Consider the following 115,343-nt stretch of genomic DNA (forward strand, 5'->3'; position numbering starts at 1 on the left):
TGTTCTTGATATAGATGAGCCCGTCGAGAACCATCGGCCCGCAATCGTCCATGTCGACGAAATAGGTATCAACCCGCGGGTTGCGGCCATCATCCGGGTTCCAGCGGTAGATCCGGTATTCCCTGAGGTTGGTCGCGCCGGCAGGCTTTTCCCAAACCTTGCCTTCCGTCACCTGGGAGTTCCGGGGAAGCGTCAGCTGAACCATGTTTCTCGCTCCGCGTTGGGGCCCTTGTTTCGCGTCCGGGCCACATTCTTCCAGTGTTCAGGCAGCCAGCTCGAACACGGTGTTGTCTTCTGTTCCGCCGGCGGCGCGGTAACCGAGGTCTTCAAGCACCTTGGTGCAGTCCTCGGCCCAATGAGGCCGGCAATTTGTTTCAAGCATTACGACCCGGGGCCACATGTGCCTTTCCGCTGTGCGCAGAAACGGCAGAACCACGCGGTCCTCAAAGCCTTCAACGTCGACCTTCAGCACATCCACCCGGCTGAGGCCTGCCTCGCGCACCAGATCGGCGAGCGGACGGACAGGCACGTCCCTCGGGCTCCAGTTTCCGGCCCATTCTCCCGTGGTCAGTTCCGGCACCAGGGTGGCAAAGCCACAGTTGGATGGCTCGGACCAGAGTTGCAGCGAGCCTTCGGCATCTCCTACGGCCACCTCTGCCACCTGGATCTCGCTCTCCAGGCCATTGGCCCGAAGGTTGAACCCCAGCTTGGCTGCCGTGTCCGGATTGGCCTCGACAGCCAGAACGCACGCACCGCGGGAAGCAGCAAACAGGCTATAGCTGCCGATATTCGCGCCCACATCCAGAAAGACCGATCCGGCCTTCAGATAGGGGTGCAGCAGCTTGTGCTCGGCCCGTTCAGGCAGGCGGCCCTTGGCCAGGATCTTGCGGTCATCATAGTTCTGACCGGGATAGATCCGGAACTTCAGGCCGTCCGCTTCCGTGTCGTAGGGGCCGGAAAACGCCCAGGCGGCCAGAGACCTTATGCGCTTTCGCAGGGAGGCGGACAGATCGTGACGATCCGCCAGCTTCCACGCAGCGCGGACCAGTCCTTCGGCCTTGTAGGTACCGAAGGGACTGACCGTATCCGTCAGGGCCGCATGTGCGCTCACCAGCCTGCCGCTCCTTAGTAGACGCGCGCTTTCGGCGCGATCTTCTTCGGGTCGATGCCGCCGTCTTCGTGCTTGGTCAGCGGGTCAAGCACCACTGGACGGTAATCCAGCTTCACTTCGCCGCTTTCGCTCACCCAGGACAGGGTGTGCTTGCGCCATTCGTCGTCGTTACGGCCACCGAGCGGACCATCCTTGTAGTCCTCGCGGGCATGGGCGCCACGGCTTTCCTTGCGGGCTTCCGCGCCATAGACCGTGGTGATGGCGTTAGCCATCAGGTTTTCCAGCTCCAGCGTTTCCACCAGGTCGGAGTTCCAGATCATCGACCGGTCAGAGACCTTGAGATCCTTCAGCTCGCCCCAGATGGCGCTCATGCGCTTGCAGCCCTGCTCCAGGCTTTCCTGGGTGCGGAACACGGCAGCGTCTTCCTGCATGGTGCGCTGCATCTTGTCGCGCAGATCCGCGGTCGCGATCGAGCCGTTTGCATGACGCAGACGGTCGAAGCGGTCCATGATCTTTTCGCAGGAGGCTTCGTTCGGAGCCGGGACCGGCGTCTTGGGATCGACGACTTCCGCAGCGCGGATGGCAGCTGCGCGGCCGAAGACCACAAGGTCGATGAGCGAGTTGGAGCCAAGACGGTTTGCACCGTGAACGGACGCGCAGCCTGCCTCACCAACAGCCATGAGGCCCGGCTGGATGCGGTTCGGGTTTGCCCCGTCCGCGTTCAGCACTTCGCCCCAATAGTTGGTCGGAATGCCGCCCATGTTGTAATGCACGGTCGGAAGAACCGGGATCGGCTCCTTGGTCACGTCCACGCCCGCGAAGATCTTCGCGGATTCGGAAATGCCCGGGAGACGCTCTGCCAGCATGGCCGGATCCAGGTGATCCAGATGCAGGAAGATGTGGTCCTTGTTCTTGCCAACGCCGCGGCCTTCGCGGATTTCCATGGTCATGCAGCGGGACACGACGTCACGCGATGCCAGGTCCTTGGCGGAAGGCGCATAGCGCTCCATGAAGCGCTCGCCTTCGGAGTTGACGAGATAGCCGCCTTCCCCGCGTGCGCCTTCGGTGATCAGGCAGCCCGAGCCGTAGATGCCGGTCGGGTGGAACTGAACGAATTCCATGTCCTGCAGCGGCAGGCCCGCACGGGCCACCATGCCGCCGCCATCACCGGTACAGGTGTGGGCGGAGGTTGCCGAGAAATAGGCGCGGCCGTAACCGCCGGTGGCCAGAACGACCATCTTGGCGGTGAAACGGTGAATAGTGCCGTCGTCCAGGTTCCACGCGATCACGCCCTGGCAGACACCGTCTTCGGACATGATCAGGTCGAGCGCAAAGTACTCGATGTAAAACTCGGCGTTGTTGCGCAGGGACTGGCCATAAAGCGTGTGCAGGATGGCGTGGCCGGTGCGGTCAGCCGCGGCGCAGGTGCGCTGTACGGGGGGGCCATCACCGTAGTTCTGCATGTGGCCGCCGAACGGGCGCTGATAGATGCGGCCGTCTTCGGTCCGCGAGAACGGCACACCATAGTGTTCCAGCTCATACACGGCCTTCGGCGCTTCGCGGGCCAGATACTCCATGGCGTCGGTGTCGCCAAGCCAGTCGGAGCCCTTCACCGTGTCGTACATGTGCCATTCCCAGCAGTCCGGCGTCATGTTTTTCAGGGAGGCGGCAATACCGCCCTGAGCGGCCACCGTGTGCGAGCGGGTCGGGAAAACCTTGGTGATACAGGCCGTGCGCAGGCCCTGCTCGGCCATGCCGAGCGTGGCGCGCAAGCCGGCACCGCCAGCGCCGACCACCACCACATCATGGGTGTGTTCGACGAATTCATAGGTCTTGGCCATTTAAATCAGCCTCCAAAGCCGAGCTTGAGCACGGCGAAGGCCGAGCCGAAGCCCATCAGGGCACAGAAGAAGGTGTTGGCCATCAGGGCCAGAACCTTGGTGCCTTCGGAATGAACGTAATCCTCGATGATCACCTGCATGCCGAGCTTCATGTGATAGATGCCGGAGACGATCATCAGGAGCATCAAGGTCGCGATCAGCGGATTGCCAAGACAGGCCCGGACCTCTTCATAGGTCGAGCCCTGCAGCGAGATCACGAGAATGACGAAGAAGGAAATCAGGAACACGTTGGCGAAAGCGGTCACACGCTGGCGCCAGAAGTGATCTGTCCCTTCCTTGGCAGAGCCAAGGCCACGGACCTTGTTCAGAGGGGTGCGCATATCAGTCATGTCAGTCTCCCTCAGCGGACCGCGTAGCCGATGATCCAGAGGATCAGGGTCAGGCTGACGGAACCGATAATGGTCGCACGGGCCAGCCACTCACGGGCTTCGCGTCCAAAGCCGGCGCCCATGTCCCAGATGAAGTGGCGCAGACCGCCAATCATGTGGTGAACCAGCGCCCAAGTGTATCCGAACAGAACGAGACGGCCGATGATGGAGCCAAAAATCCCGTTCACGAAGTCGAAGTAGGACGGGCCAGCAGCCGCTGCGATAAGCCACCAGGCCAGCAGCACCGTCCCGAAATACAGTGCGCCGCCGGTGATACGGTGCACGATCGACATGACCATCGTCAGGATCGGCTTGTAGATCTGAAGATGGGGCGACAGCGGGCGGTTACCCCGCAGGTCGGCATTCGACATGGAATATCTCTCCCTACGACGCCAAGCTTACGTTTACGTAAGCGTAAGCAATTTCAAGGCGTTGTCTAGAAGCGTTCTAGCGCCAACGTCCACGTTCGTCAAAGCATCCTATGGAAGAATGTTAAATGACTTTCCCGGCAAATAGGCGAAAAAGTTCTCAACCAGCGCTTAATGACCTCTCATCCGCCTGCCATTTTGCTGATTTGCCAGCAAAAATAGGAATAAAAACGAGAACCTTCCGTATACGTCAAGGGTACAATCAAGCGCGTGCTAAATTCAGCCGAAGATCGACCATCCGGTTTCCCTGGCGAAGATCTCCATGGCTTCGGTTCCGAGTTTTGAGTTGCCATAGCTGTTGAGGCCCGGAGACCAAACGGCGACGGAGCCCCTTCCCGGCGCAATCACCAGAATGCCGCCGCCAACACCGCTCTTGCCCGGAAGGCCGACCCGGAAGGCAAAATCTCCGGATCCGTCGTAGTGGCCGCAGGTCATCATCAAGGCGTTGATGCGCCGCTTCCTCTCCCGCGATACCAGCGAGGGCGCGCCTGCCGTGTCCAGAAGAAACCTGCCCGCCAGCGCCAGCTGCTCGCAGGTCATCTCAATGGCGCATTGATGACAGTAAGTGCCAAGCACCAGATCAGGATTGTTCAGCAGATTGCCATGGGACCGCATGTAATGCGCAAGCGCGAAGTTCCTGTGCGCTGTCTCCAGTTCGGACTTCGCCACAGCTTCATTGATGTGGATGTCGTCCTGATCCGATGCCGCCCGCACAAATCGAATCAGCGCGCCCAGCGCCTCCCGGGGGCTGGCGGATCCCAGGAACGTGTCCGTGGTGACAAGAGCTCCCGCGTTGATGAAGGGATTGCGCGGAATGCCCTTCTCCCGCTCCAGGAGCAGGATGGAATCAAACGATTGCCCGGATGGCTCCCGGCCGACCCGGCGCCAAAGCGCTTCCCCAACCTGACCAAGCGCCAGAGCGAGAACGAAGACCTTGGAAATGGACTGAATGGAAAAGGGCGTCCGTGCATCACCCGCCGAAAAGAGCTGCCCGTCCGCCGTGGACACGCTGATGGCAAACTGATCCGGGTCGACCTTCGCCAGCTCAGGAATGTAGTCTGCCACCTTGCCTCGGTCTTCCGCGCCGAGAGCCCTTGCGGCAATGTCTTCCAGAAGGTCCTGCATAACCCCGTCTTCTCCATGTTCACGCAAGGTGAGCAGGCTCTATCAAGCCAGCGGGGACAGTGTCACGCCTTTTCCCGCATTCAGCTCAGACGTCGCGCCTGAATCCGCTTGAAGAGATGCATCATGAAGATGGTGGCGAAGATCGGCGTGATCAGATTGAGGATTGGCACAGCCAGCAGGGCAGCAATCACAAGACCACCCATGAACACGGTGGAGCCATGCGCCTTGCGCAGGCGCCGCGCCTCTTGCGGCGGCATGAAGCGGTTGGCCGCGAACTCGAAGAACTCCCGGCCAAGCAGATAGCCGTTCACCAGGAAAAACGCGACCAGGTTGATCCCCGGGATCAGCAGCAACAAGAGGGCGAAAAGGTTGCCGAGAATAACCACGCCCGTGAATTTCAGCGCCAGTATGATGGAGGGCAGAACAGGCATGGCCTTGCCCGGAAGATCCATCGGATAGTCGGTCCGCTCCACGATGTCGGCGATGTCGTCCTGAAACAGGCCCGCAAACAAAGCGGAAACCGGCGCGATGAGAAACCCGAGGCCAATAAAGGCCCCTATGCCGGTGAGGATGGACAGAACCGTGTTGAGCCAGGGGTAAGGCAGGTCCACGAATCCCGCCACCAATCCCTCAAGCAGGATCCAGATGACAAGCAGAACGGCCAGCGTGAATCCAAGCAGCTTCCAGAAAATAGCCCGGAATTGCGGTTCGAACACCTGGGACATGGCGCGGGAGGCGGCTTGGAACATCTGCAAAATCCGGAACAGTACAAAGGCTTGTGAGAGATAGGACCCAGGGGTGGGCTGCACAAGGGTTACCAGTCAACCAGGGTGGGAGCAGACCTCTTTCATCTTCTATTGGTTGCAGTTCCATCAAATGCTACTCTTGAGCAAAGCTCTGGGAGGAGACCGACATGGCGCAAGACAGCAATGCCGCGGATATTTTCCGCTTTGAATGGGGCATCTACCGCAAGATCACTGCCGCAGATCTGTTCCGTCACTCGGAGGTTTCCCGTTTGCTGGAGCGCGAGCTGACAAGGCGTTTTCCGCAGCCCATCCGGTTTTTGGAGCTCGCCTGCGGAGACGCGAGCCTTGCAAGCACCCTGCTCCGCCGGCGGCCGACCGAGTCCTATCGCGGCATCGACCTTTCCTCCCTGGCGCTGGATCTGGCGCGGGCCAACATGGCCAATACCGGGTTTGACGTATGCTTTGAGGAAACGGACATGCTGTCTGCCCTTGAAGGGCTGCGTGAGCCGGCCGATGTGATCTGGTGTGGTCTGTCGCTTCATCACCTGACGCTGGCCGGCAAACAAAGTCTGTTTTCCGCCGCGCGCAATGCTCTCAAGCCTGGCGGGATAATGGGGCTTTATGAACCCATTCTGCCCGACCAATCGGAACGCCTGAGCTTCATGGACAAGATTGCGGAGGATCTGCGCTCTGCCTGGGGCGTGCTGGCCCCAAGTGAGTTCGACCATATGTGGCGTCACATCCGCCAGTTCGACTTCCCGGAAACCCTGACCGGCTGGAAGAGCCTGGGTCTATCCGCCGGTTTTACGGATGTTCTAGATCTTTATCATCTGGCCAGTCCCATGCCCTGCGCCCTGCTGATCTATGAGACCCCTCAGCCAAGCTAAGCCGGAAGTTCTCCGCTGTTCAGTTTGGCAAGATTTTTACCCATCTTGGCAATCACGCCAATCACGCAACAGGCGGGCGGGCGGCTACATCTTCCGGGCAGGATCAAACAGGAGCCCGGAAAAATGTCTGCCGTCACCGAAATACCCGCAGCCCCCAGTGATATTGCCCGGGAGCATTTCTCAGCCGAATTCACCTTTGAAACCGATTGCTGGGATGTTCATGATGCGCTTGAGAAGGGCGCCGACTTCGTGCTGCTGGACGTGCGCAGCCCGGCCCTGTTCGCTAAGGGGCATGTGCCCGGCGCCATCAACCTGCCCCATGGCAAGCTCATCCGCTCCAAGCTGGCCGCATGGCCAGAAGATACTCTATTCGTGACCTATTGCGCCGGTTCCCATTGCAACGGCGCAGCCAGAGGCGCGCTGCGGCTGGCCGGACTGGGCCGCCCGGTCAAGATCATGGCAGGCGGCATCACCGGCTGGCTGGACGAAGGTTTCGAACTGGCAATCATCGAAGTATGAAAGGGGGGGCGTTTTCGTCCGTCTGCCAAAGGGATCAGAACCTAGTCCGGGCCCTCAGCGCCTGGGTCAGGGTGCCCTCATCGAGGTAATCGAGCTCGCCGCCGACCGGCACGCCATGAGCAAGGCGTGTGACGCTTACGTTCAGGCCCGCCAGCTGGTCCGTGATGTAATGGGCCGTGGTCTGGCCCTCGACCGTGGCATTGATCGCCAGGATCACTTCACTGATATCACCGCTCTGACAGCGCTCGATCAGGGAAGCAATGTTGAGATCTTCCGGCCCGACCCCATCCAGCGGCGACAGGTTGCCGCCGAGGACATGATATCGGGCGTTGATGGCGGCAGCCCGCTCCAGCGCCCAAAGGTCAGCGACATCTTCCACGACGACCAGAACGGTCTGATCCCGTTTCGGGTCCGAGCAGATCGCGCAAGGGTCGGAGGTGTCGACCGTGCCGCAGGTGGAGCAGACGCCGATCTTTTCGACAGCAACACCCATGGCCTCGGCCAGAGGAACCAGCAGCTGGTCTTTCTTCTTGATCAGATGCAGCGCGGCACGGCGCGCCGACCGGGGTCCGAGGCCCGGCAGCTTGCTCAGGAGCTGGATCAACCGCTCGATTTCAGGACCGGCAACCTTGTTCTGCGCCATCGGCTTACATCTTCACATTCGGGAACCCGCCCTCACCCGGGCCTGTTGGCCCGACCTCTCCCCCGCCGGGGAGAGGTTGATTGGCGCAAGCCTCGCGGCCTGTTTCTCTTCGCCCCTTCAAGGGGAGAAGGTGCCCCGGAGGGGCGGATGAGGGGTGTTGTTTAAAGGATCAGAACGGCAGCTTCATGCCCGAGGGCAGGCCCATGCCGCCCATGAGTTCCTGGGTTTTTTCCTGCATCAGGGTTTCGGCCTTGATCCGCGCTTCGTTGTGAGCTGCGATGATCAGGTCTTCCAGGATCTCCACGTCGTCTTCCTTGAACAGCGACGGGTCGATCTTCAGGCTGCGGATTTCGCCTTTGCCGGCAATGGTGATCTTGACCAGCCCGCCGCCAGACGTGCCTTCGGTCTCGATGTTGGCGAAAGCTTCCTGCAGGGAGCCCATCTTCTCCTGCATCTGCTTGGCCTGCTTCATCATCTTGAGGAAATCCATGATCTCCGCTCCTGTCAGTTCATGTGTTGAAGGATCCGCCCCGGGCTCCGCCTGCCTGATATAGGCGGCGGGTTGCCGTTTGCGAATCAGAATTCGTCCGGATCGTCCTCGCCCAGCGCTTCGCCCAGAAGCGGATCAGCCAGAACCGTTTCCTCCTCCTCGCTGACCTGAACGCGCACGTCCACGATCTTCGCGCCGGGGAACTGGCTGAGCAGTGCCGCGACCGTCGGATGCGAGCGGGCGTCGGACAGGAGCTGCTCCTGATTGGCCTCGCGCTCCTCGTGGATCGTCGGGCGGCCATGGGTGCGGCTGACGCTGACGATCCAGCGCATGCCCGTCCATTCGGTCAACTTGCGGCCAAAGTCGCCGGCCAGATCCGCTGGCGCATCCTCCGTCGGCTGGATCTCGATGCGGCCCGGCTCGAACTTGACGAGACGCATCTGCCGCTCGATCGATACCTTCATCGGGATATCGCGTTTTTCAGAGGCGAGTGCCGCACAGTCCTGCAAGTTTGCAAGGGCCACCGCTGGCCGGGCCTGTTGAGCCGGTTGCGGCGCGGGCCGGGAAACGGCCTGCGTCATCGCAGCTGCCCCGCCGCCGGAAATGGCCTGAAGCCGTGGGCGGCCATCCCCGGATGGCCCCATAGCGGAAGGCCCGCCGCCACCGGAGCCGCCCTGACCTGAAGGCGCACCACCGCCTGTAGGCACCAAGGTGCCATTGCGCAACATGGCCAGCGCTTCGCCCGGATCGGGCAGGTCAGCGGAATAGGCCAGCCGGACCAGAACCATATCGGCAGCGGCCAGCGGCTTCGGCGCAGCCTGGACTTCCTGGATGCCCTTCAGGAGAATCTGCCAGGCCCGGGAAAGAAGCCGCATGGACAGCTTTCCGGCGAATTCCGCGCCGCGCACCCGTTCCGTCTCCGTCACGGACACATCGTCGCCCGCCTTGGGCACGACCTTCATGCGGGTGACGAGATGGGTGAAATCGGCAAGGTCCGTCAGCACGACAGCCGGGTCTGCGCCAACGGCATATTGCTGCGCCAGCTCGTCCATGGCTTCGGCAATCCGCCCGGCCATGACGTGGCCGAAAAGATCGATCACCCGCGCCCGGTCCGCAAGGCCCAGCATCTGACGCACGTCCGCCGCCTCGATAGCGCCAGCGCCATGGGCCATGGCCTGATCCAGCAGGGACAGGGAATCACGGGCAGAGCCTTCGCCGGCCCGGGCAATCAGCGTCAGCGCCTCATCGGAAATGGTGATCTGCTCCGCATCGGAAATACGCCGCAGGAGGCCAATCAGCTTGGGCTGCTCGATCCGGCGCAGGTCGAACCGCTGACAGCGGGACAGGACCGTGACCGGAACCTTACGGATTTCCGTGGTCGCAAAAATGAACTTCACATGCTCCGGCGGCTCTTCCAGCGTCTTCAAGAGACCGTTGAAGGCGGCGTTCGAGAGCATGTGCACTTCGTCGATGATGTAGACCTTGTAGCGGGCCGTCGCCGGACGGTAGCGGGCCGCGTCCGTGATCTCGCGGATATCATTGATACCCGTGTGCGAAGCCGCATCCATCTCGATCACATCGACATGACGGCCTTCCATGATTGCCCGGCAATGGGTGCCTTCCTGGGTAAGACGCACCGTCGGCCTGTCCGCCTCGCCCGGAACCTCGTAATTGAGACCGCGCGCCAGAATGCGGGCGGTGGTGGTCTTGCCCACACCGCGCACCCCGGTCAGCATCCAGGCCTGAGCAATACGGCCCGTATCGAAAGCATTTTCCAGGGTTTGCACCATGGGTTCCTGCCCAACCAGATCCTCAAAGGTCTGGGGCCGGTACTTGCGGGCGAGAACCCGGTAGGCGCTGTTCTGCGGGGCGGCGGCAGGTGCCGCGTCTCCAGCAGGCGGAAAGGCGATATCATCCATGGCGCGCACCTTACCGTTTTTTGCAAAGCCCTGTCGCGGGGCTGGAGGATTTTTTTAGCCCCTGAGCAGCGGTTTATCCAAAGCGCAGCACGAGGCAAACGCCGGGCATGCGGACGCCCTGCTTAGGCAACGCTTCGTAATGTGAGGAAGAAGGTGGGAGGCTGGACGGTGACCCGCGCCAAAATCTCGTTAGGGCTGCTTCCTTCCGGACCTGACCCGGTTGGCGAGTGGTACGTCCACGCCAACCTCCCGAGCGCCTTATATCAGGATGAGCGGGGGTCTTGGCAAGAGGGATGGGCGTATTTCATGGTCGAAGGCGGGAAAAGGCCGGAATTCCGCCAAAATGGCAAGTTCACACGCTCCTGTTTTCCTCGCCGTCTCAGCTTTTTTCAGGGCTGGATCAAGCGGGAAAGTTGCAGCAGCGGAAATGCAATCCTGTCAGAAGTGATAAGTTGTCTCGCATTTCCGGCAATTCCTGTTGTACCTTCCTCTCGAAGTTTTTTACTGGCGGGTCCCCCCATGAAGGCATTCGATATCAATCCGCGGCTTGAAGGCGACAGCCTGTTTGTCGCCGACCTTCCCCTGTGCGCCGTGCGCCTGATGAAGGACGCGAACTATCCCTGGCTGATGCTCATCCCCCGCCGCGGCGACCTGATAGAGATCATCGATCTGTCCGACGACGACCAGTTACAGCTGATGCGGGAGGTAGCGCTCACAAGCAGGATCCTGAAAGCCGCGACCGATTGCGAGAAGATCAACGTGGGCGCCATTGGTAACATGGTCTCTCAGCTTCATGTGCATGTGGTCGCAAGGTTCCGCGACGATGCTGCCTGGCCCGCACCTGTCTGGGGCGCCGTGCCCTCCATCGCCTATGAAGGCGGCAAGGCCGAACGCCTGATCAGCACCCTGCAAGACGCCTTCAACGCCTGAGATTTCAAGCCAGATCCATTTCATTCAGGATATCCAGCCATGACCGCAGGACAGGACGGGCTGCACCGTTCGCCCCATATCATGAGTTTCATCGACAATACTCTGGACCGCCAGTCTGCTCTGCGCACGGATGCGGCCTGGTTGCGCGGCCGGTTCACCCGGCCCGACGCCGGTGTCGTTCTGCTGACACCAACACAGATTGTGCTGAACGCGGACGAGCCGCCCTCCATCCGTCATCGCCCGGAAAAGGCTCTGGTCCTGGGCGCAAAGCGGGAGGAAATGGTGTTTCTCGGCGAAGAGCCGGATGGCACACGCCCCTTATTTGCAGCCGCCCTGACCAAAAGCGAAGAGGACATTGAGGCCCTTCCAAATGTGACGGGCATCGATTTGCGCACTCTGGCGCTTCAAGGCCTGCTGCCGAGCGAGGATATCAGCGCGCTTGCCCAGGCCCGCGCTATGGTTCACTGGCATCAGTCACACAAGTTCTGCTCCCGCTGCGGTCATGCTTCCGTGATGGCGGAGGGCGGCTACCGGCGTGACTGCCCGTCCTGCGGCAGCCAGCACTTCCCGCGCACCGATCCCGTTGTGATCATGCTTGTCACCCATGGTGACAAGGCCCTGCTTGGCCGTCCGCCGCGCCTTGCCCCCGGCATTTTCACCACGCTGGCCGGTTTCATGGAGCCGGGCGAAACCATTGAGCAGGCCGTCCGCCGCGAAACCATGGAAGAGGCCGGCATCTCAGTTGGAGACGTCAAGCTCGTTGCCAACCAGCCATGGCCCTTCCCGGCCAATCTCATGCTCGGCTGTACCGGCGAAGCGACTTCCACGGAAATCAACATGGACGATGACGAGCTGGAGGCCTGCCGCTGGTGCCCGCGCGAGGAAGTCCAGCAGATGATTGATGGCACGCATCCCGCAGGGGACCGGGTGCCACCTCCCATCTCCATTGCCTATCAGCTGATTTCCGGCTGGATCAACGGACACTATTGACCCGCAGAGATAGCCCCTTGCAGCACCGGAGCGCTTCATGAGCCTATGTGTCTATCTCACCCACCCGCAGGTGATGATTGATCCGGAGATTCCGGTGCCGGACTGGGGTCTTTCGGAGCTGGGCCGCAAGCGCGCGGCCCTGGCTCTGCTCCAGCCTTGGGCAGATGCGATCCATCTCGTGATCTCCAGCGAGGAGCGGAAGGCCATCGAGACGGCAGAGATCTTCGCAAGCGGGCACAACCTGGCCGTCACCATCGAAGAAGGTCTGCACGAGAACGACCGCTCCGCGACCGGGTTCCTGCCACCAGAGGAATTCGAGCAGGTGGCCGATCAGTTTTTTGCCAATCCGACTGAAAGTATTCGCGGCTGGGAGACGGCAGAAGATGCGCAGACCCGCATTGTCTCGCGGGTGATCGAATGCCTGAAAGGTATTCCGCGCGAATTGCCGGTCCTGTTCACCGGACATGGCGGCGTCGGCACCTTGCTGAAATGCCATCTGATGAACACGCCGATTTCCCGCAGACATGATCAGCTTGGCGGCGGCGGATGCTGGTATTCCTTCTCCCGCGATGCCTTGTGGCAGCGCAATGCGGGACCGCTCGACTGGACAGCGCTTTAGGAGCTCCCCGGGGAGACCACGCGGCGTCTCAAGGCCGTGTGTGATAGGCTGCAACGGAATCAGTTCACCGGAGCCCCGTATGCCGAGACGCCTTGCCGCCCTGTTCCTTGCCCTGACCGCTGTCCTTTTTTCCGGCTTTGCCCAGGCAGGTCCGCATGACGCAGCTTTCAAGAGCTTTCTGGAAAACACGGTCGTTCCGGCAGCACGGAAGGCAGGCGTTTCCAGCACGACGTTGCAGCGGGAGCTGAAGGGACTGTCGCCGGACACTAGCCTGCCCGGCCTCGTCGGCCCCGGCGGCAAGGGCGCCCCACCCAAGATCAACTTCCAGGCTGAGTTCCGCGCACCGGCCAATTATTTCAAGGAAAGTGCCTTCAACGCGCTGGCGAACTCCGGCCGGCGGCTGATCCAGAAGCACAGCCGCACGCTGGCCGCATTGGAAAAGCAATATGGCGTTCCGGGCCGCATCGTGGTGGCGGTCTGGGCGCGGGAATCGGGTTATGGAGGTGCAAAGATCCCCTATGATGCGATCCGCGTTCTGGCGACCCGCGCCTTCATGGGTGAGCGCCCGGATTATTTCCTAGGCGAACTGGTGGCGGCTCTTCAAATCCTGGAGCGGGGCGACATCAGCCGTTCGGGCATGAAAAGCTCTTGGGGCGGCGCCATGGGCCAGCCCCAGTTCATGCCCTCCAGCTTTCTGAAGTATGCCGTCGATTTCGACGGTGACGGCCACCGCAACATCTGGGGCTCCGAAGCAGATACGCTCGCCTCGATCGCGCATTACCTATCAGCACACGGCTGGGTGCGCGGCCGGGACTGGGGTTACGAGGCAGTCATTCCGGACAGCGTTTCCTGCACCCGCGAAGGGCCGGATATGCGCCAGCCAGTTTCCAACTGGGTCGCGGAAGGGGTGACCCGCGCCAATGGCAAGCCGTTTCCGGATTTCGAGCTCTCGCGCCCCGGCAACATCCTGATGCCGGCAGGCCGCTATGGCCCGGCCTTCATTGCGACGGAAAATTTCTACGTCATCAAGGAATACAACGAGAGCGACGTCTATGCGCTCTTCATCGGCCACCTGGCTGACCGCTATGGCTCGAATGCCGGGTTCATCACGCCCTGGAAACCGACCCGCGAGACCACCCGTGGTGCCGTCCGGACCTTGCAGCAGGCACTGGAGGCCAAGGGCTATGACGTGGGCGGGACCGATGGCCTGATCGGTTACAAGACGCGCCGCTCCATCGGCAAGGACCAGGAAGCGGGAGGCTATTTCGCCACCTGCTGGGTGGGGTGAGGCTCAGACCCGAGACTTGTCCTCCGGTCCACAGCCGTCAGCTCATCAGATGCAGCACGCCGTTTTCGTCAAAGGCATAGTCGAAGGTGAACCACTTCTTCACCTCGCTGCCGCTTTCGATCCGGAAGGCGGCAATCAGCCGGTCACCATCCGTCTTGACGTAGATCGACCCGTAGACGCTGACGTTGCTGCGCCCCAGAACCCAGATATCGTCAATGATCTTGTTGCGCAGCTTCTCCGTGGGAGACTCGGCAAGCTTGAGCACCTTGTCGGTCAAGCCACGGACGAGCTTCTCGTCCTCGGCCTCCCGGGTCGATCTTTGCAGCTCTGTCGACAAGATCACAGGCCGCTTTCCGCGGCCAGTGCGCCCGAGACGCCCCAGCAGATCCGGGCGCGGGTGGACATGACCTTCCTCGTCCCCTGACGAAATGACAAACGCTCCCGGGTTAACGGCCTGCAGGAAGGCATCCGTGACCTTTTCCGACCCGTGGTGGCAGACCTTCATCAAATCCGCCGAAAACCAGTTCCGCGCTTCCATGATCATCTCGTCATAGATTCCGCTGTCCTCAGGCGGAAACCGGCTTCGGCCCGTGTACCGGGTCAGAAGAAATTTCTCCGCCTTTTCGTTCAGGTCACCGCCGAACAGGACCTTGAATTTCTTGTAGTGCAGCCGCAACAGGACCGAATGGCCGTTCTTGGTTTCACCGTAGCTGCCCAGTTTCCGGAGCCTGGGCTTCCCCGCCGCATCCGGCTCCGCAACCGGTCCGAGGACTTCGATCTGATACAGGCGCCCATCGGAAGGCGCGAAACCGGGCAGCCATGTCCGGCCGTCTTCCTTCTGCCCATGCTCCGTAGACAACATTGAAAAATTGCCGACATTCGGATTTTCCAATGCAGCGCGCATGACCTTCGGGAAAAGAAACCTGCCAGGATCCGCGCCGCCGCCGAAATGCTGCTCAATCTCCTGGCGGCCAAGAGCCAGGTCTTCAGCATATTTGATTCCCGTCTGGGGATCCGCCTTCAGACCACCGATCTTGTCGAACGTGCCTTTGACCGGCCGCTCAACAAGACCGTTGTGATAGACGTGCTTGAAACCAAAGCCCTTGTTTCCGAAGATCTGCTCAAAACCGCCGTAGTGATCCTCATCAGGATGAGTCAGGACCGCCGCGTGAAAGCGGAAGGCATCGTCCTTGTAGCTCTTGAACCGGCCCTTGAGGAACATGGACATATGTTCCGAGATACCGGCATCTATGACGATCACGGCCTCCCCCTCGCCCCGCTCGGGCGTGATCAGCACACAGCCGTCCCCTTGCCCCACATCCAGGAAGACAACCTCTAGGGGCCTGGTTCCGGACGTATGGGCCTTGGGGATGTAAAGCGTCTGCCGCTTGGCGGCATTCTTCGGTGCCCAGATGACCCGCAGCCAGCCATCGGCCTCCTCACCGTCCACATTCAGCCAATCTCCCCAGAGCACCTGAAGGGCCTTGGTCTTGCGGTTTTCCCGGTAGAGATAGGTCTTGACGCTGTTTCCGGTCTTGTCCTGCGGCAGTCCGACAAAACAATGCTGCATCGCCTTTCCCCTTTGAAACGCCTGGCTACATGCAGTGGGCACAAGCTGGCAGAATTAACCTTGCGTTAGCTATCGCCAAGGTGGCATCATCAGAAAACTAACGCAAGAGTGGGCGTCTCAGGCCGCAGGGGAGATCAGCTGATGGCGATCCGGATAGATGGCGAGGAGCGGCGGATTGGACTTGCCTTGTCAGGCGGCGGGTTCCGGGCAGCCGCGTTTCATCTGGGCACCTTCCGCAAGTTGAAGGAACTGGGCCTGCTGGACCGTATCGACCTTTTTTCCTGCGTCAGCGGAGGAAGCATAGCAGGTGCGTTTCTCTGCACCCATTGGGGGCAGCCGGATGTGCTGGACCGTCTTGAGACGTATCTGCGCACCAAGTCGATCGCCATCTCCTCTGTACTCGGCGGCTTTATCAGCCCGTTTTCCACCCGTCTGGAGAAGCTTGCTGACACTTATGAACGCGATCTTTTTGGCACCGCCACTCTTGCCAGCCTTCAGGATGGCCCCCGTATCTATCTCAACGCAACCAACCTGGCCTCTGGCAATATGTTCTTCTTTGTGGCGGGGGGAGGCGCAAATGAAGACATCATGCTGGGAGAACATGAACTCGGACAGGTTCCCGCAAAGACCTACCCAATCTCCAGGGCAGTGGCCGCCTCCTCCGCCTTCCCGCCCGTGTTCCCGCCGCTAACGCTCGACCAGACGATCTTTCCCAACAGCTTGACCGACTACGTCAGCCTGACCGACGGCGGGGTCTATGACAATCTCGGGGTCAATCCCCTGCTGCGCATGGAGCGCAATCACTTGAGCTACGCCATCGTCAGCGACGGCGGAAAGCCCTTCTCGATTGACCCCGATCCGACAGAATCCGGCACAATCGTCCTCAAAGAAGCAATCAACATCCTGATGGAGCAGGTTCGAGGTCTGCAGTTCCAGCGCTTGGAACTGGCCCATGCCGCCGGACGAGGACCGAAGCCTATGTGGTTCTCCATCGACGCGGATGAAAAGGGCAAACTTGCTCAGGATGCCGCCTTCGCATCCTCGATCTCAACCAACCTTAAGGCTCTGACGGAGACCGAGCTAGCCGTACTGACCCGGCACGCCGGAGCACTATGCGAGGCCCGCATCCGAAAATATGCGCCAGAGCTTCTGGGCTAAGGTAGAACAGGTAAAACGTATCAGACGCTCACCACGCCTTCCTTGTCCACGGCCTCCAGCCGGAAGGCAGCCGCCATCAGGGCCTTGGTGTAGTCGGTCTTCGGGTTCCCGAAGATCTCCTCAGATCGGCCTGCTTCCACCACTTTGCCATTCCGCATGACAACCACATCGTTCGCCAGCGCCCGCACGACCTTGAGATCGTGGGAGATGAACAGATAAGCAAGCCCGTGCTTCTGCTGGAGATCCCGCAAAAGATCCACCACCTGGGCCTGAACGCTCATGTCGAGCGCCGAGGTCGGCTCATCGAGCATGACGAATTTCGGCTCCAGCACCATGGCGCGGGCAATGGAAATGCGCTGGCGCTGACCGCCTGAGAACTCATGCGGATAGCGGAAGCGGGTCGAGGAATCGAGCCCGACTTCCTCCAAGGCTTTTGCCACCTTGGCATCACGCTCTTCGGCGCTCAGGCGCGGAAAATGAACCTGAAGTCCTTCGCCGACAATATCGGCGACCGACATGCGCGGGCTCAGTGCCCCAAAGGGATCCTGGAAGACGATCTGCATGTCCCGGCGCAGCGGACGCATATCCTTCCAGCTGCGGGACTGAATCTCATCCCCCCGGAAGGCGATCCGGCCAGTGGAGGAAATCATGCGCAGGATCGCCAGCCCGAGTGTGGTCTTGCCCGATCCGCTTTCCCCGACGATACCGAGTGTCTGCCCTTCCCGGACCTTGATGCCGATGCCGTCGACGGCCTTGACGTGATCCACGGTCTTGCGGAGGAAGCCCCGTTTGATCGGGAACCAGACTTTCAGATCGTCCGCCTGAACCACGACAGGCTTGCTGTCGTCGTGGGCCGGCGGGTTTCCCTTGGGTTCCGCGGCCAGAAGATGGCGCGTGTAGGGATGCTGAGGATTTTCGAAAATATCGGCAACCGGCCCGTGCTCCACGATCTTGCCGCCGGTCATGACACAGACCCTGTCCGCAAATCTCCGGACAATCCCGAGATCATGGGTGATGAAAAGCATGGCGAGGCCCTTGGCCTCCTTCAGATCCTTCAGCAGCTTCAGGATCTGGGCCTGCACTGTGACATCGAGCGCAGTCGTCGGTTCGTCGGCGATCAGCATGTCCGGCTCGTTGGCCAGCGCCATGGCGATCATCACTCGCTGGCGCTGTCCGCCGGAGAGCTGATGCGGATAGGAAGAAAGCCGTGTTTCAGGGTCCCGGATACCGACCTGGGTGAGCAGTTCCAGGACCCGGTTCCGCGCCTGGGTATCGCCCATGCCCCGGTGCACCTTCAACACCTCGGCAATCTGCCGCTCGACAGTGTGGAGCGGGTTCAGCGAGGTCATCGGCTCCTGAAAGATCATCGAGATCTCGTTGCCGCGCACCTTCCTGAGAGCAGGTTCGGATGCCGAAAGCAGGTCCTCCCCCTTGAACAGGATCCGGCCTGAAGGGTGAGACGCCGCCGGGTACGGCAGCAGCTTCAGCACCGACAGGGCCGACACGGACTTGCCCGATCCGCTCTCGCCGACAAGCGCAACGGTCTCGCCCTTATTGATCGTGAAGGAAATGCCATCGACCGCAAGGCTCGTCCGCTCACCCTGGGAAAAGGCGACGGAAAGGTTCTGAACATTAAGGAGCGGGGTGTCGTTCATTTGGGGTATTGCTCCTATGAAAGGCCGAAAGGGGGCGTTCCTATCAGCCCGAGCTTTTTAAGCGGTGCGGGCACCTCAATCCGGCGGTCGTCCGAAACGAAGTGGTCTGCCTTGACGCGAATGGCTGTTGCTAGATGCAGACGATCCGGTAGCCGGACTTTCGCAGACTGAATCTCGGCCAGATCGGCGGCGGTATACATATCTTCCCGCAGAAGCGGCGTCAGTTCGACGAGTTTTCTAAACACCATCAGCTCCAGATACTGCCGTTTCAAGGCAGGTTCCTGTTGACGACGATCTCCCTTGGGCGTCAACACCTCGGCAAGAGCCAGTTCACTTGTCACAGCGCGAAGACTGCCATCTTCGATCCCATAGAACAGACGCCGGGCGTTTTCTGCGCGCTCATCTCCAACCTCGCCTTGCAGCGCCAAGATAAAAACATTCGTGTCCAGATAGAGGAGTGTCATGAGCTAGTTCGAAGACCAAGAATCGCGCTGCATTCGGCTTTCCCGCTCAATATCTTCGGCGGACTTGCGCAAATCATTCGGAACCGAAGCGAAAAGTTCCCTAAGACCGCCTTGTTGAGCGTCGCGATCCGCGTCGGCCGTCTCCAGTGTCACCTTGACCATCGTGCCGTCAGGAATACCCGCGCGCAAGTCTGCGGGCAGCTTCTCTGCCGGATACTGCCGGATAACGACCTTGTTCATCAGAAGCTCCTTCAGCTCACGGCCACATTCTATCACGAATAGCTCTTGCGCGGATCGAAGGCGTCGCGGACGGCTTCGCCGATGAAGATGAGCAGGCTCAACATCAAGGAAATGACTATGAAGCCGGTGATCCCCAGCCAGGGGGCTTGAAGGTTGTTCTTGCCCTGCGCCAGAAGCTCACCCAGCGAGGGCGAGCCCGGGGGCAGGCCAAAGCCCAGAAAGTCGAGCGCGGTCAGTGTGGACAGGGAGCCGTTCAGGATGAAGGGCATGAAGGTCAGCGTCGCCACCATGGCGTTGGGCAGCAGGTGCCGCCACATGATCACCCTGTTGGAAACACCAAGCGCCTTGGCCGCCGCGATATATTCGAAGTTACGGCCACGCAGGAACTCCGCCCGCACGACCCCGACAAGCGCCACCCATGAGAAGGCCAAGAGAATGCTGAACAGCACCCAGAATCCGGGCGTCAGCACAGAGGAGACAATCAGGATCAGGTAAAGCGTCGGCATGGCGGTCCAGATCTCGATGAACCGCTGGAACAGAAGGTCCGCCCAGCCGCCGTAATAGCCCTGCACAGCACCTGCCGCGATGCCGATAACTGATGAAGCGATCGTCATGGCCAGACCGAAGAGCACGGAGAGGCGGAAGCCATAGACAAGACGTGCCACAACGTCCCGGCCCTGGTCATCAGTGCCGAGCCAGTTCCAGTTGCCGACAACGCAATTCGGATCGTTGACCCCTTCTGGATACCGGGAGCACCGCTGCTCCTTGTCCATCATCCACGATGGCGGCGCGGGGGCTGGAACCGGGATCTCGTTGTTCACGGTGCGGTAGGAGTAGCGGATCAGCGGCCAGATCATCCAGCCATTGGCGTTGATCTCTTCCTGGATGAACGGATCACGATAGTCCGTCACGGCGAGAAAACCGCCGAACTTCTCCTCCGGATAATCCACCAGTACCGGTGTCAGCAGTTCCCCCTTGTAGGAAACCAGCAGAGGCTTGTCGTTGGTAAAAAGCTCAGCAAAGAGCGTAAGCAGGAACAGAACCAGGAAGATCCAGAAAGACCAGTAGCCGCGCCTGTTGGCCTTGAAATTGGCAAGGCGGCGCTGATTGATCGGAGAAAGGCGGCGCTTGGCGGGCACAGCTGTTCCCGAGCCCATGGATGTGGTGCTGTCCATGATCAGACCTCCCGGCTTTCAAAGTCGATCCGTGGATCGATCCAGGTGTAGGTCAGGTCCGAAAGAAGGTTCACCAGCAGGCCCATGAGCGAGAAGATGTAGAGGGTTGCAAACACGACCGCATAGTCACGGTTGATGACGGACTCAAAGCCAAGAAGCCCGAGACCATCCAGAGAGAAGATCGTCTCGATCAAGAGCGATCCGGCAAAGAAGGACGAGATGAAGGCTCCGGGAAAACCCGCGACGACGATCAGCATCGCGTTACGGAAGACGTGGCCGTAGAGCACCTTGCGCTCGCTCAAGCCCTTGGCCCGGGCCGTCACCACATATTGCTTCCGGATTTCGTCCAGAAACGAGTTCTTGGTCAGCAGCGTGGTGGTGGCGAAGGCCGACAGCACCATGGCGGTCAACGGCAGGGTCAGGTGCCAGAAATAGTCCAGGATCCGGGCAGGCCAGGACAGAGACTCCCAGTTTTCCGAGGTCAGTCCACGCAGCGGGAACCAGTCCCAGAACGAGCCACCCGCAAACAGAACGATCAGGAGAATGGCAAACAGAAAGCTCGGGATCGCATAGGCGACGATGATGACACCCGAACTCCAGATGTCGAATCTCGATCCGTCCGATACGGCCTTGCGGATGCCGAGCGGGATAGAGATCAAATAGGAAATCAGCGTCATCCAGAGACCCAGCGAAATGGACACCGGCATTTTTTCGCCAATCAGATCAATGATGCTGACATCCCGGAAGTAGCTGTTGCCAAAATCGAACCGCGCATAGTTCCACAGCATCGACAGGAAACGCTCCACTGGAGGCTTGTCGAAGCCGAACTGCTTCTCAAGCTGGTGGATGAATTCGGGATCAAGCCCCTGGGCGCCCCGGTACTTGCTGGTGATACTGTCGGAACCGGTTCCCAGCCCCTGCGTTTCAGCACCGCTGCCGCCACCGCCGAAATCGCCACCGCCGCCGCTGATGCGGGCCGTCGCGGAGACGTCATTGCCCGACAGCTGGGCGATCACCCGCTCGACCGGTCCGCCGGGCGCGAACTGGATGACGAAGAAATTGATCGCCATGATCCCGACCAGCGTGGGGATCATCAGGAGCAGACGGCGGAGAATATAGGCGCCCATTGTACTGTTCTATTGCCTTTCTATCGCCCCGTATCAGATCAACCGGCCTTGCCGATCTTTTCCGCTTTGGCCTGATCGAACCACCAGGTGGACTCGACCGGGAAATCATAATGTGGCGGCTTATCCGGATAGCCGAACATGTCCCAGATGGCGACCGTATGAACCGGCTTATACCACTGCGGAATCCAGTAGTGCCCGGATCTCAGAACCCGGTCGAGGGCATGGGCTGCGGTGTTCATCTCCTCGCGGCTCTTCGCGGAGACGGCCTTGTCCACTAGTTCATCGACGACGGGATCGGAAATTCCGGCGAGATTCAGGCTGCCCTTCCTGTTCGCCGCGCTCGAGACCCACAGTTCCCGGCTGGCGTCGTCCAAAGTAGCCGTCAATGAAAAGCGCCGCCCGGTGATATCGAAATCGAAGTCGTTCAGCCTCGACTGGAACTGAGCCGGATCCACGACCCTGAAGGCCGCCTCGATACCGAGAAGCTTCAGATTGTTGATGAAGGGAAGAACGATCCGCTCGAAGGAAGGGGCATCGCTTAGGATCTCCATCGTAAATGGCTTGCCGTCAGGGTCCAGAAGTCCCGAACCTTGCCTTTTGCAGCCTGCCTCCTGAAGCAGTTGCGAGGCCTGGCGCAAGAGTTTCCGGTCTGAGCCGCTGCCATCGGAGACAGGTTGCAGGATTGCCTCACCAAAGACCTCGTCCGGCACCTTGCCGCGGAAAGGTTCCAGCAGCGCCAGCTCCTCAGGACCGGGCAGACCAGCCGCCATCATTTCAGAATTCTGGAAATAGGACTGGGTTCGTGTGTAGAGCCCGTAGAACAAGGAGCGGTTGGACCATTCGAAGTCCAGCGCCAAACCGATTGCCTTGCGGATGCGCGGATCGGAGAACCGCGCCCGCCGGGTGTTGAAGAACCATCCCTGGGCACCGGACGGGCGGTTGTCGGGGAATTCCTTCCGCACGACACGTCCGTCCTCGACAGCCGGGAAGTTATACTCGGTCGCCCAGATCTTGGAGCTGAACTCTTCCTGGAAGGTGATGTTGCCTTTCTTGAAGGCTTCAAACGCCACCTGGTGATCGCGGAAAAACTCGATGCGGATCACATCAAAGTTGTTGTGACCGCGCACCGTGGGCAAATCATTGGCCCAATAGTCCTTCACCCGCTCATATTCGACGAAACGGCCTACCTCATGCTTGCCCACCTTATAAGGGCCAGAGGACAAAGGCGGCGTCAGCGTCGATTGCTTGAAGTCATAGGCGGTGTAATAGCGCTTGGACAGAACCGGCAGGCTGGATGCGATAAACATCGGCAGCTGCTTGCTGTGTTTGCCGCTCAGATAGATGGCAACCTGCGTCTCGCTCACAGCCTCTGCGGACTTGAACTGGGTGATGGCTTGGGTGATCTGCGGGTGCCCGTCCGCCTTCAGGGTGTTGAAGCTGAAGGCCACGTCTTCCGCCGTCAGCTTGGACCCGTCGTGAAAACGGGCTTCTGGACGCAAGTTGAAGATATAGGTGTTGCCGCCATCCGCGATCTCGATGCTCTCGGCAACCAGCCCATAGATCGCATCCGGTTCGTCCAGAGCCCGCACCATGAGCGTGTCAAAGCACATCTCCATTCGTGGTGGCGCATCGCCCTTCAACACGAAGGTGTTGAAGGTGTTGAAGGTCTGCGGGTTTTGATTAAAGCCCCAGGATGGGGGCCGGAAGGTCAACTTTCCGCCCTTCGGGGCCGCCGGATTGACATAGTCGAAATGCTGGAATGCTGCGGGATACTTCAGTTCCCCGAAAACCGACAGACCATGAAGAGGCCCGGCGGCAAACAGCTGGCGCGGCAAGGCAACCGAGGCAAGCGCCGCGGCAGAACCGAGAAGAACCTGACGGCGGCTGGCGCGGAAAGATCCTATCATTTCGCAACTCCCGTCTTCGCAGCCTTGTCCTTGTCGTACCACCAGATGGTCGGAAAGCCGTGCGTGTACTCAGGGATGTCGTCCGGATGACCGAACCGGTCCCAGCGGGCCGTGCGGTCGACGTCCAGGTACCACTGCGGAATGACGAAGTTATGAGCCAAGAGAACCCGGTCAAGTGCATGGGTCGCCGCCACGAGCGTTTCACGGTCCTTGGCGTAGACCACCTTGTCGATCAGGGCATCGACGCCCGGATCCTTGATACCGGCATAGTTCTGCGATTGCTCCTGATCAGCGGAGACCGATCCCCAGTAGCTGCGTTGCTCATTACCCGGCGACAGAGACTCCGGCCATCCGATGGTGATCATGTCATAGTCGCGGGAGCGGACCCGGTTGATATATTGCGGTGTGTCCAGAACCCGGTAGGTCAGGTCAATACCGATCAGCTTCAGATTGTTCGCGAAGGGCAGAACATAGCGCTCTGAATTCGGATCCGCCGCGATATATTCGATCTGGAAAGGCTCACCGGTCTTCTCGTTCACCAGCTTGCCATTCTTCAGCTCGTAGCCAGCCGCGGTCAGCAGCTTTAGCGCTTCCCGCAAGTTGGAGCGCTGTTTTTGCGGATCTCCGCCCACCGGGTTGGTATATTCCGTGGTGAAGACCTCCGGCGGCACCAAGTCGCGCACGCTTTCCAGAATTTCCAGTTCCTGGCCCTTCGGCAAACCAGAGGAGGCAAGCTCGGTTCCAGCGAAGTAGGAGTTGATCCGCTTGTACTGACCGAAGAAAATCGTCCGGTTAGCGCTTTCGAAGTCGAAGGCATAGTTCAACGCCCGACGGACACGCGGATCCTTGAATTTCTCCCGGCGCTGGTTCGGCACGAACGCCTGCATGATCCCGGAACCATGATCGGGGAATTCCTCCAGGATCACGCGCCCTTCCTTGACAGCTGGCGTATCGTAGCCGGTCGCCCAGTTCTTGGCGGAGTTCTCGGCCCGGAAATCATACTGATCGCCCTTGAAAGCTTCGAGAAGCACCGTGCTGTCACGGAAGGCGTCGTAGCGGATCTCATCGAAGTTGTTTGTACCAACACGGATCGGAAGGTCTGCCCCCCAATAGTCCTTCACCCGCTCATACGTGACGCGCCGGTTCGGTTCAAAGCTCTTGATCTTGTAAGGGCCTGACCCGAGCGGCGGCTCCAGGGTGGACTGTCCTATATCCCGCTTCTTGCCGTTTGCATCCGTGCCTTCCCACCAGTGTTTTGGCAGAACCAGCACCTGGCTCATGATGTGGGGCAGCTCCCGGTTGCCCGGAGCGTCAAACTCGAAATGCACCACGCCATCCGGCAGCGCCTTCGCGGACGTCACGTTGTGATAGTAAAACTTATACTGGGGGCTGAGCTCGACAGCCTTCTCGAATGACCACACCACATCATCAGCCGTCACGGGTTGTCCGTCGTGCCATTTGGCCTTCGGGTTCAAACGGTATTCGACCCAGGAGAAGTCGTCCGGATAGCGCATCGCCTCCGCAAGCGCACCGTAGCTGGCGCTGATGTCATACTGATCCAGAGCCGTTTCCATCAGAGTTTCGTAGATCAGCCCCACACCCGGGGCAACGTCGCCTTTGGGCAGAATGGGATTGAACGTATCAAACCCGCCCATCGTTGAAAGGCGGACCAGACCTCCCTTGGGCGCATCCGGGTTCACGTAGTCGAAGTGGGTAACCTCGGGACCGTAGCGGGGTTCCCCTGTCAACGCGGTCGCATGGCGCCATTGCGGCTCTTCCGCCAGAGTGGCAGCGCTGTGACCACAGACCCCAAATCCAACGAGCAATCCGAGAAACAGGGTCGCTGCGATCGGTTTCCGCGTCCAGCCAAAAGCCATAGTCACCTCCACGTCAGGTCAGGGCCCTGAACCGGGACTTTCCACACCGGTCCAAATCAATTGCAGAATAGTATGGGACACAGAGGTCCCCCGTCACCTGCTCAAAGCTCAGATGACAGAAATTTAACCGTTCACCCAACGGTTTGCCTTCTCTGAACACGCAAAGACGTCAAAGGAAGGGTGAAACATCGGCATTTTTCAGCACATCGCATTTGCCCAAAAGAAAAAGGGCCGCGCCCGAAGGCACGGCCCTTTGCTTTTTCTTGTTCCCAGCCGGCCGATCAGTTGGCCGAAGGTGCCGGGGTGGCCTCGGCAGGCGCTGCCTCAGCCGGCGCCGCTTCTGCCGGCGCATCAGCAGCCGGAAGCGGAACCGGATTGTCGGACAGGGTGCGCAAGTAAGCGATGATGTCAGCACGCTCAGCCGGCTTGCGCAGGCCTGCAAAGCCCATGGTCGTGCCCTTCACATACTCCTTCGGGGAGGTCAGGAAGTGATCCAGCTCGTCGTAGGTCCATTCCGCATTGTCAGCGCCGAATTCGGTCATAGCGGACGAATAGGCAAAGCCCTCATGCGAACCCGGCTTGCGGCCAACAACGCCCCAGAGACCAGGACCGGCGCTGTTTGCGCCGTCGTTAGAGAATTTGTGGCAAGTGGCACACTTCTTGGCGACCTTTTCACCGGCGGCAGCGTCGGCAGATGCCAGACGGACTGCAATCGGCTCAACAGTGGCTTCAGCAGGGGCCTCTCCTGCCCCGCCCTCGCCACCAGCGTCTGCGACTACGATTTCATAGCCAGGCTGACCGGGAGGGTTCGTATCGAAAATAATGTCCGAAACAATGCCCACCCCCATCGTCAGGAGGAGAACCATCAGGATCGCGCCTGCGATCTTGTTCAGCGTGAAGGAATCCATTCTCTCCGGCTCCAAGCTAATACGCGTCCGGGTCCGCAACGCGTGCCACGGACCCATTAAGCTTCCAGATTTTGGCCGGAACCTACAAATTTTTTGACGCCGCTGTCCATAGGTATAAAAGAGCTGCGGCTAAGACATTTGGACACAGAGGTGAAAAACCTGTGTTTTAGCCATCCTGAGGTACCGGAGAATTTCCTTGCAGAACGCTCTCGTCGTCATTCCAGCCCGGCTCGAAGCATCCCGCCTTCCTGGCAAGCCGCTCGCGGATATTGGCGGAAAACCAATGATTGTCCGTGTGTTAGAGCAGGCACAGAACGCCAGACTCGGCCGGGTGGTGGTAGCTTGTGACCACAAGGACATTGCCCGCGCAGTTGAAAATCACGGCGGCGAAGCCGTTTTGACAAGAACCGACCATCAATCGGGTTCGGACCGCATTCACGAAGCCACGAATCTGGTGGATCCCAATGGAAACCATCAAATCGTGCTCAATCTTCAGGGCGACGTGCCGTTGATCGCACCGGAAGCGATTCGCGCGGCCTTTACACCCTTGGCCGATCCTGCTGTCGATATTGGCACCATTATGACCGAGATCCGGGACCCGCGTTTCCGGGACGACCCCAGCTTTGTGAAGGCGGTCGCAACACCCAACGGCAATGGCGCGTTCCGCGCGCTCTACTTTACCAGGGCGACGGCCCCCACCGGGGACGGACCGCTTTACCAGCACATCGGCGTCTATGCTTACCGCCGCCATGCCCTGGACCGGTTTGTATCCCTTAAGCCGTCGCCGCTTGAGATCCGCGAAAAGCTGGAGCAGCTGCGTGCGCTCGAAGCCGGCATGCGGATCGATATCAGTGCCATCGACAGCGCACCGATGGACGTCAACACTCCGGAAGATCTGGAGCGCGCACGCGCTGCCATCGCCGGACAGTCCTAATTTCAGCAGGCCGCAAGCACGCCTGCCAGATCCGAGTTCGATATGACCGACGTTAAGAAAATCGTATTCCAGGGTGAGACCGGGGCCAATTCCCATATGGCCTGCCGCAATGTCTATCCCGACTATCAGGCCATTCCCTGCCCAACCTTTGAGGATTGCTTCCAAGCGATGGAATCCGGCGAGGTCGATCTGGGCATGATCCCTGTCGAGAACTCTGTCGCGGGCCGCGTGGCCGATATCCACCACTTGCTGCCGAAGTCCAGCCTCCACATCATCGGCGAATATTTCCTGCCGATCCGCTTTCAGCTGATGGCCCCCAAGGGCGCAACGCTTGAAGGCCTCAAGAGCGTTCAGAGCCATATCATGGCCCTTGGCCAGTGCCGGAAGATCATCCGCGAATTGGGGCTGACGCCCCTCGTGGGAGCCGACACGGCGGGTTCTGCCCGCCAGATTGCGGAGAAAGGCGACCTGAGCGCTGCTGCGCTCGCACCAGAGATGGCCGCCGACATCTATGGCCTCGACATCCTGCGCCGGGACGTGGAGGATGCCGCCCATAATACCACCCGCTTCCTGATCCTGTCCCGTGACGATCTCCCGGCGGCCAACACTGGCCAGCCGATCATCTCGACCTTTGTCTTCCGCGTCCGCAACGTTCCGGCGGCGCTGTACAAGGCTCTTGGCGGTTTCGCCACCAACGGGGTGAACATGACCAAGCTGGAATCCTACCAGCTGGAAGGCCAGTTTTTCGCGTCCATGTTCTATGCGGACATCGAAGGCCACCCGGAGGACAAAGGCGTTGCCCTGGCGCTGGAAGAGCTGAAATTCTACTGTGCCGAGTTCAAGATGCTCGGCGTCTATTGCGCCAGCCCTTTCCGGGAGAAGATCCGGGAACCGGAGGCCAATCGCGCCCTCCGTCCGACCCCGGGCCTTTGACCGCCTGACTTTATGCATAACGCAGCCAAGAGAGACATATGACCGACATCCGCTTCGACGCCCTTTGCATCGGCAACGCCATTTGTGACGTGTTTGCCCATGTGGAAGAGGACTTCCTCGCCCGGGAAAATCTGGTGAAGGGCTCCATGCGCCTGATCGACACGGAGGAAGCCATCCGGCTTTACGACCGGATGGGACAGACGGTACGCATCTCTGGCGGCAGCGCAGGCAATACGGCTGCGGGCATCGCCTCTCTTGGCGGTGCCCCGGCCTATTTCGGCAAGGTGGCCGTCGATGAACTGGGTGACAGCTTCGCCCACGACATGCGCAAGACCGGTGTTCACTTCGAAACCTCCCGCCTGATCGAAAAGGATCCGACCGCCCGCTCGATGATCCTGATCACTCCGGACGGCGAGCGCACCATGAACACCTATCTTGGCGCCTGTGTGCATCTGGGGCCAGCCGACGTGGATGCGGACGTCGTGAAGGCCTCTGCCGTGACCTACATGGAAGGCTATCTCTGGGACCCTGAAGAAGCCAAGAAGGCGTTTCTGGAAGCTGCGTCGATCGCCCACGCAGCAGACCGCAAGGTCGCGATCTCCCTGTCGGATTCCTTCTGCGTGGACCGCTACCGCAGTGAATTCCTTAACCTCATCTCCGATGGTGTCGTCGACATCGTCTTTGCCAACGAGCACGAGCTGAAGGCGCTTTACCAGACGGCTGACATCGACACCGCGATTGCGGCTGCCCAGCAGAATGGTGCCCTGACTGCACTGACCCTTGGCGAAAAAGGCGCTATCGCCATCACTGCAGACAGCATCTTCACGGCTGATGCACAGAAAGTGGATACGGTCGTCGACCTCACCGGTGCTGGCGATCTCTTCGCCTCAGGCTTCCTGTTCGGCTTTGCCCGTGACTATGATCTGAAGACCGCTCTCGAGCTCGGATGCCTGTGCGCCAGCAACGTCATCGGTCATGTGGGCGCCCGTCCCGAAAAGCCGCTGAAGCATCTGGCAGGCCAGAACGGCTTCGAGATCTGATCTGCCTCTAATAGAGCGATCAAAACAAGCCGCGCCGGGTTTCAGGCGCGGCTTTTTCTTTTTTAGAGTCCAAGCCCCACCGGAAAACCCTGAAACGGCTTCAGCTCTTTCAGCACGAAGGTCGTCTGCATTTCCTTGATCCCCGGCAGGCGGCGGATCACCGACATGGCGAAGTCCGAATAGCTGTCCAGATCCTTCGCCACCACTTGAACCAGAAAGTCCGCGTCGCCCGCGATGCTGTAGCAGGCAACCACTTCATCAAGCTCCAGAATCCGCCGGGAGAATTCCTCGGCCTCACTTTCGCTGTGGCTGTCGATCTTCACCCGGATAAAGGCAAGAACACCGAGGCCTATCTGCCGCCGGTCCAGCGTAGCCCGGTAGTTCTGAATGACGCCAGCCTCCTCAAGCTGCCGGACGCGGCGCCAGCAAGGCGACGTGGAGAGACCAACCTTTTCTGAAAGGGCCTGATTGGTAAGGCGGCCATCTTCCTGCAGGGAATCGAGAATCCGGATATCCGCGTCATCAAGGTCCATATCGGTACATCCTACCAATTTTCTAAATTTCAAAGGCAGAATCTACCTATAGAAACCCTCAGATGAGGTAAATAGGTATGAATGACCAGAGCAGCGCGAATATCTTGCCGGAGACGCTACTCATCTCCCTGAGGATCTCCCATGACCCCTGATCTGCGGATCGCCATCATCGTCAATCCGGAGCTGGCCCTTGGCGCACTGGCCAACACGGCCTCGGCCATCTCCGTCGGCATTGGCGCGAAAATGCCCGAGTTCGGCAACCGGCAGCTTTCGGACACCAAAGGCCGAGCCATCGACATCTCGTCAAATCATCCCGTGCCGATGCTTCAGGCAGACGAAGCCAAATTGACGGAGTTGCTGCTGAAGGCCACGGCCAATGCTGAGGGTGCAGTCGTTCCCTTCCCGCGTTTTGCCCGCTCGCTCCACGCTTATCGCGACTATGAGGCCCGGTTCCCGGAGAAGGATCTTTCAGTGGAGCCCCTGGACGGTCTGGGGCTTGCGGGTCCCGCCAAATGGGTCCGCTCTCTGACAGGCAGCCTCAAGCTTCTTCGCTAGAAACGCAAAAAGGCGCCCCGAGTGAGCGCCTTTTCTCATTCCAGGACGCGAAGCCTATCAGTCCGCCAGATCCTGCACGCTGATCACGCTGCCGTCTTCGGCCAGGCGGTAGACAACCGGTGCGCCGGTGCCAAGTTCGCGCTTGAGGATCTGTTCCGGAGTAAGGTTCTCCAGTTCCATGATCAGGGCGCGCAGGGAGTTGCCGTGGGCCGCCACGATGATGCTCTTGCCGCTGAGAACCTGCGGCAGGATTTCCTTGTGGTAGTAAGGCAGAACGCGCTCGGCGGTCATCTTGAGGCTTTCGCCGCCCGGGGGCGGCACGTCGAAGGAGCGGCGCCAGATGTGAACCTGTTCCTCGCCGAACTTCTCGCGGGCCTCGTCCTTGTTCATGCCGGTGATGTCGCCATAGTCGCGCTCGTTCAGCGCCTGGTCCTTGACGGTCTCCAGACCTTCCTGGCCGATCTCCGAAAGGATCAGCTCAAGCGTCTTCTGCGCGCGTGTCAGATCGGATGTGAAGGCCAGATCGAACTTCAGCTTCAGGTCGCGCAGCTGCTCGCCGGCCTTCTTGGCTTCGGCGATACCCTGCTCAGTCAGGTTCGGGTTCTTCCAGCCCGTGAACAGGTTCTTCAAGTTCCATTCACTCTGACCGTGGCGGACCAGCACCAAAATACGTTCCATGGCCATTCTCCTTGACGATGGCAAATCAATCACTGAGGCCGAGGACATCGGCCATCGAATAAAAACCGGGCTTCTTCTCGAAGGCCCAAAGCGCCGCCTTGACCGCGCCCTTTGCAAAAAGCTGGCGGTCTTCAGCATGGTGGGAAAGCGTCAGGCGTTCGCTGTCGCTTGCGAAGATCACGGAATGCTCACCGATCACAGAACCGCCACGCAAGGTGGCAAAGCCGATATCCCCGGTGTTGCGGGCTCCGGTGATGCCATCACGGGAGCGCACGGCATGGTCCTCAAGGGAAATGCCACGCCCCTTGGCAGCAGCCTCCCCGAGCATCAGCGCGGTGCCGGACGGCGCGTCGACCTTATGCTTGTGATGCATTTCCAGAACTTCGATATCGAAATCCGAATCCAGCGCCTTGGCCGCCTTCTTGACGAGGGCCGCCAGAAGATTGACGCCCAGACTCATGTTGCCGGACTTGACGATACGGGCATGACGGGCGGCGGCCTGAAGCGGCTCATCCTCGCCCTGCGCCCAGCCGGTCGTACCGATGACATGAACGATGCGGGCCTGTGCGGCCAGTTCCGCGAACCAGAGGCTTGCCTTGGGCGCGGTGAAATCGAGAACACCGTCAGCCGCGGCAAAGGCCGTCAAGGCATCGGAAGTGACCGGAACGCCAAGCTCTCCGCATCCAGCCAGCTCACCGGCATCTTTACCCAGGAACTCGGAGCCCTCGCGTTCGATTGCTGCACTCAAGCGGGCGCCAGAGGCTTCGGTCACGGCCCGGACAAGTGCCCGGCCCATCCGGCCCGCTGCTCCCACAACGACAAGGCGCATTTCGCTCATCGGTATTCCTCGTTCCTGTCTGCATCCGGGGTATAGCAGCTTCGCTTGCCTTGGCAAATGAACCAATTCTCGCGGGGGCCGCAACCAACATAAAAACGGGGCGGCTCGTCAAACGAACCGCCCCGTTTCTATTCAATCATCCGGTCAGGACAGAAGATCTCAGTCTTCTTCCTTTTCCTTCTCGATTTCCTTGCCGGTCTCCTGGTCGACGACCTTCATGGACAGGCGGACCTTGCCGCGCTCGTCGAAGCCCATGAGCTTGACCCAGACCTTGTCGCCTTCCTTGATGACGTCCGTCACCTTGGCAACCTTCTTGGGAGCGAGCTGGGAGATGTGGACCAGGCCGTCCTTGGCACCGAAGAAGTTCACGAAGGCGCCGAAATCAACGCACTTCACGACCGTACCTTCGTAGATCATGCCAACTTCCGGCTCGGCTGCGATGGAGTTGATCCAGTTCACAGCGGCCTTGATGGCCTTGCCATCGGAAGACGCGATCTTGACGGTGCCATCGTCCTCGATGTTCACCTTGGCGCCGGTCTTTTCCACGATCTCGCGGATGACCTTGCCGCCGGAACCGATGACTTCACGGATCTTGTCGACCGGGATCTTCATCACTTCAATGCGCGGAGCGTGCTCACCAAGCTCGGAACGGGCCGTGGTGATCGCCTTGGCCATTTCGCCGAGGATGTGGATACGGCCGTCCTTGGCCTGACCCAGAGCGACCTTCATGATCTCTTCGGTGATACCGTCGATCTTGATGTCCATCTGCAAGGCGGTGATGCCGTTTTCGGAACCAGCCACCTTGAAGTCCATGTCGCCGAGGTGATCTTCATCACCCAGGATGTCGGACAGGACCGCGAACTTGTCGCCTTCCTTGATCAGACCCATGGCGATACCGGCCACCGGAGCCTTCAACGGAACGCCTGCATCCATCAGGGACAGGGAGGTGCCGCAAACAGTCGCCATAGAGGACGAACCGTTGGATTCGGTGATTTCGGAGACAACGCGCAGGGTGTACGGGAAGTCATGCTTGGCCGGCAGCATCGGGTTGATGGCGCGCCATGCGAGCTTGCCGTGACCGATCTCGCGGCGCCCTGGGGAGCCCATGCGGCCTGTTTCACCGACCGAGTAGGGCGGGAAGTTGTAGTGCAGCATGAAATGGGACTTGTAGGTGCCTTCCAGCGCATCCACGAACTGCTCGTCTTCGCCGGTGCCGAGGGTGGCAACAACGAGGCCCTGGGTTTCACCACGGGTGAACAGGGAGGAGCCATGCGCGCGCGGCAGGATGCCGACTTCCGACACGATCGGGCGGACGGTGGACAGGTCACGGCCGTCGATACGGGTGCCGGTCTCGATGATGGCGCCGCGAACGATCTCGGCTTCGAGCTTCTTGAACAGCTCGCCAACAACGGTGCCTTCCGGAGCGTTTTCACCAGCGTTGGTGATCACAGCTTCGACAACCTTGGCCTTGGCCGCATCGACAGCGTTCTTGCGCTCGGTCTTGGCGGTGATCTTGTAGGCAGCCTTCAGGTCTTCTGCGGCAATGCCCTTGATCTGCTCGAACAGAGCCGAGTGATCCGGAACATTCAGCTCGCGCGGTTCCTTGGCTGCGGTCTCAGCCAGCTTGATGATCGCATCGATCACCGGCTGGAAACCACGGTGGCCGAACATCACGGCGCCGAGCATGGTGTCTTCGTCGAGTTCCTTTGCTTCGGACTCAACCATCAGAACCGCATCAGCCGTACCGGCGACAACCAGATCCAGAGAGGACTCTGCCATGTCGTCGACAAGCGGGTTCAGGACATATTCGCCGTTGATGAAACCAACGCGCGCACCGCCGATCGGGCCCATGAACGGAACGCCGGACAGGGTCAGGGCAGCCGAGGAGGCGACCATGGCGAGAATGTCCGGAGCGTTTTCCATGTCGTGGGACAGAACGGTGATCACCACCTGGGTGTCGTTCTTGTAGCCATCAGCGAACAGCGGGCGGATCGGACGGTCGATCAGACGCGAGGTCAGGGTTTCGTGCTCGCTCGGACGGCCTTCACGCTTGAAATAGCCACCCGGGATCTTGCCGGCTGCGAAAGCCTTTTCCTGGTAGTTCACGGTCAGCGGGAAAAAGTCCTGGCCCGGCTTCGGAGACTTGGCGGACACGACGGTCGCCAGAACCTTGGTTTCCCCGTAGGACGCCATCACGGCGCCATCAGCCTGACGGGCCACCTTGCCCGTTTCAAGCACGAGCGGGCGGCCGCCCCACTCGACTTCAACGCGATGAATATTAAACATCGTCATTCCTTACAGCTTCGTCCATTGGCACCAGAGACCATCCGGAAACGGCCTCAACCAGGCACCAGGACAATTATCGGTCGGCCCCGTATGGGCCGGTTACCGATATGACGAGCCACGGGCAAGACGGCGAGCGGCTCTCAAACGAAAGAGCGGCTGGCAATCCTGCCCCATGACTGTCACGAGACTTCCTATAAGCAAACGCGGCGGGCAAATCCACCCGCCGCGCTTGTTTGTTCTTGCCGTTAGCGGCGGATGCCGAGGCGCTGGATCAGAGACTGGTAGCGCTCTTCGTTCTTGCCCTTGACGTAGTCGAGCAGGGAACGGCGGGAGGCAACCATCTTCAGGAGGCCGCGGCGGGAGTGGTTGTCCTTGCCGTGGGACTTGAAGTGGCCAGTCAGGTTGTTGATCCGCTCGGTCAGGATCGCAACCTGGACTTCCGGAGAACCGGTGTCGCCTTCCTTGGTCGCGTATTCCTTGATGAGCTCAGCCTTACGTTCAGCAGTAATCGACATCGTGTGTCCTTTCAGAATGCGGGCTGCCGGAGCCGCCCAGGATTTTAAGTGCCGGAATACCCGGCAGGATCCCCGCCTTGGCCAGAGCCGAGATGTCGGTCAGCAAAGGATGACGGAGATCACTGGGGCCAACAGGTCCCAATGGCGGCGGAATATGACGGAGTTGCCTGCGGATTACCAGCAGAATCTGGCCAATGCATAGCTGCCCGGCCCAGCGCGGGAGGACGCCGGCCCCCTCAGGGAAGAGCCCGCCGCCCCTGAGGGGCGCAGATCGCAATTCAGATGGCTTCCTCGATCTTCCCGCAGATGGTCCGCAGCACCTTCAGGCGGGCGTGGCGTTTGTTCTCGGCCGAGACCAGCGTCCAGGGCGCGTAGTGGGTCGAGGTTCTGTCGATCATGTCACCGGCAGCAATGGCATAATCGTCCCACTTCAGGCGGTTGCGCCAGTCGTCGTCGGTGATCTTGTGCTGCTTGTAGACCGTCTCTTCACGTGCCTTGAACCGGCGCAGCTGTTCCTCTGCGCTGATCGCGAGCCAGAACTTGCAGACCACATAGCCGAACTTGGTCAGCTCGGCCTCGAAATCGTTGATCTCGTTATAGGCCCTTAGCCAGTCGTCATGGCTGGCATAGCCTTCCACCCGTTCCACCAGAACACGCTCGTACCAGGAGCGGTCGAAAATCGCGATGTTGCCGCGCCGCGGCACTCTGCGCCAGAACCGCCAGAGATAAGGCCTTGCCTTTTCTTCATCCGTGGGCGCGGAGATCGGATGCACCTGATAGATCCGCGGATCGAGCGGGCGGATCACCCGCCGGATCGCTCCGCCCTTGCCGGCAGCGTCATTGCCCTGGAACACAAGGATCATACCCCGCTTGGAAAAGTCCTTGGTGTCAGACAAATCGGACAAACGCTGCTGCAATTCGGCGCGCTCTGTCTCATAGTCGTCTTTCGACACTTTCTCCTTCAGATCAACGGCGTCCACCGCCGTGCGGTGCTGCAGGCCGCCAACCACAGGCGGCGCCGAAATGGCCTGATGCTTGCCATCCTCCAGCTTCAACCGGATGGCGTCCGCCAAGGTCTGGCCAATCGCGGCATCACGGTAATCGGAGTTCTGGGACGGAATGACAAACCAGGGGGCATGCCCTTTGCTGGTTTCCAGAATGATCTGCTCGCCAACGGCGCTGGCCTTGGCATGATTCTTCAAGGCGGCCCAATCCGCCAGAACATGGCGGGCGGCATTTTTCTTCTTGATCTGCTTCAGTCTCTGCTCCTGATCCTCCTTGGTCAGAAGGAACCAGAACTTCAGCAGCAAAACTCCCTCGTTCGCCAGCATTTCCTCGAACCGCCGGATGCGGGCCATTTCGTGGTTGAACTCATCGTCGTCGATCTTGTCGTAGATCCGGTCCCGAAGCGCTTGCTGATACCAGCTGCCGAAAACGATGGCGGTCTCCCCCTTGGCAGGCAAATCACGCCAGTAGCGCCAGAGCGGCGGGCGCATGCGGGCTTCATCCAGGGGATCGCCATAGGCGTTGCAGGTCAGGTGGCGGGCGTCCATCCAGTCATAAAGACGGGCCACCGCCTCGCCCTTGCCCGCACCATCCAGACCGTCCACCACGATGATGGTGGAAAACGTCTTCTTCTCAACGGCTTCCAGCTGTGCGGCCAGCAGTGCCTCGCGAAGGTGCGGCTCGAGATCGTGGAACGTCTTCTTGTCCATTTTTTGAGGCAGCTTCGCCGAATCAAACATTCACATCTCCCAACCATGAACCGGACCGGACAGGCGGCCATGCCGAGCCCCCTTTTTCAAACGAGGTCTCCGGTTCGCTCCATCGTGAAACGGCAGACGCGGCCACAGGTTCCGCTTTAGCGCACGCGTTGACCACTTTTGCCGCTCATATGACTTGTTGTGGCACCGGCCAGCTGCCTATATCACAAGCCAGAATAAGGCACTTGGGCATGCCGTCCAGTGTCCCTGCGAACAGCAATTAAATCGAGCGCCCGCCCATTGACCGCCCTGTTTGAATATCTTGTCAATTTCATCGGCGACAACCCGGCGCTTGCGGGGTTCATCTGTTTTGCTGCGGCCATGGGCGAAGCGCTCTTCATCATCGGTCTTGTGGTGCCCAGTACGGTTGTTCTGGTCGGCGCGGGAACCCTGATCGGGCTTGGCAAGCTGAATGGTGTCGAGATTTTCATCTGGACGACCCTTGGAGCTACCGCAGGCGATGCCGTCTCCTACTGGTTCGGCCATTTCTACAAGGACAAGGTCAGAAAGATCTGGCCGCTCTCCCGCTACACCCAGCTGGTCGACCGGGGCGAAGAGTTTTTCAAGATCCATGGCGGCAAAAGCGTCTTCATCGGGCGGTTTGTTCCGGGTGTGAAGTCCGTCGTCCCCGGCATTGCGGGCATGGTCGGCATGAACGCCACCCGCTTTACAGTGATCAACTTCACCTCCGCAATTGCCTGGACGGCAGCTCACCTCGGCCCTGGCATCATCGCCGGAACAGCGCTGTCCGCAATTGGAGAGGTCAGCGGCAGGCTTGCGGTCGTGCTCGGCGGACTGCTGGTCATTGCCTTCCTGATCGTGATGCTTGGCCGCTGGATGATCCTGATCATCATGCCGCTCTTCCCCAATGCGCATGCAGCCGTCGTCAACTGGTTCGGGCGGCGTCCTGACAGGGTGTCGCGCTGGATCGCCGAAACCTTCGACCCGCTGCATCCGCGCTCTACCGGCATGCTCGTATCGGCCCTGGTGCTGCTGATCACCATGCCGCTGTTCTTCTGGTTTATGGGCGAGATCGCGCCGGGCGAACCGATGGTCCGGGCAGACGTTGCCATCTTGAACATGTTCACGGATTTGCGGTCCCCCATTGGCGACACGCTGATGACGGTTATCACCATGCTGGGCGACGGTGTGGTCGTTACCGTTGTGACCTTGGCTGTCGCCGGTTATCTGTTCTTGCGCAAGGCGTGGCGCAGGGCCATCGGCTTCCTGATCGCCATTGGCGGAACGGCTCTGTTCGTGCCGCTGTTCAAGAGCCTGCTCGAGCGCTCGCGCCCGATGGATCTCTATTCCGGCGCTGATGCGTTCAGCTTTCCGAGCGGCCACGCAACCCTGAATACAGTCCTGTTTGGTATCTGCGCGGTTCTCATCGCCCATGACCGCAGCCGCTGGGCCAAGGCCTCGATCTTCACCATCACGGCCACTTACGTGATCGCGATTGGCTTCTCCCGCGTCTACCTCGGGGCGCACTGGATGTCCGACGTTCTCGCCGGCCTCCTGTTCGGCACCGGCATGGTCTCCGCCTTCGGCTTCGTTTTCGGGCCGATCCATAACGAGAAGGTCGGACGGCTCACCCTTGCGGCAATTGTGGTCCTCATTCTCGGAGGCTTTGGCAGCTGGCATGTGTCGCGCAACTTCGACATTGCGATGGAGGCGTATAAACCGCGCCATGACCGCCGTTTACTGACAGCCTCTGAATGGCAGTCCTTCGGCTGGGCCAGCCTTCCCGACCACCGGATTGAATTGAGTGGTGAAACCAAGGAACCTCTGGTGATCCAGTATGCAGGCAAACCGGACGGTCTGGCCAAAGCACTGGCGGGCGGCGGCTGGCAGCCAGCTCCCGAGTGGACGCTCTCCTCTGCCACGGGCTTCATCGTCGGGCAAACGCCTGCGGACAAGCTTCCTGCACTCCCCCGTACACAGAACGGCCGTCAGCCTGCGCTGATCCTGATCCGGTCCGACGATGACAAGACCACCGGCGGCAGCCGCTGGATTCTGCGTCTCTGGCCGGGCAGCACCGAAATCCTGCGAAATGGCGACGTGCTGCCACTCTATTCGGGCAGCATCCTGCACGAGGAAATCCTGCGGCCAATGGGCGAGTTCTCCGGCCCCAAGATCGACCGCCAGGCCCCCTCGCTGGAAGACAACCCGGTTCGTAACTTGCCCGGTGCGATCGTCCGCAAGCGGGATGACGGAACCGCCGTGGTTCTCGCCGTGGACCCGAATGCATCCGCCCACTTGTTCTCCAGCCCGGCTACGCCAGCACCTCAACACAGGAAATAGGCTTTCCTGACAGCACCCGCCCTGTGCCCGGAGCCAGATCTGAAACGGTCTGGAGCCTATGAGGCATGCAAATTTCTATATGTTTTTTGATCGACCTATTGAAGAGTCGGTCAGAGATCCATTATATTCAATTTATTGAAACTAAGGATCTCATCACTATGACTGAGTTCACGCCCCTGATGTCGCTGGCCGGCGGCGCGCTGATTGGCCTTGCTGCCGTAGTCCTGATGGGACTGCTGGGCAGGATTGCCGGTATCAATGGAATTCTCTCCGGTCTGGTTGCCCTGCCGAACACAAGCGACTGGGCTTGGCGCGCTGCCTTTGTCCTCGGTCTTCTGGGTTCTCCCCTGGCCGTCCTGATGCTGAATGGCTCCCTGCCGGAGCTGAGTGTCCCGGTTTCCCCGGTCATGGTCGGTGCAGGAGGCGTTCTGGTCGGTATCGGCACGTCGCTTGGCTCCGGCTGCACCAGCGGTCACGGTGTGTGCGGCATCGCCCGCCTGTCGAAGCGCTCCATCGCCGCGACCCTCACCTTCATGGCAACGGCCCTCATCACGGTCTTTGTCATCCGCCACGTCATCGGAGCCTGACCCATGCTCAAAACCGTTAGCGCATTTGCAGCTGGCCTGATCTTCGGAACCGGCATTCTGCTCTCCGGCATGGGAAACCCTGCCAAGGTGCTCAACTTCTTCGACTTTGCAGGCACCTGGGACCCCAGCCTGATGTTCGTCATGGGCGGCGCTCTGGCCGTAACCTTCATCGGCTACCGTCTGGTGTTCCGGATGAAGCAACCCGTTCTGGCGGCCAGCTTTTCTCTGCCAACCAAAAGTGACCTCGATACCAAACTAATCAGCGGCGCGGCCATCTTTGGCATTGGCTGGGGCATCGCCGGTTTTTGCCCGGGAGGGTTGCTGCCCGTCCTCGGATATGGCCAGACTGAGCCTTTCATTATGCTCGGAGGTATTCTCGCCGGCATGATGCTTGTGAAAGCTCTGACCGCCAGAGGCGGCGACGTTTCAAAGCTGGGCAAGGCCGCTCGCAGCTGATCCGGAACGGATTGCACCAACCAATTTTCCTTGAGAGGAAGACAAAGATGAGCACGACAGACTATCCCGTCGACATGTCGGTCCAGCCGGAGGTCACCGCCTTCTTCGATGCGGCGACCAACACCATCAGCTATGTGGTGAAGGATCCGGCCTCCAGCGCCTGCGCGGTTGTCGACAGTGTCATGGACATCGACTATGCCGCCGGACGCATCACCTATGACCACGCGGACCAGATCATCCGTTTCATTCAGAACAATGGCCTGACGCTGGAATGGCTGATCGAAACCCATGTCCATGCCGACCACCTGTCTGCCGCGCCCTATATCCAGAGCAAGCTCGGCGGCAAGCTGGGCATCGGCGACAAGATCACCGTCGTTCAGGACACCTTCGGCAAGATCTTCAACGAAGGCACCGAGTTCCAGCGCGACGGCAGCCAGTTCGACTGCCTCTTTGCAGATGGGGACACCTACACCATCGGCAGCATGACCGCCTTTGCGATGTACACCCCCGGCCACACGCCTGCATGCATGGTTCATGTGATCGGCAATGCCGCCTTTGTGGGCGACACCCTGTTCATGCCGGACGGCGGTTCCGCCCGTGCTGATTTTCCAGGTGGGGATGCGGGTGTGCTTTACGACTCGATCCAGAAGGTTCTCGCCCTTCCTGACGATATGCGCCTGTTCATGTGCCACGACTATGGCCCCGATGGCCGGGACATCCGCTGGGAAACAACAGTCGGCGAGGAAAAGGCGCACAACATCCACGTTGGCGGCGGCAAGACCAAGGAAGAGTTCGTCAAATTCCGCACCGAGCGCGATGCCCAGCTGGACATGCCCAAGCTGATCATTCCCTCGCTTCAGGTGAATATGCGGGCAGGTCAGCTTCCGCCTGCGGATGAAAGCGGAAAACGCTTCCTCAAAGTACCCCTGAACGGATTATGATGGCTGAAGCCTATTCGCTCTTGGAGAAATGATTATGGAAGTCAGACACCTCACCGGGGACATCGCCGTAAGCCCGCAGATTTCCGTCTCGGACATCGAAGCCATCGCGGCTCAGGGATTTCGCTCGGTGATCTGCAACCGCCCGGACGGCGAAAGCCTGGACCAGCCGGACTATGCGGAGATTGAAGCCGCCGCCCGCAAGGCTGGCCTGGAATTCCGCTACCAGCCGATCGTCGGTGGCCAACTCGGTATCGAGGATGCTGAAGAGTTCGGTAAATCCCTGGAAGAGCTGCCGCGCCCGATCTTCGCCTACTGCCGGTCTGGCACCCGCTGCGCAACCCTCTGGAGCCTGTCGCAGGCAGGCACCCTGCCCGCGGACGACATTCTCGAAAGCGCCCGGAACGCGGGCTATGACATGTCCGCCTTCGCGGATTATCTCCGGAGCCGCTGATCAGGTGTCCCGGCCGTAGGGTATCCCCCTCAACCGGCCGGGACCGCCCCGCCGCGGATCCGCCACCAGAAAGTTCTTATTTCAATGAAGTCTCTGCGGCGCTATCTGCCGATCCTTTCCTGGGCCCGGACCTATGACCGGGAAACGGCGACCAGCGACCTGGTTGCGGCGGTTATCGTCACGATCATGCTCATCCCCCAGTCTCTGGCCTATGCGCTGCTGGCCGGACTGCCGCCTGAAGTGGGTCTCTACGCATCCATCCTGCCGCTCGTTGCCTATGCGATTTTCGGAACGAGCCGGGCACTGGCTGTCGGACCGGTGGCGGTTGTTTCGCTGATGACGGCCTCCGCCGTTGGGGAACTGGCCGCGCAAGGCACAGCGGAATATCTCGGCGCCGCGATTACCCTCGCCTTTCTGTCCGGCCTGATGCTGATGGCCATGGGGGTCTTCCGGCTAGGTTTCCTGGCAAGTCTTCTAAGCCATCCGGTCATTTCCGGCTTCATCACAGCCTCCGGCCTCTTGATCGCGTCCAGCCAGCTCAAGCACATCTTCGGTATTCCGGCGGGCGGACACACGCTCTACGACATCCTGCTCGCCATCGCCTCCACCATTGGCAACACCAATCCGGTCACGCTCGTGATTGGCGTATCCGCCACGCTCTTCCTGTTCTGGGTGCGCAAGGGGCTTAAGCCGCTGCTGCTCAAGCTCGGAGTGAAGCCCTTTCTGGCAGATATCCTGACCAAGGCGGGCCCTGTTGCAGCCGTGGCCGTCACCACGGTGATTGCAGCAGGCTTTGATCTAGGCGCAAAGGGCGTGAAGCTCGTCGGCGACATTCCCTCCGGCTTGCCCATGCCCCATCTGCCGGCGCTCGACAGCGCCCTCTGGCTGGATCTCGCCCCCGCTGCCCTGCTGATTTCCGTCATCGGTTTCGTGGAATCAGTCTCCGTCGCCCAGACACTGGCCGCCAAGAGACGCCAGAGGATCGAGCCGGATCAGGAGCTGATCGGCCTTGGCGCCTCCAACATTGCCTCTGCCATCTCCGGCGGCTATCCGGTGACGGGCGGCTTTGCCCGTTCCGTGGTCAATTTCGATGCGGGCGCGGCAACCCCTGCGGCTGGCGCCTATACGGCGGTCGGCATCGCCGTCGCGACCCTGTTTCTGACGCCGCTTTTGACCAATCTGCCTCAGGCAACGCTGGCCGCGACCATCATTGTCGCCGTGCTGTCTCTGGTCGACTTCAAGGCCATCCAGCGCACCTATGCCTATTCGCGCAGCGACTTTGCCGCCATGGCCGCGACCATTGTCGTCACCCTCTTCTTCGGCGTCGAGCAAGGTGTGGTGACGGGCGTGATCCTATCCATCGCGCTTCATCTCTACCGTTCGTCCCGCCCGCACATGGCCGTGGTCGGCATCGTTCCGGGCAGCGAGCATTTCCGGAACGTCGACCGTCACACCGTCGTGACCGGGGATCGCGTCTTGAGCATCCGCGTCGATGAGAGCTTGTTCTTCGCCAACAGCCGCTATCTGGAAGACAAGATCTACGCCTTGATCGCGGAACGTCCTGCGATTGAGCATGTCGTCCTCATGTGCCCCGCCGTGAATGCCATCGACGCCAGTGCCCTTGAAAGTCTTGAGGAAATCAATCACCGCCTGCAGGACAGCGGCGTCTCCTTCAATCTCTCTGAGGTGAAGGGCCCAGTGATGGACAAGCTGAAGCGGACGGATTTTATCACGCATCTGACGGGCAAGGTCTTCCTCAGCCAGTATGACGCTCTTTGTGAGCTGGATCCCCTGACCGCGCACCGCTCTGAAGCCAGAACGCCCAAGCGGGTCGCCCAGTCCGGGCCCTGGACGGGGCCGGAGATCTGAGGACACGGTGTTGATCACGGCGAAGCTGGCTTGCAGGCCAGGGAATGTCCCGGCACTCTCCGCCCATGGATACGACACCTGACCGCAACGCCCAGCTTCTCTCCCGCTTTCAACCCGGCACCAGCGGTAGTCTGGCCGTTGTCTATTCCCAGGTGCGGGTTCCGGCGGGCAAGTTCGGTCTGGAGCGCCTCTTTGCCCGGACACGGCACAGCTGCCTATTCCTGAATGATACGGGCAGCTACTGGTATCTGGGTCAGGAACGGGCCATCGACAAAGCCATTGAGGCTGCCCTCTCGCAAGCGCAGCCTTCGCGGATCATCCATTACGGGTCTTCCATGGGCGGCTATGGCGCGCTGACCTCCGGCCTCCGCCGCAAGGATGGTACCATCCATGCCTTCGGAACCGAGCTTTGCCCGGGACGGCCAGGCTATCAAAGCACCTGCAATGGCGTGAAAGCGCACGATCCGCGTCTCTTTGACTTCGCAGGGCAAGAAACGCCCTTTCCGGTGCATCTTTATTTCGGCTGTCTGGATCCCGTGGACGCTGCCAATGCCGGCTTTGCGGCAGCGCTCCTGCCAGACGCAAACTTGCATCTTCTCGTCTCGTCCCATGCCAGCCACGACCACCTTTACAGCCTGAATCTTATCCGGCGGATCATCAACACGTTCGACCGGGCACCGGCAGCAGAGCTGGCCTCCAAGCACCTTCTCTCTTCAGACAGCATTGCGGAGCTCTCTGCATTCGGAGCGCTCGCAGAAGCCATAGCGGAGGGACGAGACGTCAAGCCTCACCGCATTCAAGAGCTTCCGGCACTTTCCCGCAATCCCGGCATGCTGCGGCTTCTGGCTGCAAGTCTGTGGCATCACCAAGAGCGGGATATCGCTCTTGAGACCCTGCGGCAGGCAGAACAGCTGATCGAAGCGGATGCTGTTTTGAAAACCCTGCCCAAACGGTGGCGCAAGGAACTGCCCTTGCAGCGGACCGCTTGGCTCATAGAACTTGGCAGGACGGAGGAAGCCAGGGCTCTCCTCAAACACTGTGCTGACAGCTTTCCGGTAGATGCGCACATGCTGCATCTTGCGGAGCAGCTGGGGCTGGAGCTGCCTGGCCGGGACGGTGATGATACCCAGTCCCGCTGATCTGTCCGGTTTCCGCTTGAAAATGTCGAACAAATGCGGAACAAATAGCTCATGACCTCGACCTTGAAACCTGGCGCGAACCGAATCTCCCTCAGCGATCCCCTCGTGGATGGCCGTCAGTCAGACAATGCCCTGAAGGTTTGGCGCGGAACCGCCCGGCTGCTCCGGTCCATGGATTTTGCCTGCCTGCCGGAAGTCACCCTTGCGTCCGGCCGGCGGGCTGATTTGCTTGGCCTTGGCCCCAAGCACGAGCTCTGGATCGTTGAGGTGAAGTCCTCGATCGCCGACTTCCGGGCCGACACCAAGTGGCCAGACTACCGGCAGCATTGCGACCGGCTTTATTTCGCCACCCACCCGGACGTGCCGCTCGAGATCTTCCCGGAGGAAGCAGGGCTTATTCTGTCCGACGGGTTTGGCGCGGAAATCTTCCGCGAGGCACCCGAGCACAAGCTGTCTGCTGCGACCCGCAAGGCGGTGACCCACCGGTTTGCCCGCCACGGCGCCCTGCGTCTTCATGACCTGACCGACCCGGATCTTCGCGGATCTTTTGCCGGCTATTGAGCGGGAAAGCTGATCCGGTTTGCCTGCGGCTTGAGTAGGCAGTGCGCTGGAATGAGGGCCGTGGCGATGAAGATGCGCAAGAAGAACGATCTGCCGCAGAAAGTCTGCAAGGCTTGCGGACGCCCCTTCACCTGGCGGCGCAAATGGGCGAAGGACTGGGATCAGGTTCTCTATTGTTCCGAGCGGTGCAGACGCAGCCCGAAAGCCGCCTGATCAGAGGTGGAAGACGCGGCTGGGCTGAAAACGGCCCTTTTCAATGGCTCCTAGCGCCACCGGAACGCCAGCATGGCTGGCATAGGCGGCGTCACAGGACAGCGGGGCGTCGCGGCCTCTTAGAAGCACTGGCATGCCCTGACGGATCTTTGCTGCATCCTCGATAGACACAGGCAATTCGACCAGCGCGTCGAGGGACTCCCGCACCGGCAGGATGAACTCGGCGACCAGATCCTCATAGGTGCCATCTTCACCAAGGTTTTCGACGGCTTCCACCAGCTCCTCGAGTGACACCATGTCCTCTTCCCCGAACGGCCCTACCAGCAGACGGCGCAGCACTGTCACATGGCCGCAAGTCCCCAGACGCCGGCCCAGATCGCGCGCAAGCGCGCGCACATAGGTTCCCTTGCCGCATTCGGCTTCGAAGACGGCCCGGTTCTCATCCGGCAGCTCGACAAGATCCAGCCGATGGACATCGATCGGACGCGCTTCCAGCTCAACCTCTTCGCCGCCGCGGGCAAGATCATAGGCCCGCTCACCATCCACCTTGATCGCGGAGAAGATCGGCGGAACCTGCATGATCGTGCCAATGAACTCAGGTAGAACTTCACGGATGGCGGCCTCTTCCGGCCGCACGTCCGACGTCGCAATCACTTCGCCTTCCGTGTCGTCCGTGTTGGTCTCCACGCCCCAGGTCACCTCGAACCGGTAGACCTTGCGTCCATCCATGACGAAGGGAACGGTCTTGGTTGCCTCGCCAAAGGCAATCGGCAGACAGCCGGAGGCACGCGGATCCAGTGTGCCTGCATGGCCGACCTTCTGGGGGTGCAGGATACGCTTCAGACGCGACAGGGCATCGTTGGAGGTCAACCCATAGGGCTTGTCCAGCACCAGCCAGCCGTTGATCGTGTTGCGTTGCCTGCGTACCTGTTGCCGCGCCATGAAATGTCCGCCATGAGAAAGGAAATGCGCTTCCTGCCGGCATCAGGATACCAGCAGGGATAGACCCGGAAACCTGGTCTTACTCTTCTTCGTCCCGGCCGCCGAGATCATCGCCATCGTCATCCCGGTCGAGATCGCGGGCGACCGTCGGTGAATGCAGCAGCGTGTCGATCCGCATGTCATCGTCGTAGCGGGTATCGAGCATGAAACGCAGGTCCGGCATGTATTTCATGGTCAGGCGGCGCGACACCAATCCGCGCAGATACTTGGCGCTGTGGTTGAGAGCCTTCTCGATCTTCTTCCCATCCCCACCGCCGAGCGGCATGATCAGGCAGGTCGCGAGGCGCAGATCCGGCGTCATGCGCACTTCCGGAATGGTGATGATGATCCCGGCAAGCTCCGGATCGGAGACTTCGCCGCGGGTAAGAATGTCGGACAGTTCCTTGCGGACGAGTTCGCCCACGCGAAGCTGGCGCTGAGAGGGGCCTTTGGCCGTGTGTCCCGTATGTCGTGCCATGGAGTGATATCCCGTTGCGGTCTTCCCGGCCCCCAAGGCTCTGGGAAAAGGCGCGGCCTTCAAGCCGCATAAAATGACAACGCCGGCGCAAACAATCTCTGCGCCGACGTTCAATATGGTTATGCGGCGCGGCTCAGAGCGTCCGGGCAATCTGCTCGACGCGGAAACACTCGATGATATCGCCCGGACGCATGTCCTGGTAATTCACGAAGTTCATGCCGCATTCCTGACCGGATTCCACCGTCTTGACTTCATCCTTAAAGCGCTTGAGCGTGCCAAGCTTGCCTTCGTGGATGACCACATCGTTGCGGATGAGGCGCACTTCTGCGCCGCGTTCCACGATGCCTTCGGTGACCAGACAGCCCGCGACCTTGCCGACCTTGGTGATGTTGAAGATCTCGCGGATCTCCGCATTGCCAAGGAAGGTCTCGCGGCGTTCCGGAGACAGCAGGCCGGACATGGCTGCTTTGATGTCATCCACCAGGTCGTAGATGATGTTGTAGTAGCGGATCTCGACGCCTTCGCGGGCCGCTGCTTCCCGGGCCTGCTTGTTGGCACGCACGTTGAAGCCGAAGATCGGCGCCTTGGAGGCCATCGCCAGAGTGATGTCGCTTTCCGTGATCCCGCCGACACCGGCCATGAGGATACGGGCTGCCACTTCATCCGTGCCCAGCTCGGCAAGAGCGTGGGAGATGGCTTCGACAGAACCCTGCACATCGCCCTTGAGGACCAGCGGGAATTCCTTCCGGCCGGTTTCCTGCAGACGGTTCATCATCTGCTCAAGCGAACCGCGGGCACCGCTTGCCACGACAGAGGCCTTCTCACGGATCTGGCGCTGACGATAGTCAACGATTTCACGCGCGCGGGCTTCGTTCTCGACAACGGCGACCATGTCACCAGCCGCTGGCGTTCCCTGGAAACCGAGAACCTCAACCGGCTTGGAGGGATCAGCCTCCTTCACCTGATTGCCGTCCTCATCCAGCATGGCACGTACACGGCCCCATTCGGAGCCCGCCACCAGGATGTCACCCGGACGCAGCGTGCCCTTCTGGACCAGAACCGTCGCAACCGGGCCGCGGCCACGGTCAAGCTGGGCTTCGATGACGATCCCCTCTGCCGTGCGGTTCGGGTTGGCCTTAAGCTCAAGAACTTCAGCCTGCAGCAGGATCATTTCCAGCAGCTTGTCGAGGTTGGTGCCCTGCTTGGCAGAGACTTCCACATCGATCACGTCACCACCCATGGCTTCCACCACGATGGAGTCGTTCAGCAGCTCGGTACGGACCCGGTTCGGATCGGCAGCAGGCTTGTCCATCTTGTTGATGGCCACGATGATCGGCACGTCGGCAGCCTTCGCATGGGCGATGGCTTCCTTGGTCTGCGGCTTCACACCATCGTCCGCGGCCACCACAAGGATGACGATATCGGTCGACTTCGCACCACGGGCACGCATCTGCGAGAACGCAGCGTGGCCCGGAGTATCGATGAAGGTGATCTTGTTGCCGTTCTGCTCAATCTGATAGGCGCCAATGTGCTGGGTGATGCCACCGGCTTCACCAGCAACCACCTTGGCATTCCTGATCGCATCCAGAAGCGAGGTCTTGCCGTGGTCGACGTGACCCATGATCGTCACAACCGGCGGACGCGGCTGCAGGTTTTCCGCAGCATCCGCTTCAGAGAACAGACCTTCTTCCACATCCGATTCGGACACGCGCTTTACGGTGTGGCCCATTTCGGACGCGATCAGTTCAGCCGTATCCGCGTCGATCACATCGTTGATCTTCATCATCTGTCCCTGCTTCATCAGCAGCTTGATGACGTCAACAGCGCGCTCGGCCATACGGTTGGCGAGTTCCTGAATGGTGATGGCTTCCGGCAGAATGACTTCACGCGAGATCTTCTCACGCACCGTCTGCTGCATGCCGCGCTTCGCCTTTTCCTGACGGCGGCGCATGGACGCCAGCGAACGCGAACGGCCCTCGTCACCACCGGTTGCGGCGGAGATGGTCAGCTTCGACCGGCGGCGGTCTTCATCAGCACCACGGGGACGAGCAGGCGTCGGAGCCGGCTTGGCCCGCTTGACTGCACGCACACCAGCCTTGTTGCGTTCATCGTCGCCTTCCGGCTCGGCAACAGGCTTCCGTGTGAGGACCGGCGGCTTGGCGCCTTCGGGACGCTGAGCGGCCGGACGGACAGCAGCAGGACGTGCCGGGGTTGCAGCGGCGCGCGGCGTTTCAACCGGCTCTTCCTGAGCAGCTTCGGCCGGAGCAGAGGCCGCACGTTCAGCAGCGAGACGGGCTTCTTCAGCCTCGCGCAGCTTGCGGGCTTCCTCTTCCGCCTTCAGGCGGATTTCTTCTTCAGCGCGGCGCTTGGCCTCTTCTTCGGCCCGGCGCTTGGCTTCGATCTCCGCGAGGCGCTTTTCCTCAACAGCGCGTTCCTGAGCCATCTTCAGGGCCGTTGCACGTGCAGCGGCCTCTTCCTTGGTCAAGGTGCGCAGAACCGCTCCGCCGCTACCCTTTTGCGGGCGCTGGCCTGGGCGCGGCATTTTCATTTCGGGAGCGGGCTTGCGCGGTGCTTCCTCAGGTGTCTCAAGCCGCTGGGTCTGAAGAGCTTGCGCCTCGGGCTTTGCCTCCTGTCCAGGAAGCACAACACGGCGCTTCTTCTTCTCCACGACGACGGCCTTTGACCGGCCATGCGAGAAGGACTGCCGAACCGTTCCCTGGTCGCCACCACCCCGCTTGAGGCCAAGCGTCTTGCGCTCGACGCTGATTGTCTTGTCGCCTGGATTTTTCGTATCGCTCATATTGCCTTCAGTCCTGCGCAACCGCACCGTCTGCGTTGCCTATGTCTTTTGCGGCGGAATTCGACCGGAAAGCCTCCAGTTCGCGCACTCGCGACAGGAAGTTTTCGCTCGCCCGGCCCGCAAGCAGTGCAGCATGTATCACATTTGACCGACCCAATGCCAAATCCAATTGAGTCGAATCGAACAAACGGACGATCTGAGGCCCGTTTGCAGTCTCGTTTCGGCCCGCAGCAACCGCTGCAAGCTTTCGAATGCCGTCGTCTGCGGCCTCCGAGGCATGGATGAGGCCAGAAACGGGATCCCGCTTCAAAGCAGCCTCAACCTTTGAAAAGCCGGTCACGAGTTCGCCAGCCTTGCGGGTCATGGACAACGCGGACAAAGCCGCTTTCTCCAGAAGGGCGTCGACACGCCCCGCAAGCCCGGCCTCGACCTGGGCTTCACATTTGAACCCCCGGCCGAAAACCCGCTTCTTCTGCTTTTCCGCTGCCTCGATCGTCTCCGCGGCAGCCGTCACCCAGACACCCCGTCCAGGCAACACCCGTTTAAGGTCCGGGACGACCTGCCCCTGCGGGTCCAGAACGAAGCGGATCAACTGATCCACCGGCAGAACCGCACGCGTCACGGCACATTGCCGTTCGGCCGGCTCGTTCTTTCTTGGCACCCGTTTCCTCCATTCATCCGCCCGAGAGCGGATGGATCAGCCGTTTAAGATGACGCCTTCGCTGGCCTCTTCACCGGCAGCTTCGTCGTCGTCACCGTCTTCATCCGCAGCCTCTTCGGAGGCGAGTTCTTCTTCGGTGATCCAGCCTGCAGCCAGACGGGCGGCCATGACCATGGCTTCTGCGTCTGCACGCGACAGGTCGCAACCCGACAGAGCACCTTCGTAGCGCTTCGTCTCGCCGTCCTTGCGTTCGCTCCAGCCGACGAGATCGTCAGCAGCGCAACCGGCAAGGTCTTCCACGGTCTTGATGTCTTCCTTGCCCAGAGCCACAAGCATGGCAGTGGTCAGGCCATCAATCGACCGCAGATCGTCGGAAACGCCAAGATCGCGGCGTTCCTGATCCAGCTTTGCTTCCAGCTCGTCAAGGTAATCGCGGGCACGTGCCTGGATTTCCTCAGCCGTGTCGTCATCGAAGCCTTCGATCATCGAAATTTCGTCGAGATCCACATAAGCGACTTCTTCAACAGAGGCAAAGCCTTCGGTCGCCAGAAGCTGACCGACCATCTCGTCGACATTCAGGGCTTCCATGAACAGCTGTGACCGCTCCTGGAATTCCTTCTGCCGGCGCTCGGATTCTTCCTGCTCGGTCATGATATCGATGGCCCAGCCGGTAAGCTGGCTTGCCAGACGGACGTTCTGACCGCGGCGGCCAATGGCCAGCGACAGCTGCTCGTCAGGGACCACGACCTCGATGCGCTCTGCATCTTCGTCCAGGACCACCTTGGCAACTTCAGCCGGCTGCAGCGCATTGACGATGAAGGTTGCCGGATCATCATTCCACGGAATGATGTCGATCTTTTCGCCCTGCAACTCGCCGACAACGGCCTGAACGCGGGAACCGCGCATACCAACACAGGCGCCGACCGGATCAATCGAGCTGTCCTTGGAGATCACGGCGATCTTCGCACGGGAACCCGGATCACGGGCAACAGCACGGATCTCGATAACGCCGTCGTAGATTTCCGGAACTTCCTGCGCGAAGAGCTTCGACATGAACTGCGGATGGGTGCGCGACAGGAAAATCTGCGGGCCGCGCTGCTCGCGGCGCACGTCATAGATATAGGCGCGGATACGGTCGCCGGTGCGGAACGCTTCACGCGGGATGAGCTCGTCGCGGCGGACGATGCCTTCGCCACGGCCAAGGTCCACGATCACATTGCCGTATTCAGCACGCTTGACCACGCCGTTGACGACTTCGCCGATACGGTCCTTGAACTCGTCATACTGGCGGTCACGCTCGGCTTCGCGCACTTTCTGCACGATCACCTGCTTCGCGGACTGAGCAGCAATACGGCCAAAATCCAGCGGCGGCAGCGGTTCGGCGATGTAGTCGCCCAAGGTCGCTTCCGGGTTACGGGCCTGGGCATCTTCAATTGAGATCTCGGTCGAGACATTCTCAACCGTCTCAACAACCTGAAGCAAACGCTGCAGCCGGATTTCACCGGTTTTCGAATTGATCTCGGCGCGGACTTCCGTCTCCGTGCCATAACGGGAGCGGGCAGCCTTCTGGATGGCATCTTCCATTGCCGTGATCACGATGCCCCGGTCGATCGACTTTTCACGGGCGACCGCGTCAGCGATTTGCAGCAGTTCAAGCCGGTTCGCGCTGATTGCCATTCAATCCACTCCTCTCGCGCAGCCTGTTGTCGTTTCCTGCGCGTTTATTGTTGCCCCGGTCTGTGCCGTTTCAGTTGGGCCGTTTATCCTCTGATGACACCTCTGCATCGCGGGCAGCCAAAGCCGCCTTCTCTGCCTGCAGAGCCGCCGTAATCAAGTCGTCGGTCAAAACCAGCCGGGCTTCCCCGATGTGATCCATCGGCAGAACAACGGTGTCCTCCTCGCCCTTCTTCACGTCGGACAGGCGGACAAGTGCGGCATCCGCCTTGGACCCCAGCAGAAGGCCACGGTAACGTTTGCGGCCGTCGATCATGGTGGACAGCTCCACCTTGACTTCATGACCCGCCCAGCGGTCAAAATCGGACACACGCACCAGAGGCCGGTCGATCCCGGGCGACGAAATCTCAAGGTGGTAGGCACGGTTGATCGGATCGTCGACATCCAGCGCCGGAGAAACACCCCGGCTGATGGTCTCGCAATCATCCACCGTCATGGTTCCATCCGGGCGCTCTGCCATGATCTGCAGCGTGCACCCATTGGCAGCGCTGATCTTGATGCGGACCAGACGGTAACCCAGATCCTCAATAACCGGCTCGACAATAGCCGATACACGGGCTTCCAGGCCATCTTCTGTAATGATGCGTGGTTCGACGTCGTTCACGCTCTACTCCTGTTCGGCCACCTCTCAGGGCGCCCTAAAATCCGGTCATCCTAACCGGAAAGCGTTGTGCCTAAACACTTTCGGAGCGGGTCCCTTCCGGGCCCCACCCTCATACCGCTAACCAGCCGTGTGAGATGAAACACGGACCATATACAGGCAAACACCCCACCAACGCAAGGACAAAGGACCCCTGGGCGGGAAACAGACCGGCAAATCCGTTGCGAGAGGCGGCAGGCCTCCCAAGTCAGACCCGCAGGAAAGTCAGATAGCGGGGCACCCGCTCCTCGCGGAATGCCTTTGCCTCATAGCGCGTTCCAGGCCAGTTGGCCCAGGGCTTGCGCCAGTCTTCCGGACCTTCGGCCATCCATTCAAAGGCGGAATGGTCCCGGCAGTGCTGCAGCGCCCAATCCACATAAGTGTCGATGTCGCTGGCAAACCGGAACTGGCAGCCGGGCTTGATCACCCGTGCGTAGCGGTCAAGATTCTGCGGATTGATGAAGCGCCGCTTCCAGTGACGCTTCTTCGGCCAGGGGTCAGGATAGAGCTGATAGGCCAGATCAATCGAGGCTTCCGGCAGCCAATCAAGCACATTGATGGCGTCATCGTCGTAAAGCCGGATGTTGCGCAGACCTTCCTCGTTCAGCGTATTGACCACCTTGGCCATGCTGCCAACAAAAGGTTCTACGCCGATCAGCCCGACATCCGGATTTTCACGCGCCCTGTGAAGCAGATGCTCACCACCGCCAAAGCCGACTTCCAGCCAGACTTCGCGGACAGGAACATCAAACAGATCAGCCAGGTTCTGAGGTGCAGGCTCACTGAGGTCCAGCGACAAGCGCGGCAGCTCCGTCTCCATGAGATGGGTGCGGCGCGGGCTGAGCGGTTTGCCTTTGCGGCGCCCGTAGAATGAACCTTCGTAACGTTCGGTCATTTTCTTCAAAGCAAACCGCCGGCCCATCTGAGCCGGCGGTCTGTTCCCGTGTTCGGTTGATGCGGCGGGCCTTATCCCGCAATCGTGCGGAGCGCGTCAACCAGATCCGTCTTTTCCCAGGTGAATCCGCCATCCGCATCAGGCTCACGGCCGAAATGGCCATAGGCAGCGGTGCGTTCGTAGATGGCGTTGTTCAGCTTGAGATGCTCACGAATGCCGCGCGGGCTCAGGCGCATGACATCGCGCAAGCCCTTTTCCAAAACAGCTTCGTCGCACTGGCCGGTGCCGTGAAGGTCGACATAGACCGACAGCGGCTCGGAAACGCCAATGGCGTAGGAGAGCTGAATGGTGCAGCGCTCAGCCAGTTCAGCCGCCACGACATTCTTCGCCAGATAGCGGGCCGCATAAGCTGCAGACCGGTCGACCTTGGTCGGATCCTTGCCGGAGAAGGCACCGCCGCCATGGGGAGCAGCACCGCCGTAGGTGTCGACGATGATCTTGCGGCCAGTCAGGCCGGCATCGCCATCAGGACCGCCAATCACGAAGGCGCCGGTCGGATTGACGTGCCAGACTGTTTCGCCGGAAATCCAGCCATCCGGCAGAGACTGACGGATGTAGGGCTCGACAATCGCCCGAACGTCATGGGACGTCAGCGATGCATCAAGATGCTGGGTGGACAGAACCAGAGAAGACACGCCAACCGGCTTGCCGCCAACATAGCGGATCGTGACCTGGCTCTTGGCGTCCGGCCCAAGCACCGGCTCGCGGCCGGACTTGCGGGCTTCCGCCAGGGTCTTGAGGATCTTGTGTGAATAGAGGATCGGGGCTGGCATCAGCTCCGGGGTCTCACGGCAGGCATAGCCGAACATGATCCCCTGGTCGCCAGCACCTTCATCCTTGTTGTCAGCGGCATCAACGCCCTGGGCGATATGCGCGGACTGGGCATGAAGGTGAACTGCAACCTCGCAGTTCTCCCAATGGAACCCATCCTGCTCATAGCCGATGTCCTTCACGGCCATGCGGGCGAGATGAGCAATATAATCCTTGGTCACTTCAGCGGGACCGCGCGTCTCCCCGGCAATGACGATCCGGTTGGTCGTCGCAAGAGTTTCGCAGGCCACACGGGCATCCGGCATCAGCTTGAGATAGGCATCAACAACCGCATCGGAAATGCGGTCGCACACCTTGTCCGGATGGCCTTCAGAGACCGATTCAGATGTGAAAAGGTAATCTTGACGTGCCATTGGCGAGCGTCCTTCTGGGAATGAATATGACAGGAGCGGTGACCTAGGCCACCGCTCCGGACACATCAATCTAAGAAGAACCCCGCCGCGTCAAGCGCAGAGGTGCGTGAAATCAGTCGTCACCGGCAAGGGAGCGGACCAGATCCACGATACGGCGGCGGACCTTCGGATCCTCGATGCGCACAAACGCCTTGTTCAGCGACAGGCCTTCAGAAGAAGACAGGAAGTCAACGACGTAGGACGTTGGCTGAGTTTCACCAAATCCCTCGGCTTCGTCCGGCGTACCTGGCGCATCTTCAAAGAAGAAGGCAACCGGAACCTTGAGGACGGTGGAAATGTGCTGAAGACGGCTCGCACCTATGCGGTTCGTGCCCTTTTCGTATTTCTGAATCTGCTGGAACGTGATTCCGAGGCTTTCACCAAGCTTCTCCTGACTCATGCCAAGCATCATTCTGCGCAAGCGCACACGGCTGCCGACATGGATATCAATTGGATTAGGAGCTTTCTTGCTGGGCATCTGTCTTTTTCTTTCTGCTACACGGCCCGAGGACCAGTGACCCTGTAGTGGCTGCACAGCCGCCACCATCAAAATGCCGCAGGACCCAAACCTGCCGGTTTGAACAGGTACCCCCTACCTGCAAACCCTGCGATTGCCCCACCAAATTTGAGGAGCTAGAAAGTTGTACCACACGAGTCATGCAAGGCCCAAGAAGATAAATCAATTTTAGCGCGAACTCGGGTTGCATTCCTAAACGGAAAACAAATTCCAAAACAGAAACACCCCCTCAATCGCACTCAAACTAGGCAAATTTAGCAATATTTGCACAATATATAGACACAACCTCTCCGCAACCGCCCTGATCTTCCAGCATTCAGTTCACAGCGGCAGGCACAAGCGCCTCGTCTACGGCAAGTTTAGGGCCACTTTCCTGCCATCTGGCAGGATAAAGCATAGAGGCATTTGCGAGGCGCCGCGAACGGTCTCATCCAATCCGCCAGAGGGAGGCTCCCTTCAAGTAGCCCGCAGCCTGCGGATCAGCACCCAGCTTCCCAAAAGCAGCAGGACAAGCAAAAGCGGAACATTGCCAGCGCGCGCATAGATCGTGACCTCACCAGCCGCGGGCAAAGGGGCATCCAGAACACCGGACATGCCAAGACCAAGCCGCTCCCGGATCCTGCCCTTGGCATCGATGACGGCTGATATGCCGGTGTTGGCGGCACGCACAAGTGGCAGGCCCTGCTCAATTGATCTCAGTCGTGCTTGAGCCAGATGCTGATAGGGACCAGGGGTCAGGCCAAACCAGGCGTCATTGGTCACATTCAGCAGGAAATCGGGACGGCCATTGCCCAGCCCGGAATAGCCGGGAAAGATCGCCTCGTAGCAGATCAAGGGCAGAAAGCTGGTGCCATCCGGCAAGGTCATGATCTTATGACGGAATCCAGGTTCGAAGCTGCCGGGAACATCGACCAGCTTTTCAAAGCCAACGGCACTCAGATAGGACCGGAGCGGCAAATATTCGCCGAAGGGCACCAGATGAACCTTGTCATAGGCGTCGAGAACCAGACCCTCCGGATCGAACAGATAGACGCTGTTGTAAAACACGGGCTTCGGCCCGGAGCGGTCCACCCGGATTGCACCGGTTACAAAATTCATCTTGCCATCGAGCGCCTGAGAGATCCGGTAGAGCGCATAGGGTGTCTCTGACAGAATGAACGGAACAGCAGATTCCGGCCAGACCAGAATCCTCTCATGCCCAACCCGACCGCTGCCGCTCAAGGGACGCTCACTCAGGTCGATATACTCTTGGAAGATCGCATCACGGTTTTCCGGCCGCCACTTTTCAGCCTGCGCGATCGCAGGCTGCACAATCCGGATGTCGGTGCCGCTGTCGGCCAGCGGAACCTGACCTTCCAAACGCCACAGACCGAAGCCCGCCATCGCACCAAGCAAAGCCAGCCCACAGACGACCGGTCTCACCCGCCGGCGTAGTGGCGCCTCATCGATCAGAACCGCAGGCGCCGCAAAGATGAGAACGGCGAGGAAGCCGAGCCCATACATGCCTGTAATGCTTGCCGTCTGCGCAAGGACCAGGTTCGACCCGATTGTCTGGCCCAGGCTATTCCAGGGAAATCCGGTGAGAACCGCCCCCCGGACCAGATCGGCTGCGGTCAGGACAACCGCAAGAGCAACGACCCGGTGCCCGCTCTCCGGCCACACCCTTGCTGCGATCGACAGCGCGAGCCCCGGAAACAGCGCCAAACCCGCAGGCATGGCCGCGACTGCCAGAGGCATCATCCAGGCAAATCTGTCACCATCGACCAGGAAAGCCGACCCGATCCACCAGAGGCCGGCAAGAAAGTACCCAAACCCGAACCACCAGCCGATGACAAAGCCGGAGCGGAAGCGTCCTCGTCCTGAAGCTTCGGCACCCACTGCCCCATCAAGAAGCCAGACAAGCGCCGGGAGGGTGACGAAGAGGACCGGGAACCAGCCGAGCGGCGGCAGGGCTGCTGCGGACAAAGCGCCCGCGGCACATGCACACAACCAGCGCCGCCATCCCCACGCCAGCAGACAGGCATTGGGAAGTGTCAGGGCCAAGGCCCGGAGGAATGGCATGGATGAAATCCCCTGAGGTGCGAATCGTTCAGAGAGTTGCGCCCCCGCCCCCTCAGGTCAAGCCTTCGCCGGTCAAAGCCATCAGGCTCCGCCAGTATCTTCCGGGGAATGACCTTGCTCACCACGCTTTGCCCGGCGGCGCAGTTCCGGAGACCGCGTCTCGGGACGCCTGCGCCGGATGCGCAACCGCTTGATCCGGCGGGGGTCGGCATCGAGGATTTCGAATTCGAAGCCCGGGATGTCCGGCACCTGAACCAGCTCGCCACGCACGGGCACACGGCCAACTGTCACATAGAGCAAGCCGCCAAGTGTATCGACGTCCTCGCCCGCTTCACTGTTGGCGATGGCGGCACCCAATTCGGACTCGAGATCTTCGAGCGGCATGCGCGGATCGGCAATCCAGATGCCGTCAGCCACCGCCTGCAGCATGGCCTCCTCGTCCTCGTCATGCTCGTCTTCAATGTCGCCAACGACTTCTTCGACGAGATCCTCCAGCGAAACGAGGCCATCGGTGCCGCCGTATTCATCTATCACAAGCGCCATCTGTATGCGGTCGGCCTGCATTTTGGCCATCAGATCCGTCGCGGGCATCGACGGCGGAACAAACAGCAGATTCCGGATAAGGCCGGTGGTCTTGAGAGACAGGGACAGGTCAATCTTGGAGAGATCCAGCTCGCGGGCATTGTGGCCAATGCTGGCGATCTCATCTTCAGAAGGGGTTTCGATCGGACCGCCGTTGGCTTTTTCTGCCATCCAGGCCATCAGGTCCTTCTGGTGCACCATGCCCCGAGGGTCGTCGAGGGTTTCCTCATAGACCGGCATGCGCGAGTGTCCGGATTCCTGGAAAAGCTCCATCAGGCGGCCGATGGTGGTGCTGGCTTCGACAGCCTCGATATCCGCGCGGGGGATCATCACGTCATCGACGCGCAATTCGCGCAGCCGGAGAATGTTCCCCAACAACATGCGCTCTTCGGGGGAAAAGGTCGCGTCACTCCCCGTTTCGCGGGCCAATTCATCCTGCAGATTTTCCCGCAGGCTCGAGCCATTTCTACGCCCGGAGAAAAATGTCCGCAAAGATTGCCAAACAGCCGCAGACCTCTGCGGCCTTGGCTGCTGAGGCTCTTCGTCGGTATGCGCCTGCGTTTCCGCCGGCGGCTTGGTTTCGCTACTTCGGGGTTCTGAACCTGTCATCATCATCAATCGCTAAACTGTCTTCAGCTCCAACAACCGCCAGCCCCGCAAACGGGCTGCTCAATCATCATCGGCGGTCAGCGGTTTCTCCGCATATGGATCGGCAATTCCGAGTTCCGCCAGAATAAGGCGTTCCAGAGACTCCATCAGTTCGGCCTCATCATCTTCCTGATGATCATAGTCGAACAAATGCAGCATTCCGTGAACGACCAGATGGGTAACATGGGCGGAGAATTCAATTCCCAGCTCGGCCGCTTCACGCTGAACAGTTTCGCATGCCAGCACAATATCGCCAAGCAACGGGCCATAGACCTCGTTGTCAGGGTCGCTCCCGGGGAAGGAAAGAACGTTTGTCGCCTTGTCCTTTTCGCGCCAGCGATGGTTCAGCTCGCGAATTGCCTCATCATTGGTGAAGACGAGGGACACTTCCGAGCCATCGACGGCTTCAAGGCCAGCAACAGTGAACGCTGTATCGAAAGCCCTGCTGCAGAGAGCGCGCAAATCCCGTTCTTCGGGCCAGCTTCCGGCCTGAATCGAAATATCGATCTGAAAATCTTCAGGCAGCCCTTGGGCTGCCTGGGTACTTTTGGTCATTCGACTTCTGCCCCGCCGGCATCCACCCGCTCTTCCTGGCGGGCCCGGCTGTAGCGGTCCATCATTTCGTGACGGCGCTCGCGCGCCTGCAGCTCTTCGCGGGACGCATTGTCATAGGCCGTCACAATCCGGGCGACCAGCTCATGACGGACGACGTCCGCTTCGGTGAACTGGACATGGGCAACGCCTTCGATGCCCTGCAGCAGTCCAAGCGCCTCGCGCAGACCCGACTTCTGCCCCATGGGCAAGTCGATCTGGCTGGGGTCACCGGTGACGATCATCTTCGAGCCCTCACCCAGACGGGTCAGGAACATCTTCATCTGCATCGTCGTCGTGTTCTGCGCTTCGTCGAGCAGCACCACAGCGTTGGACAGGGTACGGCCACGCATGAAGGCGAGTGGCGCGACTTCAATCATGCCGGAGGTCAAGCCCCGGTCCACCTTCTCAGGCGGCATCATTTCATAAAGCGCGTCATAGAGCGGGCGAAGATAGGGATCGACCTTGTCCTTCATGTCACCGGGCAGGAAGCCCAGCCGCTCGCCGGCTTCAACAGCCGGACGGGACAGGATCAGGCGTGCCGCGTCGCCGCGCTCCAGAAGGGCGGCCGCATAGGCCACAGCGAGGAAAGTCTTGCCGGTACCGGCCGGGCCGGTGCCGAAGATCAGATCCGCACGGTCCATGGAGCGGATATAGGCATCCTGAGTCGGCGTACGTGCCACGATGGTCTTGCGGCGGGTAGAAACCTGCGCAAAGGCAAGACGCGAGCGGGGCTCCAAAGTCGGCAGAGGGAGCTGGGCATCGGCGGCAGCCGCCATACGCAGCGCCCCGTCCACATCACCGGCATGGATCTCGTGCCCTTGCTGCAAACGCTGATAGAGCGCCTCGAGAGCGTTGCGGGCCTGAGTGCAAGCGCTGTGGCTGCCCTTGAGTGTTACCTGGTTGCCGCGAGCGATGGCATCGATCCCGAGCTTCTGCTCGATCAGGGCCAGGTTTTGATCGAACTGGCCAAAGAGATCGCCAATAAGCCGATTGTCTTCAAACGCAAGAACGATGTGTGTCAGATCGGAAGCCGGAGCTGCTCTGTGATCCGGAGTCCTGCGAGCCGAAGATTGGCTGTCTCGCGTCAAATGCCGCCTCCTTGGTGACCGTCGGCAGTAGAACCGATAAAGTCATGATGCCCCGCAATGAGCCGCCCGAATAGTGAATTGGCAGCGATCCGCGTGATTTCCACCGCTTGTATCGTTCCGATCAGGTCTTCTGGCCCATCGATGGCCACCGGCTGGAGCCAGGGGGACTTGCCAACGACCTGACCGGCATGACGGCCCTTGCGTTCGATCAGAACATTGCAGGTCATGCCCTGACGCGACGCATTGAAGGCAGTCTGCTGGCTGGCAATCAGCTCCTGAAGCTCCTGAAGCCTTGCGCTTTTCACATCCTCGGGTACCTGATCGCTCATAGTGGCGCCGGGCGTGCCGGGACGCTGGCTGTATTTGAAGGAGAAGGCGGAGCCGAATTCGACACGCCGGATCAAGTCCATCGTGTCCTGGAAGTCCTGATCCGTTTCTCCCGGAAAACCGACAATGAAATCGCAGGAGAGCGCAATGCCGGGTGCTGCCTCACGGATCTGGGCGACAAGACGGAAATAGTCGTCCCGCGTGTGCTTGCGGTTCATCGCCGCCAGAATGCGGTCGGAGCCGGACTGAACCGGCAGATGCAGATAGGGCATCAACTCCGCCAGATCCCGGTGCGCTTCGATCAGGTCATCTGCCATGTCACGCGGATGGCTGGTGGTATAGCGCAGGCGGTCCAGTCCATCGATTTCGGCCAGACGGCGCAGAAGACGGCCAAGACCCCAGGTCTCACCATTTGCGCCCTGGCCATGCCAGGCATTGACGTTCTGGCCAAGCAAGGTGATTTCGCGCACGCCCGAGGCCGCCATCTGTTCGGCTTCAGTGACGATCTGCTCGACAGAACGCGACACTTCCGCACCGCGGGTATAAGGCACCACACAGAAGGTGCAGAACTTGTCGCAGCCTTCCTGAACGGTGAGGAAAGCCGCAGGTGGACGCTTCAAAACTGGCCGGGCTGCCCGCTCGGACAGATGCTCGAACTTGGCGTCGATGTCGAATTCGGTCTCGACCACCTTGGTGCCGCCAGAGGCCTTGGCCAGCAGCTCCGGCAGGCGGTGATAGCTTTGCGGACCGAAGACCAGATCCACGATCGGCGCACGGCGGGAAATCTCATCCCCTTCGGCCTGGGCCACGCAGCCGGCGACCCCGACCATCATGTCCTTGCCGGCCAGCGCCCGCTCTTCCTTGATCTTCCGGATACGGCCAAGCTCAGAATAGACCTTTTCCGACGCTTTCTCGCGAATATGGCAGGTGTTGAGGATGACAAGATCCGCATCTTCCATGTTCTCGGTCGCGCTGAAGCCTTCCGTCCCGAGCACGTCATTCATGCGTTCGCTGTCATAGACATTCATCTGGCAGCCGTAGGTGCGCATGAACACTTTGCGCGCATTCGGGCGCGCATCAGCCTGGGCAGCCTGCTGCGCTGGCGTTGTCTGGTCTGCTGCTTCCTGGTGCTGACGATGCGTCATTCAGTCCTCATGGCCCGTTTCCGGGCGGAATGTATCTTCTGGTTATAAAGGGCCTTTACGGCAGAATTGCTGCCCGGGCTACTCCTGCTGCGCGGTCCTGATCAGAAAGACGCACAGATCCCGGAAAGCGGCCTTGGCCCTTTTCAGGTTTCCGGGCCAGCTTTAACGGGTTTTCTTCCGATTGAGAATAGGCAGGGTTCAAGCAGTTTCTGCTTGCGGCCTGGGCAGGGCCTCGGCCCGCAAAGCTGCCGCCGTCATGCCCCGGACCTGGGTTTCCAGATCCCGTGTCAGCACCTTGCGGTTCGTACCCGCAGTGACTCGCACCGGCTCACCCCAGGTAACGATCACATCCAGGTCGCCTTCCTTGAAGATCCCCCAAAGGTGACCAGCGAGCTCCATGTCGCCATACCAGGCCACATGCGGACGGAACTGACGCCCCATGGGCAGACCGCTCAAGGAGCGGTAGACCACCGACAGGGGTTGAACCCAGACCGTTTCCTCATCTCCCAATGAGCGGGTCGCCGCGCCCAGCAGCGCGGACTTGAATGGCAGAACGCAGTTGCCGTCGTTGGACGTGCCTTCAGCAAACAGAACCATCGCATCGCCCTGCGCCATGCGCTCGGCAATGGCATCGGCCACCTTGCCGGTTTCCGTGCGCCGGGTCCGGTTGACGAAGACCGTGCGCTGAAGCTTTGCAAACAGGCCGAAGACCGGCCAGCCGCTTACTTCCGACTTGGCGATGAAGGACAGGGGCATGAGAGAGCCGACCACGGTGATATCCACCCAGGACGCGTGGTTGGAGGTCACCAGCAGCGGACGGTCAACAGCCGGCTTTCCGACCTGATGAACCCGGATGCCAACCAGGCGTGTGGCAGCGAGATGCCAGATATGGGGCAAATGCCGCTGCAGCTTCCAGCCGCGCTTGACCGCCAGCCATTGCGGCGGGATCAGCACAAGCGACACAACTGTCAGAGCGCTGATCGCCCAGACGGCCTTAATCCTTGCCATCATCCCCGGACACCTCGGCTGCGGAAAGCGGAACGCCATAAAGCTCCAGACGGTGATCGACGAGCTTGTAGCCCAGCTTGCGGGCGATAAATTCCTGCAAGGCCTCGATATCCTCGTTCCGGAATTCGATCACCTGGCCTGAGCGCAGGTCGATCAGATGGTCATGATGCTCATCGGGCACAGGCTCATAGCGGGAACGTCCATCGCGGAAATCATGCCGCTCGATCATGCCGGCATCCTCGAACAGCTTCACCGTTCGATAGACCGTGGAAATCGAGATGCGCGGGTCGATTGCGACCGCCCGGCGGTAGAGTTCTTCCACATCCGGATGATCATTCGAGGCAGCCTCGATCACCGCGGCGATCACGCGGCGCTGCTCGGTCATGCGCATGCCCTTGGCAACGCATTGTTCCGCCAGCGTCGAGGTCCGCTCGTCTGTCATGAGTTCCGCCGCTCCGTCCGTTTCCGGCCTAAAATCTTCAACGCAAAGCGGCTTAAAGAAGATCTGCCCGCATGACAAGCGCCGTACCGTCTCCCTCGCCCGCCCGGTAATAGCCTCTGCGTTCGCCCACTTTGCGGAAACCGAGAGACTTGTAAAGGCGCAGCGCAGGTTCGTTGGCGGCGTCCACCTCAAGGAACAGGCACTCGCAGCGGTCACTGTAGAGCTTGAAGGTCGCGGCTTTCATCAAGCGTCCCGCAAGCCCCTTGCCCCGGTGGCGGGGATGCACCGCAATGGTCAGCACCTCGGCCTCGCCCGCGACAGAGCGGATCAGAACGAAGCCAAGAGGATGGCGGGAATTGTTCAGACCGGAGCGGCGGACCACCAGACAAAACACTCCAGTCTGCCCGAGGAGCCCCGCAATTTCCTCTTCGCTCCAGGCATGGGGAAAGCACAAGGCATGCAGATCGGCCAGATCGGCGAGGTCACCATCGTCCGCATCTTCGACGACCGGCTCGGAACTCCAGGGCCACCAAAGGCTCATTGCCGCACGATCCTTCCCTTCTTCTGCGGTGTCGCATCAGGCGGGCGCAGATAAAGCGGAACGGCGGCAGCCGTCTTCGGATCTGTAACAAGGCCCAGCCGGGCGACATCAGAAATATTCGGATAGGCCATTTCGGACAGGATGCCGTCTTCCGGCCGTCCTGCGGCCAGCGCAATGCGGCGGGCAGCCGAGCCGATAAGCCGAATGGACCGGTCAAGGTTCTCCGCCAGATCCTGGACCGTCCGCACACAAGGCTCTGACATGGGCTCAAGATCCGGACCGAACTCCTGACAGTAAACCTCATCGCCCTTGCCATCGAGCGCCACCAGAACCGGTGAGCCGTTCGCTTCAACAGGTACGGAGCGGGCAATAGCGGCCAGGGTCGTCACCCCCACCACCGGCTTGGACAGCACCAAACCAAACCCGCGCGCCACAGAAAGCCCGACGCGCATGCCTGTGAAGCTGCCCGGCCCCGTGGTGACGACGACCCGGTCCAGATCGGTGAAGGCGGTGGAGGACTCGGCCATCACATCGCCGATCATCACCATGAGCTGCTCCGCATGCCCGCGGCCGATCTCGGCGCTGACTTCGGCAAGGCACGGCGTATCGGCGCCATCGTCAAGGACGGCGGCTGCGCAATTGGCCAAGGCTGTGTCGATCGCAAGAACTCTCATGATCATTTCGGATTAGCGGCAGGTGGAGCCCATGTCGAGATGCGCTTTGGACTTACCCCAAAGGTTGGGCTTGAAAGATCCCAGTTCCTGGAGACCGCCCAAAAGAAAAAGCCCGGCACAAGACCGGGCTTTTGAAGAGCTGGAACGCGCCTCAGATCGGGCGCACTTCCTCCACTTCCGGGACGAAATGGCGCAGCAGATTCTGAATGCCATGCTGCAGGGTCGCCGTGGAAGACGGGCAGCCCGCACAGGCACCACGCATGGAGAGATAGACGATCCCGTCGCGGAAGCCCTTGAAGGTGATGTCGCCACCGTCCTGGGCCACTGCCGGACGCACGCGGGTTTCGAGGAGATCCTTGATCACCGTCACGGTTTCGGAATCATCGTCGTCGAAGAATTCGCCGTCTTCCGTGTCTTCACCGCCGCCACTTGCCATGACCGGCTGGCCGGACATGAACTGTTCCATGATGGCACCAAGGATGGCTGGCTTCATATGCTGCCAGTCGGTGTCGTTCTTGGTTACGGTGATAAAGTCATGACCGAAGAAGACCGCCTCAACGCCCGGAATCTGGAACAGCTTCCCGGCAAGGGGAGAAGCTCCCGCATCGGCGGAGGAACGGAAGTCGTAAGTTCCCTCGGGCAGAACAACGCGGCCCGGCAGGAATTTCAGGGTCGCCGGATTGGGCGTCGCCTCGGTCTGAATGAACATGATCTGATCCTACGATCGGCTATGCCGGACTGCAGCGCAACATATCGTCAGTTTACGATGAAAGGTTAGCGCAAACAGAGCCAGTTTGGAACTGTTAAAATCTAGATAAGGCCGGCTTGGCTTCAACTCAAGCGTCCTGATGGACACCCGATGGCTAATACGGCCTATATGCCGGGAGCCTTGTTAGCCGCAACTCCTCATGCGTCCAAGGATTTTCTCCCGTGTCCTCACGCGAGGGCCGCGATCGAATCATCGTCAAGATTGCCCGGAACGATCGTCACCGGAATCGGGAACCCGCCTGCGGATTTTCCGGCAATGGAGGAAACCAGCGGCCCCGGCCCCTCGCTGCTGGTACCGGCAGCCAGAACCAGAATGGCAATGTCCGCATCCGCTTCAATCAGCTCCAGAATCATCTCTGACTTGTTGCCTTCCCGGATCACGCATTCAGGTTCGGTACGGGCCACATTCCGCACCCGCTCCGAAGCCTTTGCCAGCGTTGTTTCCGCGACTTCCATGGCCTCGGCACGCATGATGTCTTCAACACCAAGCCAATGCTGAAAATCCGTCGGGGTCACGACAAAAAGGAGTGTGACAACCCCGCTTGTCCGCGCCGCGCGCTTCGCCGCATAGACGATGGCGCGGTCACACTCGGGGGTGTCATCGACCACGACCAGAAATTTCCGGCGGTGACCTTCTTCGTTGCTCTTTCTGATTGCTACCATGCGCGCATGCTGCCACTGGCGCAGCCGAACCGCAAGAGGCTAACCACCGCTGCCATTTGACCCATCATTACCCCGAAAGCCGGAGCCCAAGCCCCGGCGGAAAGGTTAGAGAATGAACTTCGACAGATCGACGTTCTTTGCCAATTCGCCGATATTCTCGCGGATATGCTGAGCATTGATCTCAATGGTTTCACCTCCCCGGTCAGGGGCTGTATAAGACACCTCATCAAGAACCCGCTCCATAACCGTCTGCAACCTGCGTGCGCCGATGTTTTCGACCGAGCCATTCAGGTCAACCGCCACGGAAGCGATCTCGTCAATCGCATCCTCGGTGAAGGACAGGGTGACATTTTCTGTCGCCAGAAGCGCGACGTACTGCTTGATCAGGCTCGCTTCAGGCTCTGTCAGAATGGCACGGAAGTCATCACGGGTCAGAGCCCTCAGCTCGACACGGATCGGCAAGCGCCCCTGCAGTTCGGGCAGAAGATCAGACGGCTTGGCCACATGGAAGGCGCCCGAGGCAATGAAGAGGATATGGTCCGTCTTCACCGGCCCGTGCTTGGTGGAAACCACCGTGCCTTCGATCAAGGGCAGAAGGTCACGCTGGACACCCTCACGCGAGACATCGGCACCGCCACGGCCTTCCCTGGCACAGATCTTGTCGATCTCGTCCAGGAACACGATGCCGGAGTTCTCCACCAGGGAGATCGCTTCCTGAACGATCTTGTCCTCATCAAGAAGCTTGTCGGACTCCTCGTTGATCAAGAGCTGATAGGAATCACGCACGGTGGTGCACTTGGTCTTGGTCTGGCCGCCAAACGCCTTTCCGAGCATGTCGGAGATGTTCATCACCCCGACGCTGGCACCGGGCATTCCGGGAACCTCGAAGCTCGGCATCTGAGGCTGAGCACGGACCTCGACCTCGATTTCCTTGTCATCCATTTCCCCGTCCCGCAACTTCTTGCGGAAGGAATCGCGGGTGGCCGGGCTGGCGGTCTTGCCAACCAGGGCATCAAGAACACGGTCCTCGGCCATGATATGGGCCTTGGCCTTGACCTCTTCCCGCTTGGCACTGCGCACCAGGCTGATGCCGGCCTCGACCAGATCGCGGACGATTTGCTCCACATCCCGGCCCACATAACCCACTTCAGTGAACTTGGTCGCCTCGACTTTTGTAAAAGGGGCGTTTGCAAGCTTCGCCAGACGGCGGGCAATCTCGGTCTTGCCCACACCGGTCGGCCCGATCATGAGAATGTTCTTCGGCAGAACCTCTTCGCGCATCTGCCCCTGCAGCTGCTGGCGGCGCCAACGGTTGCGCAGAGCGATGGCAACGGCGCGCTTGGCGTCTTTCTGACCGACGATATAGCGGTCCAGTTCGGAAACGATTTCACGAGGTGAAAAGTCGGTCATGTCGATACTTCCATCAGATGATCAGGAGGCCGCCGGAATGATGCGCATGACCGGCGAACCAGCCACAGGCGCCACCAGAATACGGCGGACAAAGCGCCAGGCAGAGCCCAGCAGAAGAATGAAACAGCCCAGAACCAAAAGCGTTCCGGCCACACCTGCTTCTCCCGCCAGGTCGGCCTCACTCATCAGCACACCAAGGGCAATGCCGAAATATCCGAGACCGGAAACCAGAAGAGCACGGCGGTCGACGAGAATGGCCACCAGCGACAGAAGCAGGAACATGGAGATGACGATCACCGCAGATCCCGTGTCACTGAAATAGTCACCTCCGGTCGCAAGGTTGAGAATGGAGTGCACAATCAGGGGAGCTGCCATCAGATGCAGCCAGAAGCCCTTGTCGCTGTTGACGGTGGACCGGGTCAGGTCCCGGCTGTCGAACACCATTCCGGCAAGAAAGCTCGCCAGACCAGCGGCAAAGGTGAACCAGGCAATGTTGTTCTGAACCAGGTGCGGAACAGCCGTCTCCACCAGCACAATGCCAAGGAACAGCAACCCGGCCATCACCACCGCAAAGCCCACCGGCACACGGAAGCGCCACAGATGCAAAGACGCGCCAAGCGTTGCGATCAGAGCCGGCGGGATCAGAACCTGTGCGTGGGCATTGTCGAAAGCAGCGCCCGCCGACCTTGCCGTACTGTCCTCGCCCACGAACAAGCCAAGACAGGTGAGAAAGAAGAACGGCGTGAACAGGATCGTCAGCAGAAACGACGGCAGCGCCAGCCGCATGCGGCGCGCGAAGATCTCAGAAAGAAGCCAGATCGCAGCAGCACCTGCGAACGCGACTGCCCCGGGGGGGACAGAGCCCTTAAGCGCGTAAACCAGTCCGGCAAGAAAGATCGAGATGCCGATTGCGATGAATATATCGTGGAACCCGCGCACGAAGCGAACCTCTTCCGCGTCAGCCCGGGAAACCGTTTTCTTTGATCCGGCGGCACGGTCCTGCTCCAGCCAGAAAGTCTTCAGACGGCCCGCCAATCCGGCATCGAGAATGCCTGCCGACACAGCGTCCTGAAGGCGGCGTTCGAGAACCTCAGTCATTGCGTTCTCCAGCGGCAAGTGAGAGCTGGCACACTCACTCCGTTTCCAGGCTTTCGAGCGTCAGATTGCCATTGGTGTAAACGCAGATGTCCGCGGCAATCGCCATCGCCTTGCGTGCAATCGCCTCTGCATCAAGGTCTGTATCCACCAGAGCACGGGCGGCGGCCAGCGCATAATTGCCACCGGAGCCGATACCGGCGATTCCGCCTTCCGGTTCCAGAACGTCACCGGTACCGGTCAGAACCAGCGCCACATTCTTGTCGGCAACGAGCATCATGGCTTCGAGACGGCGCAGATACCGGTCCGTCCGCCAGTCCTTTGCCAGTTCCACACAGGAACGCATCAGCTGACCGGGATATTGCTCAAGCTTGGTTTCCAGACGCTCGAACAGGGTGAAGGCATCGGCGGTCGCACCCGCAAACCCGGCGATCACTTCGCCTTTCGCCAAGGGGCGCACCTTGCGGGCCGTATTCTTGATAACAGTTTGACCGAGGGAGACCTGACCATCGCCAGCGATCACGACCTTGCCGCCCTTCCGGACGAGCAGAATGGTGGTGCCATGCCAGACGGCGGGTTCTCTTGCTTCGCTCATTGGGTCCTCTTGGCGTTGACGTCAAAGGCGGGGCCGGTCTTGAGACAGGTCCATCACCGCCTTTCCGGACCCTATGTAGGGGTACCAGGCAGCGTTGCCAAGCCATAGGCACCAGCGCGATGACCTCTAGTCGTCAGCTGAGTTGAAAACGGGTTTGCCGGATCAAGGCCTGAACCATGGCCTTCAAAAGAGAAGCCGCCCGCTCATCCGCCAGGTCGCCCTTGGCATCAAACGCGGATCCGGCACCGGAGACGATCACAGTCTGGGGAATGACCAGGGCGCCGAGCCCCATTTCCAGAATGGTGCGCATGGAGATCAGACCGCGCACGCCGCCCATGGCGCCCGGAGAGGCCGAACCGATGGCAAAGACGCGGTTCTGTTTGAAGGCCGCCGAAGCCGGCTCACCCGGATCGGAAATGCGGCTGACCCAGTCCAGAGCATTTTTGAGCAGCGGCGTTACCCCCGCATTGTACTCCGGACAGGCGATGAAGACCCCGTCATGAGACTGGATGATCCGCTTCAGCTTGTGTGCCGCCTCCGGCACGCCCTTGGTCTGCTCCAGATCGCCGTCATAGAGCGGCAGAGGAAAGTCCGAGAGAGAGATCCGGGTTGCCTCCGCATCGCCAAGTGCCAGTTCGCGCAGGACCGCCCCCGCGAGCTTGCCGTTGAAGGAGCCCGAACGTGTGGAGCCGGAGAAGACGAGAATTTTGACTGGCCGCATGACGAATGCCCTCAACTGCCGGAGAGGTTCCGGTTCAATGTCTGTTGATCCCGTCAGTGGACCTTGCGATAGACCCAGACCCTTGCTGGCGGCAGGTTCTTCCAGATCCAGTCAGACTTGGCCAGCGAGAAGCGGCCCGGCTGCGCCTTGACCGGCGGAACGAGCGCATAGGAAAACTGGATGAACGGCGCGCCCGGCTTCAAGAGCTCCAGCGCGTCCTCGATCAACCGCAGCCGCTCGTTTTCCGGCCTTGTGAACAGCGGCAGGCTGGAGACAATCCCGTCGAGCGGCTTGGCATCCTTGAACAGGTCCTTGATCGCGTAGGCATCGCCCTGAATGACCGACATGCCCGGGTAGCGGCCATGAAGCAATTCGCAGAATTCGTGGCTGTATTCAACGGCAACGAGGTTCTTGCGGGAAATGCCACGTTCTAAAATGGCGCGGGTAACGACACCGGTGCCAGGCCCGAGTTCAACCACGTGATCGCCGGGCGCGGCCTCCAGATAAGAGGCCATCTTGGCAGCAAGCAGGGGGCCAGAGGGACTGACTGCGCCCGTCTTGAGCGGATTTTCCACCCACGAACGGAAGAACCGGACTTCATCCAGGGCCTTCGCCTTTAACGCCTTGACCTGTTCGACCTTTTTGCGAACGGCCTGGGAATGCGGCCCCGTCCTATCCATCATCTGCTCCAATCCTCCCCCGCTTCCGAAAATGTAGGGCGTTCAGGAGCAGCATTTCAAGATGGCCAATCCGTGTCAGTTGCCAAGATTGTCGATGAAATCCTTCACCCTAGAGAAAAATCCGGAGGATTCCGGGTGATTTTCTCCTGAAGCACCCTGTTCGAATTCAGTGAGCAACTCTCTCTGGCGCTTCGTAAGGTTGGTCGGCGTCTCCACCGTGACCTGAATATACATGTCGCCATGCTGCACTGAGCGCATCACCGGCATGCCTTTGCCCTTAAGGCGGAACTGCTTTCCGGTCTGGGTGCCTTCCGGCACCTTCACACGGCTGGTGACACCTTCAAGCGTCGGGACATCGAACTGTCCGCCCAGCGCCGCCGTCGTCATAGAAATCGGAACACGGCAATAAAGATCAGCGCCTTCGCGCTGGAAGAACTCATGCGGCCGGATCGACAGGAAGATATAGAGATCGCCGGACGGACCGCCGCGCAGCCCGGCCTCACCTTCGCCGGCCAGACGGATCCGGGTGCCATCCTCAATGCCCGACGGAATGTTGACGGAGAGCGTGCGCTCCTGTGTGGTGCGGCCGACGCCGCCACAAACACTACAGGGATCCGCGATGACCTGCCCCTTGCCCTGACAGGTCGGGCAAGTGCGCTCCAGCGTGAAGAACCCCTGTGCTGCCCGGACACGGCCCGCACCGCCACAGGTGCGGCAGGTCGCAGGACTCGTACCCGGCTTTGCGCCCGATCCGGTGCAAGCCTCACAGGTGACGCTGGTCGGAACCTCAATCTCGACGGTCTTGCCTTCGAAGGCTTCCTCAAGGGTGATTTCGAGGTTGTAGCGAAGGTCCGCACCGCGTTCGCGGCCATTCGACCGGCGGCCACCGCCGCCCATGCCGAAGAACTCCTCGAAAATGTCCGACATGGTGGAGTGGAAGTCACCGTTGCGGGCACCGCCGCCGCCAAAGCCACCGTTCTCAAAGGCCGCATGGCCAAAACGGTCATAAGCTGCACGCTTCTGTGCGTCCTTCAGAGTGTCGTAGGCTTCGTTTACTTCCTTGAAGCTGGCTTCGGCTTCCGCATTCCCCGGATTGCGGTCCGGGTGATATTGCATCGCCATCTTGCGATAGGCGCTCTTTAGAGCCTTCTCATCGGCGTCCTTGGCAACGCCCAGCACTTCATAGAAATCACGTTTGGCCATGTCTGGTCACTCAATCCTGTCCGGCATGTCCGCACACGCATCCGCGCAGACGCTTTCGGAGGTCATTGGGCCGGCGCTTCCGGATGCAGTCAGCTTGCCTCCCTGACATGACAAGAGCCGGATTTCCATCCGGCACCCAGAAAATGTCGCGGGGAGCGCCAGTCCGCAGCGCCAATGCCACAGAAAGCCAACGGCCTGCAAGTTCACCTTGCAGGCCGCCGGTTGCTTTGGGTTAGGCCGACTTCTTGTCGTCGTCCTTGACTTCCTCGAAGTCTGCGTCGACCACGTCGTCATCAGCAGCAGAAGCTTCCGCACCGGCGCCGGCGCCTTCAGCTTCAGCCTGCGATGCCTTGTACATGGCTTCGCCCAGCTTCATGGACGCTTCGGCAAGAGCCTGGGTCTTGGCCTTGATGTCCTCCAGGTCGGTGCCTTCCAGAGCGGTCTTCAGGCTTTCAACAGCCGTTTCGATCGCACCCTTTTCGTCGGCACTGACCTTGTCACCGTAATCCTTGAGGGACTTTTCGGTGGAGTGCACCAAAGCTTCACCCTGGTTCTTGGCTTCGACCAGTTCCTTGCGCTTCTTGTCCTCATCGGCGTGGGATTCAGCGTCCTTGATCATCTGGTCGATGTCAGCGTCGCTGAGGCCGCCGGAGGCCTGAATACGGATCTGCTGTTCCTTGCCCGTGCCCTTGTCCTTGGCGGACACGTTCACGATGCCGTTGGCGTCGATGTCGAAAGCGACTTCGATCTGCGGCACGCCGCGCGGTGCGGGCGGCAGGCCAACCAGGTCGAACTGGCCGAGGATCTTGTTGTCCGCAGCCATTTCGCGCTCACCCTGGAACACGCGGATGGTCACAGCCGTCTGGTTGTCTTCGGCGGTCGAGAAGGTCTGGCTCTTCTTCGTCGGGATCGTCGTGTTACGGTCGATCAGACGGGTGAAGACACCACCCAGCGTTTCGATGCCGAGGGACAGCGGGGTCACGTCGAGCAGCAGAACGTCCTTGACGTCGCCCTGCAGAACGCCGGCCTGAATGGCAGCGCCCATAGCCACCACTTCGTCCGGGTTCACACCCTTGTGCGGCTCCTTGCCGAAGAAGTTCTTCACGGTTTCCTGGATCTTCGGCATACGGGTCATGCCGCCGACCAGAACCACTTCATCGATTTCGCCAGCAGAGATGCCGGCGTCCTTCAGAGCAGCCTTCATCGGCTCGATGGTCCGCTTGACCAGATCGTCCACGAGGGATTCGAACTTCGCGCGGGTCAGCTTGAGCGTCAGGTGCTTCGGACCGGAAGCATCCGCCGTGATGAACGGCAGGTTGATTTCGGTCTGGGACGAGGACGACAGTTCGATCTTCGCCTTTTCCGCAGCTTCCTTCAGACGCTGCAGGGCCAGCTTGTCGTTCTTGAGGTCGATGCCCTGGTCCTTCTTGAACTCGGAAGCCAGGTAGTCGACCAGAACCATGTCGAAGTCTTCACCGCCGAGGAACGTGTCCCCGTTCGTGGACTTCACTTCGAAGACGCCGTCACCGATTTCGAGCACGGACACGTCGAAGGTACCGCCGCCAAGGTCATAGACAGCGATGGTCTTGCCATCGTTCTTGTCCAGGCCATAGGCAAGGGCAGCCGCGGTCGGCTCGTTGATGATGCGCAGGACTTCGAGACCGGCGATCTTGCCGGCATCCTTGGTTGCCTGACGCTGAGCATCGTTGAAGTAAGCCGGAACGGTGATAACGGCCTGCGTGACCTTCTCACCGAGATAGCTTTCGGCAGTTTCCTTCATCTTCTGAAGGATGAAGGCGGAAACCTGCGACGGGGAGTATTTCTCGCCGTGGGCTTCGACCCAAGCATCGCCGTTGTCAGCCTTCACGATTTCGAACGGAACGAGCTTCTTGTCCTTGGCGACGGTCGGATCGTCGAACCGGCGGCCGATCAGGCGCTTTACCGCGAATAGGGTGTTGGTCGGGTTGGTAACAGCCTGACGCTTTGCAGGCTGACCGACGAGACGCTCACCGTCGTCGGAAAAGGCGACCATGGACGGGGTCGTCCGTGCACCTTCGGAGTTTTCAATAACCTTGGAATCTTTACCGTCCATGACGGCGACGCACGAGTTGGTCGTGCCGAGGTCGATACCAATGACCTTTGCCATATCTGCCTCTCTTTCTAGCAAACCGGAAAGACCCGTAACGGCATCAATCCGGCTCCTCAGTATGTCTCCGGGATAGCGCCCGGGTTGGCCACGTTTTCGTGGTGTCGAACGCTATATAGGTGGATGAATTCGGCCTCGCAAGGCACGAGATGCGCCGATTTGCGAGGCTTTCTGTATTCTCTATAAATCTTCCCAGTTGGTTACCAGCTGAAGCTGCCCAAAGCCGGCGAAGAAGACGAGGAAGGAATACAGTGACCAAAGCCGCCTCACAACCCGAAGGGTTCCGCCTGCTTCCGGGCTATTTCAGCCGCCCCGCCCAGGAAGAGCTGCTGGAAAACCTGCGCATGGTTCTTGTGGACGCACCGCTTTTCCGCCCGGTGATGCCGCGAACCGGCAAGCCTTTCTCGGTGCGCATGAGCAATTGCGGGCCACTTGGCTGGGTCTCGGACATCCACGGCTACCGCTATCAGCCGGCGCATCCCGCAACGGGCAACCCATGGCCCGCGATGCCAGACATGCTAGTCAAGCTCTGGCAAGATGTTGCGCCGGATGCGCCAGAGCCGGAAGCCTGCTTGATCAATTTTTATGAGACGTCCGCGAAAATGGGCCTGCATCAGGACCGGGACGAGGAAACCTTTGACACTCCGGTGGTCTCTGTTTCCCTGGGCGACACAGCCACATTCCGGATCGGTGGCACGAACCGCAAGGATCCGACAACCTCGCTACGCCTGAGTTCCGGAGATGTCGCCGTGCTCGGCGGCCCCTCCCGCCTCGCCTTCCACGGTATCGACCGCATCCTGCCCGGCACTTCAACTTTGCTGAAGAACGGCGGGCGTATCAATCTGACGCTGAGGCGGGTGACAAAGGCTTAGGTGATCAACCCTCACCCGGGCCTTAGGCCCGACCTCTCCCTGGCTTGGGAGAGGTAACTGGTGGGCCTGGTTGGCGTTTTGGCCAAATTATCCAGTTTGAAGCCATGGCCTAAATGCTCGAGCCACAGCTCTAGCCATGCGAGCGGCGCTTACCTCTCCCGAGACCGGGAGAGGTCGGACCGCAGGTCCGGGTGAGGGTTGAACCGTCAGAGGAACTGCTTTACCGCAATCGCCGCCAAAGACAGCGCAATGATCCAAAGCGCCACGCGGCCTGAACGGGTGTGGCGGGCTTCGGCCTTGCCGATGGCTTCAGCTGTCGCCCTGTCGAAACGCAAGCCGTTCTGGGTCATGCTTTCCAGCTCGTAGGACATGCGGCCGATGCGGTCTGCGAAGATCGGCAGGTCATTGGCGATGCGGAACATTGAGCCCACCAGGCTGCCCGCATCCTTGATCTTGCCGACGGGGCCGAGATTATCGCGGATCCAGGAACCAACCACCGGCTCCGCCGTCTTCCACATATCGAGATGCGGATTGAGGGTCCGGGCAACGCCTTCCACCACGACCATGGTCTTCTGCAGCATGATGAGCTGGGTCTGGGTGCTCATCTCGAAGAGTTCCGTCACCTCGAACAGCTGGGTCAGCAGCCGGGCCATGGAAATTTCGCTGGCGTCATGCCCGTGGATCGGCTCACCAATCGCACGGATCGCCTGGGCGAACATGTCCACATCTTGATCCGCTGGCACATAACCAGCCTCAAAATGCACCTCAGCCACCCGGCGGTAATTGCGCGTGATGAAGCCGAAGAGGATTTCAGCGAGGAACCGGCGCTCGCGCGGACTGAGGCGCCCGGTGATGCCGAAATCGACCGCCACCAGCGTTCCATCCGGCTCCACGAACAGGTTGCCCTGATGCATGTCCGCATGGAAGAAACCATCCCGCAGGGTATGGCGCAGGAAGCTCTGGATTACGTTGGCGCCGAGCGCCTCAAGGTCCATCCCGTCCGCTCTGAGCCCTTCAACGTCCGACATCTTGCGGCCGTCGATCCATTCCATGGTGAGAATGCCCTTGGACGTGCGCAGCCAGTCGACCTGCGGCACGCGGAAGCCCGGATCCTCTGCTGTGTTCTCGGCCATCTCCGAAAGGCCTGCCGCCTCCAGGCGGAAGTCCATTTCCATGGCGACGGACTTGGCGAGCGTATCGACCACAGCCACCGGACGCAGGCGGCGGGACGGTGGATGGAACCGCTCGGCAACCCGCGCCACCAGATAAAAACTCTCCAGATCGCGCTGGAAGCGGCGGGCAACCCCGGGGCGCAGCACCTTGACCGCGACCTTGCGCTCCGTTCCATCACGCGAACGGACGACCGCCGGATGAACCTGGGCAATAGACGCAGCTGCAACAGCTTCGCCGAACTCGACGAAGATCTCTTCCACTGGCTGCTGCAGCTGTTCGGCAACTGCCTTTCGGGCGGCTTCGTGCGAGAAGGGGGGCAGGCTGTCCTGCAGGGAGGACAGTTCGCGGGCCGCTTCCTTGCCGACCACATCTTCGCGGGTCGCCAGAAACTGTCCGAGCTTCACATAGGACGGACCGAGCTTGTTGAGCGCATCGGAAAGACGCGACTGGGCGCTTTTGTCCCGCACGGAGCGGCGTTCCAGCATCCGGGCACAGGCAATCGCGATCCGCGGCCCTGCCGGAAGATCAGGAAGCTGCGCCAGTCCGAACACGCCCTCGCGGGCCATGATGTAACCCGCCCGGGCAAGGCGGATCAGCGGCATCACGGCAAATCCCATGGATCAGAGCTTCCAGCCTGCGTGAAGGGCGGCAATGCCGCCGGAATAGTTGCGGTAGGTCACCCGTTCAAAACCGGCTTCGCGGATCATTTCCGCAAAGCGCTCCTGATGGGGGAACTTGCGGATGGATTCCACGAGATAGCGGTAAGGCTCGCCGTCTCCCGTCACCATCCGGCCAATGGGCGGAATGACGTTGAAGGAGAAGGCGTCATAGACCTTGTCGAGCAGCGGCACATCGACTTCGGAAAATTCCAGGCACAGGAACCGGCCACCGCGCTTGAGCACCCGGTGCGCCTCGCGCAGAGCCTTCGGAATATCCGGCACATTGCGGATGCCAAAGGCGATCGTATAGGCGTCGAAGCTCTTGTCCGGGAAAGGAAGCTCTTCGGCGTTGCCTTGCGAGAAGGTGATGAGGTCCGAGAGCCCTGCTTTTTCCGCCCGGTCCCGCCCGACGGCGAGCATGGATTCATTGATGTCGCAGACGACGGCCTTCACCGTTTCACCGGAGCGGCGCACGACGCGGGTGGAGATGTCACCGGTTCCACCAGCCACATCTAGAAGGGTCCAGGGACGGCCACCAGACTTTGGGGGGGCCAGAACGGACACCATCGCATCCTTCCACACCCGGTGCATGCCGGCGGACATGAGGTCGTTCATGACATCATAGCGCGCCGCAACCTTGTGGAAGACGTCATCGACCAGCGCCTGTTTCTGCCCTTCGCCGACAGTGGTAAAGCCGAAACTGGTCGGCATGTCCTCGGGGGCGCGGCCGGTGCTGCGCGGATTGAACGGTGTGTCCTGAGCCATGATGGTCACTCCTGGGCCGCCGCGGAAGCGGGCGCGCGGCCTGTGGTCTTTCGCACTGCTTTTTCCACGGGAACACAGGCAAGGCAATCCCGAGGTGGTCATTTTGCGGCGGACCATAGTACAAGGTTCGGCCTGACGCCATTCCCGGCGCAGGATCACGCCCATTTGCCGCATCATGAGGCCCGCCGGAAAAGCGAGGATCGAATGCCTGAGTTGCCCGAGGTTGAAACCGTCCGTCGTGGCCTGACCCCGGCCTTCGAAGGTTCCAGAATTGAACGGCTTGATCAGAACCGCCCTGACCTGCGGTTTCCCTTTCCCGAAAATTTCGCTGGCAAGCTGACTGGACGGACGGTTCAAGCCTTGTCCCGGCGCTCAAAATATCTGCTGGCAGATGTCGACACGGGCGACGTGCTGGTGATGCATCTCGGCATGTCCGGCTCCTTCCGGATTGAGGCGGAAGAAGGGGCGCTGGCACCGGGAGAATTCGTGCATGCCCGCTCCAAAGACAGCAAGCATGATCATGTGGTGTTCCATCTCCGCCGTCCGGACGGCGCCCGCGTGCGCGTTCTTTACAACGACCCGCGGCGCTTCGGCTTCATGACCCTCATTCCACGCGCAGAGCTTTCAGGCCATCCTCTCTTCAGCGCGATGGGAATAGAACCACTCGGCAACGAATTGGACGGCAGCCTCATCTCGCGTTTGTTCGAGAACAAGAAGGCACCGCTCAAGGCCGCACTTCTGGACCAGAAGATGATCGCGGGCCTCGGCAACATCTATGTGTGCGAGGCCCTCTGGCGCACTGGCCTCGATCCACGGCGCGCGGCGGGCAGCATCGCGGGCAAAGGCGGAAGGGCGACCGCCAAGACCACCGCCCTCGCCCATCACATCCGCGAAACCCTGCTGGAAGCCATTGAGGCTGGGGGCTCGAGCCTGCGCGATCACACCCAAGCAGACGGCACTCTCGGCTATTTCCAGCACCGCTTCGCGGTCTATGACCGGGAGGGAGAGCCCTGCCGCACGCCGGATTGCCAGGGCACCGTCGAGCGGATCGTTCAGTCCAACCGTTCAACCTTCTTCTGCCCGCGCTGCCAGCACTGAGCGCCGCAGGCATGACGCTACAGCATCATCAAGAAGGTCTGTTGCCAGAGCGGGGCGGGCCGGTTACGCGTAGTGCAGACGAAGCAACAATTCTGGATTGGGAGCGAACCAGATGGGTTACGAGAATATCCGCGTTGAAACACGGGGCCGCGTCGGCCTTGTCACGCTGAACAGGCCTTCCGCCCTGAATGCGCTGAATTCCGCGCTGATTGCCGAGCTGAACACGGCTCTTGGCGGATTTGAGGCAGATGAGAAGATAGGCTGCGTCGTGCTGACCGGGTCCGAGAAGGCCTTTGCCGCAGGTGCGGACATCAAGGAAATGGGCTCCCTGACCTATATGGAAGCCTATCTCAACGACTTCATCACCTCCTGGGACCAGGTCTCGCGCAGCCGCAAGCCGATTATTGCCGCGGTGGCCGGTTACGCCCTTGGCGGCGGCTGCGAGCTGGCCATGATGTGCGATTTCATCATCGCTGCAGATACGGCCAAGTTCGGCCAGCCGGAAATCACCCTCGGCGTCATGCCGGGAGCGGGCGGCACCCAGCGCCTCACCCGCTTTGTCGGCAAGTCCAAGGCCATGGACATGTGCCTGACCGGCCGCATGATGGATGCGGAAGAGGCAGAGCGTTCCGGGCTGGTCAGCCGCGTCGTTCCGGCCGACGAATTGCTTGAAGAGGCAATGAAGGCTGCCGAGAAAATCGCAGGCTTCTCCCTGCCCATCGCCATGATGACCAAGGAAAGCGTGAACCGCTCCTACGAGACCACCCTGGCCGAAGGCGTGCGCTTCGAGCGCCGGGTTTTCCATTCCATGTTCGCAACGGAAGACCAGAAGGAAGGCATGTCCGCTTTCGTGGACAAGCGCAAGCCGCAGTTCAATAACCGTTGACTGTCATTTGACTTCGGCCCCCGGCTATTCCGGGGGCCGCTTTAATACTTTCTATCTTCATTACAAAGATTTGAAATCTTTCAGTTAACCAATCGTTAACCATCACCAACCTTAGACCTGTGGGCAGTTTTCTCAGCTCCTCTTCTCTCAGCACCGGCGTGTTAATTTTCGAATCAACAAGTTGGCGCTGATTTGTGCTTCGTAGCAGCGCTAGAGAATTTCATATCTTTGATGAGAGGGCGGTCTGTTGCAGAACAGTCAACGACCTGCCGCAGGCAATATAGCTCTTTTGGCTTTGCCGGGCGGTGATCTGTTAGCCGGAGCGAGCCGTGCCCTTCTGGAGACGCTCGTCCAGCCGGCGGGACTGGCAAATACAGACGGCACCCTGTTTGCGGCCAATGCTCCGCTGATGCGGCAGCTCGGCCTCAAGACCAGCGACCTTCCTGTTGCCCTCCCCAGGGCGCTTTCTCCGGAAAGCTGGATCAAATGCAAGACGGCTTTTGTAACCGCCTCCAATGGCATGGCCTGTGAGGTGTTCGGGCTTCTTTACGGGTCAGGCGGACAGGCTCTGGGCCCCGGACTCGGCTTCTCCCTTTTGACTGGCCCCGCCGCCACGAACCAGATCCTGCTCATTCAGGCCCTGGATCTGCCGGAAGACACCATGTCCTCCGGCGCATATGCCGCTGCAAATCCCGGAATGTCGCTCGAGCACTTTCCGGAGGACTGGTTCCTGATCAATCCGGAAGACAGCATCGGCGTCATCAATGCCCGCATCACAGGTCTGACCGACTGCCTGGTTTCGCCTGTCCAGCTTGCCGAGTGCGTTCAGGAAGCGCGGAGCGGACGGGCCAGCAGCCTGCTGATCCCGATCCGGACCATTGGCGATGATGGATTGGCCGCCACCGGACAGCACGCCATCGAGGTCCGTTTCATGCCAGGCTCACGCGAACAGGATGCGGAAGGCGCCGTTCTGGCGGTTGCCCGCCATGGTGTCCCCTGCCCGCGCGGCAGTGCCAGGACCGGCAAGGAGGGTGACCTCGATCCGCTCACGGGTCTTCTCAACCGCCGCGCCTTCCTGGAGCAACTCGACGCGGGACTTCAGCAGTCCGGGAGTTCTGAGCTCAAGGATGTCGCTGTTTTCTATCTCGATATCGACGGGTTCAAGACTGTAAACGACCTTGGCGGCCGCACCTCCGGCGATGCCATGCTCAAGCTCGTGGCCGGCGTCATCAAGGATTGCACGCCAGAGAAGGGCGCTGCTGCCCGGATCAACGGCGATGAGTTTGCCCTGTTCGGCCCGATCGATGGCTATGTCGGGGCTCAGGCCATTGCCTTGTCCCTGAGAGATGGCCTCGCTGGACTGCACCTCGACCTTGAGGATCACGCCTTCACCGTTGCCGGCTCCATTGGCGTTTGCATCGTTCCGCCGAGCCAGGCACTGGAAGGCGCAGCGGCAGCCGATGTTCTGAACCATTCGGACCTCTCCTGCCTGCGCAGCAAGCGTGGCAATGTGGGTTCCGTGCAGGTCGAGATGTTCAATGCGTCGGCGGCCAACGGCCATTCAGCGCTCGGCCCCAAGCTGGCCTTCAGCGCCCGTCCTGTTCTGTCCGAGTTCAGGATGGAAGAGCTCGAACTGGCCTCCCAGCCCATCCTCCGTCTTGAGACCATGCGCCCCATCGGCCTGGATGTCGTCCTGAAGCCCCGCTCCGAAGAAGAGGGCCAGGACAACACGTCTCATCAGGAAGACCACCGTTCCAACCAGCAGGCTGTCGCTCTGCTCGACGCCTGGATCGTCGACCAGGCTTTGGATGCGGCAACTGTCGATGAGACCAAGGTCTTCCGCAGTCTGACCATTTCTCAGGCGGCCCTCGAAGACCGGCGGTTTTCAGATCTCCTGCGAAATCGTCTTGCAGGCAATCCGCTGCTTGCCGGCCGTCTCTGCCTGCAGGTGAGCGAGCGGACCTATCTTCGCGCGCCCGGCAGCTCCACGGCCTTCCTGCGCTTTGCGACAGAGCTGGGATGCCAGACCGCCATCGACGATTTCATGGGGCACTGGCCGGTCCTTTCCCGGCTAAGTTGTTTGCGGCTCGACTGGATCCGCCTGTCTTCAGACCTCACACGGACCATGGAAGAGAACTACGGCCAGAGGGTTCTGCTCAAGGGCGTTGTCGGATCCGCGCATGACATTGGCCTGCGCGTCATCGCCAAGGGTCCTGCGAGTGAAAGCCGGATTGCGCTCCTGAACGAACTGGCTGTCGACGCGCTGCAAGGCTGTACAAGACGCCCCGGCATCGCTCTGGAAATCTGACAAAGGCGGCGCCTGACGCCATAGCAAAAAGCCCTCCGGAACAGCGTTCCGGAGGGCTTTTGTCTTGAAGGATCTTGCCAGATCAAACGTCCAGATTGGCCACGCTCAGCGCATTGTCCTGAATGAACTCGCGGCGCGGTTCGACTTCATCACCCATAAGCTTGGTGAAGATGTCGTCGGCGTCGTCCGCCTCGCGGATCTTGACCTGCAGCAGAGAGCGGACATTCGGGTCCAGTGTGGTTTCCCAGAGCTGTTCCGGGTTCATCTCGCCAAGGCCTTTATAGCGCTGCAGCGAAATGCCCTTCTGGCCGAAGCTGAAGATCTGCTGCAGCAGAGCTCGCGGACCGCGGATTTCGCAGGGCACGTCCTTGCGGCGCAGAACCGCAGCCTTGCCGTAAATCTCTTGAAGATGACTGGAATGGGCGTCCAGACGGCGGGCGTCAGACGATCCGAGCAAGGCCATATCGATAACCGCAACTTCGTCCACGCCGCGAACGGTGCGGCGGAAGACGAGTGCACCGTCCTCGCGGACCTCACCGGTCCAGCCCCGTTCAAATTCATCGGCCAGGATATCGAGACGGCGGGCAATATAGGCAGCAGCTTCTGCAGCCTTTTCCGGATCCTGGATCTTCTCGATGTTCAGGGCGCCCGCAATGGCCGCCTGCTCGACAACATCGCGGTTATAGCGCGAATGAAGCCCGTCAAAGATCCCGGCGATCGTCCGTGCCTTTTCAACGACCTCGCGCAGATCCGCCGAGGCGCGCACTTCGCCGCTGGCGAGCGTCAGGGACGTATCTTCCAGACCGGTTGCGATGAGGTAGTTTTCAAGAGCCGCCTGATCCTTCAGATACTGCTCGGACTGACCGCGCTTGACCTTATAGAGCGGCGGCTGCGCGATGTAGATGTAGCCGTTCTCGATCAGCTCCGGCATCTGCCGGAAGAAGAAGGTCAAAAGCAGAGTACGGATGTGAGCGCCGTCGACGTCAGCATCCGTCATGATGATGATCTTGTGGTAGCGCAGCTTTTCGACGTTGAACTCTTCCTTGCCGATACCGGTGCCGAGCGCTGTGATCAGCGTGCCGATTTCGTTGGAAGACAGCATCTTGTCGAAACGGGCGCGCTCCACGTTCAGGATCTTGCCGCGCAGAGGCAGAACGGCCTGGTTCTCGCGATGGCGGCCCTGCTTTGCGGAGCCACCTGCCGAGTCACCCTCGACAAGGAACAGTTCGGCCTTGGAGGCATCCCGCTCCTGGCAATCGGCAAGCTTGCCCGGCAGAGAGGCGATATCCAGAGCGCCTTTGCGGCGGGTCAGTTCGCGTGCCTTGCGGGCAGCTTCACGGGCGGAAGCCGCTTCCACGACCTTGGACACGATCGCTTTCGCCTTGGCAGGGTTTTCTTCCAGCCAGTCGGCCAGTGCCTGGTTGATGGCATTTTCCACCACCGGACGCACTTCGGAAGAGACCAGCTTGTCCTTCGTCTGGGACGAGAACTTCGGATCCGGAACCTTGACAGAAAGAACGCAGGTCAGACCTTCACGGCAATCATCACCGGTCAGAGAGACCTTCTCCTTCTTCATCAGACCCGACGTGTCCGCATAACCGGTCAGCTGGCGGGTCAGAGCGCCGCGGAAACCGGCAAGGTGCGTACCACCGTCGCGCTGGGGAATGTTGTTGGTAAAGCACAGCACCTGCTCATGATAGCTGTCGTTCCACCACATGGAGGCTTCAACCGTGATCCCGTCGCGCTCGGCAACCAGAGTGATCGGCTCCTCCAGAAGCGGATGCTTGGCGCGGTCGAGATAGCGCACGAAAGCTTCGAGACCGCCTTCGTAGAACAGCTCGATCTCCTTCTCTTCCACGCCGCGCTTGTCGGTCAAGAGGATACGGACACCGGAGTTGAGGAACGCCAGCTCGCGGAGGCGATGCTCCAGGGTGGTCAGATCAAAATCGGTCTTGGTGAAGGTTTCCGTCGACGGCAGAAAGGTCACTTCCGTGCCCTTGCGCCCATTGGATGGGCCAACCACCTGCAGCGGTCCTTCGGCATCGCCGTGGCGGAAACGCATGAAATGCTCGTTGCCCGCACGCCAGATGCGCAGCTCAAGCCAGGAAGACAGAGCGTTCACCACCGAAACGCCCACGCCATGCAGGCCGCCGGAGACCTTGTAGGAATTCTGGTCGAATTTACCGCCCGCATGCAGCTGGGTCATGATCACTTCGGCGGCGGAAACGCCTTCTTCCGAGTGCACGTCTGTCGGAATGCCGCGGCCATTATCAGAGACGGTTACAGAGCCATCTGCATTCAGCGCGACCGTCACCCGGTCAGCATAGCCGGCAAGGGCTTCGTCGATAGCATTGTCGACGACCTCATACACCATATGGTGCAGGCCTGAACCATCGTCCGTGTCACCGATGTACATCCCCGGACGCTTGCGGACGGCGTCGAGACCCTTGAGGACCTTGATCGAGTCCGCGCCATATTCGGCCGGTTGATTATCCGTGTTCGATTGATCGGTCATGCGAATCAGATGCTCATTCTTTTAGAGTGTGTCAGTCCGTTATACGGGGTTCCGGGCAGCATTCAACTCAACAGGAGCACCGGGGGAAAACCTTGGAAAACTCTTGGCTTCCCGCGTGGTTGGCCGGGCTCTGCTCCCTCCTCCCGGAGAGGCTCTTTCAGCTCCATTGTTTCAAGAAAACAGAAGCATTAATCGCAAATTAACCACTCAAGCCTCTTCCTGACTTCCGGGGGCACTTTGAAGGACATTGATCATGAATGTCGGAAGTGTTGGAAGTGGGGCAACTGCTCAGCAAATCAGCCGGTTTTCTTCAAACGAAATGAAGGAGGGACCGGGTCCGGACAAGATCAACGACCATGATGCGGATGACCTGGGCGCAGCTTCGGCTCCAGCTCCCAAGGGCACCGGAACGCTCGTTGACATAACCGTCTAAGCCGCCTCACGAAATCTACTCGACCGGGTCGCGCACCGCTATTCCGCCCTGTGCGATCCGGAAGATTTCCCCCCGGTCTGGCAACCCCGCGAACAGGGCCTTGTCCGTTCCGGTCATGAACACCTGCCCGCCCAGCCCCTGCAGCTTGTCGAAAAGGGCCTTGCGCCGGCCCGGATCCAGGTGCGCCGCGACTTCATCCAGCAGCAGAACCGGTTTCATCCCGCTGACCTGCGCTGTCAGCTCCGCATGGGCGAGAACGAGACCGATCAGCAGCGCCTTCTGCTCACCAGTTGAAGATTGAGAAGCCGGCATATCCTTGGCCGCATGCCGGACCTGAAGATCAGACAGATGTGGTCCTGTCAGCGTCCGGCCAGCCGCCCGGTCCCGGCCCCGCCCCTCTTCAAGCCATTCGCGGTAAAGATCTTCCCGGTCGAGTGCGCTCAGACCAACGGTTCCCGTCTCGAAACTCCCCTCAAGGGCCAGTTTCGCTACGGGAAAGGGCAATCCGCTCTCCGCCTGAACCCGCACGGTCTCGCCAAGCAGGCTGACCGTCTCATTACGGGCGATGGACACAGCCGTCCCCAGTTCGGCAACCTGCGTTTCGATGGCAGAGAGATAGGCGGCACTCCCTCCCTGATCGAGCAGCCGGTTCCGCTGACGCAGAGCCTTCTCGAAATCTGCGACCCTGCGGCCGTGACCGGGATCGAGCGACAGGGTCAGGCGGTCCAGAAACCGCCGGCGGTCGCCTGCAGGGCCGGTGAACAGCCCATCCATGGCCGGCACCAGCCAGAGAACACGCATGAAGTCGAGCAAAGCTTCGGAACTGCGCGCATCTTCGCCATCGATACGCACGCGCCTTCCGGCTTCTCCCGGCGTCAGGCCCGTTCCAATCCTTGTGTCGAGATCATTGCGCAGCATGCAGGCCGAAACGCTCCAGCCGCCCGGCCCATCAATACGCGCAACATCCGAGATGACCGCACGGCGCAACCCGCGCCCTGCGGTCAAAAAAGAAATCGCTTCAAGGATATTTGTCTTGCCGATGCCGTTGTCGCCGACAAATGCAACCAGCTGTCCAGTGAAGGCCAGATCGAGGCGTGCGTAGTTCCGGAAGTCGGTCAATGTCAGGCGGGTCAACCCCGCCTGCGTCCAATCAGACATGATACCTCATCCAGAAACGTGCGCCGGTCCGCCTCAGACGCGCATCGGCATCAGGACAAAGATGCAATCATCGATCGTGTTGTCCTGGATCAGCGTCGGGGAACCGGAATCCGCAAGACGGAACAGGGCCGTATCACTGGTGAGCTGATTGGCGATATCCAGGAGGTAACGGGAGTTGAACCCGATCTCAAGCGGCGTGGACTCGTACTCGACGGCCAGTTCTTCCGTCGCACTGCCTGAATCCGGATTGTTGACCGCCAGAACCATCCGGCCCTCGGACAGCGACAGCTTCACCGCACGGCCACGTTCTGATGAAATGGTCGACACACGGTCCACCGCTTCCTTGAACTCATCGCGGTCAACCCGCATTTCCTTGTCATTGCCCTGCGGGATGACGCGGCCATAGTCCGGAAAAGTGCCGTCGATCAGCTTGGACGTCAGCACCACTGCGCCGGTGGTGATGCGGATTTTCGTTTCCGACAGCTCAATCTGCACATTCGCATCCGGCGTCTCCAACAGCTTCTGGATTTCGCCAACCGTCTTGCGCGGCACGATCACGCCCGGCATACCCATGGAACCTGAGGGTGCCGTCACTTCTGCCTGGGCCAGACGGTGGCCGTCGGTTGCAACCGCACGGAAGCGCGGCCCCTTGGCCCCGTCGACCGAATGCATATAGATGCCGTTGAGATAATAACGGGTCTCTTCCGTCGAGATTGCGAACTGTGTGGTATCGATCAGCTTGCGGAACTCGGCGGCCGTCAGCGAGAAGCCGTGGCTGAATTCGCCAGCGGTCAAATCCGGGAAATCGGTTTCCGGCAGCATCTGCAGCGAGAAACGGGACCGCCCTGCCCTGATTTCCAGCGTCGCATTGTCACTGGTGGTTTCCAGAACGACCTGCGAGCCATCCGGCAGCTTGCGCACGATGTCATAGATCATATGGGCCGGAACGGTGGTCGCACCGCCCATTTCCACCATAGCCGGCACGGTTTCCACGATTTCCAGATCAAGGTCCGTCGCCTTGAGCTGCAAAGCACCACCTTCGGCGCGCAGCAGGACGTTCGACAGGATCGGAATGGTGTTACGGCGCTCGACAACCCGGTGTACATGGGTCAGGGACTTGAGGAGGTCGGTCCGCTCGAGGGTCGCTTTCATACGCAATGTCCGTACTTGAGATGTCCGGGAAGACCTCCCGGCGCATGGAACTCTAGGCGCTTCCTCGAAGGGAAGCGGGGTTGAAGACACTGCCCGGAATGGGTTTGAAAAGCAAGAGGGGCGCCCCGAAAGACGCCCCTCTCAAACTGTTAAATTCCCGCAGTAAACCTTTGAAGGCTCACGCGTCGAGCATGCGCTTCAGCAGCTCCAGCTCCTGAGCCAGTGCGTTGTCGGCACGGGCCATTTCCTCGATCTTGCGCACGGCATGAAGCACCGTGGTGTGATCGCGGTTGCCAAAGCGGCGGCCTATTTCCGGCAGGGACCGCGGCGTCATGACCTTTGCCAAATACATGGCGATTTGACGCGGGCGCACGATGGTGCGGGTCCGGCGTGCAGACAGGAGATCCGCCTTGGTCACGTTGTAGTGCTTGGACACAACGCGCTGGATATCCTCGATCTTCACACGGCGCGGCTCGCTGGACCGGATCAGGTCACGGAGGGTCATCTCCGCCATTTCCTGCGTGATCGGCTGATTGGTCAGCTGATTGTGGGCCACGAGGCGGTTCAGCGCACCTTCCAGATCCCGGCCCGACGAGACGACATGGCGCGCCACGAAGTCCAGAACCGTATCCGGCACTTCAAAGTTCGGATAGCTGCGCTGCGCCAGATGAACACGTGCGGACAGGATGTTGCGGCGGAGCGAGAAGTCCGGCTCATGGATGCCGACAACAAGGCCGCCTGACAGGCGTGAGCGGACCCGGTCATCCAGGGTATCCAGTTCCGAAGGGGCGCGGTCGGCCGCCACGATGACCTGACGGGCACCGTCGATCAGCGCATTCAGCGTATGACAGAACTCCTGCTGAACCTGCTTGCCATGCAGGAACTGCATGTCATCGATCAGAAGGAGATCAATCGTGCGCAGGGTTTCCTTGAACGCCAAGGCAGACTGCGCCTTCAGGGCAGACACAAAGCGGTACATGAAGTGCTCGGCGGTGAGGTAAAGCACCTTGCGGCCGGACGCACGCGTCTTCGCGGCAACCGCCTGCATCAGGTGGGTCTTACCCAACCCGACCGAAGCATGCAGATAAAGCGGATTGAACGTCACCGTTCCGCCGGACGCGACCTGACGGGCAGCGGCCAGCGCCAGTCCGTTGGATTCACCTTCGACAAACGTCTCGAACGTGTATTTCGGGTCAAGCGCCGCGCCCTGCAGGATGTCCCTGCTGACCTCGGATACGCTTTCCCCGCGGCCGAGAGCCGCCGTTGCCGCCTGAGCGGCCGCAACCGGATTGCTGTTGTCGGAAAACCCGTCGAGGCGCTGTTCGACCGCTGCGATCTTCGGGCGCTGAGGAGCCGCGATACCGGCCTTGACCGGAGCGGACACCTGCCGCGGGCGCACCGCACCGCGCACAGTCAGCTCGATCTTGTGAACGTTCTCGCATTCACCCTTCCACAGACCCATCAGACGCTCATTGTAGTGGGATTGAATCCACTGCTTGAGAAACCGGGTCGGGACAGACAGGCGCACAGTGCCTTCTGCATGCTCTTCCAAATCAACACGTGCGAACCAGCTGGAAAAGACATCGTCACCAAGTTCCGCGCGGAGCCGCTTTTTCACACGGTTCCAGTGTTCGGAGCCGCTTGTCTCCTGAACCTGCATTTCTTCCGCCTCCTGTTTAAAGAGCGATCCGCCACAGCCGCTCTTTGGCTTAACGCTGCTTTAGCAGCTATTATATGTCCCGAATGGGACGGTTATGAGATCGGCAGGCTTTTGGCCGCCGGTATTTCCCGCAAAGCTGCTGGGTATTAAGACAGGGTCCGGAACACCCTGGTGGCCCTCGCTCCGGGCTGCGTTCCCCGATGGCCCCCAGCATCCAGAGGTCCTTCGAAACCGCCTTCAATGTTAAAGCAATTGGCGTAACCGGCCTGCGTCATGGCGATTGCCGCAGCTTGGCCCCGTACGCCGGAGCGGCACAAAAAATCGATTAGAGCCGTCTGGTCAAGCCTTTTCTCGGACATTTTTTTGACCATCTGGCCAACAAAACCGTTGACATGCAGCACAGACAGCAAACCCGCCACTCCGGCAAATTTACATCCACCGTGGGTGCTCACGCCAGCCAGAACAGCCCGATGTGCTTGCGGCAAATTTCCACCGGCGGCCTGCGGATCCGCATCGCCGTCACAACATCCTGAATTTTGCACAAGTGCCCCCTTCGCAACAGCAAAAGCTGTTACCAACTTTATTCTTTTTTTCTGAGAACTTCAGCCGGAACTAGATATGACCAACAATAGCAATGAGTACATTTTCGTATTCATTACCAGTCCATCTTTGAAAAACTTCTGATCTATTTATTGTCATTGTGATCATAATTTACCCAGATGGTTTTTTTCTTTTTTTCCCTCACCAGACCTTTCGGCCAGCCGGTGAAATAAACATATACAGCCCCCTCAGGGTGGGCAACAGCCCCCACTCAACAAATGTCTGGCGGCAGAAAAAGCGCCGTCGCGTAACCCTGCGCCTCCCTCTATCCAAGGGGGCGGCAAATGCCTTTTACCTCAGGGATTTTCCCCGCACGAACCACCGGAAAACGCCATAAGCTGGGAGCCGGAAAAAAATGAATCAAGTTCGACCTTGACTCGGCCAGAATCTCCAACGCGGCCAACCGCACCAGGCAACCTATCGCCAACCCATTGTTTTCTTTAAACTAACTGTGACAAGGTACAAGGTACGGAAAAGCCACTATTTTGCTGACTGAATTAACGGAGCAGCACGCCTTTCAATTGCCAGGCTAAAAAAAAACCCGGCCTGCGGCCGGGTTTTCATCACAACTCACGCACACGTTAATTATGCGCTAATTGCCTTCACGCGCGCGTTCAGACGGGATACCTTGCGGGCGGCCGTGTTGGCGTGAAGAACGCCCTTGGTCGCAGCACGCATGATCTCCGGCTGAGCTGCCTGCAAAGCGGCATTCGCTGCGGCCTGGTCACCGGAAGCGATCGCTTCCTCTACCTTGCGCAAAAACGTCCGCACGCGGCTCCGGCGAGCTTTGTTCGTGGCCGTCCGGCGGGCAATCTTGCGGGCCGCCTTCTTGGCCGAGGGTGTATTGGCCATGGGCTCAATCCTGATCCGTAGGTGGAACTAATGTCCAGGTTATACCGGGGACACCCTCTGCCTAAGCGGAAGCGCACCCGATCGAAAACGACGGCGGCGAGTAGCCCCGCCACCGGTTGGGCGCACTGTATAAAGCGGACCCCTGGCAACGTCAATGGCCTAGATGAGATTCCCATTCTTTCGTCACCCCCCGTTAGACGATGCCATTGGCAGCAATCAGCCGAGGCACCGGGAACACTTCAGAGCTGAGCAGAAGTTTGCGCGTTGTTTCGTCCTTCGAGGGTAAATCTCCGCAAGGAAGGAAGAGTTCTATATTCATAAAGTTGAAATTTGATAGATCAGAGCGATATATTTCAGCCTCATTGTATTTTTTCAGAAAGCCGAGGATGACACCGTTGGCAATTCAATGTATAAATGAAGTGTGGTCGATGGGGCCACGTGCACTAAAACTTTTACCGCGCGGTCCTTAGGGACCCGCGTTTTTTTGTTTAAAGCACTTTCAGCAAAGCCCTCCAGCCGAGGCATGTGGCCCAGCGGCGCCCAATCGCTTCCAGAGCGGCATCCGCTCCGAAGTGAAAGCCCGTAACGGCTCGCCAGACCGGAGCCCGGCGTCTTCTGCGCCAGCCCACTCCTGCTTGAAAACAAACCCGGTTCCCAGCGCCGCAGTGGCATGCGGACCCGATCCCCGGACACGCTTCCTCTTCCTTCCAGCACATTTCCTCCTGTCATGCCCTATGTCATCCAGGCCGTGTGCCTTGCACCCCGGACAATCCGGTTGAACTTGTCCAAAAGCGCAAGAAAGGAATTGAAGCCGCCATTCCAATCGGCTATCAGGGGCTTCTATCCGACCGGTACCACCGGATCGTGGCACGCACCCGTAGCTCAGCTGGATAGAGTACTGCCCTCCGAAGGCAGGGGTCACAGGTTCGAATCCTGTCGGGTGCGCCATTTTATCTCTTGTCCGATCCGGAGAGATAGGTAACGGTTTGTGCCGGAGACATGGGTTACAACCTCGTGCCGGACGGGTTGTCGATTGTCTGTAGTGTTTTCTGCTCCTGGTCGATGTATCCCAGATCATAGCTCATGAAGCTAATCAGCCAAATTTCATCCTCCACTTCCTTGATGCCAAGCTTCTGACCTGCTAGCACGGTGGAGACGTTGATCTTCTTGCGATGCATGCAGATCCGCCCGCAGGCGGTGACCAGGGCGTCCCGGTCGTGGAAGGGATAATCCAGGTCCGGCAGGCCCTGATAAGGCCTTTGTGAGGACTTTTAGACCTCCGCGGGTGTCTTCATTGAGAGCGCTTCATGAGGGCGCTCCTCATTGAATTCCTTAACAAATGCGTCGAACTTGGCCTGCTGCTGAAGACTGTTGATGCCCGGCGGCAGCGTGGCTTCCTTCTTTAAGGTAAGATGCATGCGCTAATGGCGGCCGTTCTGCTGGGGGTGGCCTGGCTTGATACGCTCGATACCGATACCAAGACGCAACCACCAAACCGACAGCTTGGACAAGTTGTAGAGCCCGTTCGGCGAGGCAAAGGGCAAGCCGTTGTCCGTACGGATCGCAGCGGGCAATCCGCGCTCTTTGAACAGGGCGAGGAAGGCCTCGATGACCGGCTTTTCCTTCCTCGAGTCAAAGGCCTCGCAGCTCAGCAGAAAGCGGGACGCGTGGTCGCTGACCGTCAAGGGGTAGCAGGAGTGCCGGTTGCCCAGCTTGAACTCGCCCTTGAAGTCGGCGGCCCACAGGTCGTTTGGGGCAAGTCCGGCCGAAAGGCGCGTTCCTTCGGCCTTGCTGGCGCGCCGCCTCTTGCGGGCTCTGCTGACAAGCCCGTGCCGGTCCAGAACAGCATGCACCGTGCTTTGCGCCGGAATACGCATATCGCCGGCCAGCTTGCGCACGGGCACCTCCCGGATCTTGCGCATACCCCAATCGGGCTTCTCTTTCCGGGTCGCGCCGATCAGACACTCGACCTGCTCCGGCAGCTGGTTGGCGTAACGCACAGGACGGCGGGACCGGTCGCAAAGCGCCTCCATCCCATCGCGCTAATAGCGGTTTCAGATCTTGTAACCGGTTTTGCGCGAGATTCAGAACTCCCGGCAAACCCCACTCATGCCTTCGCCATCTAACAAGCGGGCGACAAAACGAAGACATTCCTCCAGAATAGACACCTCTTGCCACAGCATCGACACCTCCCGAAAACGGACAGTGTTACCCATCTGGCCGGTAGAAACTGTCACCTATATCTAAGGTCGGGCACCAAGAGACGGGCGATCTGATCCCGCCGGGCTCTGCCAGACCTCAATGACTGGTCGCTGGCGCGAAGAACCTGGGTAATTGGCGTTGGCCCCACGCGCCTTCAAAAGCTCGAACGACCGCCTTCGCCTTCTTGATTTCCGAGGCTTTTTTTCAATTGGCGCCTCCTTCATGCAAATTTTATGAGAGAGACCCGTCGGTTATTTGTGACCGGCGGGTCTCGCGCACCTAACAGAATCCAGTAAAGTTTCGAACGATTCAGAGTGCTTCTAAAAGTTTTAAAATGATTCATTCAAACCTGTGCACCAAGAATGCTCCCACTTGATTTGCTGCAGTTTTGCATCGGGTTACTCTACAGCCGCAGACTATGTGGCGTATGCGAAAAACCGTGCCCGGCTGATTTCTACGTCAACATTGTATGGCGGTTAGGCACCAATTATGATTGACTTCCGCGCGATGTTCCCGGCTGCTATAACAGTGACGCACCCCTGAGGTGAACAATACTCACTTTAAAAAATTAACTATCAGGAATTAATCCCAGAATAAACAGGGATGAATTATAATTCCGCAAAATAAAATACGCTTATTCCAATATAAATATTCTATCGATAGTTATCACCTATAAGGAATAATCTTAGCAAGAATGATGAAACCCTTCGCCACATTCAATTGCATAAAAATATAATACACGTTACAATATGCAAAACAAATCGTAATTTTCACATATGAAATTTTAGCATGTGCTGACGTGCGAAAAATTTTCTTTCCGGCGCTGCGGGCAGCAGCCGTGAGCTTGGATCATCTAGCTCGTCGGAAGGGGGAACCTGAAGTATTTTTAGCAGAGCGACAATTGGAAGGCATTTTGCTTCTCCGGGAGGGTAGTGATGCTTCAAGTAAACCTCATGGGTTGCTTCAGTATAGCCGTGAACGGTCAAAGGGTGCACGCCGAACTTGGGCAGTCGGGGCAGCGAATGGCTGCTATGCTCTTTTCTCAGCCTGGCCGGATGCTACGTCGCGAGTGGATCGCCGAAAGCTTCTGGCCCCAACTTGAAGAGAGCAAGTCGAGGGCCGCCTTGAACTCCGCCTTGTGGCGCTTGCGGCGGATATTATGCCTGGAGCCCGAAAGCGCAGGCGCGAAAAATCTAATTTCGGTGGGAGACCATATCGTTCTCGAAGAGAAGCCTTGGCTCGAAGTCGATGCACTGACGATCAGCAGGACGGCCAAGGTTGAGGCACACTGCGCGGAACCGGACCTGGAGTATGTCCTGCGCGCGATTGACCTTTATCAGGGGCCGTTTCTTGACGGCGAGGACAGTGACTTCTTCATCGAGGAGAGGGAGCGCCTGCATTCATGCTTCGTTGAACTGGCACAAAGCGCACTGAAGCATCATTTGCGTAATCGCGTCTGGAAACAGGCCATTACCACCTGCCGGAATGTCCTCGCCCATGATCCCTATCGCGAAATGTTTGTGCGGGCACTCGTGGCCATTCTCTGCCTTGACGACCGTCGGGCCGAAGCCATCCGTTATTGCGAGAGGTGGAGAAACACGCTTCTGGCCGATATTGGCGTGGAACCGATGCCGAGAACGCTAAAGGTGCTCGAAAAAATCCGCAGGTGCTCCAGCGAAGAAGACCTCGCTGACTTGGAAACCACGATAGCATCAGGTCTGGCCCAAAGCGAATTTTAGTCACCCGAGATTTTGCCGTGAGTTTGGCACAAGGCCACGAACAGATGCCTGTCTCATCTTGGCTGCAGCTGTCCTTTTCGGCATCCGACCTCGAGGTGTAAAATGGCTTTCGATCATGCTTCTGCACCCACCACGCCCCATCCGTTCACACGCACTCTGATCGGACTTGGAGCTCTCGCGACGGGCATTCTGCTGGCCTATATTTGGTCCTACGAGCTTGTCGACAAAGTTGTGGCAGACCATGTAGCCCGGCTCGTCCTGCATGAAGGCCTGGCGACCTACCAGATCTCCTCCATCGGCACGGGCCTGCTTTTCGCCTTCGTGAGTGGCGTCGCCGGCACGCTTACAGCCTGCAATGTATGCGTCCTCGCGACCGCCGTGCCCTTGACACCCCAAACAGGCGGACCAGCTCCGGCCGTGCGGTCGCTGCTGCCGTTTATCGGCTCACTGCTGATCGTTGCCTGCGGCTACGGCATTGTCGGCGTACTTCTGGGCGCGAACTTCCCCCAGTTGTCGTCTCAAACCCTTGGCAACATGCCTATGCGGCTGATGCAGGCGGGTTTTGTTTTCGTCTGCCTTGGCCTCTTGCTTGTCGGATGGGGCGTTGCTGTGCTGCGAAATAGTGGTGAACAGGCGGGCGCATGGCATCTGACATCATCCAACAAGGTACAGATAGCGCTGGGCGTAGTCGTGGCCGCATTCCAGATCGGCAGGCCGTTCCCACCATTTCGCAAGATGTTCGAGGACGCGATTGCCCGAGGAGATGCTCTCTATGGCGCTGCAGCATTCGGGCTTCAGGCCCTTGGCAACGTCGCCCTTGTCCTCTTGCTGGTGCTGCTGCTCTCCAGCTGGCGTAACGGCGCGATCCTCACCCGGATCGGCGAACATCCCGGCACGCGGGCAACACTGATCTCGATTGGCTTCCTGATCGGAGGGGCGTTCATGGTCTCTTACTGGGGAGTGCGCGTGCCTGCGATCTTTCTCGTCCGATAGGGCCGCGGGCAATGAGGTCCTGGCACTAGCGATGAGGAATAGACAGACATGCCCCCCAGGACGAGCGCTGCCGAGGCGGATGAAGTGTTCATACTCCGCTTCTGGCGAGAAACAGGACGGGAAGCCGACAATGAGATTGTCTGGAGAGCCGAGGTCACGCAGTTGAAGGAAACGCGCCAGGAGGATTTCCGTGTTGCCGTGCAGGGCGTGGAGGAAGCCTTGAGGCTAGTTGCTGCCCTGCTGGAGGAGGAACGAAATGACTGAGGAACCGGCCCGTTCTGCGCAAGCAAATTTCCAAATCGTATGGAGTGACGGGTCGAACCAATCGCGGGGAGGCGATCGTGCCATGCAAATTTCGGAGTTTCGGACACGGCTTCCGGCCGTCCTGAGGAGGTGACATGAGCCACCATCTTGAGCAGAATGCGAGTTCTGAACTGATCTCTCCTGTCGCTTCGCGAGCCGGTGGGTTCAGCTTGACGGCGCGCCTTGCGAGGCTTTCGCCGCGTGAAGCCCTTCTCTCGGTTCGCGGCTTCACCGCCGCAACCCCCAGCGCCAAGAAATGCCTTGAAGAGGCGGGAAAGTGCTTCGTCGCGGGCTACAACAGCGCCCTGACCGGACATCTTTCAACGGTTCTGCAGGCCAGCTCCGGAATCGTCGAGCCTGAACGGTCGGGCTTTTTCATTGAAGGCGCAGCCATGGGCTGCGGGGTCCGTGATGCCATGCCCTGGCACATTTTTGCTGCACCGGGTTTGCCCCGCCTTCTCGCCGCCACTAGCCAACGCAACCCCTATCTGCCCACGGTCGGTGCCGGTTGGGCCATGGCGCGGTTGCCCTGGAGGCGGAAGGCGATCCTGCGCTGCCTTGATCGTCTGCTGGCCCCACTCGTCTTTGACGGATGGGGATTTCACGACTGCTATTTCAACGCAAAAATGCTGCGGCGCGGACCCGGCAGCCACATTGCCGGGTTGGCAGGCGGCATCGCCCGAAACGCGTGGGACCAGGGTGCTGGCCGCGCGACCTGGTTCATCTGTGGCGGTGATATCCATGAGGCATGCGCCCGGATCGCCCGAACCGATCCCAGTCGGCACGGAGACCTCTTTGCCGGTCTGGGGCTGGCAGTTACCTATGCCGGCGGCATAGACACAGACACCTGCGGGCGGCTGCGACTGGCGACGGGAGCGCTGGGCCGGCACCTGGCACAAGGCAGTGCCTTTGGGCTGGTTGCGCATCACGATGCGTCAACCGACACGGCCGCAATCCGCGAGCGCGCTGCGGCCCTGACCGGCGTCCCCCCCGAGACGGTCGTCGCCATTGTGCGCTCGGCGATGCCAATCGGCCTTGGACAGCCGATGCAAGACCTGGGCGATAGCTCGCGCCTCTACGAGCAATGGCGCAGTCGCACAGCCACGGACCTCGATACCGCCATGGAGAGCCGCCGATGACCTCCCCCCTTTCCAGCCATGCCGGGAAGTTGGTCGCCGGCTTCATCGCCTCCGGTCTGCTGCTCCTTGCCTTGCCGCCGCAGAGCAAGGTAAAGGGCGCACTGGAAGACCCTGCCCGCTTCGCCTTTGTCCGGGTGCCGCTCGAACCGGCGGACAAATCGGGCTTCAGGCCGATCCGGCCCGTGCATCCTGACTACCAGCACATCGCAGCCTGGATCTCATCGGTTGGCGCATCCGTCGCAATCGGAGACCTCGATGGGGACAGGGTTTCAAACGAAGCCTGCCTGGTCGATCCTCGCAATGACAGCGTGTCGATCCTTCCGCTCGGCCGCCGGGAGACTGAGAGCTTCGAACCCTTCACCCTGCTCACGCCGAAGGATGGATATGATGTGGCCACCACGGCGCCGATGGGCTGCCTCTTCGCGGACGCCAATGCCGACGGGCACGAGGACGTGCTGGTTTACTACTGGGGACGGTCGCCGGGAATATTCGAAAACAGCGGATCAATGTCCCGCGAGGGCTTCACCTTTCATGAAATCACCGACCGCGGCGAGGTCTGGTTCACCAATGCCGCGGTGTTCAGCGACATAGACGGCGACGGTTTCGGCGACTTCCTGTTCGGCAACTATTTCCCGGATGAGTCCGGCGTGCTCGACACAATCGGGCGCCGACCGGTCGAAATGCAGCATTCGATGTCGCGCGCCTATAATGGCGGCACAAATCGCCTATTTCTCAATACCGGCGCCAACTCCGGCACGTTTGCCTTCGACGATCATTCGGGCTCGCTCGACGCCACGATGGCAACCGGCTGGACCCTGGCCCTCGGTGCCGCGGATCTGAACCATGACGGCTACCCCGAAATCTATGTTGCCAATGACTTCGGACCCGACAGGCTTTTACTGAACCGGTCCACGCCGGGCGATCCCGCCTTTTCAATCGCCGAAGGCAGGCGCGGCTTGACGGATATACGCTCCGGCGTGCTCGGAAGAGACTCCTTCAAGGGAATGGGAGTTGATTTTGCCGATGTCGACGGGGATGGCGGTCTCGACATCTTTGTCAGCAATATCGCCGAGGATTATGCGCTGCTGGAAAGCCATCTGCTTTTCCTGCACCAGCAGAATATCGGCTGGGAGAACGGTCGAGCCCCCTATCGAAACGCCTCCGGCGCACTTGGGCTGGCCCGGTCCAGCTGGGGATGGGACGCCAAATTTGCAGATCTGGACAATGACGGGACCTATGAAGCCCTTCAGGCGACCGGCTTCGTCAAGGGGTGGTCCGATCGATGGCCGGAACTGCAGGAACTGGCGATGGGCAATGACGAACTGCTGCGTCATCCCGGGGTCTGGCCACTTTTCGAGGAAGGCGACGGCCTGTCCGGCGACCGTGCCGACGCTTTTTTCGTGCGCGGCGAAGACGGGCGGTTTCATGACATGGCGTCGCAATTCGGTTTAGCAGAGGCAAGCGTCACGCGTGGCATCGCGCTTGCCGATATCGACGGCGACGGCGATCTCGATTTCGCGCTCGCGCGTCAGTGGGAGCCCTCAGTCCTGTTCGTCAATGCCGCCGGACAGGAACGTCCTTCTCTCATCCTGGATCTGCGATTGACGAATCCCGACGGTTCGACGCGTCCGGCAATCGGTTCCATCGCAACGGCCACCTTCGAGAACGGAGGCACTCTGTCCGCCATATGCGACAGCAGCAACGGCCATTCCGGGCACCGGTCGCCCGAGGTGCATTTCGGCCTCGGCAACAGCTCGGCGGAGGTGCCCGTCACGGTTCGCTGGCGCACTGCAAGCGGTTACCACAAGCGCGACTTCCATTTCATGCCGGGTCGCCATCGGGTGCTTCTGGATGATGGTCCAAGCCTCGATCTGGCCAGTCTGGGGACAGGGAGCAACCAATGACCATTGCAATCGAAAGCGCCCGACGCGAGACAGCGGCAAGCGGCCGGATGAGTCTCGGCGAACGCTGGTATATCGACACGAGGCTTAAAGGCCTGGCGCGGTTCGCCTTCGCCATCACGGTCCTCAATGTGCTCGGTCATTTGTGGCTCGGCTTCGAGCAATCCTGGATCACGCCCTTCGTCGCCCTTTCCGCCGCCTACGGTACTGAACTTGCGGCGGAGACCGCGCAGGCTTTCGCCGAACGGCGCCAGCCGCGCTACCTCGGCACGCCAGGAAAATTCGTTTCGTTTCTGCTGTCGGCGCATATCAGCGGATTGGCGGTCGGCATGCTGCTTTTCGCCGCCGAGCAGCTTTGGGTGGTCGCGTTCGGCGCTTCGCTCGCGGTCGCCTCGAAATGGCTCTTCCGCGTCACCGTTCCGACCGAGAACGGTCCGGCCTCTCGCCATTTTCTCAATCCCTCCAATTTCGGGATCACGGTCGTTCTGCTGCTTTTCCCCTCCGTCGGGATCGCGCCCCCCTACATGTTCGCCGAAAACACGTCCGGCGTGCTCGACTGGCTGCTGCCTCTGCTGGTGATCTCGACCGGCAGTCTTCTCAACACGAAGCTGACCGGAAGGATGCCGCTGATCGGCGCCTGGCTCGCCAGTTTCGCCACGCAGGCGATAATCCGTGGTGTCATCAACGGCACGCCAATAGTCGCCGGCCTTCTGCCGATGACCGGCTTCGCCTTCATCCTCTTTACCTTCTACATGATCACCGATCCGGCAACTTCACCCGGCCGCCCCCGAGACCAAGTGATCTTCGCTGCCTCGGTTGCCGCCGTTTACGGGCTGCTCATGGAACTGCATGTGGTGTTCGGGCTGTTCTTCGCTCTGACCGCCGTGACGGCGATGCGGGGTCTCCTCTTGAAGCTGCCCCTGAAACGAGAAGCCGTAGTCCTCGCCAGCTCCGGTGGCGGCAAATGACGGAAACTGTGCGGCTGGGAGGCGTCGACATCCCCATTCGAAGACGGGACGACCGGGTACTGTGTGTACAGGATCCGGCGGCGCGCGCCGCGAACTGGCCGGCGGAACTGATTGCACCGGAAAAGATCGGCCGCTCCCAGCGTCTCTCATTCGTCCCGGTAGAGCGCTCGCTCGACAAGACATCCCGACTGCTGGCGGAAACTGGCGCTCCCGGGCACTTCGTCGTCGCCTATGAGTTTGACGAACCCGGTTATCGCGTGCCGTTCCTGGCGAACGGCAAGATCAATATGCGGTTCCGACCTGACGTTTCGCCGGAACGGATCGATGAAATCCTGGAAGAAACCGGGCTGCAGATCGCTCGCCGGCACCCCGGAGATATTCTTGTCTGCCAAGCCCACGGCAAAGGCGTGCAGGACCCGGTCTCTATCGCCACTAGCCTGCTGGACAAGCCGGAACTCGAGTTCGTCGAACCGGATTTCGTGCCGCAGGATGAGCCGTCCGATAGGAGAAGCTTCAGCGGTCCTGCCTATGATTGCCAATGGCATCTGCACGGCAGGCATCCCTCGCTCGGCATTGACAGCGCGGTGAACATCGACGCAGAGGCGGCCTGGAGGCTGAATGGCTACGGCTCGGAAGACATCATCATCGCTGTAATGGATGACGGCTTCGACCTCACCAATCCGGATCTGCAGAACGGCGTCGCGGACCCCTCCGACTTCCTGCCGGGATTTTATCAAGCCGAACCGGGGGCGGAAATTGCTCCCGCCGATCTGGAGCCCTGGGCCGAACGGGATTTGGTGAACTATCACGGAACCCCCTGCGCCGGCATTGCCATCGGCCGGGGCAGCGAAGTCGCAGGCGTGGCGCCGGGATGTCGTTGGATGCCGGTGCGCTTTGCGATAGGCGACACCGACCAGGAAACGATCCTCGCCATTCTGAGTTATATTTCCGCCCGCGCGGACGTGCTGTCCTGCTCCTGGGCGAGCAAGCCCTCCTCCTTCGCGCGCCTGTCGTCGACAGCGGATCTCGTCATGGGCGAAATCGCCGCCTCTGGCGGGCGGCGAGGAAAGGGTCTGGTCATTGTTTTTGCCGCCGGGAACGACGACCTGCCGACCCGGCTGTCTGCAGCCGACAACCCCGACGGCTTCCACTACTACCAGCGTGGAAAGCCGACAGGGCCATTCTTCCGGCAAAAGGATATCTACGCGAACTGGGTCAATCAGGCTGACGTGATCAGTGTCGGCGCAGTCAGTCATCGTGGCCGCAAATCGCTCTACTCCAACTGGGGCTCGGATATCCATGTGGTCGCACCCTCGGACAATTTCCATCCCCGTCATCTTTCAACCCGCAGCGACTACGGCTCGATCAACATCGCGACCACGGACAATGAAAATCACGGTCTAGGCCTGAAGGATGTCGGTTTTTCCAACGAGGAACACGGATTCATCACCTATGGCATGGGCGGAACCTCCGCAGCCGCGCCCATGGTGGCGGGGGTCTGTGCCCTCGTGCTTTCGGCCGATCCCGCGCTCTCGGCCGGCGAGGTGAAAGACATCATCGCGCGATCAGCAAGCCGCTCCGCACTCGACCTTCAGACGGATGAAGACCTGTTGAACAACCGCCATGTCGGGGGCGCGTTCGATCCCGATACCGGGCGAAGCCCATGGTTCGGCTTCGGCCTCATCAACGCAGCAGACGCAGTGCGGCTTGCACTGGAAGCAAGGATCGATACCCGCATAACCGCGTAAAAGGAGACTGGAATGCCCGGAGGAATATGCGCTTCATCCAATATCCTAGCTCTCGACCAGGCCGCGGTGCGCTGCGCCGAACTGGTACTCGATATCAGAGGCAACAAGTTCACGGTGAATCTCGGCGGGTGCGCCAAGGCGCGCTTCATGGAAATCGAGGACCTCGACCAGGCCACCCTGCTCGACCCGGGGACAGAACTGACTGTGGAATGGGAAACGGCCGTCTTTTACGGCACCGACCCGATCCTCGGGCCGGTCCATGCCTATCTGCGCCCGCCTTCGGCAATTCCGCGGCGCCCCAAGTCCAGCGTTTTCAGCCTCGCAGCCCGCGAGCCATCGGAGGCGCCCGCCGCGGCCCCGGGCGGTTTCTTCCCGGCCGTGAACAGGAACTACTTCGACTTCCGCGTCCGCATGCCACGGGTCGGTGTGGTCCTCGACAGTCGCGAACCTGTGGTGAACTCTGCCCGCATCACGACCATTCCGCCGATGAGCGTCGAATACAAGCTGGATGCGCCGGTCGAGTTCGAAATCAACCGCTCCCGTTCGAGCCCCATCGGCGGTGCGGTTACGAGTGCGCTGACCGGCAAGATTGTCCTGGAATCCTGCCGCGTGAAGCTCATGGAACTGGAGGGGCTGAAGTGCGACATCCGTCTCGTGAGTTCGGACTGGGATACATCCGTTTTCGAAGTCGAAGTGCTCAACCAATCGACAGAGGACAATGTGACTGTCACGTGGATGATGTGGCCTCGCCCCGAAGAAGAAGCCCCGGATTCCGAAGGTGTCCTTCAGCTTGGCCGGGATCCGGTAAAGCTCCGCCTGAGCATCCCGCGAGATCTCTTCTACCGCGAGCGCTGGCTGGCGATATCGCTCACAAAACCGTTTGAAACGGAGGCCGCCTTCGCAGGGCGATTCCCGGCGCTGGGCTGACTGGAGTTCCTGCAGTGGCTTCTTAACCGCAGGGGTTTTCTTTGGGATTTCGGCTCGGCCGCACGAGAGGCAAAAGGTTGGAGACAACGGCTATGACAAGTGTTGGCCACATCGCCATCTGCTCGCTTTCCTGCCGGTTTCCGGATGCCGGTTCGCCGGAGGAGCTGTGGGGCAACCTGATGGATGGCCGCCGGTCGTTTCGGGCAATTCCACCGCAGAGACTGCCGATGGACGCCTACGCCCGCAGCAGGATCGGAACCGCCGATTCCATTACCCCCGTGCTCGCCGGCCTGCTGAACGACTGGCACTTCGATCGCGAGGCTTTTCTGATCCCGAAGGCAGCATTCGAAAACACCGACCTTACGCATTGGCTGGCCCTGCAGCTCGCCTCCGAGGCACTCGCCGCCGCAGGCGGCATCGACAGGCTCGACCGGGCGAGAACCGCCGTCGTTGTCGCCAACACGCTGACCGGGGAATTCAGCCGAGCGGCAATATTGCGTCTGCGGCAACCGTTTCTCGACGAACTCCTGGAAGAGACATTGGCCGCAACGGGAGCAGGAACCGAGGCGGCGGACCGTATCCGCGAGGAATTCGCCAACCGGCTGAAATCCGCGTTTCCCGAGCCGAATGAGGATTCGCTCGCGGGCGGGCTTGCCAACACGATCGCCGGACGGATCGCGAACCACTTCGACCTGAAGGGTGGCGCCTACACCGTGGACGGAGCCTGTTCGTCTTCGCTGCTGGCCGTGGCCAATGCCGCGACCTTGCTGCGGGACGGTATCGTGGACACAGTGATAACGGGCGCGGTGGACCTGTCGCTCGACCCGTTTGAGCTTGTCGGTTTTTCACGCAACGGCGCGCTGTCGCCCACCCGAATGCGGGTCTTCGATGCCCGCTCGGATGGCTTCTGGCCCGGTGAAGGAGGAGCGTTCAGCGTCTTCATGCGCGCCGAAGATGCCCGTCGGCGCGGTTTCCCGATCCGGGCCGTCCTGCGTGGATGGGGAATGTCGACCGATGGTTCGGGCGGCCTCACCCGCCCTGACAGCCAGGGCCAACTGCTCGCCTATCGACGGGCACACGAAATGGCCGACAGCAATCCTGCAGACCTCGCCTATGTGGAAGCACACGGAACCGGCACGGCGATCGGCGACCCGACCGAGGTCACGGCGCTCGCCGCCCTGCGCGAAGGCGCATCCAAACCACTACCCATCGGTTCGGTGAAGGCCAATATCGGCCACACCAAGGCTGCGGCGGGCTTTGCTGGACTCGTCAAGACGGTGATGTCCTTGCAAAAGGGTGGCGTCCCGCCCCACGCAGGCTGTGAGGAACCGCATGCGATCTTCCGCGAGACCGATAGCCGGCTGTTTCCTGTCCAACAGGCCAAAGCTTTCGGGAACAGCAAGGCGCCGCTGGTGGGGGTGTCGAGCTTCGGCTTCGGTGGCATCAATCTGCACGTGGTCCTTGAGGGGGGCGAGAGGCAAACGGCGCGGGTGACGGCTTTCACGGGATCGTCCCTGCGCGGAGAACAGGGAGCCGAGTTGTTCCTGTTTCGTGCGGGCGACCGCTCCGGATTACGTGAATGTCTGGAGGTCTTGCGCACCACCGCAGCGAACCTGTCTCTGGCCGAACTGGCGGACGCGGCAGCGAACGCATTCGACACCTTGGGACTGGGCTCTTTCCGTCTCGCGTTCGTTGCCCGTGACGCCAGGGAGCTGTGCACGCGAATCGATGAGGCGCTTACGCTGCTGATGCGTGAGGATGGCGCGAAAGGTATGAGTTCGAAGGACACGGAGCAGAAAATCCATATCGGCTCAGGCGCACGCCGCAAGATCGGTTATCTGTTCTCAGGACAGGCTGCGCCCGCGGTCAAACCATCGCCCGTGTGGCTCGCTCGCTTCCCCTTCCTGCGGCCGTTGGCGGATGCCTTGTCCATTGAGGTCGAGGGCACGGTCACAGATACTGCGGTCGCCCAACCCGCGATTACCTATGCCAACCTCGCCGCGATGCAGGTGATGGCCGCATTCGGCGTCGAGGCGGAGGTAGCGACCGGCCACAGTCTGGGCGAACTCGCGGCACTCGCCTGGGCGGGCAGTCTCGAACCTGTCCACGCACTCGATCTCGCCGCCCGGCGCGGCGCGGTCATGGCCCACCACGGCCGGGCGAACGGTGCAATGCTCCGCCTCGGGTTGTCTGCGGACGCCGCACCCGCACTTGCAGATGGTCTCGACTGCTACCTGGCCTGCGTCAACGGTCGTCAGGAAACCGTGTTCAGCGGCAGCGCGGGGGCGCTTTCCGAATTGTCAAAACGCGCAGTACGGGCTGCTGTCACGTGTCAGCCGCTCCAGGTCTCGCACGCCTTCCACAGTCCCGACATGGCTGCTGCGGTCGATCCCTTCCGGGCTGTTCTCGCAAATATCTGCTTCGCCGCGCCGGCACGGGCGGTGGTCTCTACAGTCACCGGCGCTCAATTGACTGAGGCCGCTTCCATTGGCGGGCTTCTGGGGGATCAGTTGGTGCGGCCGGTGCAATTCGTCCGCGCGCTCGATGAAATGGCCGCAAACACGTCGCTGTTCATCGAACTCGGTCCCGGATCCGGCCTGACCCGGCTTGCCAACGACCATGGATTGACCGCGCTTGCGCTGGACTCTCAGTCCGACGATCTCGTGCCGCTATTGAGTGGGCTCGCCGCAGCATTCGCCGCTGGGCACGACATCGACCGGAAGCAGCTCCTGGCCTTTCGTGGCATCCGGTCCATCGATCTAGGCAGAGGGATCGAGTTCCTGTCCAATCCCTGCGGCCGGCGTGCGGATCGTTCCACGCGAACGCGTTCCGAATTGCGCGTGCGGTCGCAAACTCCGGCACCTGCCGTTCGTTCCAGGGAAGCGGCAACCCTCCGGACCGGCGGTGCACCTGCAGGGGAAACGCTGATCCAGGCGGTCCTCGGGGTCGTGGCCGAGGAGACAGGCCTGCCGGTCGCCGCGATCGATCCCGAAGCCCGGTTCCAGTCGCAGCTGCACCTGAATTCTCTGGCGGTGACCCGCATTGTTGTTTCGGTCTGCAAACGACTCGGCCGCCAGCCCGTGCGCAATCCAACCGACTTCGCCGAAGCGTCGCCGGCAATCCTGGCCGCTGAGCTGGCGGAATTGGCAGAATTCCAACCGGAAAGCAGCGGGTGGACGAGAGTGAACGGCGTTCGCCGTTGGGTCGCAGACTATGGCATAGTCTGGCGCGCCTGCGGCCTGCCCAAGCCCGGGGTACGGCGTGTCCAATGGGCACCTGATCCCTCGATTCCGGAGACCGGGTCGGCCGCCGACCTCGGGCTGTTGATCGACCTGCCATCCGGCTTCGCGGTCGTTGAGGCCTTGAGGCTTATCGAACGGCTGCAACAGGCCGAGCGCCAGGGTATCCGCAGGCTCGCCGTGATCCATGACCACCTGCCGGTATCTTCGCTGTTTCGCTCTTTGTTCCAGGAACGCGCCTTCGAGGCAATCCTGCTGATCGATCGCAACGGCCAGAGTCCGGGCGATCCCCGGATAGACGATCTGCTTCGCCTTGCCCCGGATGGCTTCGCCGACCATCGGCTTGCTAATCAGCACATTATCGATCGCGCCATTTTCGAACCACAGCCACAGAGACCAGCTCGCCCGACCGGCGGAATGCCCGGTCCCAAAGAGATCGTGCTGGCAGTTGGCTGCCATCGTGGCATCGGTGCGGAATGCGCCTTCTCCCTTGCCGCAGATGGGGCGCCACTCGTACTCGTCGGCCGCAGCAATCCAACCGATCGTGCCGTGACCAATACGCTGGCGATCGCCCGCTCGCGCGGCATCGAAGCGCGCTATGAGCAATGCGACGTGACCGACCCGTCATCTGTCGCGGAACTCGCGCAGAGGCTCAATAACGCGGTCCTTGAGCCCAGCGTCTTGTTGTTCGCCCCGGCGGTGAATGAACCGATGCGCCTGGGCGCGCTTACGGCCAAGAGCGTCCGGTCGACCCTCGCGCCAAAGGTGGAGGGGCTGACCGCAGTTCTTGACCGTTTCGGCTCAGGTCTGCACCAGGTGATCGCCTTCGGATCAATCATCGGGCGCATCGGCCTGGAGGGCGAAAGCCATTATGCACTGGCCAATGCCATGCAGAGCCGGATTGTTGAGGATTTCGCCGAGGCGCATCCGGCATGCCGTTGCCTTTCGCTGGAATGGACCGTCTGGGGCGGTGCCGGGATGGGCGAACGGCTTGGAACCATTGAACGGCTGGCCGAAAACGGCGTCGATGCCCTGTCTTTCGAAGCAGCCATGGCCACCTTCTGTCAGCATGTCAGCGCGGGAACGTCGGGCACCATAGTGATCACCGGACGCTTCGGTCCGCCCAAGGGGCTTGAAATCGGGTCAACCGGGAGCCGCCCCTTGCGTTTCGTCGACCGCGTCCTGATCGATTTCCCCGGAACCGAACTAGTCGTCGAGACGGACCTCAACGCTGGTCGGGACCTGTTCCTTGCCGATCACCGCATCGACGGCCGGACCATGCTGCCAGGTGTGATAGGTATCGAGGCTATGGCCCAGGTGGTGGCCACCCTGATCGGGGGCGAAGCGCCCCGCCGAATCACCGATTCCGTGTTCCATCGGGCAGCTATCGTCGGCCGTGACGGCTTGCGAATCCGGATTGCCGCTCTGCGGGCCGCGGATGCCAGCGTCGAGGCTTGCATCTTTACGCAGGACGACGACTTCCAGTCGCCGTGTTTCAGCGCGCGGTTCCATTCGGTCGCCAACCTGAGCGCCTCGCCGAGTATCGCCCGGGTCGGATCCGATGCCGAAATGGACGAGAGCACCTCGGCCACTCTCCTCTACGGTCCGTTGTTCTTTCATGGCCCAAGGTTCCGAAAGTTGCACGGCATTGAACGTGTCTCGTCGCGTGGCGTTGACGCCCGACTGACGGAGAACAGCAGATCGGACTGGTTCGGCGCCTTCGAGCCAGCGGAGCTGCTCCTCGGCGATCCGGGCGTCGCCGATGCGGCGCTGCATGTCCTGCAGGTGACCATCCCGCATAGACGCGTGCTACCGCTTTCGATCGGCGAGTTCGTCCGCTTGGGCTCCCTGGGTGCGGTCCGCCGTTTCGTCGGTGTCGAGAATTGGACCCGAGGCGACATCTACAGTTTCGACGTCGAGGCCTTCGATGACGACGCCCGCCTCGTCGCGGCCTGGCGGGACGCCCAGTTCAAGGCGATTGGAGACATCGACGCCGGTGCGTGTCTTCAGGCGGCCCCTCTTCTGTTCCGGCCCTATCTCGAACGGATCGCGCGCGCAGAACTGGGCGACGACAGTGTGCGTGTCGCGTTCGTGCGCGGGTTTCGGGCCGAAAGGGAGCAACGCCGCGTTCAAGCGCTTCGGGCGCTGGGGCTCAACGGAAAGGTCAAGCAGAGGGTCGACGGCAGCCCGATGCTAGTCACCGGTGAAGGCTTCCTGGGGTTGAGTCATGGCGCGGGCGTCAGCCTTGCTGTCCATGGCTCACATCCAATCGCCTGTGATGTAACGGAGCTCGGCGCGGTCTATCCCGATGTCGCGGGCAGGTCGCTTACGGCCGAAGACTGGGCCCAAGCAGAGGTGCTGCGCAAACTTGGCGAACCGGAGCCTTTCGCGCTTCCGTTGCGGGCTGTCTCAAGAGGCGCGGACCCGCACCGTCCTGTCGTTTTTTCCCGTTCTCTGCCCGCTCTCGATCTGGCCGTCGCCATCGGAACAATCCAAGCGGCGGCTGCGTCGGAGCCGGAGCCGTCCCGCAACTTTTCGGAGATCGCGCTATGACCGTCCTGGGCAGCCCCCCGTACCTAGGTCAGGACTATGGGGCCGAAGGCTCGCCCCCACAGGACCGGCCCGCCTTCGTCTACCGCCATGTCGTATCCTTCGAGGAGACGAATGTCGTCGGCAACGTCTATTACGCCCGCCACGTCGCCTGGCAAGGGCGCTGCCGGGAAATGTTTCTGAAGACGCATGCGCCGGGGGTCCTCGACGAGATCCGGCAGGATCTGAGGCTCGTGACGTTGCGGGTGTCGTGCGATTACTTCGCCGAACTGCAGGCCTTCGACGAGGTCGAGCTGCGCATGCGCCTCGCCTTCGTACGCCAGCACCGGATCGGCCTCGATTTCGATTACTGGGCTGTCACCGGCGGCACAGACCAGCTTGCCGCCCGCGGCTTCCAGGAAATTGGCTGCATGCGCCAGCGCCCCGACGGCCTGAGCGCCGTAGCCGTTCCCGAAGAACTGGCCGAAGCTTTGCGCCCGTTCGAGGCGCACTGACAATGGCGAGCGAAGCGATCCGCACAAGCCCACCCGGGCGCTTTCGCGCCGAAGAACACCGGCGCGTGGTGAGCAAGGTCATCTCGGGTATGAAGAAGCTGGAAAACGGCGATGTTTCGCTATGCGAATGGGCTGAGTACGCCTCGCTCAGTAAGTTCGAGTTGATCTCCGCCTTCAAAAAGCTAACCGGCATTCCACCGATGGCGTTCCACAATGCGGAGAAACTCGAGATCGCCAAACGGCTACTGGTGTTCGAACGCATGCGGGTCACCGACGTCTGCTTCGAGATCGGTTTCGAGAGCCTCGGCTCCTTCGTCAGTAAGTTCTCTTGTTGCGTCGGGATCTCGCCAAGAAACTATGCGAAGGCCATGAGTGCCGTCGGCTTCACCGGCCTCTTCGTCCAAGCACTCCTACACGGTAAGCCCCGCTCACCGAAAGCCGGTACGGTGATCGAGGTGCAATTCGAGTCCCCCGAAGCGCACGACCGGCCAAGCCTGATCACAGCCGTCTTCCCGCGTGCCCATCCCTCCGGCATGCCCTCCGACTGGCGCTTCGTGCCGCCGACACGCCGCATCGCTCTATTCGGTGGTGGCCTAAAGGGGTATTGCCTAGCGGCGGCGTTGCCACTGTGGCCACGACTGACCGAACTGGTCAACTTCCGCCCCGTCCTGATCGGGCGGACATCGATACAGCCCAATCTCGACAAGATCCGAGTGGCACTCCATCCGCCGACGATCTTCGATCCTCCGGTCACACTTGCCGTGCCTGCGCTGTTCTGCCACCAGATTACCGAGGTCGAAAGACCATAGGAGATGGTCGATGGAAGTTGCGTATTTGATTTCTGCAATTTTCGAGAAGAGAAGGGCCTAGGTAGGAAATACAATTCTGTTCAACAAAACAATCTGAATCATCAATATCCGGCAGATCACAAGAAAATAGGACGACAGTAAAAGTATAATAAATCGGAAATTGGTGAGGGAACTGCTTTTCAGACAAGTTTAGGCTCCCAGATGGAGGTTGATGATGGTTATTCCTATCGTTTCAGGTCCGTATAGAACATTCAGAGCACTAACGCAGGATGAGAGTTTTATCGAATTCGAAGGATCGACAATCACAATTCCGATGAAAGCCAGGCGTTCGCCGAATGAGCCGTGGATGGAGGAGATCATAAAACTGCGCGCCTTCATGCGTCTGGAAATCTACCCGGCTTATGTCAACAATCTGGGGACGCGCGAATTCCAGTTCACGATCCGGGATTGGGATCTTTATGGGAAAAGCCCGATGCTCAATCAGCTCTTCTACGGTGATCCGAGAGGAAAGCTGGTCGTCGACAAAAAGACCGGATTTGCGGATCATATTCCGGCCGCAGTGACCTTTACCGTCAATCACGGTTACAGCCTGACTGTTGACGAGGGCGCCGGCGAGGGAGCGAGGGAGCTTTTCGGTAAGAACAGCGATATCGAGATTCGCGATTTGTGCAGCCATCACCTTAGGACTTGGGCCCCTGCTCCGGAGCGGAATTCGGCGATAACACCCTACGGAAATCCGAATACTCGGATCTATTGGCAAATCATCCCCGCAAGCCGTGCCAAGGCTGCCAAACTGAACTATCTCTTCGAGAATCCGGAAGCCGAACGACTTGGTCTTCAGGTCGGCATGGGGATCATGATCTTTCACAAGAAGGCTCCGAACATTCCGGGCGATACCGCGGAATTCGACATCGCGAACCCGGAGGATCGGGCCCGATATCTGCTGGCGATCACAACGCTTGGTGAAGCCCGGTCGTTACGCACTGACGACGGGTCCGTTCCTATTCTCCAGGCAAAACTTCCCTCGCGTGGATTTGAAGCGGCACGAGGGCAAATCAAGGGCAACTCGGTCATTTCGAGCCTCTATAGGCCGCGCTCGGGCCTCGATATTCGAATTCCTATCGCCGCGCGATTCCGCTCCGGCGGTGATTTTAACGAAAGCGCGGAGAAACTGGCTTCGACGTCTCGGGGAGAAATCCTGAAGGGAACGATCGATATCAAAAGCCCGGCCCGTAGTCTTGGAACGGCGGATCAAGCGCCGGACCCAGGAAGACCGTTCGACTCAGCAGATTTTCCCGCCCGGATCACCTATGCCGCCAATTACGACATCTACATCAATCGAGAACGCTTCGTCGAAGATCAGGCGGGGATCGCCATCGCCGTCGGTGCAGAGGACGTTCCGCCTCGAGACGTCAAAGTAGCCTTCGAAAAACCGCAGGCCGGTTTGGTCGCGGGGAGGTTCATTGAATTTTCTTCGGGCGATTGCACTGGAATGTTCGAAATTCCGATGGAAGATTACAGGGACGGACTTAATTTTGCCCGGTACTGGCGCACCGTCCCGCTGGAGCCGGAAGCCGTCAGGTTCAAATCTGAAGGCGGCCAATTCGAGGATTACGATCCTTTGCGCGAATACTAACCAGCGCTTGATGCTGACTGATAGCCAAACAGCGGGGGTATGCGAGGACGATGCCCTGAAAGGTAGGGCGACCTCGTTTCCCTCCCGTACAAAGCTTGCCGGGCGCTGCGTGCGTGTTGGGGCAATCGCTGCAGGCATGCTTCTTTCGCGCACACCACGATGGGCATATTTGCGGAGCCGCGGTCGGGTGAACGAAGCGAACCAATGCCTGGGAGAAAGCATCGCACAAACATTGGAACGGTTGGGGCCGGTGTTCCTGAAATTGGGGCAGATCGTTTCCCATAGGTCTGACCTCTTGCCAGAAGACCTGCTGCGGCCATTGCGGCGGATTCAAGATCAAGTCGGACCGGAGCGCTTTGAGATCTCCCGTGCGACCCTCGAACGGACATTCAACCGCCAAACTGGAGAACTATTCTCAGCCTTCGAGGCAAAGCCGATCGCGGCCGGCAGCATTGCAACCGTTTACAGGGCGAAACGGTGCGACGGACGGGAAGTTGCGGTCAAGATTGTCCGTCAGGACGCCGCTCGGATTTTAACGATGGACCTCCGGATTGGCGCATGGCTCGCAGGCTTTGTCGCGAACCTCAAAGCATTCAAAGCATTACCCATTGCAGAATGCTACTCCGAGATCGAAGCGCTGTTCGTCGCGCAACTCAACATGCATATGGAGGCATCAAATCTTGAGGCGATGCAGGAAGACAATTTCATTCAGCGGCACGTCAATATTCCTTCAGTGCACGCGGATCTCGTTGGTCCCGATGTGCTGGTGATGGATTTTGTCGACAACGCCGTCAGTATCAGTGCCGATCACATCGAGACGACAATCTACAAGCAGGCCGCGCAGTCCGTTCTGGCAGTCCTTTACCGGATGGCATTCGAAACCGGTTTTGTCCATTGCGATATGCACCCGGGCAATCTCCTTCTGGACGAATCTTGCGAAGTCTGGCTTCTCGACGGAGGCTTTTTCGCACACTTCAGCGAGAGAGATAGGCTATGTTTTCAGGACCTTTTCCTCGGCCTGGCATTCGGCGAACCCGACCGGTGTTGTGACAGTCTCGTCGGGTCTGCAATCACCATCCCGCAATCTTTGGACCGGGAGGCGCTCCGGAGCGACGTGAACAGGCTAATCGAGACCCATCACAGCAAGAGGGCAGGGTCATTCCTTGTAGCAGCCTTCGTTTATGACCTGTTCACGCTACAGAAGCGCCACGGCCTCTATGCACGGTCAAGTTTCGTTGCGGCGATCTGGGCATTCGTTACATTCGAAGGAATCGTGCGCGACCGGTTCCCAGAACTCGATTTCCAGGGTGAAGCAAAACCTTTTGTAGTCAGCAGAATCATCAAGAGCATGAGAACCCGATAGTGAAGAATGTCTGCGGCTCCAGAAGCCTACAGAAGTCAAAATTCATATAATAAATTCAATTATTTACAGGTCTAAGTCCTATTTCTACTGGTGCGCCATTTCTTTCTATCAGCGCCGCTATATCGCCACCATTTTCGCAGGCAGCGGAAAGAATCGCGAAAGCGGGAGCCTATAGTTTCCTCCCACGCAGACATCTGAGCCCTTCGACGACGAGATCGCGCAAGAAGCGGTGTGCAGGGGCTTTGTCGCTGGCCGCATGCCACATGAGCATGAGTTTTGCAGGCGCAAGGCCGATTTCTTCCGGAAGCGGCCTGACGGACAGGTCGAAATGCTCGGCGAAACGTTCCGCCACCTGGGTGTGGACGGCGGCGATCATCGGTGCCTGGGAAACGATGGAAGGCACCGTCAGAAGATGGGACGTTCGCAAAGCTATGTGCGGCCATACGTCCAGACGTCCCAACGCGTCCAGGATTGCGTCTCCGTCCGGTCCCTCGACCACCACCATCGGATAGCGTCTGTAGTCATCAAGCGTCATCGCTTCACCGATGGCGACCAGGGCGGCATTGAAAACCGTATGATACCCTTCGTGATAGATCACGCGTTGCTTGTGGTAGCTTCTTCCCCCGGCGAAAGTGCCAATGGCGAGATCGAAGACGCCCGTCTCCAGACCATCGGCGACATCGGCCCCGTCTATGGGGATCAACTTGAGCGTGACGCCGGGCGCCTTTTCAAGCAACAGGGCTGAGACTGCGGGAATGAGGATTGCTTCGGCGCTGTCGGTCACGCCAAGCCGAAAGGACATTTGCGCTGTTGAAGGGTCAAATGGCATTTGCTCCGCAAACAGCATGCGTATTTTCCGCATGGTAGTCCGAAGCTCGACTTCGAGACTGACGGCCTTCGGCGTCGGCACCATGCCGCCCGCACTTCGCACCAGCAATTCGTCCCCCAATAATCGTCGAAGGCGCGCCAGATTGTGGCTCATGGCGGGCTGGCCAAGAGAAAGCCGCCGCGCCGCGCGCGAGACGTTCTTTTCCTCCAGAAGGGCCTCCATCGCGATCAGCAAGTTGAGATCGATGGTTGAGATATCAGTCATGTCGATTTTCAGCATGCCCCAGATTGATTTGATTAATGAGGATCATGGCGTAGTTTCAGGGTCAAGCATCGAATTTCCGCCAAGGAGCTCGCCATGACCCGTACCCTGTCCCGCCGCACCCTTCTCAAAGGCGCTCCAGCTGCAATCGCCGGAGCCGCGTCTGCTGCTGTCCTGTCCCATTCTGACCTCGCACAAGCAGCGCCCGCGGCCAAACCCGAAGCGCATCGCGACGCTTACGGCGACTGGAGCGCTGTCACATACCTTTCCCTGGAGTGCCAGAAGCAGCGCATTGCCAATGAGCAGGCCGTGGGCGCCACCCCTTATGCCCCCTATCTCGACACGGATCTCTCGGTTCCCTCGGCATCGGCAAAAGCCCTCCAGTTCGGACCCCTCGATCCCGGCGATGTGCCCACGCCGAGTGCGCAGAACCTCAACCGTCTGATCGACCCGTCCTTCAAGACGAAAGACAACGGCTATGCCGTTCTGGATGGCCAAATGGCCTATGCGCAAAGCCGCATTGTCATGCCCGGCGTGACCACCGGCATGTTCAAGTGGTGGTTCACCTGGCATCCGCTCGAAAAAGAACGCTATATGCTCTGGTTTCCGCAGGCTCATATCGACACAAGCGTTGACGACCCGTCCCGCCTGCAAGATACGTCGCTGAGCTACGAGAAGCGGTTTTTCAACAATCCCAACCGCATCCAGGAATGGATCGGACCTAGCCGTCTCGACGCCATCATCCATTTCTCCGAACCGGCAACGCTTGGCTTCGACGCCCAGGCCCTGGCGCGAGAAGGCTTCACCGCCAGCGCCAGTGCCGTGTGTTATCCGACGCCGGCACCCGATATCCCGTTCACGCTGATGGTCCATATTGCCCGCGATACAAGTGCCGGCATGGAGCTCTTAAGCCGGTACTGGATCGGAGCTCATGCGGACATGGCGCGGTTCGCCAATGCGGAGAAGGCTCCGGCAATGCTGCAAAAGATTGGCTTCAACGAGCAGGTTGCGGAAATGACAGCCTATGAAATGTCGGTTCACGACATGACCGAGTTCAACCATCTCGCGCGCATCCTGCCAGGTATTTATCGCGCATTCGGGTAACGAGCGGCGGGAGCCAATCCCGGCGCGGGGCGCCGTTTTTCCAAACGACACGCGATCACCCCTGAATGCCTTGAAAGGCATAGTAAAATCAGGGGTCACCGCCCTTTTCGCGGCGGGACGATAACCGCCTTACAAAGGCCTGTCTGAGCACGGTTTTCTTATCAGTCAGACTATCAAAAACCCAAAACTCCCAAAGGCTTGACAGAAACTCAATAGCGAGTTTGGATCGTGTCCCAAGGCGTGGTGCGGCTGGTGAACCAGCAAGCCGTCAGCGGTTTACCGCATGAGCCGCAGGTCACAAAGCCTGTGTGTTTAGTCCGCAAGCTAAGGCCACTTATTCGGCCTCAAAGGCGCATCTATGCGGTACTGGTGAAATCAGCGCAGACTGCCAGTCTATCGACCAGCGCGTTGAGCCGCCGCTTTCCTGCCACATGCAGGAGCCTGGGAGCTGGTTTCAAACCTCTCCTGAGTGGTGTAGGATCCTAGGGAATCCGGGCAGGTACAACATCCCTCCCGAAGTTGCTCTCCGGGCAGTATCTGAAGACTGCAGCCGTACAATCTGACGGACCCCATGATCTTGACCCGCCTCGTGTTTCTCACCTGCCTATGCCTTCTGACGGCCAATTGTGCCGTGGTTTCGGTGGGCGGCGCCGTCGTCGGCACAACCGCTTCGGTTGTCGGCACCACCGTGTCGACCACAACGAAAGTGGCTGGCGGCGCTGTCAGCCTTGCCATTCCGGATGGCGACAGCGATGAGGAAACGCAATAAACTGCACCTGGATCGCTTTTCCCATCCTCCGTTCCAACTGGAAAATCCGCTGTCATGAAAGCCGGTATTGTCCTGCCGCGCGGGATGCACTTTTCCCCGCAAGGGGCAACGTCCATCGATATCGTCGCCCATGAGCTCCTGTCCGGCAGCCGGTTCAAGGATCAGAGCTATGTTCTTGGTGCGAGCGTGGAGGGTCCCTATTCCGGCATCGACTTCCGGCCCTTGAAGGCCCGGCGTCAGAACGACCTGATCAGCGCGGCCATTAAAGGCCTGAAACGAGACCGCCCGGATGTGATCGTTGTGCATCAGCATCCTGAATCCGCCGCCCGTATTGCCAAGGCACTGGCGCCAACCCCTGTTGTCCTGCACCGGCATGGTCTGCTGCGCGCGGAGCGGAGCTGGTTCTCAAAATGGTGCAAGCAGCGGCAATTTAATCGGCTGAGCGGACTGATCTTTGTGAGCGGCTTTCTGCGCAGCCGGTTTCTGGCGTCCTATCCCAGCCTCAAGGCCAGATGCCAAATCGCCTATAATTCGCTCGACACGGACTTCTGGCGCCCTGCGGCGGAGAAGCAGCAAACAATCTGTTTCGTTGGACGCGCGAGAGCCGACAAGGGCATCCGTGAACTGGTCGAAGCCTTTGTCTCCAGTCCTTGCCCGTCCTGGGAACTCACGCTCATTCTGGCCGTCCTGACCGAAGAAGAGCGGCAATTCTGTTCCGGGATCGAGGCCATGACCTTTGGTCATCCGGAGATCCGCATCCTGCGCAATCTGACCCAGGAGGGTGTCCGGGATCAGCTTGCAACGGCACAGATCGCTGTCTTTCCCTCGATCGTGGAAGAAGGTTTCCACAGGGCGGCAATCGAGGCCATGGCCTGCGGCTGTGCCACGATCGGCGTCAACCGGGGCGGCGTGCCGGAAGCGACCGGCGGCGCAGCCTTGTTGATCGATCAGGTCTCCCCACAGACCATCCGCCAGCCGCTGGACCGCCTCATGTCCCGGCCAGAGGAAATCAGCCGTCTCGCGGCGGCCGGGAGGGCGCATGTTCAGTCCAAGCTGGAAACGCGGTTGGTCTGCGGCCAGTATGATGACCTGCTTGAAACAATCGCCCGCCAACGCGCCTGACCGGAACGGACCATAGACGCCATGACCACCCCGCCGGCTGTTTCCATTGTTCTGCCTGTCCGCAACGGAGAAGCCTATATTTCTGCCGCCATCGACAG

At 60.1% G+C, this 115,343-nt stretch carries 102 protein-coding genes, 1 tRNA gene, 1 other RNA gene and 1 pseudogene (2 of these 105 only partly in view); 43 read left to right on the top strand and 62 right to left on the bottom strand.

The features are described from left to right. The 7 genes from IG616_RS09685 to IG616_RS09715 all read right to left on the bottom strand — a co-directional run. On the bottom strand, positions 1-205 hold the beginning of the coding sequence (locus IG616_RS09685; protein WP_192147961.1) for a succinate dehydrogenase iron-sulfur subunit. It extends 578 nt beyond the left edge of the window; 205 of the gene's 783 nt are visible here — the first part of the coding sequence; the start codon lies at positions 203-205; the stop codon falls past the left edge of the window. Positions 206-262: 57 nt separating this feature from the next. Beyond that, a complete protein-coding gene (locus tag IG616_RS09690; protein WP_209007415.1) occupies positions 263-1,111 on the bottom strand; it encodes an FkbM family methyltransferase in 849 nt (282 codons plus the stop codon). A gap of 14 nt (positions 1,112-1,125) precedes the next feature. Beyond that, a complete protein-coding gene (gene sdhA / locus IG616_RS09695) occupies positions 1,126-2,952 on the bottom strand; it encodes a succinate dehydrogenase flavoprotein subunit (RefSeq protein ID WP_192147962.1) in 1,827 nt (608 codons plus the stop codon). A 5-nt stretch (positions 2,953-2,957) separates the two neighbouring features. Then, entirely contained in the window at positions 2,958-3,341 is a 384-nt protein-coding gene (gene sdhD, locus IG616_RS09700; RefSeq protein WP_192147963.1) for a succinate dehydrogenase, hydrophobic membrane anchor protein, read from the bottom strand. A gap of 11 nt (positions 3,342-3,352) precedes the next feature. After that, complete coding sequence (sdhC, locus tag IG616_RS09705) at positions 3,353-3,751, bottom strand: succinate dehydrogenase, cytochrome b556 subunit (RefSeq protein WP_192147964.1); 399 nt, start codon at positions 3,749-3,751, stop codon at positions 3,353-3,355. Positions 3,752-4,027: 276 nt separating this feature from the next. Then, positions 4,028-4,933, bottom strand: coding sequence for a glutaminase (locus tag IG616_RS09710; protein WP_192147965.1), 906 nt, complete (start codon positions 4,931-4,933; stop codon positions 4,028-4,030). A gap of 80 nt (positions 4,934-5,013) precedes the next feature. After that, a complete protein-coding gene (locus IG616_RS09715) occupies positions 5,014-5,682 on the bottom strand; it encodes a sulfate transporter family protein (RefSeq protein ID WP_192147966.1) in 669 nt (222 codons plus the stop codon). A gap of 164 nt (positions 5,683-5,846) precedes the next feature. Here IG616_RS09715 and IG616_RS09720 point away from each other — a divergent pair, with 164 nt between their 5' ends. Then, positions 5,847-6,566 (top strand): class I SAM-dependent methyltransferase, encoded by a 720-nt coding sequence (locus tag IG616_RS09720; RefSeq protein WP_192147967.1) that lies wholly within the window; start codon positions 5,847-5,849, stop codon positions 6,564-6,566. Positions 6,567-6,689: 123 nt separating this feature from the next. Then, complete coding sequence (locus IG616_RS09725) at positions 6,690-7,085, top strand: rhodanese-like domain-containing protein (protein WP_192147968.1); 396 nt, start codon at positions 6,690-6,692, stop codon at positions 7,083-7,085. 34 nt (positions 7,086-7,119) lie between these two features. On the opposite strand, the gene recR is transcribed toward IG616_RS09725, so the two are convergent. The 4 genes from recR to ffs form a co-directional block, all read right to left on the bottom strand. Next, positions 7,120-7,728, bottom strand: coding sequence for a recombination mediator RecR (gene recR, locus IG616_RS09730; protein WP_192147969.1), 609 nt, complete (start codon positions 7,726-7,728; stop codon positions 7,120-7,122). A 169-nt stretch (positions 7,729-7,897) separates the two neighbouring features. Then, entirely contained in the window at positions 7,898-8,218 is a 321-nt protein-coding gene (locus tag IG616_RS09735; RefSeq protein WP_073010588.1) for a YbaB/EbfC family nucleoid-associated protein, read from the bottom strand. Positions 8,219-8,304: 86 nt separating this feature from the next. Beyond that, entirely contained in the window at positions 8,305-10,137 is a 1,833-nt protein-coding gene (locus tag IG616_RS09740) for a DNA polymerase III subunit gamma/tau (RefSeq protein ID WP_192147970.1), read from the bottom strand. A 152-nt stretch (positions 10,138-10,289) separates the two neighbouring features. Continuing rightward, positions 10,290-10,388: signal recognition particle sRNA small type (gene ffs, locus IG616_RS09745), an RNA gene on the bottom strand. 268 nt (positions 10,389-10,656) lie between these two features. Here ffs and IG616_RS09750 point away from each other — a divergent pair. The 4 genes from IG616_RS09750 (at position 10,657) to IG616_RS09765 (ending at position 13,964) form a co-directional block, all read left to right on the top strand. Further along, positions 10,657-11,067 carry an HIT family protein gene (locus IG616_RS09750; RefSeq protein WP_192147971.1) on the top strand — a complete coding sequence of 137 codons (411 nt, stop codon included), beginning with the start codon at positions 10,657-10,659 and terminating at the stop codon, positions 11,065-11,067. A gap of 39 nt (positions 11,068-11,106) precedes the next feature. Next, complete coding sequence (gene nudC, locus IG616_RS09755; RefSeq protein ID WP_209007416.1) at positions 11,107-12,057, top strand: NAD(+) diphosphatase; 951 nt, start codon at positions 11,107-11,109, stop codon at positions 12,055-12,057. Between the two features lie 37 nt (positions 12,058-12,094). After that, positions 12,095-12,676: a histidine phosphatase family protein gene (locus IG616_RS09760; protein WP_192147972.1), complete on the top strand. Its 582-nt coding sequence runs from the start codon at positions 12,095-12,097 to the stop codon at positions 12,674-12,676. Positions 12,677-12,755: 79 nt separating this feature from the next. Continuing rightward, entirely contained in the window at positions 12,756-13,964 is a 1,209-nt protein-coding gene (locus IG616_RS09765; RefSeq protein ID WP_192147973.1) for a lytic murein transglycosylase, read from the top strand. A 37-nt stretch (positions 13,965-14,001) separates the two neighbouring features. On the opposite strand, the gene IG616_RS09770 is transcribed toward IG616_RS09765, so the two are convergent. Beyond that, a complete protein-coding gene (locus tag IG616_RS09770) occupies positions 14,002-15,534 on the bottom strand; it encodes a ComEC/Rec2 family competence protein (protein WP_192147974.1) in 1,533 nt (510 codons plus the stop codon). 141 nt (positions 15,535-15,675) lie between these two features. Between IG616_RS09770 and IG616_RS09775 the strand changes: the two genes are divergently transcribed. Continuing rightward, a complete protein-coding gene (locus IG616_RS09775) occupies positions 15,676-16,692 on the top strand; it encodes a patatin-like phospholipase family protein (RefSeq protein ID WP_192147975.1) in 1,017 nt (338 codons plus the stop codon). Between the two features lie 20 nt (positions 16,693-16,712). Here IG616_RS09775 and IG616_RS09780 read toward each other — a convergent pair whose 3' ends face one another. The 8 genes from IG616_RS09780 to IG616_RS09815 form a co-directional block, all read right to left on the bottom strand. After that, complete coding sequence (locus tag IG616_RS09780) at positions 16,713-18,347, bottom strand: ABC transporter ATP-binding protein (RefSeq protein WP_192147976.1); 1,635 nt, start codon at positions 18,345-18,347, stop codon at positions 16,713-16,715. Between the two features lie 14 nt (positions 18,348-18,361). Beyond that, positions 18,362-18,811: a type II toxin-antitoxin system VapC family toxin gene (locus IG616_RS09785; protein ID WP_192147977.1), complete on the bottom strand. Its 450-nt coding sequence runs from the start codon at positions 18,809-18,811 to the stop codon at positions 18,362-18,364. A gap of 3 nt (positions 18,812-18,814) precedes the next feature. After that, positions 18,815-19,051 (bottom strand): hypothetical protein, encoded by a 237-nt coding sequence (locus IG616_RS09790; protein ID WP_192147978.1) that lies wholly within the window; start codon positions 19,049-19,051, stop codon positions 18,815-18,817. A 32-nt stretch (positions 19,052-19,083) separates the two neighbouring features. Further along, positions 19,084-20,226 (bottom strand): ABC transporter permease, encoded by a 1,143-nt coding sequence (locus IG616_RS09795; protein ID WP_192147979.1) that lies wholly within the window; start codon positions 20,224-20,226, stop codon positions 19,084-19,086. A gap of 2 nt (positions 20,227-20,228) precedes the next feature. Beyond that, positions 20,229-21,353, bottom strand: a complete 1,125-nt coding sequence (locus tag IG616_RS09800) for a microcin C ABC transporter permease YejB (protein WP_192147980.1) — start codon at positions 21,351-21,353, stop codon at positions 20,229-20,231. Between the two features lie 38 nt (positions 21,354-21,391). Further along, positions 21,392-23,260, bottom strand: a complete 1,869-nt coding sequence (locus tag IG616_RS09805) for an extracellular solute-binding protein (protein WP_192147981.1) — start codon at positions 23,258-23,260, stop codon at positions 21,392-21,394. Next, positions 23,257-25,137: an extracellular solute-binding protein gene (locus IG616_RS09810; protein WP_192147982.1), complete on the bottom strand. Its 1,881-nt coding sequence runs from the start codon at positions 25,135-25,137 to the stop codon at positions 23,257-23,259. Before IG616_RS09810 ends, IG616_RS09805 begins: the two co-directional genes overlap by 4 nt. A 281-nt stretch (positions 25,138-25,418) precedes the next feature. Continuing rightward, positions 25,419-26,045 (bottom strand): c-type cytochrome, encoded by a 627-nt coding sequence (locus IG616_RS09815; RefSeq protein ID WP_192147983.1) that lies wholly within the window; start codon positions 26,043-26,045, stop codon positions 25,419-25,421. 190 nt (positions 26,046-26,235) lie between these two features. On the opposite strand from IG616_RS09815, the gene IG616_RS09820 reads away from it, so the two are divergent. From IG616_RS09820 to IG616_RS09830, 3 genes are read left to right on the top strand one after another with little or no spacing between them, the layout of a single operon-like run. After that, positions 26,236-26,979 carry a 3-deoxy-manno-octulosonate cytidylyltransferase gene (locus IG616_RS09820; protein WP_425504172.1) on the top strand — a complete coding sequence of 248 codons (744 nt, stop codon included), beginning with the start codon at positions 26,236-26,238 and terminating at the stop codon, positions 26,977-26,979. A 42-nt stretch (positions 26,980-27,021) separates the two neighbouring features. Further along, entirely contained in the window at positions 27,022-27,912 is an 891-nt protein-coding gene (locus IG616_RS09825) for a prephenate dehydratase (RefSeq protein ID WP_192147985.1), read from the top strand. 38 nt (positions 27,913-27,950) lie between these two features. Next, positions 27,951-28,952 (top strand): adenosine kinase, encoded by a 1,002-nt coding sequence (locus IG616_RS09830; RefSeq protein ID WP_192147986.1) that lies wholly within the window; start codon positions 27,951-27,953, stop codon positions 28,950-28,952. 62 nt (positions 28,953-29,014) lie between these two features. On the opposite strand, the gene IG616_RS09835 is transcribed toward IG616_RS09830, so the two are convergent. Next, complete coding sequence (locus tag IG616_RS09835; RefSeq protein WP_192147987.1) at positions 29,015-29,485, bottom strand: Lrp/AsnC family transcriptional regulator; 471 nt, start codon at positions 29,483-29,485, stop codon at positions 29,015-29,017. A gap of 141 nt (positions 29,486-29,626) precedes the next feature. Between IG616_RS09835 and IG616_RS09840 the strand changes: the two genes are divergently transcribed. Continuing rightward, on the top strand, positions 29,627-30,040 hold the full coding sequence (locus tag IG616_RS09840; protein ID WP_192147988.1) for a DUF2000 domain-containing protein: 414 nt from the start codon (positions 29,627-29,629) through the stop codon (positions 30,038-30,040). Positions 30,041-30,097: 57 nt separating this feature from the next. On the opposite strand, the gene IG616_RS09845 is transcribed toward IG616_RS09840, so the two are convergent. From IG616_RS09845 to pap, 5 genes are all read right to left on the bottom strand, one after another. Next, positions 30,098-30,718: a 2,3-bisphosphoglycerate-dependent phosphoglycerate mutase gene (locus IG616_RS09845; protein WP_192147989.1), complete on the bottom strand. Its 621-nt coding sequence runs from the start codon at positions 30,716-30,718 to the stop codon at positions 30,098-30,100. 25 nt (positions 30,719-30,743) lie between these two features. Next, positions 30,744-31,556 carry a 4-hydroxy-tetrahydrodipicolinate reductase gene (gene dapB / locus IG616_RS09850; protein WP_192147990.1) on the bottom strand — a complete coding sequence of 271 codons (813 nt, stop codon included), beginning with the start codon at positions 31,554-31,556 and terminating at the stop codon, positions 30,744-30,746. Between the two features lie 159 nt (positions 31,557-31,715). Continuing rightward, complete coding sequence (gene pnp / locus IG616_RS09855; protein ID WP_192147991.1) at positions 31,716-33,842, bottom strand: polyribonucleotide nucleotidyltransferase; 2,127 nt, start codon at positions 33,840-33,842, stop codon at positions 31,716-31,718. A gap of 245 nt (positions 33,843-34,087) precedes the next feature. Continuing rightward, positions 34,088-34,357 carry a 30S ribosomal protein S15 gene (gene rpsO, locus IG616_RS09860; protein WP_073007461.1) on the bottom strand — a complete coding sequence of 90 codons (270 nt, stop codon included), beginning with the start codon at positions 34,355-34,357 and terminating at the stop codon, positions 34,088-34,090. A gap of 278 nt (positions 34,358-34,635) precedes the next feature. Then, positions 34,636-36,102: a polyphosphate:AMP phosphotransferase gene (pap, locus tag IG616_RS09865; RefSeq protein WP_192147992.1), complete on the bottom strand. Its 1,467-nt coding sequence runs from the start codon at positions 36,100-36,102 to the stop codon at positions 34,636-34,638. A gap of 258 nt (positions 36,103-36,360) precedes the next feature. On the opposite strand from pap, the gene IG616_RS09870 reads away from it, so the two are divergent. From IG616_RS09870 to IG616_RS09910, 9 genes are all read left to right on the top strand, one after another. Beyond that, on the top strand, positions 36,361-38,421 hold the full coding sequence (locus IG616_RS09870) for a bifunctional DedA family/phosphatase PAP2 family protein (protein WP_209007417.1): 2,061 nt from the start codon (positions 36,361-36,363) through the stop codon (positions 38,419-38,421). Between the two features lie 158 nt (positions 38,422-38,579). Continuing rightward, on the top strand, positions 38,580-39,008 hold the full coding sequence (locus IG616_RS09875; RefSeq protein ID WP_192147993.1) for a YeeE/YedE family protein: 429 nt from the start codon (positions 38,580-38,582) through the stop codon (positions 39,006-39,008). Positions 39,009-39,011: 3 nt separating this feature from the next. Next, positions 39,012-39,464: a DUF6691 family protein gene (locus IG616_RS09880; protein WP_192147994.1), complete on the top strand. Its 453-nt coding sequence runs from the start codon at positions 39,012-39,014 to the stop codon at positions 39,462-39,464. A 47-nt stretch (positions 39,465-39,511) separates the two neighbouring features. Continuing rightward, on the top strand, positions 39,512-40,405 hold the full coding sequence (locus IG616_RS09885) for an MBL fold metallo-hydrolase (RefSeq protein WP_192147995.1): 894 nt from the start codon (positions 39,512-39,514) through the stop codon (positions 40,403-40,405). 34 nt (positions 40,406-40,439) lie between these two features. Further along, on the top strand, positions 40,440-40,856 hold the full coding sequence (locus IG616_RS09890; RefSeq protein WP_192147996.1) for a protein tyrosine phosphatase family protein: 417 nt from the start codon (positions 40,440-40,442) through the stop codon (positions 40,854-40,856). Positions 40,857-40,940: 84 nt separating this feature from the next. Then, positions 40,941-42,725 (top strand): SulP family inorganic anion transporter, encoded by a 1,785-nt coding sequence (locus IG616_RS09895; protein ID WP_192147997.1) that lies wholly within the window; start codon positions 40,941-40,943, stop codon positions 42,723-42,725. 65 nt (positions 42,726-42,790) lie between these two features. Beyond that, positions 42,791-43,864: a hypothetical protein gene (locus IG616_RS09900; protein WP_192147998.1), complete on the top strand. Its 1,074-nt coding sequence runs from the start codon at positions 42,791-42,793 to the stop codon at positions 43,862-43,864. A 51-nt stretch (positions 43,865-43,915) separates the two neighbouring features. After that, on the top strand, positions 43,916-44,425 hold the full coding sequence (locus IG616_RS09905) for an MmcB family DNA repair protein (RefSeq protein ID WP_192147999.1): 510 nt from the start codon (positions 43,916-43,918) through the stop codon (positions 44,423-44,425). Positions 44,426-44,491: 66 nt separating this feature from the next. Beyond that, positions 44,492-44,638: a DUF2256 domain-containing protein gene (locus tag IG616_RS09910; RefSeq protein WP_216863312.1), complete on the top strand. Its 147-nt coding sequence runs from the start codon at positions 44,492-44,494 to the stop codon at positions 44,636-44,638. Here IG616_RS09910 and truB read toward each other — a convergent pair whose 3' ends face one another. The 27 genes from truB to dnaK all read right to left on the bottom strand — a co-directional run bounded on the left by truB (position 44,639) and on the right by dnaK (position 73,018). Beyond that, positions 44,639-45,580, bottom strand: coding sequence for a tRNA pseudouridine(55) synthase TruB (truB, locus tag IG616_RS09915; protein WP_192148000.1), 942 nt, complete (start codon positions 45,578-45,580; stop codon positions 44,639-44,641). It lies immediately after the preceding gene. A 79-nt stretch (positions 45,581-45,659) separates the two neighbouring features. Further along, positions 45,660-46,097 (bottom strand): 30S ribosome-binding factor RbfA, encoded by a 438-nt coding sequence (gene rbfA / locus IG616_RS09920; protein WP_192148001.1) that lies wholly within the window; start codon positions 46,095-46,097, stop codon positions 45,660-45,662. A 133-nt stretch (positions 46,098-46,230) separates the two neighbouring features. Continuing rightward, positions 46,231-48,897 (bottom strand): translation initiation factor IF-2, encoded by a 2,667-nt coding sequence (gene infB / locus IG616_RS09925; RefSeq protein WP_192148002.1) that lies wholly within the window; start codon positions 48,895-48,897, stop codon positions 46,231-46,233. A gap of 7 nt (positions 48,898-48,904) precedes the next feature. Next, positions 48,905-49,558, bottom strand: coding sequence for an RNA-binding protein (locus tag IG616_RS09930; protein ID WP_192148003.1), 654 nt, complete (start codon positions 49,556-49,558; stop codon positions 48,905-48,907). A gap of 36 nt (positions 49,559-49,594) precedes the next feature. Continuing rightward, on the bottom strand, positions 49,595-51,235 hold the full coding sequence (gene nusA, locus IG616_RS09935) for a transcription termination factor NusA (RefSeq protein WP_192148004.1): 1,641 nt from the start codon (positions 51,233-51,235) through the stop codon (positions 49,595-49,597). A gap of 70 nt (positions 51,236-51,305) precedes the next feature. Beyond that, positions 51,306-51,896, bottom strand: coding sequence for a ribosome maturation factor RimP (gene rimP, locus IG616_RS09940; RefSeq protein ID WP_192148005.1), 591 nt, complete (start codon positions 51,894-51,896; stop codon positions 51,306-51,308). Positions 51,897-52,140: 244 nt separating this feature from the next. Further along, on the bottom strand, positions 52,141-52,827 hold the full coding sequence (gene trmB / locus IG616_RS09945) for a tRNA (guanine(46)-N(7))-methyltransferase TrmB (protein ID WP_192148006.1): 687 nt from the start codon (positions 52,825-52,827) through the stop codon (positions 52,141-52,143). A gap of 71 nt (positions 52,828-52,898) precedes the next feature. Beyond that, positions 52,899-54,071 carry a methionine adenosyltransferase gene (metK, locus tag IG616_RS09950; protein ID WP_192148007.1) on the bottom strand — a complete coding sequence of 391 codons (1,173 nt, stop codon included), beginning with the start codon at positions 54,069-54,071 and terminating at the stop codon, positions 52,899-52,901. A 112-nt stretch (positions 54,072-54,183) separates the two neighbouring features. After that, positions 54,184-54,588: a helix-turn-helix domain-containing protein gene (locus tag IG616_RS09955; RefSeq protein WP_192148008.1), complete on the bottom strand. Its 405-nt coding sequence runs from the start codon at positions 54,586-54,588 to the stop codon at positions 54,184-54,186. Between the two features lie 495 nt (positions 54,589-55,083). Beyond that, positions 55,084-56,688 carry an apolipoprotein N-acyltransferase gene (gene lnt, locus IG616_RS09960; RefSeq protein WP_192148009.1) on the bottom strand — a complete coding sequence of 535 codons (1,605 nt, stop codon included), beginning with the start codon at positions 56,686-56,688 and terminating at the stop codon, positions 55,084-55,086. A gap of 81 nt (positions 56,689-56,769) precedes the next feature. Beyond that, positions 56,770-57,882, bottom strand: coding sequence for a hemolysin family protein (locus tag IG616_RS09965; protein WP_192148010.1), 1,113 nt, complete (start codon positions 57,880-57,882; stop codon positions 56,770-56,772). Between the two features lie 57 nt (positions 57,883-57,939). Beyond that, entirely contained in the window at positions 57,940-58,473 is a 534-nt protein-coding gene (ybeY, locus tag IG616_RS09970) for an rRNA maturation RNase YbeY (protein WP_192148011.1), read from the bottom strand. Beyond that, positions 58,470-59,600, bottom strand: a complete 1,131-nt coding sequence (locus IG616_RS09975) for a PhoH family protein (protein WP_235860435.1) — start codon at positions 59,598-59,600, stop codon at positions 58,470-58,472. Before IG616_RS09975 ends, ybeY begins: the two co-directional genes overlap by 4 nt. Further along, positions 59,597-61,072, bottom strand: a complete 1,476-nt coding sequence (gene miaB, locus IG616_RS09980) for a tRNA (N6-isopentenyl adenosine(37)-C2)-methylthiotransferase MiaB (RefSeq protein ID WP_192148012.1) — start codon at positions 61,070-61,072, stop codon at positions 59,597-59,599. Before miaB ends, IG616_RS09975 begins: the two co-directional genes overlap by 4 nt. A 198-nt stretch (positions 61,073-61,270) precedes the next feature. Then, positions 61,271-62,083, bottom strand: a complete 813-nt coding sequence (gene olsA, locus IG616_RS09985; RefSeq protein ID WP_425504170.1) for a lyso-ornithine lipid O-acyltransferase — start codon at positions 62,081-62,083, stop codon at positions 61,271-61,273. After that, positions 62,067-62,522 (bottom strand): Fur family transcriptional regulator, encoded by a 456-nt coding sequence (locus tag IG616_RS09990; RefSeq protein WP_192148013.1) that lies wholly within the window; start codon positions 62,520-62,522, stop codon positions 62,067-62,069. The genes olsA and IG616_RS09990 overlap by 17 nt, the downstream gene beginning before the upstream one ends. A 52-nt stretch (positions 62,523-62,574) precedes the next feature. Further along, complete coding sequence (locus IG616_RS09995) at positions 62,575-63,063, bottom strand: GNAT family N-acetyltransferase (protein WP_192148014.1); 489 nt, start codon at positions 63,061-63,063, stop codon at positions 62,575-62,577. Next, complete coding sequence (gene tsaB, locus IG616_RS10000) at positions 63,060-63,737, bottom strand: tRNA (adenosine(37)-N6)-threonylcarbamoyltransferase complex dimerization subunit type 1 TsaB (RefSeq protein WP_192148015.1); 678 nt, start codon at positions 63,735-63,737, stop codon at positions 63,060-63,062. Before tsaB ends, IG616_RS09995 begins: the two co-directional genes overlap by 4 nt. A 151-nt stretch (positions 63,738-63,888) precedes the next feature. Next, on the bottom strand, positions 63,889-64,446 hold the full coding sequence (locus IG616_RS10005) for a NifU family protein (protein WP_192148016.1): 558 nt from the start codon (positions 64,444-64,446) through the stop codon (positions 63,889-63,891). 227 nt (positions 64,447-64,673) lie between these two features. Beyond that, a complete protein-coding gene (locus IG616_RS10010) occupies positions 64,674-65,168 on the bottom strand; it encodes a universal stress protein (protein ID WP_192148017.1) in 495 nt (164 codons plus the stop codon). A gap of 105 nt (positions 65,169-65,273) precedes the next feature. Then, positions 65,274-66,578, bottom strand: a complete 1,305-nt coding sequence (gene hslU, locus IG616_RS10015) for an ATP-dependent protease ATPase subunit HslU (protein WP_192148018.1) — start codon at positions 66,576-66,578, stop codon at positions 65,274-65,276. 21 nt (positions 66,579-66,599) lie between these two features. Then, the gene (locus IG616_RS10020; protein ID WP_192148019.1) at positions 66,600-67,676 is read right to left on the bottom strand and encodes a hypothetical protein; all 1,077 of its coding nucleotides are present in this window, start codon (positions 67,674-67,676) and stop codon (positions 66,600-66,602) included. Positions 67,677-67,710: 34 nt separating this feature from the next. Then, on the bottom strand, positions 67,711-68,268 hold the full coding sequence (gene hslV / locus IG616_RS10025) for an ATP-dependent protease subunit HslV (RefSeq protein WP_192148020.1): 558 nt from the start codon (positions 68,266-68,268) through the stop codon (positions 67,711-67,713). A 133-nt stretch (positions 68,269-68,401) separates the two neighbouring features. Beyond that, positions 68,402-68,989 (bottom strand): NADPH-dependent FMN reductase, encoded by a 588-nt coding sequence (locus IG616_RS10030; protein ID WP_192148021.1) that lies wholly within the window; start codon positions 68,987-68,989, stop codon positions 68,402-68,404. Between the two features lie 53 nt (positions 68,990-69,042). Further along, positions 69,043-69,672 (bottom strand): class I SAM-dependent methyltransferase, encoded by a 630-nt coding sequence (locus IG616_RS10035; protein WP_192148022.1) that lies wholly within the window; start codon positions 69,670-69,672, stop codon positions 69,043-69,045. Positions 69,673-69,744: 72 nt separating this feature from the next. Beyond that, the gene (gene dnaJ, locus IG616_RS10040) at positions 69,745-70,872 is read right to left on the bottom strand and encodes a molecular chaperone DnaJ (RefSeq protein ID WP_192148023.1); all 1,128 of its coding nucleotides are present in this window, start codon (positions 70,870-70,872) and stop codon (positions 69,745-69,747) included. A 232-nt stretch (positions 70,873-71,104) separates the two neighbouring features. Continuing rightward, positions 71,105-73,018, bottom strand: a complete 1,914-nt coding sequence (dnaK, locus tag IG616_RS10045) for a molecular chaperone DnaK (RefSeq protein ID WP_192148024.1) — start codon at positions 73,016-73,018, stop codon at positions 71,105-71,107. A 251-nt stretch (positions 73,019-73,269) separates the two neighbouring features. Between dnaK and IG616_RS10050 the strand changes: the two genes are divergently transcribed. Then, complete coding sequence (locus IG616_RS10050) at positions 73,270-73,890, top strand: alpha-ketoglutarate-dependent dioxygenase AlkB family protein (protein ID WP_343072359.1); 621 nt, start codon at positions 73,270-73,272, stop codon at positions 73,888-73,890. A 206-nt stretch (positions 73,891-74,096) separates the two neighbouring features. On the opposite strand, the gene ubiB is transcribed toward IG616_RS10050, so the two are convergent. Together ubiB and ubiE are read right to left on the bottom strand one after the other, a co-directional pair. Next, positions 74,097-75,680, bottom strand: coding sequence for a 2-polyprenylphenol 6-hydroxylase (gene ubiB, locus IG616_RS10055; protein ID WP_192148026.1), 1,584 nt, complete (start codon positions 75,678-75,680; stop codon positions 74,097-74,099). Between the two features lie 3 nt (positions 75,681-75,683). Further along, positions 75,684-76,433: a bifunctional demethylmenaquinone methyltransferase/2-methoxy-6-polyprenyl-1,4-benzoquinol methylase UbiE gene (gene ubiE, locus IG616_RS10060; protein ID WP_192148102.1), complete on the bottom strand. Its 750-nt coding sequence runs from the start codon at positions 76,431-76,433 to the stop codon at positions 75,684-75,686. Positions 76,434-76,691: 258 nt separating this feature from the next. On the opposite strand from ubiE, the gene mutM reads away from it, so the two are divergent. The 3 genes from mutM to IG616_RS10075 all read left to right on the top strand — a co-directional run bounded on the left by mutM (position 76,692) and on the right by IG616_RS10075 (position 80,779). Continuing rightward, positions 76,692-77,585 carry a bifunctional DNA-formamidopyrimidine glycosylase/DNA-(apurinic or apyrimidinic site) lyase gene (gene mutM / locus IG616_RS10065; protein ID WP_192148027.1) on the top strand — a complete coding sequence of 298 codons (894 nt, stop codon included), beginning with the start codon at positions 76,692-76,694 and terminating at the stop codon, positions 77,583-77,585. A 112-nt stretch (positions 77,586-77,697) separates the two neighbouring features. Next, positions 77,698-78,471, top strand: a complete 774-nt coding sequence (locus IG616_RS10070; RefSeq protein ID WP_192148028.1) for an enoyl-CoA hydratase — start codon at positions 77,698-77,700, stop codon at positions 78,469-78,471. Between the two features lie 289 nt (positions 78,472-78,760). Next, positions 78,761-80,779 carry a GGDEF and EAL domain-containing protein gene (locus IG616_RS10075; protein WP_192148029.1) on the top strand — a complete coding sequence of 673 codons (2,019 nt, stop codon included), beginning with the start codon at positions 78,761-78,763 and terminating at the stop codon, positions 80,777-80,779. 82 nt (positions 80,780-80,861) lie between these two features. Here the strand turns inward: IG616_RS10075 and gyrB are convergent, their stop codons facing one another. Then, positions 80,862-83,294 (bottom strand): DNA topoisomerase (ATP-hydrolyzing) subunit B, encoded by a 2,433-nt coding sequence (gyrB, locus tag IG616_RS10080; protein WP_192148030.1) that lies wholly within the window; start codon positions 83,292-83,294, stop codon positions 80,862-80,864. A gap of 253 nt (positions 83,295-83,547) precedes the next feature. Between gyrB and IG616_RS10085 the strand changes: the two genes are divergently transcribed. After that, positions 83,548-83,727, top strand: coding sequence for a hypothetical protein (locus tag IG616_RS10085; RefSeq protein ID WP_192148031.1), 180 nt, complete (start codon positions 83,548-83,550; stop codon positions 83,725-83,727). A 15-nt stretch (positions 83,728-83,742) separates the two neighbouring features. On the opposite strand, the gene recF is transcribed toward IG616_RS10085, so the two are convergent. From recF to rpsT, 4 genes are all read right to left on the bottom strand, one after another. Further along, positions 83,743-84,885: a DNA replication/repair protein RecF gene (gene recF, locus IG616_RS10090; protein WP_192148032.1), complete on the bottom strand. Its 1,143-nt coding sequence runs from the start codon at positions 84,883-84,885 to the stop codon at positions 83,743-83,745. Between the two features lie 33 nt (positions 84,886-84,918). Then, positions 84,919-86,037, bottom strand: a complete 1,119-nt coding sequence (gene dnaN / locus IG616_RS10095) for a DNA polymerase III subunit beta (protein ID WP_192148033.1) — start codon at positions 86,035-86,037, stop codon at positions 84,919-84,921. A gap of 178 nt (positions 86,038-86,215) precedes the next feature. After that, positions 86,216-87,697: a chromosomal replication initiator protein DnaA gene (gene dnaA, locus IG616_RS10100; protein WP_192148034.1), complete on the bottom strand. Its 1,482-nt coding sequence runs from the start codon at positions 87,695-87,697 to the stop codon at positions 86,216-86,218. A gap of 1,185 nt (positions 87,698-88,882) precedes the next feature. After that, positions 88,883-89,149: a 30S ribosomal protein S20 gene (gene rpsT / locus IG616_RS10105; RefSeq protein ID WP_192148035.1), complete on the bottom strand. Its 267-nt coding sequence runs from the start codon at positions 89,147-89,149 to the stop codon at positions 88,883-88,885. Between the two features lie 871 nt (positions 89,150-90,020). Here rpsT and IG616_RS10110 point away from each other — a divergent pair. Continuing rightward, positions 90,021-90,097: transfer RNA gene (locus IG616_RS10110), tRNA-Arg, on the top strand. 56 nt (positions 90,098-90,153) lie between these two features. Here IG616_RS10110 and IG616_RS10115 read toward each other — a convergent pair. After that, positions 90,154-91,332, bottom strand: a pseudogene (locus IG616_RS10115) (integrase core domain-containing protein). A gap of 1,041 nt (positions 91,333-92,373) precedes the next feature. Here IG616_RS10115 and IG616_RS10120 point away from each other — a divergent pair. From IG616_RS10120 to IG616_RS10180, 13 genes are all read left to right on the top strand, one after another. Next, complete coding sequence (locus tag IG616_RS10120) at positions 92,374-93,090, top strand: AfsR/SARP family transcriptional regulator (RefSeq protein WP_192148036.1); 717 nt, start codon at positions 92,374-92,376, stop codon at positions 93,088-93,090. 102 nt (positions 93,091-93,192) lie between these two features. After that, a complete protein-coding gene (locus tag IG616_RS10125) occupies positions 93,193-94,083 on the top strand; it encodes a hypothetical protein (RefSeq protein ID WP_192148037.1) in 891 nt (296 codons plus the stop codon). A gap of 48 nt (positions 94,084-94,131) precedes the next feature. Further along, a complete protein-coding gene (locus IG616_RS10130) occupies positions 94,132-94,347 on the top strand; it encodes a hypothetical protein (RefSeq protein ID WP_192148038.1) in 216 nt (71 codons plus the stop codon). A gap of 134 nt (positions 94,348-94,481) precedes the next feature. After that, on the top strand, positions 94,482-95,525 hold the full coding sequence (locus IG616_RS10135; RefSeq protein ID WP_192148039.1) for a DUF1702 family protein: 1,044 nt from the start codon (positions 94,482-94,484) through the stop codon (positions 95,523-95,525). Further along, positions 95,522-97,429 (top strand): CRTAC1 family protein, encoded by a 1,908-nt coding sequence (locus IG616_RS10140; RefSeq protein ID WP_192148040.1) that lies wholly within the window; start codon positions 95,522-95,524, stop codon positions 97,427-97,429. Before IG616_RS10135 ends, IG616_RS10140 begins: the two co-directional genes overlap by 4 nt. Then, complete coding sequence (locus IG616_RS10145; RefSeq protein WP_209007418.1) at positions 97,426-98,394, top strand: RnfABCDGE type electron transport complex subunit D; 969 nt, start codon at positions 97,426-97,428, stop codon at positions 98,392-98,394. Before IG616_RS10140 ends, IG616_RS10145 begins: the two co-directional genes overlap by 4 nt. Next, a complete protein-coding gene (locus IG616_RS10150) occupies positions 98,391-100,142 on the top strand; it encodes a S8 family serine peptidase (protein ID WP_192148041.1) in 1,752 nt (583 codons plus the stop codon). Before IG616_RS10145 ends, IG616_RS10150 begins: the two co-directional genes overlap by 4 nt. 12 nt (positions 100,143-100,154) lie before the next feature. Beyond that, positions 100,155-101,069: a hypothetical protein gene (locus IG616_RS10155; protein WP_192148042.1), complete on the top strand. Its 915-nt coding sequence runs from the start codon at positions 100,155-100,157 to the stop codon at positions 101,067-101,069. 92 nt (positions 101,070-101,161) lie between these two features. Further along, positions 101,162-106,861, top strand: coding sequence for a type I polyketide synthase (locus IG616_RS10160; protein WP_192148043.1), 5,700 nt, complete (start codon positions 101,162-101,164; stop codon positions 106,859-106,861). Next, positions 106,858-107,352 (top strand): acyl-CoA thioesterase, encoded by a 495-nt coding sequence (locus tag IG616_RS10165; protein ID WP_192148044.1) that lies wholly within the window; start codon positions 106,858-106,860, stop codon positions 107,350-107,352. The genes IG616_RS10160 and IG616_RS10165 overlap by 4 nt, the downstream gene beginning before the upstream one ends. Positions 107,353-107,354: 2 nt before the next feature. Beyond that, on the top strand, positions 107,355-108,161 hold the full coding sequence (locus tag IG616_RS10170) for a helix-turn-helix transcriptional regulator (protein ID WP_192148045.1): 807 nt from the start codon (positions 107,355-107,357) through the stop codon (positions 108,159-108,161). 214 nt (positions 108,162-108,375) lie between these two features. Next, positions 108,376-109,797 carry a hypothetical protein gene (locus IG616_RS10175; protein ID WP_192148046.1) on the top strand — a complete coding sequence of 474 codons (1,422 nt, stop codon included), beginning with the start codon at positions 108,376-108,378 and terminating at the stop codon, positions 109,795-109,797. A gap of 187 nt (positions 109,798-109,984) precedes the next feature. Next, positions 109,985-111,160, top strand: coding sequence for an AarF/UbiB family protein (locus IG616_RS10180; RefSeq protein ID WP_192148047.1), 1,176 nt, complete (start codon positions 109,985-109,987; stop codon positions 111,158-111,160). Positions 111,161-111,329: 169 nt separating this feature from the next. Here IG616_RS10180 and IG616_RS10185 read toward each other — a convergent pair whose 3' ends face one another. Beyond that, positions 111,330-112,253, bottom strand: coding sequence for a LysR family transcriptional regulator (locus IG616_RS10185; protein ID WP_246476180.1), 924 nt, complete (start codon positions 112,251-112,253; stop codon positions 111,330-111,332). Between the two features lie 93 nt (positions 112,254-112,346). Here IG616_RS10185 and IG616_RS10190 point away from each other — a divergent pair, with 93 nt between their 5' ends. The 4 genes from IG616_RS10190 to IG616_RS10205 form a co-directional block, all read left to right on the top strand. Then, positions 112,347-113,354: a DAPG hydrolase family protein gene (locus IG616_RS10190; RefSeq protein WP_192148049.1), complete on the top strand. Its 1,008-nt coding sequence runs from the start codon at positions 112,347-112,349 to the stop codon at positions 113,352-113,354. Positions 113,355-113,925: 571 nt separating this feature from the next. Next, on the top strand, positions 113,926-114,123 hold the full coding sequence (locus IG616_RS10195; protein WP_192148050.1) for a hypothetical protein: 198 nt from the start codon (positions 113,926-113,928) through the stop codon (positions 114,121-114,123). 54 nt (positions 114,124-114,177) lie between these two features. Further along, positions 114,178-115,245, top strand: a complete 1,068-nt coding sequence (locus tag IG616_RS10200; protein ID WP_192148051.1) for a glycosyltransferase family 4 protein — start codon at positions 114,178-114,180, stop codon at positions 115,243-115,245. 21 nt (positions 115,246-115,266) lie between these two features. Then, positions 115,267-115,343, top strand: the 5' portion of a protein-coding gene (locus IG616_RS10205; RefSeq protein WP_192148052.1) for a glycosyltransferase family 2 protein. It continues 1,003 nt past the right edge of the window; 77 of the gene's 1,080 nt are visible here — the first part of the coding sequence; its start codon is at positions 115,267-115,269; the stop codon falls past the right edge of the window.

Origin of the sequence: Roseibium litorale (assembly GCF_014842915.1) — a bacterium.
Classification (GTDB): domain Bacteria; phylum Pseudomonadota; class Alphaproteobacteria; order Rhizobiales; family Stappiaceae; genus Roseibium; species Roseibium litorale.

Bases quoted from the DNA above. Each gene is read 5' to 3' on its own strand.
- sdhA (WP_192147962.1), bottom strand. From the start codon at position 2,952: ATGGCCAAGACCTATGAATTCGTCGAACACACCCATGATGTGGTGGTG.
- sdhD (WP_192147963.1), bottom strand. From the start codon at position 3,341: ATGACTGATATGCGCACCCCTCTGAACAAGGTCCGTGGCCTTGGCTCT.
- sdhC (WP_192147964.1), bottom strand. From the start codon at position 3,751: ATGTCGAATGCCGACCTGCGGGGTAACCGCCCGCTGTCGCCCCATCTT.
- IG616_RS09710 (WP_192147965.1), bottom strand. From the start codon at position 4,933: ATGCAGGACCTTCTGGAAGACATTGCCGCAAGGGCTCTCGGCGCGGAA.
- IG616_RS09715 (WP_192147966.1), bottom strand. From the start codon at position 5,682: ATGTTCCAAGCCGCCTCCCGCGCCATGTCCCAGGTGTTCGAACCGCAA.
- IG616_RS09720 (WP_192147967.1), top strand. From the start codon at position 5,847: ATGGCGCAAGACAGCAATGCCGCGGATATTTTCCGCTTTGAATGGGGC.
- IG616_RS09725 (WP_192147968.1), top strand. From the start codon at position 6,690: ATGTCTGCCGTCACCGAAATACCCGCAGCCCCCAGTGATATTGCCCGG.
- recR (WP_192147969.1), bottom strand. From the start codon at position 7,728: ATGGCGCAGAACAAGGTTGCCGGTCCTGAAATCGAGCGGTTGATCCAG.
- IG616_RS09735 (WP_073010588.1), bottom strand. From the start codon at position 8,218: ATGGATTTCCTCAAGATGATGAAGCAGGCCAAGCAGATGCAGGAGAAG.
- IG616_RS09740 (WP_192147970.1), bottom strand. From the start codon at position 10,137: ATGGATGATATCGCCTTTCCGCCTGCTGGAGACGCGGCACCTGCCGCC.
- IG616_RS09750 (WP_192147971.1), top strand. From the start codon at position 10,657: ATGAAGGCATTCGATATCAATCCGCGGCTTGAAGGCGACAGCCTGTTT.
- nudC (WP_209007416.1), top strand. From the start codon at position 11,107: ATGACCGCAGGACAGGACGGGCTGCACCGTTCGCCCCATATCATGAGT.
- IG616_RS09760 (WP_192147972.1), top strand. From the start codon at position 12,095: ATGAGCCTATGTGTCTATCTCACCCACCCGCAGGTGATGATTGATCCG.
- IG616_RS09765 (WP_192147973.1), top strand. From the start codon at position 12,756: ATGCCGAGACGCCTTGCCGCCCTGTTCCTTGCCCTGACCGCTGTCCTT.
- IG616_RS09770 (WP_192147974.1), bottom strand. From the start codon at position 15,534: ATGCAGCATTGTTTTGTCGGACTGCCGCAGGACAAGACCGGAAACAGC.
- IG616_RS09775 (WP_192147975.1), top strand. From the start codon at position 15,676: ATGGCGATCCGGATAGATGGCGAGGAGCGGCGGATTGGACTTGCCTTG.
- IG616_RS09780 (WP_192147976.1), bottom strand. From the start codon at position 18,347: ATGAACGACACCCCGCTCCTTAATGTTCAGAACCTTTCCGTCGCCTTT.
- IG616_RS09785 (WP_192147977.1), bottom strand. From the start codon at position 18,811: ATGACACTCCTCTATCTGGACACGAATGTTTTTATCTTGGCGCTGCAA.
- IG616_RS09790 (WP_192147978.1), bottom strand. From the start codon at position 19,051: ATGAACAAGGTCGTTATCCGGCAGTATCCGGCAGAGAAGCTGCCCGCA.
- IG616_RS09795 (WP_192147979.1), bottom strand. From the start codon at position 20,226: ATGGACAGCACCACATCCATGGGCTCGGGAACAGCTGTGCCCGCCAAG.
- IG616_RS09800 (WP_192147980.1), bottom strand. From the start codon at position 21,353: ATGGGCGCCTATATTCTCCGCCGTCTGCTCCTGATGATCCCCACGCTG.
- IG616_RS09805 (WP_192147981.1), bottom strand. From the start codon at position 23,260: ATGATAGGATCTTTCCGCGCCAGCCGCCGTCAGGTTCTTCTCGGTTCT.
- IG616_RS09810 (WP_192147982.1), bottom strand. From the start codon at position 25,137: ATGGCTTTTGGCTGGACGCGGAAACCGATCGCAGCGACCCTGTTTCTC.
- IG616_RS09815 (WP_192147983.1), bottom strand. From the start codon at position 26,045: ATGGATTCCTTCACGCTGAACAAGATCGCAGGCGCGATCCTGATGGTT.
- IG616_RS09825 (WP_192147985.1), top strand. From the start codon at position 27,022: ATGACCGACGTTAAGAAAATCGTATTCCAGGGTGAGACCGGGGCCAAT.
- IG616_RS09830 (WP_192147986.1), top strand. From the start codon at position 27,951: ATGACCGACATCCGCTTCGACGCCCTTTGCATCGGCAACGCCATTTGT.
- IG616_RS09835 (WP_192147987.1), bottom strand. From the start codon at position 29,485: ATGGACCTTGATGACGCGGATATCCGGATTCTCGATTCCCTGCAGGAA.
- IG616_RS09840 (WP_192147988.1), top strand. From the start codon at position 29,627: ATGACCCCTGATCTGCGGATCGCCATCATCGTCAATCCGGAGCTGGCC.
- IG616_RS09845 (WP_192147989.1), bottom strand. From the start codon at position 30,718: ATGGAACGTATTTTGGTGCTGGTCCGCCACGGTCAGAGTGAATGGAAC.
- dapB (WP_192147990.1), bottom strand. From the start codon at position 31,556: ATGAGCGAAATGCGCCTTGTCGTTGTGGGAGCAGCGGGCCGGATGGGC.
- pnp (WP_192147991.1), bottom strand. From the start codon at position 33,842: ATGTTTAATATTCATCGCGTTGAAGTCGAGTGGGGCGGCCGCCCGCTC.
- rpsO (WP_073007461.1), bottom strand. From the start codon at position 34,357: ATGTCGATTACTGCTGAACGTAAGGCTGAGCTCATCAAGGAATACGCG.
- pap (WP_192147992.1), bottom strand. From the start codon at position 36,102: ATGTTTGATTCGGCGAAGCTGCCTCAAAAAATGGACAAGAAGACGTTC.
- IG616_RS09875 (WP_192147993.1), top strand. From the start codon at position 38,580: ATGACTGAGTTCACGCCCCTGATGTCGCTGGCCGGCGGCGCGCTGATT.
- IG616_RS09880 (WP_192147994.1), top strand. From the start codon at position 39,012: ATGCTCAAAACCGTTAGCGCATTTGCAGCTGGCCTGATCTTCGGAACC.
- IG616_RS09885 (WP_192147995.1), top strand. From the start codon at position 39,512: ATGAGCACGACAGACTATCCCGTCGACATGTCGGTCCAGCCGGAGGTC.
- IG616_RS09890 (WP_192147996.1), top strand. From the start codon at position 40,440: ATGGAAGTCAGACACCTCACCGGGGACATCGCCGTAAGCCCGCAGATT.
- IG616_RS09895 (WP_192147997.1), top strand. From the start codon at position 40,941: ATGAAGTCTCTGCGGCGCTATCTGCCGATCCTTTCCTGGGCCCGGACC.
- IG616_RS09900 (WP_192147998.1), top strand. From the start codon at position 42,791: ATGGATACGACACCTGACCGCAACGCCCAGCTTCTCTCCCGCTTTCAA.
- IG616_RS09905 (WP_192147999.1), top strand. From the start codon at position 43,916: ATGACCTCGACCTTGAAACCTGGCGCGAACCGAATCTCCCTCAGCGAT.
- IG616_RS09910 (WP_216863312.1), top strand. From the start codon at position 44,492: ATGAAGATGCGCAAGAAGAACGATCTGCCGCAGAAAGTCTGCAAGGCT.
- truB (WP_192148000.1), bottom strand. From the start codon at position 45,580: ATGGCGCGGCAACAGGTACGCAGGCAACGCAACACGATCAACGGCTGG.
- rbfA (WP_192148001.1), bottom strand. From the start codon at position 46,097: ATGGCACGACATACGGGACACACGGCCAAAGGCCCCTCTCAGCGCCAG.
- infB (WP_192148002.1), bottom strand. From the start codon at position 48,897: ATGAGCGATACGAAAAATCCAGGCGACAAGACAATCAGCGTCGAGCGC.
- nusA (WP_192148004.1), bottom strand. From the start codon at position 51,235: ATGGCAATCAGCGCGAACCGGCTTGAACTGCTGCAAATCGCTGACGCG.
- trmB (WP_192148006.1), bottom strand. From the start codon at position 52,827: ATGACCGAACGTTACGAAGGTTCATTCTACGGGCGCCGCAAAGGCAAA.
- metK (WP_192148007.1), bottom strand. From the start codon at position 54,071: ATGGCACGTCAAGATTACCTTTTCACATCTGAATCGGTCTCTGAAGGC.
- IG616_RS09955 (WP_192148008.1), bottom strand. From the start codon at position 54,588: ATGCCCAGCAAGAAAGCTCCTAATCCAATTGATATCCATGTCGGCAGC.
- lnt (WP_192148009.1), bottom strand. From the start codon at position 56,688: ATGCCATTCCTCCGGGCCTTGGCCCTGACACTTCCCAATGCCTGTCTG.
- IG616_RS09965 (WP_192148010.1), bottom strand. From the start codon at position 57,882: ATGATGACAGGTTCAGAACCCCGAAGTAGCGAAACCAAGCCGCCGGCG.
- ybeY (WP_192148011.1), bottom strand. From the start codon at position 58,473: ATGACCAAAAGTACCCAGGCAGCCCAAGGGCTGCCTGAAGATTTTCAG.
- miaB (WP_192148012.1), bottom strand. From the start codon at position 61,072: ATGACGCATCGTCAGCACCAGGAAGCAGCAGACCAGACAACGCCAGCG.
- olsA (WP_425504170.1), bottom strand. From the start codon at position 62,083: ATGATGGCAAGGATTAAGGCCGTCTGGGCGATCAGCGCTCTGACAGTT.
- IG616_RS09990 (WP_192148013.1), bottom strand. From the start codon at position 62,522: ATGACAGACGAGCGGACCTCGACGCTGGCGGAACAATGCGTTGCCAAG.
- IG616_RS09995 (WP_192148014.1), bottom strand. From the start codon at position 63,063: ATGAGCCTTTGGTGGCCCTGGAGTTCCGAGCCGGTCGTCGAAGATGCG.
- tsaB (WP_192148015.1), bottom strand. From the start codon at position 63,737: ATGAGAGTTCTTGCGATCGACACAGCCTTGGCCAATTGCGCAGCCGCC.
- IG616_RS10005 (WP_192148016.1), bottom strand. From the start codon at position 64,446: ATGTTCATTCAGACCGAGGCGACGCCCAATCCGGCGACCCTGAAATTC.
- IG616_RS10010 (WP_192148017.1), bottom strand. From the start codon at position 65,168: ATGGTAGCAATCAGAAAGAGCAACGAAGAAGGTCACCGCCGGAAATTT.
- hslU (WP_192148018.1), bottom strand. From the start codon at position 66,578: ATGACCGACTTTTCACCTCGTGAAATCGTTTCCGAACTGGACCGCTAT.
- IG616_RS10020 (WP_192148019.1), bottom strand. From the start codon at position 67,676: ATGACTGAGGTTCTCGAACGCCGCCTTCAGGACGCTGTGTCGGCAGGC.
- hslV (WP_192148020.1), bottom strand. From the start codon at position 68,268: ATGAGCGAAGCAAGAGAACCCGCCGTCTGGCATGGCACCACCATTCTG.
- IG616_RS10030 (WP_192148021.1), bottom strand. From the start codon at position 68,989: ATGCGGCCAGTCAAAATTCTCGTCTTCTCCGGCTCCACACGTTCGGGC.
- IG616_RS10035 (WP_192148022.1), bottom strand. From the start codon at position 69,672: ATGATGGATAGGACGGGGCCGCATTCCCAGGCCGTTCGCAAAAAGGTC.
- dnaJ (WP_192148023.1), bottom strand. From the start codon at position 70,872: ATGGCCAAACGTGATTTCTATGAAGTGCTGGGCGTTGCCAAGGACGCC.
- dnaK (WP_192148024.1), bottom strand. From the start codon at position 73,018: ATGGCAAAGGTCATTGGTATCGACCTCGGCACGACCAACTCGTGCGTC.
- ubiB (WP_192148026.1), bottom strand. From the start codon at position 75,680: ATGGGATTTGCCGTGATGCCGCTGATCCGCCTTGCCCGGGCGGGTTAC.
- ubiE (WP_192148102.1), bottom strand. From the start codon at position 76,433: ATGCCGACCAGTTTCGGCTTTACCACTGTCGGCGAAGGGCAGAAACAG.
- mutM (WP_192148027.1), top strand. From the start codon at position 76,692: ATGCCTGAGTTGCCCGAGGTTGAAACCGTCCGTCGTGGCCTGACCCCG.
- IG616_RS10070 (WP_192148028.1), top strand. From the start codon at position 77,698: ATGGGTTACGAGAATATCCGCGTTGAAACACGGGGCCGCGTCGGCCTT.
- gyrB (WP_192148030.1), bottom strand. From the start codon at position 83,294: ATGACCGATCAATCGAACACGGATAATCAACCGGCCGAATATGGCGCG.
- IG616_RS10085 (WP_192148031.1), top strand. From the start codon at position 83,548: ATGAATGTCGGAAGTGTTGGAAGTGGGGCAACTGCTCAGCAAATCAGC.
- recF (WP_192148032.1), bottom strand. From the start codon at position 84,885: ATGTCTGATTGGACGCAGGCGGGGTTGACCCGCCTGACATTGACCGAC.
- dnaN (WP_192148033.1), bottom strand. From the start codon at position 86,037: ATGAAAGCGACCCTCGAGCGGACCGACCTCCTCAAGTCCCTGACCCAT.
- dnaA (WP_192148034.1), bottom strand. From the start codon at position 87,697: ATGCAGGTTCAGGAGACAAGCGGCTCCGAACACTGGAACCGTGTGAAA.
- rpsT (WP_192148035.1), bottom strand. From the start codon at position 89,149: ATGGCCAATACACCCTCGGCCAAGAAGGCGGCCCGCAAGATTGCCCGC.
- IG616_RS10120 (WP_192148036.1), top strand. From the start codon at position 92,374: ATGGCTGCTATGCTCTTTTCTCAGCCTGGCCGGATGCTACGTCGCGAG.
- IG616_RS10125 (WP_192148037.1), top strand. From the start codon at position 93,193: ATGGCTTTCGATCATGCTTCTGCACCCACCACGCCCCATCCGTTCACA.
- IG616_RS10130 (WP_192148038.1), top strand. From the start codon at position 94,132: ATGCCCCCCAGGACGAGCGCTGCCGAGGCGGATGAAGTGTTCATACTC.
- IG616_RS10135 (WP_192148039.1), top strand. From the start codon at position 94,482: ATGAGCCACCATCTTGAGCAGAATGCGAGTTCTGAACTGATCTCTCCT.
- IG616_RS10140 (WP_192148040.1), top strand. From the start codon at position 95,522: ATGACCTCCCCCCTTTCCAGCCATGCCGGGAAGTTGGTCGCCGGCTTC.
- IG616_RS10145 (WP_209007418.1), top strand. From the start codon at position 97,426: ATGACCATTGCAATCGAAAGCGCCCGACGCGAGACAGCGGCAAGCGGC.
- IG616_RS10150 (WP_192148041.1), top strand. From the start codon at position 98,391: ATGACGGAAACTGTGCGGCTGGGAGGCGTCGACATCCCCATTCGAAGA.
- IG616_RS10155 (WP_192148042.1), top strand. From the start codon at position 100,155: ATGCCCGGAGGAATATGCGCTTCATCCAATATCCTAGCTCTCGACCAG.
- IG616_RS10160 (WP_192148043.1), top strand. From the start codon at position 101,162: ATGACAAGTGTTGGCCACATCGCCATCTGCTCGCTTTCCTGCCGGTTT.
- IG616_RS10165 (WP_192148044.1), top strand. From the start codon at position 106,858: ATGACCGTCCTGGGCAGCCCCCCGTACCTAGGTCAGGACTATGGGGCC.
- IG616_RS10170 (WP_192148045.1), top strand. From the start codon at position 107,355: ATGGCGAGCGAAGCGATCCGCACAAGCCCACCCGGGCGCTTTCGCGCC.
- IG616_RS10175 (WP_192148046.1), top strand. From the start codon at position 108,376: ATGGTTATTCCTATCGTTTCAGGTCCGTATAGAACATTCAGAGCACTA.
- IG616_RS10185 (WP_246476180.1), bottom strand. From the start codon at position 112,253: ATGACTGATATCTCAACCATCGATCTCAACTTGCTGATCGCGATGGAG.
- IG616_RS10190 (WP_192148049.1), top strand. From the start codon at position 112,347: ATGACCCGTACCCTGTCCCGCCGCACCCTTCTCAAAGGCGCTCCAGCT.
- IG616_RS10195 (WP_192148050.1), top strand. From the start codon at position 113,926: ATGATCTTGACCCGCCTCGTGTTTCTCACCTGCCTATGCCTTCTGACG.
- IG616_RS10200 (WP_192148051.1), top strand. From the start codon at position 114,178: ATGAAAGCCGGTATTGTCCTGCCGCGCGGGATGCACTTTTCCCCGCAA.